The organism is Massilia alkalitolerans DSM 17462, assembly GCF_000427785.1.
Lineage (GTDB): Bacteria > Pseudomonadota > Gammaproteobacteria > Burkholderiales > Burkholderiaceae_D > Telluria > Telluria alkalitolerans.
Map to the genome: position 1 here is coordinate 1 of NZ_ATYR01000006.1, position 113,178 is coordinate 113,178.

Sequence of the window (113,178 nt, forward strand, 5' to 3'; positions counted from 1 at the left end):
TCACGACAAGTCAAAGCCTGATGACCATAGCAAGTCGGTCCCACCCCTTCCCATCCCGAACAGGACCGTGAAACGACTTTGCGCCGATGATAGTGCTGCAACCAGTGTGAAAGTAGGTTATCGTCAGGCTAGTTATAAGAAAAACCCCACCGGTGATCCGGTGGGGTTTTTTGTTTTGTGCGCTCGAAAACTGACCTGCTTATATGAAAAAAGGGTAATTTTCGCCAAGCCCGTGTTTTGCTCATCCGGGTCCCTATACTGCATTTCATGCAGACTAACCAGGACAATATGATGAGCCTCAAGCCCCCGGCCTTTTCCACGTTTTTGCTCCGTACCGCGATCTGCACCGGCCTCTTCGTGTCGCATGCAGCATGGGCGAATTCCTTGCCGGCAGGCTGCGACCTGCGTGAACAGGCCACTATCCCGCTCACCTTTACCGACGACTTGCGCCCGGTCGCCGACGCCACGATCAACGGCAGCACCGTTCCTGCCATGCTGAGCACAGGCGCCGGGGAGTCCCTGGTGTTCAACAAGAAGATCCTGGAGCGTCTCGGCATCGAGGTACGCCATACGACTAGCAAGCTGGACGCCGAAGATGCGCGCAATCCGAAGACGGTCGATCTGTACTTGGATATTTCGCATGCCAACGTCAAGGATTTCTCGATCGGACCGGTCAAAGGAAAAGGCGGCACCTACAAGGTCGAAAACTTCATGGACGACACCTACGGAGTCCGTGTCGGCGCCGGCATGCTGCTTCAGAGCGACCTCGAAATCGCCCTCGATGCCGGCTACCTGAAGTCGTTCAATCCAAATGGCTGCACCAGCGCACACCTGGCCTATTGGGATCCGCAGGCGGCGTCGGTGCTTGCCATGTGGGACCCATGGAAGCGCGACGCACGGGTCGTCTTCGTCGCAACGATTGGCGGAAAGCCCATCCACGCCTTGCTGTCCACCGCGACGCCTTATTCCTATGTGCCGAAAGCCGCCGCGGTCAGGCTCGGATTGTCGCCGGACTCGCCTGGCGCGGTACGCGAGGCGCCTCTGCCCGGACACGCCGCCGACAAGCCGGTGTGGAAAGTCCCGGTTCCCGTGATGTCGATCGGCTCGCTCGAGGTCAAGGAACTGGATCTGCGCCTGATGGAGCTGAGCCACGAAGGAGAAGCACTGGTACTGGGTGCGGACTTCCTGCATCGGCATCGCGTCTATGTCGCCATGGAGCAGAAGCGCATCTATTTTTCCCCGATTACCACGCCGCAGCCCCGAAAACGCGGTTCCGTGCAGGTGATTCCGCAACCGCTGAACTGAGCTGCATCCCGTCGGGCCGGCCCGGCCGGCTCGCCGCTTTGCGTGCCTTCGAGAAACCAGGTTAGCAAACGTAACTTCGATGTGCATCCATCCTGCCCGGACCTACACTGAACTCAGGTTCACCGTTAGGGGGCTTAGATGACTACTCGAAGCAATAGTGTGTTAAAACGATGCGCGGCCGGACTGCTGCTGGCCGCCGGACTCGGTGGCTGTGCGGTATACGGGCCGCCCTACGCCGGCTACGACCCATATTATGGCGGAGGCTACTCAAGCTACGTCGGACCGCCGGTCGAACTGAACCTGGGCCTCGGCTATTACGATGCGCCGCGCCGTGGCTACCATCGCGGTCACGGCTGGCGTGACGACCGCGGACATGACCGCGGTCGTGGTCGCGGCCACTGGCGCCGCTGATCACCTGCAAAGCCCGCCTCCTGCGTAATGCCGTTCAGTTAAGGTAGCTTCTTGACCTTTCGAACGGCATAGCGCTTCGGCGCTGCCTTGACGGCCCGGTCGCATTTGCGGCCGGGCCGTTCGTCTTTCAGGAGGCTAACCAGCCTTTCCCGAAGGTGCTTCATCGAGGCAGGCAATTTGCCGTAGGACCTGGTGACACCAGCCCAGTGTAATTCAAATTGAATCAGGTGGAATGCCCGAATGAAGCTCACTTCGGTCGGCTCGCACTTGACTGCCAGCGCGGCCTTGGCGATCTCGAGACGAATCAGGTTGTAGGCGATGAGCGTGCCCCAGATTTCCTGATATATCCCGTCAACCGTTTTCGAGCGCAGCGTGAGAGCCGTGCCGAGCATCGTCTGCTTGAGTTCCCGATAGCTCGTTTCGATTCCCCAGCGCTTGTCGTAGCAGGCGACGATGTCGGCGGGCTTGTAACGTCGGCGATCGCGCAGCGACGTCAGTAGAATGCGCTTGCGTGCCTGCGCGTCGACAACGGTAATGGCGCGTGCTTCCCAGAACTCGGGCAACTCCGAACACTTGGCCCGGGCTTGAGGCGAGACGCGCATGCGCACCAGCATGTCGTTGCTGGCGTCTTCTAGCGCTTCCCATTTGGTGTTCGACTTGGCCGGAATGATGAAGTGCCGTTCAGCACCGCCGCCTGTCAGGCCGCACAAGATCTCGGCAGACAAGAAACCTCGATCGAAGACCGTCAACGATTCATCGGGAATATCTTCGATCAGCTGCTTTGCATACAGCATTTCATTGGTCGAATACGGCCCGAACACAGCACTATGCACCAAGTGCGTTGGAAGCGATGTCAAGGTAACGCCGCGCACTTGAGGGTAGCTTGCCACCGTATCGCTGGCGTAGCTTTGGGCTCCGAAGTGCTCACGGCTTTCCACCGTATCGTGCGTGCGCAAGGTGGTACCGTCCATCGCGAACAGCTGTAGGCCCTTGAACAGATAGGCCTTCTTGTCCTGTGCAACCCAATGCCTCGCCGAGCGCTCGAACAGCCATTTCATGGGTTCTGCCCCGACGCGCTGGCGGGCTTGCGCCGCAGCGCTTTTGCTGACAAACGGGGTTTGCGAATCTGGTAGCGCCAGACCAAGATCATCGAGCACCTCGCTGATGGACTTATGCCTGTACAAGGCCAAAGCCACCATCAGCCATACCACCTGCTCGGCGGGCAAGCGTCGATGTCGGATACTCGCTGCCTCCGTACTTACAACCGCCTGCTCGACCCATTGATACGGCAGATGCTCTCCCAACCTTGCCCAGTCGGGAGCCTCGAGGTGATTCGCCAGGAAATGTAGAGTGTCGTCGAACATGGCGACGAAGGTTAACAGCGTTGCCGCGCGTTTACAACGACAAAATAAAAATGCCGTTCAGTCTTAACTGAACGGCATTACCGCCTCCTGCGGGCTTTTTGCTGTACGTAAACGTTATACTGCAGGCATCGCTTTTACGAGAATCCGTCCATGCGCCGCCTGCTCCCTGCCATCCTCGCCTGCCTGCCGCTGATTGCTTCCGCCTCGGCCGGTCCCGAGACCGTGGTCGCGGCGCTGTGGCAAGCGTCGAGTCACGCTCCGGGCGTGGCGGCGGACGCCGACCGGCTGCAGCGGCTCTTTCGCGACGATGCGATCGTCGCCGGCGGCGTCTATCGCGACGGCCAGCCACGCTTCCAGTCCGTCAAGGCTGCGGATTTCATCGCCGGCCAGCGCCAGGCCCGGCCGCACGGATTCCACGAGTGCGAAGTCGTCCGCGACGTGAAGGAATACGACCGCTTCGCCACCGTGTACAGCGTCGTCGAAACCCGGCGCGACCCCACCTCCGCCAAAGCCGATTACGTTGGCGTCAACAGCATCCAGCTCTACCGCGATGACGGCGGCTGGAAGATCGTCTCGCTGTACTACCACGTCGAGAAACCGGGTACGCCGGTGCCCTACCAGGCGCCAGCGGGCGGCGCCTGCCTCTCCTGAATCCCTAGGTCCCCTGGCCGGCCTCGACCGGCTCCGCTTCCTTGGCCTTGGCCTGGCCGCGGCTGATGCTGTCGCCGTCGTTGCGGCGCAGGCGCCAGAACACGACCGAGGACAGCAGCGTCAGGACCGCCAGCGTCGCGAATCCATGGTGCAGGGCCTGGGCCACCTGCTCCCGGTTGTCCTGCGCCACCGGCCCCAGGAACCAGGCGGTCACGATCGAACCGGCGGCCAGGCCGAAGCTCATCGACAGCTGCTGGAAGGAGCTCGACATCGTGCTCGCCATGCTGGTGTCCTGCGGCTCGATGTCGGCGTAGGCCAGCGTGTTCATGCTCGAGAACTGCAGCGAATTGAAGAAGCCCTGTGCCAGGCTGATGGCGACGATGACGTAGAAGGGCGTGCCCGGTCCGACCAGGGTGAACATCGAGATCGTCAGGCCGATGAGCACCGTGTTCACGGTCAGCACCTGGCGGTAGCCGAAGCGCGCCAGCAGCCTGGGCGCGAACATCTTCATGCCCATCGCGGCCGCTGCGGACGGCATCATCAGCAGGCCCGATTGCCAGGCCGGCAGGCCCAGCCCGAGCTGGTACAGCAGCGGCAGCAGGAAGGGCAGGGCGCCCACGCCCAGCCGGGTGAGGAAGCCGCCCGCCACCGAGATGCGGAAGGTGCGCACCTTGAACAGGGTGAGGCGCAGCAGCGGATGCTTGATGCGCAGCGCGTGCCAGGCGTAGGTGCCCAGCAGGCCGAGGGACAGGGCCAGCAGCAGGGCGGCCGTGAGTGCGTCGAGCGTGTGCTCGCCGAACACTTCCAGCAGCCAGGACAGGATCGCCGTGCCGCTGCTGAACAGGACCAGGCCGATGACGTCGAGCGGGCGTTTCTCATGGCCGCGGTAGTCGGGCATGTGTTTCCAGACCAGGTAGAGCGCCGCCAGGCCCACCGGCACGTTGATGAAGAAGATCATGCGCCATGTGGTCCAGTGCACGATCAGCCCGCCGACCGTCGGCCCCAGCAGCGGTCCGATCAGGGCCGGGATGATCACGAAGTTCATCGCCGCCAGCAGTTCGCTCTTGGGGAAGGTGCGCACGATGGCCAGGCGGCCGACCGGCATCATCATCGCGCCGCCCAGGCCCTGCAGCAGGCGGGCGCCCGTCATCATCTGCGCGTTCACGGACAGGCCGCAGAGCACCGAGGCGATGGTGAAGATCGAGATGGCGGTGAAGAACACGCGCCGGGTGCCGAAGCGGTCGGCCATCCAGCCGCTGAGCGGGATGCCGACGGCCAGGCCGAGGATGTAGCTGGTGACCACCGATTTCAGGCTCAGCGGCGTCACTTGCAGGCTGGCCGCGATGCTCGGAATGGCGGTATTGACGACGGTGGCGTCGAGATGCTCCATGAACAGGGCAGTCGCGACGAGCCACGGCAGGTAGCGCTTGATGGTGCTGGAATCAGTCAATCGGACCTCGTGATACCGGCAGGCCGGGCGGCCCGCCCTGGTCCGATTGTGTCATAAATCGCAACCGGACTCCGTCCGGCTGCCACGTTCAGAACTTGTAGGCGGCCTTGGCGATGATCCAGTTCGCGCCCCCGTTCGGGCTCTTGATGCTGGCGTTCGAGTAATGCTGGTACTTCAGGCCGAAGTCCCACTTGGCGGTGGTGTAGCCCACGCCGATGTGGTCGCCGAACTGGAAGGCGGTGGACAGTTCCTTGTCCTCGTTCTTGTACAGCGTGGAGAACAGGTTCACGCCGATGCCGACCTCGCCATACAGGCCGAGCTTGCTGTCGCTCTGGTAGCGGAATACCGGAGTGAAGCCGACCACGGCGATGTTCTTGGTCCGGCCCGGCACGTTCTGGTAGGCGCGCAGGCGCCACAGGGCCAGGTTGGTTTCCCAGTAGCCCGACAGGTGGTAGCCGTTGCGGGCGAACCAGCGCTGGTCCCAGTCGTTCTGGACGGCGACGCGCAGCATGCGCTGCTGGGGATTGGTGCCGAACTCGAGCGATGCCGAGTCGGCCCAGCCGCCGAAGGCCTGGGCGTGTGCGGCCTGGGCGCTGAACGCCAGCGCGAGGGTGGCGGCAATGCCGGCAATTTTCTTCACAGTAGGCATGTTCTTCTTTCTTGGCAACGATGAAATATTGTGCAACGCACTATTGTACTAGCGAGAACAATTCGGCGCTGTCCGCCACCTTGCGCTGTCGCGCGAGTATGATAGACCCCCCGCAGAACGCATAATCTTTTTCTACCGTCGCATGACCGAACCGACCAGCACTCCCCTGTATCCGCTTGCCGCGCCGACCCAGCAGCAGGTCACGCCCACCGTCTTGCCGCATGACCCGGTGGCGGATCACATCGCCGCCCACCTGGGCCGGATCGATACCGTCTTCCACGATACCATCGCCGACCCGGTGCAGGTCGACATCCACGTGGTGCCGGCCAACGAGCGCACTCCCTTCCTGCGCCTGGTGACGTCGGGCATGAGCAGTCGCCCGATGAGCGTGCCGGAAGGCGCGCCGCCGTTCGGCGAGCTGATGATGGCCTTGCCGGCGGACTGGAAGCTGGATCAAGCGTCGGTGCAGGACGAGCGCTGGTACTGGCCGGTGGCCCTGCTGCGCCACCTGGCGCACTATCCGCACCAGCACGCGACCTGGCTCGGCCTCGGCCACACGGTGCCGAACGGTGCACCGGCCAAGCCCTATGCCAAGGGCGTCGACTTCACCGGCGCCATCCTGCTGCCGCCGGCCTCGGCGCCGGAGGCCTTCGCCGCGCTCGAGCGCGACGGCAAGGACATCTATTTCCACTGCGTGGTGCCGCTGTACGAGGCGGAAATGGACCTGGTCAAGCGCAAGGGCTTCCCGGCGCTGCTGGACGGCTTCAACGACAAGGGCGTGACCGACCTCGTCGTCCCCGGCCGCAAGAACACCGTCAAGAAAAAATTCCTCGGACTGTTCTGATGACGACCATCGCCTTCCTCGGGATCGGCCTGATGGGAAGGCCGATGGCGGCCCGCCTGGCCCAGGCCGGCTACCCGGTGCGCGCCTGGAACCGCACCTACGCCAGGGCCGAGGCGCTGCGCGCCAGCGGGGCCGAGCCGGTCGCAGACCTGGGCGCGGCGGTGCGCGGGGCCCAGGTGGTGATCTCCATGCTCGAGGCCGGGCCGGTGGTGGGCGCCGTGCTCGACACCGCCTTGCCCGCGCTCGGGCCGGGCACGCTGTGGATCGACATGAGTTCGACCCGGCACGACGAAGCGCTCGCCTTCCAGGCGCGCCTGGTGGCGCAGGGCTGCCGCTTCATGGATGCGCCGGTGTCGGGCGGCGTCGGCGGCGCCGAAGCCGGGCTGCTTGCCATCATGGCCGGCGGCGAGGCGGCGGATTTTGACCAAGTGGTAAAAATTTTCCAGACGATGGGCAAGCCCCAGCGCGTCGGGCCGGTGGGCAGCGGCCAGGTGGCCAAGCTGTGCAACCAGCTGATCGTCGGCGCCACGCTGAACGTGGTGGCCGAGGCGCTGCTGCTGGCGCAGGCCGCAGGCGCCGATCCGGCCGCGGTGCGCGAAGCGATCCGCGGCGGATTCGCGGGCAGCCGGATCCTCGAGGTGCACGGGCAGCGCATGCTGGAACGGAATTTCGTGCCGGGCGGGCAGGTCAAGAGCCAGCTTAAGGATTTGCGGAACGTGTTGGCGGCGGCGGAAGCCGCGGGCTTGACGCTGCCGGTGACGGAACTGGTGACGCGGCAGTATGAAACGATCGAGGAAGCTTTGCCGACGGCGGATCATGCGGCAGCGCTGCTGGCGCTGGAGCAGATGAATCCGGGGCTCCGGCTAGGGAACTTGAAAGACCAGCTCCCGTAGGGTGGGCAAGTTCCTTGCCCACGCGGTCAACCAGCACTAGAACAGCCGAGCAGGCCGCATTAGCGTGATTTGAACGCGCGGACGGCGAAGCCGCCACCCTACCAAATCAAGCTTTCGGCAAGCTCATCTCCACCAATCTCACCCAATAACTCGCCCCGATCGGCAGCAAATTGTCATTGAAGTCATAACTGGTGTTATGCAGCTGGCACGGCCCCAGCCCATGCCCGCCTGCGCGGTGCGCCCCGTCGCCATTGCCGAGGAACACATAGCACCCCGGCTTTTCCTGCAGCATGAAGGCAAAGTCTTCCGCCCCCATGGTCGGCTCGACCTGCGTATCCACGCGATCCGCCCCCACCACCGCCCGCATCGCCTCGACCGCGAAGGCCGTCTGCTCCGGATGGTTGATCAGAGGTGGGTAGTTACGCTTGAAACTGAAGTCGACCGAGGCATTGAAAGCGGCGGCGACGCCGGTCGCGATCTCTTCCATGCGGCGCTGGATCAAATCCAGCACGCCGGTCGAGAAGGTGCGCACGGTACCCACCAGTTCCGCTTCGTCGGGAATCACGTTGGTGGCGCTGCCGGCATGGATCTGGGTGATCGACAGCACCGCCGATTCCAGCGGATTCTTTTCGCGCGACACGATGGTCTGCCAGGCCTGGGCGATCTGCACCGCCACCATCACCGGGTCGATGCCGCGGTGCGGCTGCGCCGCATGCGCACCCTTGCCGCGCACGATCACGCGAAATTCGTTACTGGAGGCCATCATCGGTCCTGCGACCACGCCGAAGTGCCCCTCCGGGATGCCCGGCCAGTTGTGCATGCCGTACACCGCGTCCATCGGGAACTGTTCGAACAGGCCATCAATCATCATGCGGCGCGCGCCGCCACCGCCTTCCTCGGCCGGCTGGAAGATCAGGTAGACGGTGCCGTCGAAGTTGCGGTGCTGCGCCAGGTGCTGGGCGGCGCCGAGCAGCATGGCGGTGTGGCCGTCGTGGCCGCAGGCGTGCATCTTGCCCGGATGGCGCGAGGCGTGGGCGAAGCCATTGATCTCTTGCATGGGCAGCGCATCCATGTCGGCGCGCAGGCCGATCGCACGTTCCGAGCTGCCGTTCTTCACGATGCCCACCACGCCGGTCACGCCCAGGCCGCGCACGATCGGGATGCCCCATTCGGTCAGCTTGGCCGCCACCACGTCGGCGGTGCGCTGTTCTTCGTAGCACAGCTCCGGATGCGCATGCAGGTCGCGCCGGATTTCCTGAAGTTCCGGCAGATAGGCCAGGATTGGTTCAACGAGTTTCATCTGTCCCTCCGTTTTTTGTCATGCTTGCATTGCATGCCTTGAACCATTGTAGCCTGCCTCAAACACCCAGTGAAAGAGGAGGGGACGGACCTCCCCAAGATCGTATAAAGTATTGGTTTCACGAAGTATTTTCCGCCGATCCCACCCCATGCCAGTTACACAAGTCCGCGCCGCCTGCCCCCACGATTGCCCCGATACCTGCGCCATCCTCGTCACCGTCGACAATGGCGTGGCGCTTGACGTAAAGGGCGATCCGGAGCACCCGACCACGGCGGGCGTGCTGTGCACCAAGGTGTCGCGCTACGTGGAGCGCACCTACCACCCGGACCGCGTGCTGTACCCGATGCGCCGCGTCGGCCGCAAGGGCGAAGGCAAATTCGAGCGCATCACCTGGGAAGCGGCGATCGACGAGATCGCCGAGCGCTTCAAGGAGATCGCCGCCCGCGATCCGCAAGCCATTCTCCCCTACAGCTATGCCGGCACCATGGGACTGGTGCAGGGCGATTCGATGTCTTTACGCTTCTTCAACAAGCTCGGGGCCTCGCAGCTGGACCGCACCATCTGCGCCACCGCCGGCGCCACCGGCTACAAGTACACCATCGGCGGCTCGATCGGCACCGACATCGAGCACTTCCAGGATGCCAAGCTGATCCTGATCTGGGGCGGCAACCCGATCGCGTCCAACCTGCACCTGTGGATGCGCGTCCAGGAAGCCAAGCGCCGCGGCGCCAAGCTGATCGCCATCGATCCCTACCGCTCGCTGACGGCCGAGAAGTGCCACCAGCACATTTCTCTGCTGCCAGGTACGGATGCCGCGCTGGCGCTGGGCATGATGCACGTCCTCATCACCGAAGACCTGGTCGACCACGACTACGTGGCGAAGTACACGCTGGGCTACGAAGAACTGAAACAGCGCGCGCTGGAATGGACGCCGGCGCGCACCGCCGAGACCTGCGGCATCACCGCCATTGAAGTGATCGAACTGGCACGCCTGTATGGCCAGACCGCGCGAAGCGGCGAGGGCGCGGCGATCCGCATGAACTACGGCCTGCAGCGCGTGCGCGGCGGCGGCATGGCGGTGCGCAATATCGCCTGCCTGCCGGCCCTGGTCGGGGCCTGGCGCCACCGGGCCGGTGGGGTGCAGCTGTCGACCTCGGGTTCCTTCCCGGCCAACCGCCCCTTCCTGCAGCGCCCGGACCTCTTGGGGGGCCGCATGGCGCGCACCATCAACATGACCACCATCGGCGACGACCTGCTCAAGGAGGCCTCGCCGGAATTCGGCCCGAAGATCGAGGCCGTCATCGTCTATAACGCCAACCCGCTGGCGATCGCCCCGGATTCGGCGAAAGTGCAGCAGGGCTTCGAGCGTGAAGACCTGTTCACCGTGGTGCTGGAACACTTCCAGACCGACAGTGCCGACTATGCCGACATCCTGCTGCCGGCCACCACCCAGCTCGAGCACGTCGATGCGCACCTGGCCTACGGCCACTTGTACATGATGGCGAACAACGCGGCGATTGCGCCGATCGGCGAAGCGAAGCCGAACACCGAGTTCTTCCGCCTGCTGGCCGCGCGCATGGGCTTCGACGACCCCTGCTTCCAGGAGTCCGACGACGAGCTGGCTGCCCAGGCCTTCGACAAGCGCCACGAGCGCGCGGTGCACTTCGACTGGGACTCGCTCAAGCGCAAGGGCTGGCAGAAGCTCAACATGCCCGAGGCGCCCTTCGCCGAAGGCGGCTTCCCGACCCCGTCGGGCAAGTGCGAATTCTACTCAAGCAGCATGGCGCGCGACGGGCTTGACCCGGTCCCGGCCTATATTCCGCCGTATGAATCGGCCGCTTCCAATCCGGAACTGGCCCGGAAGTACCCGCTGGCGATGATCTCGCCTCCGGCAAGGAACTTCCTCAACTCGACCTTTGTCAATGTACAGAGCCTACGCGCAACTGAGGGCGAGCCGCACCTCGACATCCACCCGAACGACGCCGCACGACGCGGCATCCTGCACGGTGACATGGCGCGTATCTTCAACGACCGCGGCTCCTTCCTTGCCCGTGCACGCGTCACCGACAAGGCACGCGAAGGACTGGTGGTGGGCTTGTCGATCTGGTGGAAGAAACTCGCCAGCGACGGCAAGAACGCCAATGAAGTCACCAGCCAGCGACTGACCGACATGGGCAGGGCGCCCACTTTCTACGACACCCTGGTGCAGGTCGAAAAGGCCGCGCCCTCAATGCGAGATGAAATCCACCACTAGATTTTCCCGGGCCTTCCGGCCATTCATGGCCGCGACCGCCGCGGCCCTGATGTTGTCAAGCTGCTCATCCCTCTCCTACTACACCCAGGCCGCACAAGGCCAGCTCGAACTGCTGACGGATTCCCGTCCGATCGATGCCTGGCTGGCCGATCCCTCCACTAACACCAAGCTGCGCCACCGCCTGGAAGCGGCACGCCAGATCCGCCGCTACGCGATCCAGGAAATGAAGCTGCCCGACAACGGCAGCTACACCAACTTCACCAACATCAAGCGTCCCTACGTGCTGTGGAACGTGGTCGCCACGCCCGAGCTGTCGCTGAAACCCATGCAGTGGTGCTTCCCGGTGGCCGGCTGCGTGAACTACCGCGGCTACTACAGCAAGCAGGAAGCCCAGGCCTATGCGAAACAGCTGCGCAGCCAGGGCCACGACGTGGAAGTGGGCGGCGTCAGTGCCTACTCGACCCTGGGCTGGTTCAGCGATCCCCTGATCTCGACCTTCATCCACTACCCGGACGCCGAGCTGGCGCGCCTGATCTTCCACGAGCTGGCGCACCAGGTGGTGTACGTACCGGGCGATTCGAAGTTCAACGAGTCCTTTGCCAGCGCGGTGGAGCAGGCCGGCGTCGAAGGCTGGCTGGAACGCTTCGGCAACGAGGCCATGGTCGAGGCCTTCGAGCGCTACACGGTGCGCAAGAAGGATTTCATGGCGCTGCTGGTGCGCTACCGCGGCGAGCTGGAGAAGACCTATGCCAGCGACATGAGCCGCGACGACAAGCGCGCCACCAAGGCGCGGCTGTTCATCGCGCTGAAGGACGACTACCAGGTGCTGAAGGCGAACTGGGGCGGCTACGCGGGCTACGACCGCTTCTTCGCCGAGCCGCTGTCGAACGCCCACCTGGCCTCGATCGCCACCTACAACGACTTCGTCCCGGCCTTCCGCGCGCTGCTGCGCAAGGAGCGCAGCTGGACCGCTTTCTACAAGTCGGTCAAGCAGCTCGCCGAGCTCGACAAGCTTGAGCGGCACCGCGTGCTGGCCAGGCTGGCGGCGCCGGCCCCGACCGCGCCGCTCGTGGTGCAGCGCACCATGGGCGAGGTCGCCAGTACGGGGAAATAAACGCATATAGAGGACCCGTTCCAATCGACTTAAAAGAACTTGCGCGCATTGGCGCTGCCCGATAGCATCACAAACAGGCGATAGCAAAGGCGCAATCCTGGACTGCGCACGCTCGGACCACCACGATAACTATTCGAGACAAAAGGGCATCCGATGGACAAAATTTGGCTGAAGTCGTACCCCCCGAACGTACCAAGCGAGATCAACCCTGACCAGTACGCGTCGCTGGTGCACATGCTGGAGGAATCCTTCAGCAAGTACGCCGACCGCAACGCCTACGTGTGCATGGACAAGTTCCTGACCTACGGCGAGCTGGATGCCTACTCGAAGAAGCTGGCGGGCTGGCTGCAGAGCCGCGGCATGGAGCGCGGCGCGCGGGTGGCGATCATGATGCCGAACGTGCTGCAGTACCCGATTGCGATCGCGGCCGTGCTGCGCGCCGGCTACACCGTGGTCAACGTCAACCCGCTGTACACGCCGCGCGAGCTCGAGCACCAGATCAAGGACTCGGGCAGCGAAGCGATCATCGTGCTCGAGAACTTCGCGAACACGGTGCAGCAGGTGATGGGCAAGACCCCGCTCAAGCACGTGGTGGTGGCGAGCATGGGCGAGATGCTGGGCGGCGCCAAGGGCATGCTGGTCAACTTCGTGGTCCGCAACGTCAAGAAGATGGTGCCGGAGTACTCGCTGCCGAACATGGTGCGCTTCAAGGAAGCCCTGTCGCAGGGCGCGAAGATGCCGTTCTCGAAGGTCGAGCTGAAGTCCTCGGACATCGCCTTCCTGCAGTACACCGGCGGCACCACCGGCGTGTCGAAAGGCGCGACGCTCACGCACCGCAACGTGATCGCCAACGTGCTGCAGACCGAAGCCTGGTCGGCGCCGGCGATGGGGCAGTCGAACGAACAGACCGTGATCGTCTGCGCGCTGCCGCTGTACCACATCTTCGCGCTGACGGCCTGCGCGATGTGGGGCATGCGCACCGGCGCGCTGAACATCCTGATCGTGAACCCGCGCGACATCCCGGGCTTCATCAAGGAGCTGGGCAAGTACAAGATCAACATGCTGCCGGCCGTGAACACGCTGTACAACGCGCTGGTGAACCACCCGGACATCGGCACCGTGGACTTCTCGGGCCTGAAGGTGTCGAACGGCGGCGGCATGGCGGTGCAGAAGGCCGTCAACGACAAGTGGAAGCAGGTCACGGGCACCGCGATCATCGAAGGCTATGGCCTGTCCGAGACCGCGCCGGTGGCCACCTGCAACCGCGCCGACGTGAAGGAATTCACCGGCACCATCGGCCTGCCGATCCCGTCCACCGACATCGCGATCCTGGACGACGAGGGCAAGCCGATGGGCATCGGCCAGATCGGCGAGATCGCGATCCGCGGCCCGCAGGTGATGGCCGGCTACTGGAACCGCCCGGACGAGACGGCCAAGGTCATGACCCCTGACGGCTTCTTCAAGTCGGGCGACGTCGGCATCATGGACGCGGATGGCTACGTGAAGATCGTCGACCGCAAGAAGGACATGATCCTGGTCTCGGGCTTCAACGTCTACCCGAACGAGCTGGAAGGCGTGATCGCCGGCCACCCGGGCGTGCTGGAATGCGCCGTGATCGGCGTGCCGGACGAGCATTCCGGCGAAGCGGTGAAGGTGTTCGTGGTGCGCAAGGACCCGAACCTGACCGCCGAGCAGCTGATGGACTACTGCAAGCAGCAGTTCACCGGCTACAAGAAACCGAAGTACATCGAGTTCCGCGACGAGCTGCCGAAGACTAACGTCGGCAAGATCCTGCGCCGCGCACTGCGGGACGAGAAGAAGCAGGCGGAAACCGCCTGACGGTAGCATGACGGCCGGCATACCATGCCGGCCCGCGGAAGCCGCCCCGAAGCTGCCATGCTCCGGGCGGCTTCGCGTTTTAATGGACATAGCATCAGATACAGAAGGTGAGGCACGGATGGACAAGTTTTGGCTCAAGTCGTACGAGGGCGGCGTACCTGCGGAGATCGATCCCACGCAGTACCGCTCCCTGACGCATCTGCTGGAGGAGGCGTTCCGCAAGTACGCCGACCGCAAGGCCTATGCGTGCATGGGCAAGACGCTCACCTTCGCCGAGCTGGACCGCCTGTCGGGCCGCATGGCGGCCTGGCTGCAGGCCAGGGGCCTGAAGCCGGGCGCACGCGTGGCCATCATGCTGCCGAACGTGCTGCAATACCCGGTGGCAATGGCCGCCGTGCTGCGTGCCGGCTACGTGATCGTCAACGTCAATCCTCTCTACACCCCGCGCGAACTGCAGCACCAGCTGAAGGATTCCGGCGCCGAGGCCATCGTGGTGCTGGAGAACTTCGCGCACACGCTGGAACAGGTGATCGGTAACACCGAGGTCAAGCACGTGGTCGTGGCCAGCATGGGCGACCTGCTGGGCGGCCTGAAGGGCACGCTGGTCAACCTGGTGGTCCGCAAGATCAAGAAGATGGTGCCGGCCTGGTCGCTGCCGGGTTCGATCGGCTTCAAGCGCATGCTGGCGGAAGCCTCGGGCGCGACCCTGCGTCCGGTCGCCATCGGCCACGACGACATCGCCTTCCTGCAGTACACCGGCGGCACCACCGGCGTCTCGAAAGGCGCGGTGCTGCTGCACAAGCACGTGATCGCCAACGTGCTGCAGAACGAAGCCTGGTTTGCGCCGACCCTGGCCAGGCTGAAGGCTGGGGAGCAGCCGCAGTTCGTGTGCGCGCTGCCGCTGTACCACATCTATGCGCTGACCGTGTGCGCCCTGCTGGGCCTGCGCGTGGGCGGCATGAACCTCCTGATCCCGAACCCGCGCGACATCCCGGGCTTCATCAAGGAACTGAGCGACTACCGCATCAACATCTTCCCGGCCGTGAACACCCTGTACAACGGCCTGGTGAACAACCCGGAATTCGCCAAGCTCGACTTCTCGGGCCTGCTGGTGTGCCCGGGCGGCGGCATGGCGGTGCAAAAGGCCGTGGCCGACAAGTGGCTGCAAATGACCGGCATCCCGATCGTGGAAGGCTACGGCCTGTCCGAGACCTCGCCGGTGGTCACCGCGAACCGCTGCGACATCACCGACTTCACCGGCACCATTGGCCTGCCTCTGCCCTCGACCGAGATCCGCATCCTCGACGAAGCCGGCAACGAAGTCCCGTTCGGCAGCGCCGGCGAGATCGCGGTGCGCGGCCCGCAGGTGATGGCCGGCTACTGGCAGCGCGACGACGAGACCGCCAAGGTCATGACCGCGGATGGCTTCTTCAAGACCGGCGACATCGGCATCATGGACGAGAAGGGCTATACCCGCATCGTCGACCGCAAGAAGGACATGATCCTGGTCTCGGGCTTCAACGTCTACCCGAACGAGATCGAAGGCGTGGTCGCGGCGATGCCGGGCGTGCTGGAAGTGGCCTGCGTGGGCGTGCCGGACAAGAACTCGGGCGAGGCCGTCAAGCTGTACATCGTGAAGAAGGATGCCGCGCTCACCAGCGAGCAGGTGATGGCCTTCTGCAAGGAGCAGTTCACGGGCTACAAGCGGCCGAAGTACGTGGAGTTCCGCGAGACGCTGCCGAAGACCAATGTGGGCAAGATCCTGCGGCGCGAGCTGCGCGACGAGAAGACCTCGGCTTAAGTTTGGCTGACATTGCTCACGCAAGATTGGGTTCCCGCCTTCGCGGGAACGACAGCGCATAGGTAAGCGGTTCAAACGAAGTTCCAGCACACCAAGCACGTCATCCCCGCGCAGGCGGGGATCCAATTTCGGGACCGCAGCCGCTACGCAGCGCGCTCTGCGCCCGCCACACCATCCGCCACTCGGAACGCAGCCAGTTCCGCCACCGCCGACTTCGCATCCTGCACGTCGTCCAGTCCCATGAAGTGCGTCACCGTCTGCTTCGGCGTGATCTCCAGCAGCATGTAGCCGCGCTTGTCGCTGCGCCCGTACAGCATGTGCGGGTTGTTCTCCATGTGCGCCAGCGTGCGCTCCTGCGAGCGCGAACTGGACGTCACCGAGGTGCCCACGAATTCCGTCGCCACCACCGCGTTCTGCTTCGACACCGGGTTCGAGAAATCCGGCCGCAGCGCGGTCGCATAGAAGGTGTGCACGTCGCCGCCCAGCACCAGCGGATTGTGCGCGCCCTGCTTGACGATCGTGTCCAGCAGGCGCCGCCGCGCCGCCGGGTAGCCGTCCCAGCCATCGGTCCAGAAGCGGCCGTCCTCCGGTTTCAAGACCGGCACGCTGCTCGACTGTGCCATCAAGGTCTGTTGCGCCAGGATGTTCCACTTGGCGCGCGAGCTCGCCAGGCCTGCGTCCAGCCAGGCTTCCTGCTCGGCGCCCAGCATCGTGCGGCGCGGATCGCGCAGGGCCTCGCAGGCGCGCGCGAACACCGCGTTCGAGCCGCCCTGGGTGGCGGACTTGGTGCAGGCCTGCGGCGAACGGTACTGGCGGTCGTCGAGCACGTGGAAGCGCGCCAGCCGGCCCCAGTCGACGCGCTGGAACAGCTCGACCTTCGCAAAACCGTCGCGCCGCACAGCAGGCAGGCGCAGCGGCATGTGTTCGTAAAAGGCCTGGTAGGCCGCCGCGCGGCGGGTGGCGAAGTCCTGGGCCAGGCGCTCGTCGCGCAGGCCGGCGTAGTCGTTGGCCACCTCGTGGTCGTCCCAGGTCACGATCCAGGGCGCCGCGGTATGCGCGGCCTGCAGGTCCGGATCACTCCGGTACTGGGCGTAGCGCTGGCGGTAGTCGGACAGCGTAAACGACTCGTCGGTGCGCACCGCACGCGTGGGATGGCGCAATTGGTAAGGGCCCCACTCGTAGATGTAGTCGCCCAGGAAGGCGACCAGGTCGGGACTGCTTGCCGCGATGTGGCGGTGCGCGGCATAGCTGCCGAACTCCCAGTGCTGGCAGGAGGCCACCGCCAGCTTGAGCTGGCCGGGCATCTCGTCCCTGCCTGGCGCCGTGCGGGTGCGGCCGACCGGGCTGACGGCGTCGCCCAGCATGAAGCGGTACCAGTACCAGCGGCCCGGCGCCAGGCCTTTCACGTCGACGTGCACGCTGTGGGCAAGCTCGGGCCCGGCGACCGCCGTGCCTTTCGCGGCGATGCTGCGGAAGGCTTCGTCGTGCGCGACTTCCCAGCGCACCGTCATGGCGACCGGCGGCGTGGATTCCGCCTTGAGCGGCTCGCTCAGGATGCGCGTCCACAGGATGACGGAATCGGGCAGCGGCGAGCCGGAGGCGACGCCCAGGCTGAACGGGTAGGGGCCTTTCGCGGACGAGGCGCAGGCGCCCAGGCTGGCCGCGGACAGCGCGGCCGAGAGCCGCGCGGCGTCGAGCAGGAACAGCCGGCGCCCGGACATCTCAGAGCCTATCCCAGCAGGTAAGAGTCGCGCTTGGCGCGCCTGGCAAGCGTGGTCTGCGTTGCTCGTCGTTGCATGGCTCGCCATGCGGCCTCCTCGCGCCTTGCCCACGCTCGCCATGCATCGCCATTCGCTTCCCCTTACCTACTGGCATAGGCTCAGTCGTGGCTGATCAGCGAATCGAGTGGCGGCAGCTGGCGCGGCTTGCGGTCCGGACCGGTGGCGACGTAGGTCAGCTGGGCCTCGGTGACTTTCACGACATCCGCCTGCAGGCGGTTGCGCTCGGCATAGACCTCGACGCACACGGTGATCGAGGTATTGCCGACCTTGACGATCTCGGCGTAGAAGGACAGCAGGTCGCCCACGAACACCGGCTGCTTGAACAGGAAGGAGTTCACGGCGATGGTGGCCACGCGTCCGTTCGCGCGGCGGGTGGCAGGCAGCGAGCCTGCGACGTCGACCTGGGCCATGATCCAGCCGCCGAACACGTCCCCGTATACGTTAGCGTCGGACGGCGCGGGCATCACGCGCAGTTCGGGCATCTTGCCTTCGGGCAGGCGGGTTCGTGGAACAGCGGCATTTTGTGGCGTGGTCATCTTGTTTTCTCGGTAAAAGCTACAATCGTCCCGAATTGAACCATAAATCCCCATACCCTGCCATGCGACGTACTCCAGCCTCATCCGTACCACTGCCGCCCGATTCCAAGGGCGTGCCGCGCAATGACTGGGCCACCCTGCGCACCCTGTTCCCGTATTTGTGGGTCTACAAATGGCGGGTGCTGGCCGCGCTCGCCGCGCTGGTGGGCGCCAAGATGGCCAACGTCGGCGTGCCGCTGGTGCTCAAGCAGCTGATCGACCAGCTCGCCATCGACCCGAAAGACCCGCACGCGCTGCTGGTGCTGCCGCTCGGCGCGCTGGTCGCCTATGGCCTGCTGCGCCTGTCCACCACGCTGTTCACCGAGCTGCGCGAGTTCCTGTTCGCACGGGTGACGCAGCGTGCGGTGCGGACCATCGCGCTGAAGGTGTTCCGCCACCTGCACGCGCTGTCGCTGCGCTTCCACCTGAACCGCCAGACCGGCGGCATGACGCGCGACATCGAACGCGGCACGCGCGGCGTCAATTCGCTGATCTCCTATTCGCTGTTCAACGTGCTGCCGACGCTGGTGGAGATCACCCTGGTGCTCGGCTACCTGGTGCTGAACTACGACATCTGGTTCACCGTCATCACCGGCGTCGCGCTGGTCAGCTACATCGCCTTCACGGTGATCGTGACCGAATGGCGCACGCACTTTCGCCGCACCATGAACGAGCTCGACTCGAAGGCCAATACCAAGGCCATCGATTCGCTGCTCAACTACGAAACGGTAAAATACTTCGGCAACGAGGAATACGAAGCGAAGCGCTACGACCAGGGCCTGCAGAGCTTCGAGAACGCCGCGGTGCGCTCGCAGACTTCGCTCTCTTTCCTGAACACGGGCCAATCCCTGATCATCGCCACCGCCGTCACGCTGATCCTGTGGCGCGCCACCGAAGGCGTGATCGCCGGGACCATGACCCTTGGCGACCTGGTGCTGGTGAACTCGTTCATGATCCAGCTGTACATCCCGCTGAACTTCCTGGGCGTGATCTACCGCGAGATCAAGCAGAGCCTGGCCGACATGGAGCGCCTGTTCTCGCTGCTCGACCAGAACCGCGAAGTGGCCGACAGTCCCGGCGCCCAGCCGCTGGTGACGCAGGGCGCGCGGGTCGAGTTCTCGCACGTCGAGTTCAGCTACGAAGCCAAGCGCCAGATCCTGTTCGACGTCGACTTCACGATTCCGGCCGGGACCACCACCGCGGTGGTGGGCCACAGCGGATCGGGCAAGTCGACCCTGTCACGCCTGCTGTTCCGTTTCTACGACGTGAATGGCGGGGCGATCCGCATCGACGGCCAGGACCTGCGCAACATCACCCAGCAATCGCTGCGCGCCGCGATCGGCATCGTGCCGCAGGATACGGTGCTGTTCAACGACAGCATCGAATACAACATCGCGTACGGCCGGCCAGGCGCCTCGCATGAGGACATCGTGGCGGCGGCGCGGGCGGCCTCGATCCACGACTTCATCGAGAGCCTGCCGGACGGCTACAAGACCACCGTCGGCGAGCGCGGCCTGAAACTGTCGGGCGGCGAGAAGCAGCGCGTGGCGATCGCGCGCACCCTGCTGAAGAACCCGGCGATCCTGATTTTCGACGAGGCGACGTCGGCGCTGGACTCGAAGTCGGAGCAGGCGATCCAGGCCCAGCTGAAAGAAATCGCGAAGGACCGCACCACCCTGGTGATTGCGCACCGGCTGTCGACCATCGCGGATGCGCAGCAGATCATCGTGCTGGACCACGGGCGCATCGTGGAGCGCGGCACCCATCAGTCCTTGCTGGCGGCGCGGGGCTTGTATGCGCAGATGTGGGAAAGGCAGCTGGCGCGGCCGGATGAGGAGCTGGCGTCGCCGCCGCTGGAAATCGCGAAGTAGTCACCCACGTTCGCTTGATTTGACACGCACCCTTGAGACCGTCATTCCCGCGTAGGCGGGAATCCAAGTTTTTGTGGTTAGTCGAGAAATTGGGTTCCCGCCTGCGCGGGAACGACGGTTTTTCGGCTAACAAAAGAACTGCATCAGTAGGTATAGAACATCCGCTGGATATCCTTGGTATTGCTGGTCCTGGTCAGCGCCAGCATCAGCAGGATGCGCGCCTTCTGCGGGCTCAGCGTATCCGCCACCACGAAGTCCAGCTGGTCGTCGTTCGCCTCGCCATTGCGCGCCACGATGCCCTGGCCCACGCGCGACGAACGTACGATCACCACACCCTTCTCACGCGCCGCGATCAGGGCCGGCTTGGTTTTCGCCGGCAGGCTGCCATTGCCCACGCCTGCGTGCACCAGGCCCTTGGCGCCGGCGGCCACCAGCGCCTTCACCGCCACGTCGCCCACGTTGGCATACGCGTAGGCCACGTCCACCTGCGGCAGGGCATCCAGTGTCGACACGTCGAACTCGGTCTCCACTGTGTGCTTGCGCGTGACTTCACGGTAGAAGAAAGGCTTGCCGCCCTGGATGTAGCCGATCATGCCCAGCTCGGCCGCACGGAAGGTGTCGGCGGTGGTGGTGTTGGCCTTGGTGACGTCGCGCGCCGCGTGGATCTGGTCGTTCATCGCCACCAGCACGCCCTTGCCCACCGCGCTTGGCGAGCCGGCCAGGTTGACCGCGTTGTACAGGTTGATCGGGCCGTCCGCCGACAGGGCGGTGGACGGGCGCATCGACCCGACCACCACCACCGGCTTTTTGCTTTTCACGACCAGGTTCAGGAAGTAGGCCGTCTCTTCCAGCGTGTCGGTGCCGTGCGTGATGACGATGCCGTCCACGTTCGGCTGCGCCAGCAGGGTGTTGACGCGCTTGGCCAGGATCAGCCAGTGCTCGTTGCCCATGTTTTCGCTGGCGATCTGGAACACCTGCTCGCCGGTGACGTTCGCCACCCTGGTGATTTCCGGGACCGCCTGGATCAGCGATTGCACGCCCACGGTGGCGGCGGTGTAGCCGACCGTCGTCGTGCTGCTGGCGCCGGTGCCGGCGATGGTGCCGCCGGTGGCGAGGATGGTCACGTTCGGCAGCTTCGAGGCTTGTGCCTGCACGGCGCCGGCAAGCATGAGCAGGAAGGCAAACAGCGCCGCACCGGCGCGCTGGGTAGGACGGAACAACATGAACTTCTCCTTTTGCTAAAAACGCTTACGGCTTCTTGTAGACCACGCCGTCTTTCATCACGAACTTGACCTGCTCGAGCACCTTCACGTCGCGCAGCGGATCGCCCTCGACCGCGATGATGTCCGCGGCAAATCCCGGTTCGACCGCACCCAGGCGATTGCCCTGGTCGAGCAGGGCGGCGGCATGCAGGGTTGCGGCACGGATGGCGTCAAGCGGCGACATGCCCGCCTCGACCATGTAGCCGAACTCCTTGGCGTTCTCGCCGTGCGGGAACACGCCGGCATCGGTGCCGAAAGCAATCTTCACGCCGGCCTTGTGGGCGCGTGCGAAGGTGGCCTGCAGCTGCGGGCCGATCGCGGCGGCCTTCGGGCGCACCAGGTCCGAATAATAACCAGCGATCTTGGCCTTGTCCGCCACGTAGCGGCCGGCCGAGATGGTCGGCACGTACCAGTGGCCGGTCTTCTTGAACAGGGCGACGGTTTCGTCGTCCATCAGGGTGCCGTGCTCGATCGAGTCGACGCCGGCGTGCAGTGCGCGCTTCATGCCCTCGGCGCCATGCGCATGGGCCGCAACGCGGAAACCATAGTCCTTGGCGGTGCTGACAATGGCTTTCAGTTCGTCCTCGGTGTACTGCGAGTTCTGGCCGTTGGCGGCCTGGCTCAGCACGCCGCCGGTGGCGGTGATCTTGATCAGGTCCGCGCCTTCCTTGTAGCGCTGGCGCACGGCCTGGCGGCCTTCTTCCGGGTTGTCGATCACGCCCTTCTCGGGGCCAGGGGCGCCGATCTTCTCGCTCAGGAAGTGGGACAGGTTGTTGGTCGGATCGGCGTGGCCGCCGGTGGTGGCGATCGACTTCCCGGCGGTGAACATGCGCGGGCCCGGGATCTCGCCGGCGGCGATGGCGCGCTTGAGCGAGACGTTCAATCCGTCGGCGGCGCCGAGGTCGCGCACCGTGGTGAAGCCCGCCATCAGGGTACGCTGGGCATACTTGACCGAACGGAAGGCCATGTCCTGCGGATCGGCGGTCAGGCGGTCGCGGTAGGCGTCGACCACCGGCGCGGTTTCGCTGGTCAGGTGCACGTGCATGTCGATCAGGCCCGGCAGGCAGGCGTGGCGCGACAGGTCCACGTTACCGGCGGCCTGGGTCATCGGGCCGACCGATTTCACGACGCCGTTCTCGACCACGATGCTGACGCGCTCGCGCCAGGTGCCGTTCTTGACGTCGAGCAGGCGGCCGCAGTCGATGGTCTGGGTGGCGGCGTGGGTACTGCCGAACGCGCCCAGCAGCAGGCCTGCCATGGTCAGTTGTTTCATGTCTCGCTCCTCATGTTGTTATAGGTAGTGATGGAAAAAAGGCCCTCCATCGCTGGAAGGCCTTCGGTACTGAAGATGATTCGTGCTGCGTTAGCGCAGCGGCGCGATCGCCGGATCCTTGTTCGGCTCGGCCAGGTCGCCTTCCCACTTCGCGACCACGGCGGTGGCGATGCCGTTGCCGATCACGTTGGTGGCCGAACGGGCCATGTCCAGGAAGTGGTCGATGCCCAGCAGGAGCAGCAGGCCGGCTTCCGGGATGTTGAACTGGGCCAGGGTGGCGGCGATGACGACCAGCGAGGCGCGCGGCACGCCGGCCATGCCCTTCGAGGTCAGCATCAGCACCAGCATCATGGTCATCTGGGTCGCCAGGTCCAGCTCGATGCCGTAGGCCTGGGCGATGAACACGGCCGCGAAGGTGCAATACATCATCGAGCCGTCGAGGTTGAACGAGTAGCCGATCGGCAGCACGAAGGCGGCCAGGCGGTTCTTGACGCCGAAGCGCTCCAGGCCTTCCAGGGTCTTCGGGAACGCCGCTTCCGACGAGGCGCAGGTGTAGGCCAGGATGGTCGGTTCCTTCAGTTCGGAAATCAGGCGCAGCACGCGGCGGCCCAGGAAGATCCCGCCGATCGCGATCAGGACCACCCACAGCAGGATGATGCCGAGGTAGAACTCGGCCATGAAGATGCCGTAGGTCGACAGCACGCCCAGGCCGCTCTTGGCGATGACGCCGGCCACCGCCGCGAACACGGCGATCGGCGCGAAGTTCATGACGTAGCCGGTGAGCTTGAGCATGATGTGGGCGATGCCGTCCACTGCGTCGATCAGCGGGGTGGCGCGGGCGCCGACGGCGGCCGCCGCGGTGCCGAAGAACACCGAGAACACCACGATCTGCAGGATCTCGTTCCTGGCCATGCCGTCGAAGATCGAGGTCGGGATCAGGTGGGTGATGAAGTCCTTCATGGTCAGGCCGGTGGTGGTGATGCCCGACGAGGCGCCCACCGGCGGCACGGCGCCCGACAGGGCCATCGCGTCACCCGGACGGAACAGGTTCACCAGGATCAGGCCCAGCGACAGCGAGATGACCGAGGCGATGAAGAACCAGCCCAGCGCCTTGACGCCGATGCGGCCCACTTCCTTGGCGTCGCCCATTTTGGCGATGCCGACCACCAGGGTCGAAAACACCAGCGGCGCGATGATCATCTTGATCAGGCGGAGGAACATGGTCGTGATCAGCGACATCGTCTCGGCGAAGCCTGCCGGGTTCTCGAAGCTGGTGTTGGCCACGTAGCCGACGACGATCCCGAGCGCGAGGCCGACCAGGATGTAGGTTGTCAGGCGGTTCTTTTTATCCATAATGCTTCCTGTCTCGTGGACCTGTGCATAACCCGCGGCAGGGGATGGCACTGTCGCAAGCCGAACTATTGGGGTTTTTTATCGTAGGGAGAACGGTGATTCGTTCTGGTAGGTAAGGCAAGTTCCGAAGTATCCTTGTCGCTAGAAATGCTGTCAAGCACGCTTACACGAGTACAACAGAACAGGCGCAGATGATCGAAATCGAGAATGTCAGCAAGTGGTACGGCAGCTTCCAGGTGCTGCGCGATTGCAGCACCCGGGTGGAGCGCGGCGACGTGGTGGTGGTGTGCGGGCCCTCCGGCTCCGGCAAATCCACCCTCATCAAGACCGTCAACGGGCTGGAACCCTTCCAGGAGGGCGTGGTGCGGGTGGATGGCATCTCGGTGGGCGATCCGACAACCAGGCTGTCCCAGCTGCGCGCCCGCATCGGCATGGTGTTCCAGAACTTCGAGCTGTTCCCGCACCTGTCGGTACGCGAAAATCTGACACTGGCCCAGGTCAAGGTGCTGGGCCGCAGCAAGGATGAAGCCCTGACGCGCGGCCTGAAGTACCTCGACCGGGTCGGCCTGCTGGCCCACAAGGACAAGTACCCGAGCCAGCTCTCGGGCGGGCAGCAGCAGCGCGTGGCGATCGCGCGCGCACTGGCGATGGACCCGGTGGCGATGCTGTTCGACGAGCCGACCTCCGCCCTCGACCCGGAGATGATCGGCGAGGTGCTCGACGTGATGGTGGGGCTGGCCCAGGAAGGCATGACCATGATGGTGGTCACCCACGAGATGGGCTTCGCGCGCAAGGTGGCGGACCGGATCGTCTTCATGGATCACGGCAGCATCGTCGAGGACAGCCCGGCCGAAGACTTCTTCGGCGCGCCGAAGTCCGAGCGAGCGCGCGAGTTTTTGGCGCGCATCGTCCACTAGAAAGAAGGCTGAGCATTGCGTTCAGCGGCAAGATCGACGTGGTCGAAGAGGCGCGGATTCCGCGCCTCTTCGGTCAGGCGCCAACGCCCCGCTCAGCGGGCCGCTTTCCGGCGCCGCAGGCCGGCCATGGCCAACACGCCGGACAACAGGATGGCGGCGCTGCCGGGTTCCGGCACTGCAGCCGGGGCGCCCGCATCGATCAGGTCGAGGCGCAGGGGCTGGCAGCCGACGCCGGACTTGCAGCCATAGGCGGCGATCTGTTGTAGGTCGTTGATGCCGCGGGCGTCGACTATCCGCCAGCCGGAAGAGGCATCGATCAACGCATTCAGGTCGGTCATGGCGCCGTTCTGGTAGAGAAAGGCGTGGGTAGCATCGTTGGCGATGCCGGCCTGGCCCACGACCTGGCCGGCGGCATTGATGCCGTGGGCGACGCTATACGTCCCGCCCAGTGTGCCGAGGTCCTGCATGGCGCCGTTCTGGTAGAGGAAGGCGTGGGAAGCCGCATTGTTGGCGGTGCCGGCATAGCCCACGACCTGGCCAGCGGCATTGATGCCGTGGGCGATGCTATACGTCCCGCCCAGTGTGCCGAGGTCCTGCATGGCGCCGTTCTGGTAGAGGAAGGCGTGGGAAGCCGCATTGTTGGCGGTGCCGGCATAGCCCACGACCTGGCCAGCGGCATTGATGCCGTGGGCGATGCTATACGTCCCGCCCAGCGTGCCGAGGTCCTGCATGGCGCCGTTCTGGTAGAGAAAGGCGTGGTTAGAATTGTTGGCGGTGCCGGCCTGGCCCACGACCTGGCCGGCGGCATTGATGCCGTAGGCGGCGCTAGACGTCCCGCCCAGTGTGCCGAGGTCCTGCATGGCGCCGTTCTGGTAGAGGAAGGCGTGGGAAGCCGCATTGTTGGCGGTGTTGGCATAGCCTACGACCTGGCCGGCGGCATTGATGCCGTTGGCGGAGCTATACGTCCCGCCCAGTGTGCCGAGGTCCTGCATGGCGCCGTTCTGGTAGAGAAAGGCGTGGTTAGCATTGTTGGCGGTGCCAGCCGGGCCCACGACCTGGCCGGCGGCATTGATGCCGAAGGCGTTGCCAGAAAATCCGCCCAGGGTGCCCAGGGCGGTGACGTTATACACAGGTGCGGCTTGCGCCATCAGCGGCAGCAGGGCGGCGACGATGACAGACTGGCGCAGGGGGGGCATCATTGTGTGCGAAAAGAGGCGGTGGATGCTCATGCGGATATCCCTGGTTTGTGATTATGGGTTATAAAGTGAATTAATCAGCAATAAACATGCCATGCAGTAAAATCAAGTGCTTGGCACTATGATTTGCAAGGACTGTAAAAAAATTCGACACCTTCATGGCGCGCTGACGCTGGCGCCGGCCCCCCTCCGGTGCAGTGGCTCCGGTAGAATGTCGGCATCCGCAATCCGAGAGCCGCCATGTCCCCGATCGATACCCCTGACACCATTACCATCACCCGCCCCGACGACTGGCACCTGCACCTGCGCGACGGCGCGGCGCTGTCCAGCGTCCTGCCGCACAGCGCGCGCCAGTTCGCGCGTGCGATCGTGATGCCGAACCTGAAGCCGCCGGTCACCACCACCGCCATGGCTGCCGCCTACCGCGAGCGCATCCTGGCCGCCCTGCCGGAAGGCATGGCGTTTGAACCGCTGATGACGCTGTACCTGACCGACAACACCGATCCGGACGAGATCCGCCGCGCCCAGGATTCCGGCTTCGTCCACGCGGTCAAGCTGTATCCGGCCGGCGCCACCACCAATTCCGACGCCGGCGTCACCGACCTGAAGAAATGCTATAAAACGCTGGAAGTGATGCAGGAAGTCGGCATGCCGCTGCTGGTGCACGGCGAAGTCACCGACAACGAGATCGACCTGTTCGACCGCGAAGCCGTGTTCATCGAGCGCGTCATGCGCCCGCTGCGCAGCGCCATGCCAGTCCTGAAGGTGGTGTTCGAGCACATCACCACCAAAGAAGCGGCCCAGTACGTGGCCGAGGCGGAAGGGCCGATCGCGGCGACCATCACCGCCCACCACCTGCTGTACAACCGTAACGAGATCTTCCGCGGCGGTATCCGCCCGCACTACTACTGCCTGCCGGTGCTCAAGCGCGAGGAACACCGCCTGGCGCTGGTCACGGCCGCCACCAGCGGCGACGAGCGCTTCTTCCTCGGCACCGACTCGGCGCCGCACGCGGTGCACACCAAGTATGCCGCCTGCGGTTGCGCCGGCTGCTACACCGCGCTGCACGCGATGGAGATGTATACCGAAGCCTTCGCCCAGGCTGGCGCACTCGACAAGCTGGAAGCCTTCGCCAGCCTGAACGGCCCGGCCTTCTACGGCCTGCCGGTCAACGAAGGGACGATCACGCTCAAGCGCGAGTCCTGGACCCTGCCGGACACCGTTCCCTTCGGCGAGCACTCGCTGGTGCCGCTCAACGCCGGCGAGACCATCTCCTGGAAGATGGTGTAAGCCTGCATGCTGTCGCAGATCGACTGGTCGCGCCCGTGGTATGACGCGGTGCGGCCGGCCTGGCTGGAAGTTGCGCGGCTGGGCCTGGACGGCGATGACTTCATCGACGCTTTCAACCGCAACGCGACGGCGCTCGGTCTGCGCAACGGGGCGGGCCTGCCGCTGCGCTTCGTGCCGCAAAGCACGCTGCCGGAGGGGACGGCCTACGAGGAATTCATCGGCGCCACCGGCCAGGTCCCGACCCGCGACAACCTGCACGACTTCTTCAACGGCCTGGTGTGGCAGACCTTCCCGCTCATCAAGCGCCAGCTCAATGCCCTGCAGGCCGCCCAGATCGCCCAGGCCGGCATCGGCAAGTCGCGCGGGCCGGCGCGCGATGCCGCCACCATTTTCGACGAGAACGCCGCGCTGCTGGTCGTGCGCGAGGGGAATGGCGGACGGGCGCTGGTGGACGAACTGCGGGCCCACGGCTGGCTCTCCGCCCTCCATGACAAGCGCGCCGACTTCGAAAGCGATGTGCGAATCTGGCTGTTTGGCCACGCGCTGATGGAAAAGCTGGTCGCGCCGCGCAAGGCGATCACCGCCCATACGCGCGTCATCTTCGCCGGCGATGATGTGCTCGCGCTGGCCCCTGGCGAGCAGCGGGCCTGGCTCGACGCCCACGTGGCGGACGAGCTGGCGCGCGCAGGCTTGACGACGGCTGGCTTCACGCCGCTGCCCGTGCTCGGCGTGCCGGACTGGTGGCCCGGGCAGGACCGCGACTTTTATCTCGATACCACGGTCTTCCGCCCAAAACGGCAGACCACCTGAAAGGAATACGATGGCAAACGCAGTACGCTGGGGCATCCTCGGCACGGGCAAGATCGCGCGCGCCTTCGCCAATGCGCTGAAGGATGTGCCGGACGCCGTGCTGGCGGCGGTCGCGTCGCGCAGCCTCGACAAGGCCCAGGCCTTCGCGCAGGAATTCGGCGCCAGCGCCGCAGCCTATGGCAGCTACCAGGAGCTGGTCGATGCCGCCGGCATCGACCTGGTCTATGTCGCCACCCCGCATCCCCAGCACGCCGACAACGCCCTGATGGCGCTGCGCGCCGGCAAGGGCGTGCTGGTCGAAAAACCGTTCACCATGAACCTGCGCGAAGCCGAGCAGGTGGTGACGCTGGCGCGCTCGCGCCGCCTGTTCCTGATGGAAGCCATGTGGACGCGCTACCTGCCGGCCTTCGACGAGGTGCGGCGCATCATCGCCTCGGGCGAGATCGGCGCCGTGCGCCAGGTGGTGGCGGACTTCGGCATCACGCCGAATGCCGGCCCCGAACATCGACTCTACAATCCGGAGCTCGGCGGCGGCGCGCTGCTCGACCTGGGCATCTATCCGCTGTCGATCGCCACCGCGCTGCTCGGCCCGGTCACCGAGATCAAGGCCCAGGCCGCGCTCGGGGAAACCGGCGTCGATGTGCAGACCGGCTTCACGCTCCGGCACGAAGGCGGCGGACTGTCGGTGTGCAGCTGTTCCTTCCAGGCGCGCACGCCCTGCGAGCTGACGGTGTCGGGTTCGCGCGGCCACGTGCGCATGAACACCATGTTCCACCGCGCGACGAGCGTCACCGTCAGCCTCGAGGACGGCAGTACCCGCACGGTGGACACGCCTTACCTCGGCAACGGCTACGTGCACGAAGTGATCGAGGCGCAGCGTTGCTTCCGGGCCGGCCTGCTGGAAAGCCCGGGCATGAAGCTGGAAGAGACGCTGGCGCTGATGGGCGTGATGGACGAGATCCGGCGCCAGGTCGGCCAGGCCTACGAGAGCGACCGCAGGAGCCTGCGGCCCGCGCATGCGGCCTGAATTGACAAGCGGGAGCGCTGCGCGAATACTGGAGCGGTATCGATGACCATTCCAGCGGAGTCCCCCATGCGTATCCTTCCATCCCTCGTCCTGGCCGCCGGCCTGTTCGCTGGTAGCGCCGCCTGGGCCGATCCGGTCCCGGCCGACAAAATGGACTATGTCGGCGACTGGCAGGGCAAGGACATGCAGCTGTCGCTGTCGAAGGAAGGCAAGGTCGAATACAAGCGCGGCAGGCCGAACGACCAGGTCAACCTCAGCATCGACCTGAAGGGCTTCAAGGGGAACAACTTCGAAGCCGGCGTCGCCTTCGTGCGCACCACGTTTGTTGTCAGCAAGCCGCCGCATCGCGAGGGCGGCAAGTGGAAGATGACGGTCGACGGCGTCGAGCTCACCAGGGCCGATTGAGATGCTGCGCGCCGTCGCGCCCATCCTGCGCATCTTCGACGAAGCCAAAGCCCGCGAATTCTACGTCGGCTTTTTGGGGTTCAAGGTCGACTGGGAGCACCGCTTCGAACCCGGACTGCCGCTCTACCTGCAGGTCTCGCGCGACGGCTGCGTGCTGCACCTGAGCGAACACCACGGCGACTGCTGCCCTGGCGCCGCGATGCGCATCGAGGTCGGCGACATCGATGCCTACCACGCGGAGCTGGCGGCCAGGCAGTATGGCTACGCCCGGCCGGACATCGCCGACACCCCCTGGGGCTCGCGCGACATGTCGGTGAAGGATCCGTTCGGGAACCGGCTGACCTTTACCAACGCGATTAGTACCTGAACTATTCTTCCAGGGACGGCTTCATGACAAACGAATCCAGGGTTGCAGTCCTCGTCGATTGCGACAATACAAATCCGGCTGCTGTCGAATATGCGTTGCTCATGGTTGCGAAATTCGGCCGCGTCGTTGTCAAGCGCGGTTACGGCAACCATGCAACGCTAGCCAACAAATGGCGGGAAACTCTGGTATCGATGGCCTTCACTCCCTGCCTGCAGTATCAGTACGCAGCTGGGAAGAACACTGCCGACATGGCGCTGGCACTTGATGCGCTGGAAATTCTCTTTGATCGTCGCGCGGACTGTTTTTTTGTCGTTACCAGTGATTCTGATTTCGTCTACCTCTGCCGCAAACTGCATGAGCGCGGTGCCACAGTCTATATCGTTGGCGAAGCAAAAACTCCTTCTGCCTTGCGTAACGCAAGCGACCAGTTCTTTGAGTGGATACCAGCACCCGCTTCGCCGGCAGTGCCAAAAACCGTTGCGCGAGAAAACCCAGTACCCCAGAGGGCCGACACGTCCAGAGCGCCGGCGCAAAAATCCCGGCCGCAGTTCGTCGTCGATGCCGTCGCCTTGTTAACAAGTGATACGCCCGAGGAGAAGGTTTCTCTCGGCACGCTGGGTTTATACCTGAGGCGTACTGACCCAGGCTTCTCGCCCAATAACTTTGGCTACACTGGTCTACTCGATATGTTGAAGACGTATGAGCTTCTCTCATTGAAAAAAGAGGAGGGCGGACACTACACCGTACGCCTGGCCAGCGAGCCCGGTCCCAGAGATCAGGCGGTCAAGCAAGGTCCGCCAGTCGTGGCGGTTTAGCGCTTACCCACGGCGGTATCGAGCCGCCGGAACAGCTCCCGATGCAGGTCGAGCGTGTATTTGTTCATGTGCCGGCGCGCATGCTCGATCTCCTTCAGCTCGCGCTGCGCCACCGCCTCATCATGATTGGCGAGCGCCCACAGCGCCAGCTCGGCCCGGGCCTCGATGCTGCCGAAGCGCTCCGCAAGCGCCGAGAACTGGGCGCCGGCCTCCATCTGCCGGCCGCTGGCGGTGTAGGCCCGGCCCAGCGCCAATCCCGTTTCTTCCGGACGAAAGCCCGGCTGCTTCGCCTGCAGCGATGCCAGGAGCCCGATCGCCGCAGCCGGCTGGCCATGCGCCGCTTTCGCACGCGCGGCGCCCAGGATCACCTCGGCGTCATGGGCAAACGGCCCCTGCAGGCAGGCGTCGAATTGCGCTACCGCTTCCGCGCTTTGTCCCGCTTCGAGCAGCGCGCTGGCCAGGCGCATCTGGTTGTGCGCGGTCGGCGTCAGGTCGAAGGCCTGCCGCGCCTCGCGCACCGCGTGGCCCGGGTCGAGCTTCTTCTGCAGCGCATGTCCGGCCACCCTGGCTTGGCGCTCGAGGCGCGAATGCGGCAGGAAGACCGCCGCGAAATAGACGAAGCTGCCGAGCAGGGGAAAGGCGAACAGGATCAGCAGCCAGTACAACTGCCGCCCGGTACGCACGGCATGGACGGCGAAGAAGATGGCGACGATCAGGTGAAGTCCGAGTCCGAGGATGGGCATGGCCGTGCGTACGTGGTGGGCAAGCCGCCACGATAGCCCGGTTCGATGGCCCGATGTCTATCGGATTGTCACGGCTTGCGCTGATTCCTAGACCTTGAGGAATTCCTCGCGCCCGCCCAGCCAGCGCGTCAGGTGGGCATCGACGACCGCCATGTATTCGGGCCGGTCGCCGTTATCCAGCAGGTACTGCGCCACGTCGCGCGCCTTTTCCACGATCCACTGGTCGGTCTCCAGGTCGGCGAAGCGCAGCATCGCCTCGCCCGACTGGCGCGCGCCCAGGAATTCGCCGGGGCCGCGGATCTCCAGGTCGCGCCGCGCGATCTCGAAGCCGTCGGTGGTCTCGCGCATCGTCATCAGGCGTTGCTTGGCCACCTGGCCCAGCGGGCTCTGGTAGAGAAGTAAACACACGCTCGCAGCGGAACCCCGACCCACGCGGCCGCGCAGCTGGTGCAGCTGCGACAGGCCGAAGCGCTCGGCGTGCTCGATCACCATCAGCGAGGCGTTCGGCACGTCGACCCCGACCTCGATCACGGTGGTCGCCACCAGCACGTGGATCTCACCCGCGATGAAGGCGTCCATGATCACCTGTTTCTCGGCCGGTTTCAGGCGACCGTGCACCAGCCCCACCTGCAAGTCGGGCAGGGCTTCGGCCAGGGTCTCGTAGGTCTCGGTGGCGGTCTGCAGCTGCAGCACCTCGGATTCCTCGATCAGCGGGCAGACCCAGTACACCTGGCGGCCTTCCTGGGCCGCGGCGTGCACGCGCTCGATCACTTCGTCGCGCCGGTTCTGGTCGATGGCGCGCGTGACGATCGGGCTGCGCCCGGGAGGCAGCTCGTCGATGACCGAGACCTCGAGGTCGGCGTAATAGGTCATGGCCAGGGTGCGCGGGATCGGCGTGGCCGACATCATGAGCTGGTGCGGGACCAGGCCGTCGCTGCCCTTGTTGCGCAGGGTGAGGCGCTGGCCGACGCCGAAGCGGTGCTGCTCGTCGACGATGACGAGGCCCAGGCGCGCGAACTGCACCGTGTCCTGGATCAGGGCGTGGGTGCCGATCACCAGCTTCGCTTCGCCGGATTCGATCAGCTCCTTGGCCGCATCCTTTTCCTTCTTCTTCAGGCTGCCGGTCAGCCAGGCCACCTTCACGCCGAGCGGCGCCATCCAGGCCGCGATCTTGCGGAAGTGCTGCTCGGCCAGGATCTCGGTGGGCGCCATCAGCGCCGCCTGGTAGCCGCTGTCGATCGCCTGGGCGGCCGCCAGCGCCGACACCACGGTCTTGCCGCTGCCGACGTCGCCCTGCAGCAGGCGCTGCATCGGGTAGCTCTCGCGCAGGTCGGCGCCGATCTCCTTTACGACGCGCTGCTGCGCGCCGGTGAGCTGGAAAGGCAGGGCGGCCAGGAAGGACTCGGACAGATCGCCGACCGCTGCTAGCTGCGGTGCGCCTTTCTCGCGCCGCGCGCGCTGGGCCCGCTTCAGGGACAGCTGCTGCGCCAGCAGCTCGTCGAACTTCATGCGGGTCCAGGCCGGATGGCTGCGCTCGGTCAGTGCGTATTCGTCCACGTCCGCCGGCGGGTAGTGCAGCAGGCGCACCGAGGGCTCGAAATCCCACAGCTGCAGGCGGGAGAGAAAGGCGTTGGGCAGGGTGTCGCGCCAGTCCACCCGTTTCATGGCGTCGTTGATCGCGCGCCGCAGCACCGTCTGCGACAGGCCTTCGCCGGCCGGGTAGACCGGCGTGAGCGAGGTAGGCAGCGGCGCGCCCTCGTTGATCACCTTGTAGGTGGGGTGGACCATCTCGGCCCCGAAGAAGCCGTGTTTCAGCTCGCCCCGGGCACGCACCCTCACGCCTTCGGACAATTGCTTGACCTGGCTGCCGTAGAAATTCATGAAGCGCAGCTGCAGTTCGCCCGTGTCGTCCGAAATCTGTACCAGCAGCTGGCGCCGCGGCTTGTAGCTGATTTCATTCCTGACCACGACCCCTTCGACCTGCCAGGTCTGCAGGCCGCGCATGCTGGCTTCACGAATGGAGACGACCTTGGTCTCGTCCTCGTAGCGCATCGGCAGGTGCAGCACCAGGTCCATGTCGGTGCGCAGCCCTAGCTTGGCGAGCTTGGATTCAACAGTTTTGGGGGCGGATGTGGTCTTTGGGGCGGGCATATTGCGGCATTCAGGCGGATGCTGGCGTAAAATAGAGGGTTCGCCGCACGCATTGCAGCCTCTATTGTAAGGCTGTCAGCATCCATTTTCCCAGAATTGACAACAATGTACTCGCTTTCCGATTTCGATTTCGACCTGCCGCCAGAGCGGATCGCGCAGCATCCGCTGCCGGACCGGAGCGCCTCGCGCCTGCTGCAGCTCGATGGCGACCAGATCACCGACCGCCATTTTGCGGACATCGTCGACCAGCTCCAGCCGGGCGACCTCCTGGTGATGAACAATACGCGCGTATTGAAGGCGCGCTTCTTCGGTGTCAAGGAAACCGGCGGCCAGGTGGAAGTGCTGGTCGAGCGGGTGCTCGACAACCGCACGGTGCTGGCGCAGGTGCGCGCATCGAAGTCGCCCAAGCCAGGCAACCGCATCCGCCTGGCCGACGCCTTCGACGTGACGGTGGGCGAGCGCGCCGGCGAGTTCTTCACCCTGCACTTCGAAGGCGACGTGTTCGAGCTGATCGAGGCCCACGGCCGCCTGCCGCTGCCGCCCTACATCGAGCACAATGCCGACGAATTCGACGAACAGCGCTACCAGACCGTGTATTCGAAGGAGCCGGGGGCGGTGGCCGCGCCGACCGCCGGACTGCACTTCGACCAGCCGCTGCTGGACCGCCTGGCCGAGAAAGGCATCAAGCTGGCGTACGTGACCCTGCACGTGGGCGCCGGCACCTTCCAGCCGGTGCGGGTCGAGGACCTGTCGGCGCACCAGATGCACTCCGAGTGGTACACGATTCCCCAAGAGACGGTGGATGCGGTGCGGGCGGCGAAAGCGCTCGGGCGCGACGTGGTGGCGGTAGGCACCACCAGTCTGCGCGCGCTGGAATCGGCGTCGCAATCGGGCGAACTGAAGGTGGGCAGCGACGACACGGCGCTGTTCATCACGCCGGGCTACACCTTCAAGACCGTGACCCGCCTGATCACCAATTTCCACCTGCCCAAGTCGACCCTGATGATGCTGGTGTCGGCCTTTGCCGGCTACCACGAGATCCGCAAGGCCTATGCCCATGCGATCGCCAACGAATACCGCTTCTTCAGCTATGGCGACGCCATGCTGCTGACGACTGCCTCACGCTAATAGATACCATGCTCGAATTTACCCTACTGAAGAAAGACACCAGCGGCCTGTCGCACGCGCGCCGCGGCCGCCTGAAGCTCAACCACGGCACCATCGAAACCCCGATCTTCATGCCGGTCGGGACCTATGGTTCGGTCAAGGCGATGGATCCGGTCGAGCTGAAGGAAGTCGGCTCGCAGATCATCCTGGGTAACACCTTCCACCTGTGGCTGCGCCCGGGCACGGCAGTGCTCGACAAGTTCGGCGGCCTGCACAAGTTCATGGGCTGGGATGGCCCGATCCTGACCGATTCGGGCGGCTTCCAGGTGTTCTCGCTGGGCGCGATGCGCAAGATCACGGAAGAGGGCGTCAAGTTCGCCTCGCCGATCGACGGCTCGCGCCAGTTCCTGTCGCCCGAAGTGTCGATGCAGATCCAGCGCTCGCTGAACTCGGACATCGTGATGCAGTTCGACGAATGCACCCCCTACGAGATCGACGGCCGCCCGGCCACCGCCGAGGAAGCGGCCAAGTCGATGCGCATGTCGCTGCGCTGGGCCCAGCGCTCGATGAACGAGTTCAAGCGCGGCGAGAATTCGAATGCGCTGTTCGGCATCGTCCAGGGCGGCATGTACGAGCACCTGCGCGACGAGTCGCTGGCGGGGCTCGAGGACATCAATTTCCCGGGCCTGGCGATCGGCGGCCTGTCGGTGGGCGAGCCGAAGGAAGACATGCAGCGCATCCTGGCCCACGTCGGCCCGCGCCTGCCGGAGAACAAGCCGCATTACCTGATGGGCGTCGGCACCCCGGAAGACCTGGTCGAGGGCGTGGCCAACGGCGTCGACATGTTCGACTGCGTGATGCCGACCCGGAATGCCCGCAACGGCTGGCTGTTCACGCGCTTCGGCGACGTCAAGATCAAGAACGCGCGCTACAAGGACGACATGGCGCCGCTGGACGAGAGCTGCGATTGCTATTGCTGCAAGAACTTCTCGCGCGCCTACCTGCACCACCTGCACCGTTCGAACGAGATCCTGGGCGCGCGCCTGAACACCATCCACAACCTGCACTTCTACCTGAAGATCATGCAGGAGATGCGCGACGCGATCGATGCGGACCGGTTCAACGAGTTCCGGATCCAGTTCCGGGCCGACCGCTCGCGCGGGGTGTAAGCGGGCGCTTACTGCTGAGTTTGCATGAACAAGGGCTCTCCTGTACGGTAGAGCCCTTTTTTATTCGGCCAGCAGGCTCTGCACTTATTTTTCCATCAACATCTTGCAATTAGGAATTGCAAGCCTACATACCCTCAGATTGTCCCGGGCCCCACCGCCGGTGCTAGAATATACCGCTTATTTTTTAATCCTCACAATCGGAGTCCTTGTGTTCATTTCCAACGCGTACGCGCAAACGACGGCTGCAGCCGATCCTGGCCTGATGGGTAGCCTGACCACTTTCCTGCCGCTGATCCTGATGTTCGTGGTCATGTATTTCCTCATGATCCGTCCGCAGCAGAAGCGCCAGCGCGAGCTGAAAGCGATGATGGACGCACTGACCAAGGGCGACGAAGTGGCGACCGCCGGCGGCATCCTGGGCCGCGTGGTCAAGGTGGCCGATACCACCGTGACCCTGGAAATCGCGACCGGTACCGAAATCGTGGTCCAGAAGAACGCAGTGGTGACGCTGCTGCCGAAAGGCACCCTGAAGGCACTGTAAGGCTAGTTAAGCACCATCAGCGGCCTTCCGGGGCCGCATCGTGCCCAACATTGAACGCTGGAACACTATGAATCGCTATCCCGTCTGGAAATATCTATTGATCGCCGTCGCGCTCCTGCTGGGTGCGCTGTACACGGCGCCGAACTACTTCGGCGAATCGCCGGCACTGCAGGTCACTACCGGTAAAACGACGGTCAATATCACCAGCGCCACCGTCGGCCTGGTCGAAGATGCACTCAAGCGCAACGGTGTTCCAGCCACAGCAATCGCCCTGGAAGGCACCGGCAACAGCACCGCGGTACGCGCGCGCTTCGCCAGCCCCGACGCCCAGTTCAAGGCCAAGCTGGCGCTCGAACGCGACCTGAATCGCGACAAGGACAATCCCGACTACATCGTCACCGTCAACCTGGCGAAGAATACCCCGGCCTGGATGGAAGCCATCGGCGCCAAGCCCATGAACCTGGGCCTGGACCTGCGCGGCGGCGTGCACTTCCTGCTGCAGATCGACAGCAAGGCCGTGCTCGACACCAAGGTGAAGGGCCTGCAGGCCAGCATCCGCAGCCAGCTGCGCGACGCCAACATCCGCCACGCCGGTATCGAGCGCGTCGGCAACACCATCGAAGTGCGCTTCCGCGAGAACGGCGTCCGCGCCGAAGCCCGCGCCGCGCTGGCCAAGCAGTCGCAGGACCTGGTCTTCGCCGATGCCGCCGACGGCACCGAGCTGAAGCTGGTCGTCAGCCTCAAGCCGGAAGCGGTGCGCCGCACCGTGGAAGACGGCGTGAAGCAGAACATCTCCACCCTGTCCAAGCGTATCAACGAACTGGGCACCACCGAGCCGCTGATCCAGCAGCAGGGCGCCGACCGCATCATCGTCCAGCTGCCGGGCGTGCAGGACGTGGCGCGCGCCAAGGACATCATCGGCCGTACCGCCACCCTGGAACTGCGCATGGTCGACTCGACCGTGACCCCGGGCACCGAGCTGACCGCCGCGATTCCGCTGAACTCGGAGCTGTTCACCGAAGGCCGTGGCGCCCCGGTCGTGGTGTCCAAGGACATCATCCTGACCGGCGACTACATCTCGAGCGCTGTCGCCAGCTTCGACCAGAACCAGCAGCCGGCCGTCTCGATCGACCTGAACGGCGACGGCGGCCGCCGCATGCGCCTGGCCACCCGTGAAAACGTCGGCAAGCGCCTGGCGGTCCTGCTCAAGGAAAAAGGCCAGTACAGCGTGCCGACCGCCCCGGTCATCAACCAGGAACTCGGTTCGACCTTCCAGATCACGGGCATCGGCAGCATCGAAGACGCCAACGAGCTGGCGCTGCTGCTGCGCTCGGGCGCGCTGTCGGCGCCGATGGAATTCATCGAGGAACGCGTGATCGGCCCGCAGCTGGGCGCCGAGAACATCGAGCGCGGCCTGCATTCGACGCTGTGGGGCTTCGTGGCGATCGCGGCCTTCATGATCATCTACTACCACCTGGTGGGAACGGTCAGCGCGATCGCGCTGGCGGCCAACGTGCTGTTGCTGCTGGCCCTGCTGTCAATGCTGCAGGTCACCCTGACCCTGCCGGGTATCGCGGCAATCGCGCTCACGCTTGGCATGGCGATCGACTCCAACGTGCTGGTCAACGAGCGCATCCGCGAGGAACTGCGTGCGGGCGCCACGCCGCAGGTGGCGATCAATGCCGGCTACAAGCACGCCTGGGACACGATTTTCGACTCCAACGTCACCGCCCTGATCGTCGGCCTGGCGCTGCTGATCTTCGGTTCCGGTCCGGTGCGCGGCTTCGCCGTGGTGCACTGCCTGGGCATCCTGACCTCGATGTTCTCGGCCGTGTTCCTGTCCCGTGGCCTGATCAACCTCTGGTATGGCCGCAAGAAGAAGCTGACCCATATCTCGATCGGCACGGTCTGGAAAGAAGGCTTTACGCCCAACAAGCAAAACGCGACTCAGGGAGCGCAGGACTAAATCATGGAATTTTTCAAGATCAAACGGGACATCCCGTTCATGCGCCACGCCGTGATCCTCAATGTGATCTCGGTGGTGACCTTCCTGGCGGCGGTGTTCTTCCTGGTGACCAAGGGCCTGCATTGGTCGGTCGAGTTCACCGGCGGCACCGTGATGGAACTGCACTATCCCCATGCGGCGGACCAGGAAAAGATCCGCACCACGCTGCGCGGCATCGGTTACGAAGCGCCTGAGGTGACCGGTTTCGGCACCGCCCAGAGCGTCCTGCTGCGCCTGCCGATCGTCGAAGGCCAGGACCAGGCCGGCACCTCGAGCCGCGTCTTCAACGCGATCTGCTCCTCGGAGCAGGGCAAGCCCACCGTCGCCCAGGTCACGACCGACAAGGGCGAGATGGTCAACCGCACCGCTTGCGTGACCGCGGACAACAAGGAACTGGTCAGCCTGCAGCGTGTCGAATTCGTCGGCCCGGCGGTCGGCGACGAGCTGGCGCAGAACGGCCTGAACGCACTGATCATGGTGGTGATCGGCGTGATCATCTACCTGTCGGTGCGCTTCGAGTGGAAGTTCGCGGTCTCGGCAATCATCGCCAACCTGCACGACGTGGTCATCATCCTGGGCTTCTTCGCCTTCTTCGAGTGGGAATTCTCGCTGACGGTGCTGGCGGCGATCCTGGCGGTGCTGGGCTATTCGGTCAACGAATCGGTCGTCATCTTCGACCGAATCCGCGAAATGTTCCGCAAGCAGCGCAAGATGAGCGTGCCGGAAGTGATCGACCACGCGATCACCAGCACCATCTCGCGTACCATCATCACCCACGGCTCGACCCAGATCATGGTGCTGTCGATGCTGCTGTTCGGCGGCCACGCGCTGCACTACTTCGCCATGGCGCTGACCATCGGCATCTGCTTCGGCATCTATTCCTCGGTGTTCGTCGCCGCGGCCCTGGCCATGTGGCTGGGCATCAAGCGCGAAGACCTGATCAAGCCGGTCAAGGAAAAGGACGAGACCGACGGCGCCGTCGTCTAAGCATCTCCAAAAGCCGACAAACATGCCGCCCCGGCCCTGCCGTGGCGGCATGTTTTACATCCAGATCAAACCAGTGTGACAATTTGGCAGTTTATGTGTGGTAACGCACAGAGCCGTAGAATGCCCATCCCTATAGTGGACCTGTCTCTTTCAGGACATCCCTAGTTTTGGACTTCACCCGCTCCCCAACCGGAGCGGGTTTTTTTTTGCTGAGGTTCTTACAAGTACCTGGCCCACAGTTCGTTGCTGAAACGGCCGGAAGGGTCGACTTTGCGTTTGATCGCGCGCAAGGCTTCGGCCTCGGGGTAGGCGCGGTCGAACTGGGCCCGGGTGGCGTGCAGCTGGTAGGGCAGGTAGTAGCGCCCGCCGAAGGCGAGCGCGGTATCGATCATCGCGCGCGTCCACGCCGCAACCCGGCGCCGGGCGGCGGCATGGGTGCGCTGCTTGTAGTACACCACGAAGGAAAACACTTCCTCCTTCGCCCAGGGCAGCAGGGAGGTGCTGTCCGCCGGCGAATGGCGCACCGACACGTTCAGGACCTGGGCATCGTGCTGACGGATGGTCGCCGCCATGGCGCGGGCATAGGCGGCGAAGTGCCGCGCTGGGATGAAATATTCCTGCAGCACGTAAGTCGACACCAGGCGCGTGCGCGGCTCCAGCTCCGCCACGTCGAGGCTGGCTTCGTGGTTGCGCCATTTGACGCTGGGGCGGGCCAGCAGCAGCGGGTGGATCAGTTTGCTGCGCAACAGGTCGCCGCGCGGCAGCTCGGTCATGGCGAACAGCACGTTCTGCTCGAGGCCGTAGGACTGGCCGCGCGGGACCAGCCTGGCCGTTTCGGTCAGGGCCTTGTTGGTCCTGCGCCAGGACACCGCGACCGGCGCGTCGAACAGCGGCGGCAGCAGGTCGGCGTTGTGGAAAACGCAGTCGCCGGCATCTGCCATGCGCTTGAACCAGGCGGGGTAGTCGTCGAGCGCCACCGACTCCACGCTGCGTGCGATGCGGGTGTTGTGCGCCAGATCAAGCTCGACCTCGGTGATGACGCCCACTGCGCCATACCCACCGGCGGCGGCGCGCAACAAGTCGGCGTTGCGGCTGCGCGTCGCTTCCACGACCGTGCCGTCGGCCAGCACCAGCTGCAGGGCGCGCACCGAATTCACCACCGGCCCGTTGCCGACGTAGCGCCCGTGGGCATTCACCGACACGGCGCCGCCCACGGTGAAATTCGAAAAGCTCTGCATCGTGTGCACGGCCAGGCCCAGCGGGTCGAGCGCATCCTGCAGGTCGCGCCAGCGCATCCCGGCCTGGACCCGGGCCACTCTCGCGCCCGCATCCAGCCGGACGAGCCGGTTCATGCCGCGCATGTCGAGGTGCAGCCCACCGGTGATGGCAACCTGGCCGCCCATGCTGTAGCGGCCGCCGCCGACCGCGATCCTGCCGGACCAGGCGCGCACCGCCTGCGCGACCTCCTCGGTCGTGCACGGCGCGGCGACACGCGCGACTTCCACCGGATACAGCCCGGTAAGGTTGGGAATGGCGATCCCTGGCGCGGCCAGGGCACGGGGAGGCGACAAGGCCAGCAGGCCGGCCCCGGCCATGGCCTGGACGAGGAAGCGGCGACGTGATGGATGCATGCGTTCGAGGAGTGAAGGGTTTGGCCGGAGTGGCAAACCCGGAGCATCCAGTAGCTTTACCTGCCCGGCAAGCCATTGCTGCGCCGGTAGCATGCCCTGATACCGCGCGTATCGTGTGGACATGCTGACAATTTGTTCACTTAAGTGAATCAGCGCACGGAGCGGATCGAAGCGCAGCCCTAAAGTGGAACCGTCTCTTTCAGGACATCCCTAGTTTTGGACTTCACCCGCTCCACGGAGCGGGTTTTTTTTTGCGGCGGCCTTGCGCGAGCGCATGCGCGACGGACTGTGTGAACCAGCGTACGGAAGCGGCCTCGTGCGCGGCTTATAGTGGAACCGTCTCTTTCAGGACATCCCTAGTTTTGGACTTTGCCCGCTCCACCGAGCGGGCATTTTTTTTACCAAGTGGTAAAAATTAGAGCAGGGCCGCGGTCAGGCTCTTCACTTCGTCGGCCGATTCGGCCAGCACCTGGGCCAGGGTGCCTTCGCCGATGGTGAAATCGATGGTGGCGGCCGAGTCGAGCGTGGTCGCGCCCGGACGCGCGTGCAACGGGGAGGGGAAGGGGGCCAGGTCCTTGGCCAGCAGCAGGGTGTCGCCCAGGGTTTCCGGCGGCAGGGCGCGCATGCCGTTCCACAGCGCCTCGATGGCGCCCATCACGGGCACCGGCACGCCGCGCTTGAGCAGCACGCCGCGTCCGATCGCCACTTCGCCGTGCTCGATCCACTCCGCGACGCTGTCGCCGGTGGAATCGTCGAGCAGGCCGGGAAATTCGCCGGCGCGCGAGAGCAAATAGAAGCCGCCCACCTCGTGCACGATACCGGCGAACAGCGCGGTTTCCGGATCGACGAAGGAGACGCGGCGCGCGATCACCTGCGCCAGCGCGGCCACGTGGGCCGAATGGATCCACAGGGCGTCGGCCTTGGCGCGCAGGCCGGGATCGACGATTTCGCCGGCCAGCTGGCGCACGATGACCGAGGCGGCCAGTGCGCCGAGGGTGCGAAAGCCCACGCGCTGCACGGCCGCGCGGACGTTGGTGACGTCATGGCCGGCGCGGTTGTAGGCCACCGAGTTGGCGATCGCCACGGTGCGCGCGGCGAGCAGGGGCTCGGCCTGCACCAGGCGCGCCGCCATGTCGGTGTGGCAATCGGGTTCGTTCAGCGCGCGCTGCAGCTTGAGCGTCGCATCGACGTTGGTGGGAAAGCTGAGTTCGCCGCGGCTGGCCTGGGCGGCAATGCTCTTGAGGGCGGAGAGTCGGTCCATCAAAAAATTATACCCCCATCGCCCCGTCCAGCTGGGAAAACTTTCCCTGTGGAATTATTCTAGTGTTTGATTTGCATCAAGGTTCACTGAAGATGGCGTCGCAGCCTTCCTTCTGTTCTTCACGGTCTTCCAGCTCATCGACCAGACCCATGTCGAGCAGTTCTTCACTCGCATTCATGAAGCTGTTGAGCTTGGTTGCGCCGATGAGGCGGTAGATCTCGCCGGCTTCGTTGCGGACGCCGATTAGCATGGCTTCCTGCTTGACTTCGTCCAGGGGAGCGACGTCCAGCAGGATGTTACCGATGATGTGCTTGTCGAAATGGGCAGGCTTCTTGCCTTCGATCAGGGATGTTTTCAAGGCAATTCCTTTGCTTGTGGTGGTTGGGGAGGAAGACTACCGGAGGCGATCTGGTCGCGCAGCTTGCGCAGAACGTTTTCCAGGGCATCGAAGTCGGCTTCGCCATAGCTCGAAAACAGCTGCTTGCCGTGTGCGATTACCTTCGGGAACACGTCGCGGAATACGCCGTCGCCGGCAGGCGTGAGGCGCACGAAGAAGGAGCGCTTGTCGTCGCTGCTGCGTTCGCGCAGCACCAGGCCTTTCTGTTCCAGCCGTTCGATCACGCCGGTGAGGGTGCCCTTGGTGATCAGGGTGCGCTCGCCGAGTTCCTTGTAGCTCATGCCGGGCGTGTTGCCCAGCGTGGCAATGATATCGAACTGCGCGTGCGTCAACCCGTGCTGGCGCACCGATTCGCCGGAAAAACGCTCGAAGCCTTGCATGCACTCGGCCAGCAGCCGGACGCTCTTTAAATATCGTTCCCCCATGGGCAGGATTATAGCTGGCCGCAGGCGTTTTTCCGGAACGGCATCGAACGGGCTGGACGATGGCGCTTGCTCGCCACTTCATTATCTCCGGTATCATTATTCCTTGATGACACCGCCCGTCCGTTCCGATGCAGCCTTCTGACCTGTCCCTCCTGGCACAGGAACGTCCGCTGCGCGTGCTGCTGGTGAACGCCGGCGAACCGGACATGCTGACTTGGTCCGGCCTGGTCCAGCCGCTGCGCCTGGCCGCCAAGCTGCTCGGCCCCGAGCTGCTGCACGTCGACGTGCGCAGTCCCGACAAGTTCAGCGACTCGCAGCGCCACTGGCACCTGGTGCTGCTGGTGGCCGACGAGGCCGAGGCCGCCCTGAAGCCGGCCAACTGCCGCGCCCTGGTCGACCGCTGCCGCGCGGCGCCGTTCTGGGGCGGGGTGGGGGCCGGCGTGCTGTGGCTGGCCGACGCCGGCGCCCTGCACGGCGTGCGCACCGCCTTGCCCTGGGCGCTGTACCCCGACACCAATGCGCTGGCCGAGCAGGCCCTGTTCACCCCCAACCTGTACGAGTTCGACCGCAACCGCCTGACTTGCTGCGGCGGCGCGGCCAGCATCGATTTCGCCCTGACCCTGGTCGAGATGCTGTTCGGCGCGGGCCTGCAGGCCCAGGTGAAGGAAATCCTGTGCGTGGACCGGGTGCGCGGCAAGGACGAGCGCCAGCGCGTGGCCCTGCAGGCGCGCTTCGGCACCTTGCAGCCGAAGCTGACCGAGGCGGTCGCCTTGATGGAAGCCAACATCGAAGAGCCCCTGTCCACCGACGATATCGCGCAGCTGTCCGGCATCTCACGGCGCCAGCTGGAACGCCTGTTCAAGCAATACCTCGGCAGCCTGCCTTCGCGCTACTACCTCGAACTGCGCCTGCAGCGGGCGCGCAAGCTGCTGCTGGAGACGAACTACTCGATCGTGCAGGTGGGGCTGATGTGCGGCTTCTCGTCCGGCTCGCATTTTTCGACGGCCTTCGGAGCCTTGTTCGGGAATACGCCGCGGGAAGAGCGGCAACGCAAGCTCGCGCAGTGAACGCGGCGGGTGATGTTGGTAATCACTTAATATTTCCCGACCAAAAACGAAAATCCCTGTCGCACTTCTGCAAGAACTTGTCAGGGTGGCTTTCTATAATGGCTTGAACCTGCGCGGCAATGGGCCCGCGTACAACGATCATCCATGAGGAAGAAGCCATGAACGCAAACCTTGACTCCGGTGTCACCACGCGGCCTGTCACCCGGCAGACCTTCGACGAAGTCCTCTGCCCGACCTATGCCCCGGCCGCCATGGTGCCGGTGCGCGCGAAGGGCCTGGACGTGTGGGACCAGGAAGGCAAGCGTTACCTGGACTTCACCTCGGGCATCGCCGTCTCGAGCCTGGGCCACTGCAACCCGGAACTGGTCGCGGCCGTGACCGAACAGATCAACACCCTCTGGCACCTGGGTAACGGCTACACCAACGAGCCGGTGCTGCGCCTGGGCCGCGCCCTGACCGAAGCCACCTTCGCCGACCGCGCCTTCTTCTGCAACTCGGGTGCCGAAGCCAACGAAGCAGCCCTGAAGCTGGCCCGCAAGTACGCGCACACCAAGTTCGGCCCGCACAAGTCGCGCATCGTCTCCTGCCTGTCGTCCTTCCACGGCCGCACCCTGTTCACCGTCTCGGTGGGCGGCCAGCCGAAGTACACCGAAGGCTTCGAGCCGCTGCCGCCGGAACTGAGCCACATCCCCTACAACGACATCGAGGCCGCGCGCGCCGCCATCACCGACGATGTCGCCGCCGTGATCGTCGAGCCGATCCAGGGCGAGGGCGGCGTGATCCCGGGCGACCACGCCTACCTCAAGGCCCTGCGCGAGCTGTGCGACCAGACCGGCGCGCTGCTGGTGTTCGACGAAGTGCAGTCGGGCGTCGGCCGCACCGGCGCCTTCTATGCCTATATGGACACCGGCGTCACCCCGGACATCCTGACCTCGGCCAAGGCCCTGGGCAACGGCTACCCGATCGGCGCCATGATCACCACCGAGGAAATCGGCATGCACCTCAACGTCGGTTCGCACGGCACCACCTACGGCGGCAACCCGCTGGCCGGCACCGTCGGCCTGAAGGTCGTCGAGACCATCAACACCCCGAGCTTCCTGGCGCGCGTGCGTGAAGCCAGCAGCAAGATCTTCGCCAACCTGGAGAAGCTCGCCGCCGAGTACCCGCAGGTGTTCGGCAAGCCGCGCGGCCTGGGCCTCCTGATCGGCCTGCCGATGGCCGCCGACTACAAGGGCCGCTCCAAGGACTACACCAAGATCTGCGAAAAAATGGGCTTGATGCTCCTGATCGCGGGCCCGGACGTGGTGCGCCTGGCGCCGGCCCTGGTGGTGTCGGACGAGCAGATCGCGGAAGCCGATCGCGTGATGCGCGAGGCGGTCGAGGCATTCATCGCAGGCTGATTCCCAGCCTGCATCCGGCCGGCCCACCGAGGTAAAGTGTTAACTTCGGATGCGGCCGGCCTCGCAGTTCAAGCTGATCGCTTTGAGTTGATCTCTACCAGGAGTTCGCATGTTTGTAGTCCGACCGGTTGAACGCGCGGATATCGGGGCCCTCGAGGCCATGGCTGGGGTCACGATCCCCGGCGTGCACACGCTGCCGCGCACGCGCGAAGCCATCGTCGCGGCGGTCGAGCGTTCCATCGCCTCGTTCGCCGCGCACGTCGACATCCCGAGCGAGGAGTCCTACCAGTTCGTGCTGGAAGACTTGCGCACGCGCGACGTGGTCGGCACCGCGTCGATCCACGCCTCGGCCGGCTCGAACGGCACCTATTTCGCGTTCCGCAACGACGTGATCCAGCAGGTCTCGCGCGACCTGAACATCAGCCACAGCGTGCATGCACTGACCCTGTGCTCGGAACTGACGGCCTACTCGCACCTCTCAGGTTTTTATATCCGCAACCGCGAGGGCGCCGGCATCGAGGCCGCGCTGCTGTCGCGCGCACGCCTGCTGTACGCCGTGCTGGCGCCGCACCGCTTCGGCGACCGCTTCTTCGTGCCGCTGGCCGGCGTCACCGACGGCGAGGGCCAGTCGCCGTTCTGGAACGCGCTGGGCCGCAAGTTCTTCAAGATGGACTTCCTCGAGGCCGAGCGCGTCATCGACGGCGCTAGAAACCGCACCCTGATCGTCGAGCTGATGCCGCACTATCCGGTCTACGTGCCGCTGCTGCCGGGCGACGCCCAGGCCGCCCTCGGCCAGATCCACCCGAGCGGCCAGCTGGCCTTCAAGCTGCTCACGCAGGAGGGCTTCGAGGCCGACGAGTACATCGACATCTTCGACGGCGGCCCGATCCTGCAGGCCCACAGGAATGCGCTGCGCTCCTTCTGCGCCTCGCAGGTGCGCCAGGTCGAGAGTGCCGGCCGCGCGGCGGGCAGCGCGAACGGTCACGACGAACTGGTGACCTACGCGGTGGCCAGCAACGAACAGAACTTCCGCGCCGTCATCACCGCCTGCCCGCCGGCCGAATCCAGCCAGGTGGTCTGCCTGTCGCGCGACGCCCAGCAGGCGCTCGGCGTGTCGCCCGGCGACAGCGTCACCTGCGTGCGCATCTGAGAGGGGAATTGATGCTCGTAATCCGTGCAGTGAAAACCGACGACCTGGACGCCCTGATCGAGATGGCGCGCCAGGCCGGCAGCGGCATGACCACGCTGAAGCCCGATCGCAAGATGCTGGGCGACCGCGTCGCGACGGCGGTGGCCTCGTTCAACGAAAGCATTCCGCCCGAAAAGCGCGACTACATGTTCGTGCTCGAGCATACCGAGGATGGCAGCATCGCCGGCGTGTGCGCAATCAAGGGCGCGGTCGGCCTCACCGAGCCTTTCTACAACTATCGCATCGGCACCCTGGTGCACTGCAGCCGCGAACTGAACGTGTTCACGCGGATGGAGACCCTGTACCTGTCGAACGACCTGACCGGCTCGTCCGAGCTGTGCTCGCTGTTCCTGCTGCCCCAGTACCGCGCCGGCTTCAACGGCAAGTGGCTGTCGAAAAGCCGCTTCCTGTTCATCGCCCAGTTCCAGCAGCTGTTCACCGAGAAGATCATCGCCGAGATGCGCGGCTACCAGGACGAGAACGGCGTCTCGCCCTTCTACGAGGGCCTGGGCCGCCACTTCTTCAAGATGGACTTCGACCACGTCGACGGGCTGACCGCGCTCGGCAAGAAGTCCTTCATCGCCGAGCTGATGCCGCGCCAGCCGCTCTACGTGGACTATCTGCCGGAGTCGGCGCGCGAGGTCATCGGCAAGGTCCATACCTCGACCCAGCCGGCGCGCAAGCTCCTGGAGAACGAGGGCATGCACTACGAAGGCTATGTCGACATCTTCGATGCCGGCCCGGTGCTGCAGGGCCGCGTGTCCGAGCTGCGCGCGGTGCGCGACAGCGTGCTGGCGGAGGCGGTCGAAGGCGTCCACGAGGAAGAGACCGAGCATCTGCTGGTGTCGAACACCAGGCTCACCGATTTCCGCATGATCCTGACCCGCGGCGTGCCGGGCGCCGCCTGCATCGCGCTGTCGGCGCAGGAGATGTCGCAGCTGCACGTGCAGGCCGGCGAAGAAGTACGCACGCTGCCCCTCAACACAAGGAAGAACGCGAATGCCTAATCTCTCGAATTACATCGGCGGCGAATGGCTCGCCGGCAGTGGCCCCGAGCTGGCGACCATCGACCCGTCGACCGGCAAGCAGACCTGGACCAGCAATGCCTCCACCGTTGAAGACGTGGCGCGCGCCGCCGCGGCCGCGCGCAATGCCTTCGAAGCCTGGGCGCTCACCCCGCTCGAAGAGCGCATCGCCGTCTGCACGCGCTTCCGCGACCTGCTCAAGGAACATAGCGAAGAATTGGCCGCGATCATCGCCGAGGAAGTGGGCAAGCCGCTGTGGGAAGCGCGCACCGAAGTCACGACCATGGCCAACAAGATCGACATCTCGGTCCAGTCCCATGGCGCGCGCACCGGCGAGACGGCTTCCAGGGTCGCCGACGGCAATGCCGTGCTGCGCCACCGCCCGCACGGCGTGTTCGCGGTCTATGGCCCGTACAACTTCCCGGGCCACCTGCCGAACGGCCACATCGTGCCGGCCCTGATCGCCGGGAACACCGTGGTGTTCAAGCCGAGCGAATACGCGCCGCGCACCGCGGTGAAGACCGTGCAGCTGTGGGAGCAGGCCGGCCTGCCGAAGGGCGTGCTCAACCTGGTCAACGGCGGCCGCGACACCGGCGTGGCGCTGGGCCAGCACGCCGACATCGACGGCATCCTGTTCACCGGCAGCAGCCAGACCGGCATCGCCCTGCACAAGCAGTTCGGCGGCAAGCCGGGCAAGATGCTGGCGCTGGAAATGGGCGGCAACAATCCGCTGGTGGTGTGGGACATTCCGGAAGATTCCAAAGCCTTGGACGCGGCCGTGCACCATACCGTGATGTCGGCCTTCATCTCGGCCGGCCAGCGCTGCACCTGCGCGCGCCGCCTGGTCATCCAGGACACGCCGCAAGCCCAGGCATTTCTTGACCGTTTGGTAAAAATTGCATCGACCCTGCAGGTGGGACCGTCCAAGGCCGACCCGCAGCCCTTCATGGGCCCGGTGGTGTCAAGCGCCGTCGCTGCCCGCCTGGTCGAGGCGCAGGCCGATATGGCCGCGAAAGGCGGCAGGGTATTGCTGCAGATGAAACAGCTCGACCCGAACGCCGGCTTCGTCACCGCCGGCATCGTCGACACCACCGACGCGCAAGGCATTCCGGACGAAGAGTGGTTCGGCCCGCTGCTGCAGGTGATCCGCGTGAAGGACTTCGACGACGCCCTGCGCGTGGCCAACGCCACCGAATACGGCCTGGCCGCGGCCCTGTTGTCGCCATCGGAAGAACTGTGGAAGCGCTTCTCGGTGCGCGCCCGTGCCGGCATCGTCAACTGGAACCGCCCGACCACCGGCGCGGCCAGCTCGGCTCCGTTCGGCGGCGTCGGCAAGTCGGGCAACCACCGCCCGAGCGCCTACTATGCCGCCGATTACTGCGCCTACCCGGTCGCCTCGATCGAGACGGCGGAACTCGAGATGCCGGCCAAGCTGTCGCCGGGACTGACTTTCTAAATTATGCGTATCGCCCGCGAATACAACTTCGACGGCCTGGTTGGGCCGTCCCACAACTACGCCGGCCTCTCCTTCGGCAACGTGGCCTCGTTCAGCAATGTGCGCAGCGCCTCGAACCCGCGCCAGGCCGCCCTGCAGGGCCTGGCCAAGATGCGCGAGCTGGCCGCGCGCGGCTTCGCCCAGGCGGTGATGCCGCCGCAGGCGCGCCCGAACTTCCGCCTGCTGCGCCGCATCGGCTTTTCCGGCACCGACGCCGACGTGCTGGCGCGCGCGTGGCGCGAAGCGCCGGTGATCCTGGCCTGCGCCTACTCGGCCGCGCCGATGTGGACCGCCAATGCCGCCACCGTCAGCCCATCAAGCGACACCGCGGACGGCCGCGTGCACTTCACCCCGGCGAACCTGAACAACAAGCTGCACCGCTCGGAAGAATACCTGCAGGCCACGCGCACCCTGCGCGCCATTTTTGGGGATTCGAGCCGCTTCGTGGTGCACGACGCACTGCCGCCGGTCCCTGCCTTCGGCGACGAAGGCGCCGCCAACCATACCCGTTTCGCTGCCGCACATGGCGCGGCCGGAGTGGAGTTCTTCGTCTACGGCCGCGCCGAATTCGACCCTGCCGCTCCGGCGCCCAAGAAATACCCGGCACGCCAGACCCTGGAAGCCTCGCAGGCGGTCGCGCGCCTGCACGGACTGGACCCGGCGCGCACCGTGTTCGCCTCGCAGAACCCGGACGTGATCGACCAGGGCGTGTTCCACAACGACGTGATCGCGGTCGGCAACGGCAACGTGCTGTTCTACCACGAGCAGGCCTTCTTCGACGAAGCCGCTACCCTGGACGCGCTGCGCGGCGCCCTGGGCAGCGTCGACACCGACCTGGTGCCGGTGCGGGTCGCGAGCAGCCAGGTGTCGGTGGCCGACGCGGTGTCCAGCTACCTGTTCAACAGCCAGCTGCTCACCAGGCAGGATGGCCGCATGGCCCTGGTCGTGCCGCACGAATGCCGCGAGAACGAAGCGGTTGCGCGTTACCTCACCGAGATGGTCGCGAGCGGCGGCCCGATCGACGAGCTGCTCGAATTCGACCTGCGCCAGAGCATGCGCAACGGCGGCGGACCGGCCTGCCTGCGCCTGCGCGTGGCGCTCACCGAGGACGAGGCACAGGCCATGCACGGCGGCGTCATCATGACCGAGACGCTGTACGGGCTCCTGACGTCCTGGGTCGAGAAGCACTACCGCGACCGGGTCGAGCCGAAGGACCTGGCCGACCCGCAGCTGGCGATCGAATGCAATACCGCGCTCGAGGAACTGGAACGCATCCTCGGCCTGCCGGGCCTGTACGACCTGTCGTAAGGCACGGCAGCCATGTTTTAATAACGGATTCGGACGGGACACCCCCGCCCATATAAAGCCAGGGTGGCGCGAAGCCACAAGCAAGAGCGCACCCGGGCACACAAACTTTGGAGAAGCAACATGAAAGACATGCCTCAAGATTTGCGCAGCCAGACGCTCAACCTGGTCAACGCGAACCAGTCCGCCGCCGGCGCCAATGCGCAGGTGGGAGCGCTCATCAGCGCCTGGCTCGGATCGCTCGACGACGAAGACCTGGCCGGCACCGCGCCCGAAAGCCTGGCCCCGGTGCTGTGGGAAGGATTCTCGCAGCTGGCCCAGCGTAGCGGCCCCGGCTGCCAGATCGCCACGATGCGCTCTTCCGACGGCCGTGGCGGCGTGGCGACTGCCCTGCTGATCCTGAACGACGACATGCCTTACCTGGTCGATTCCTTCGTCATGGCCCTGCGCAAGGAGCGCCAGACCGCCAGCGGCGTGATGAACGCCGTGCTGCCGGTGCGCCGTGACGCCAATGGCCAGGCAAGCGCCGTCGGCGAAGCCGGCGCGCCGCTGGAATCGATCGTCCTGATCCTGATGAGCGACGAGCTCGAATTCTCCGAACTGGATTCGCTGACCGCGCGCATCCGCATGGTGGCCAACGATGCCGCCACCGTGCACCGCGACGCCGTCAAGATGGCCGACCGCATGACCGCGGTGGCCGCCGCAGCCGCGCAGGCCGGCAGCGCCGAAGGCCAGGAAGTGGCCGCCTTCCTCGAGTGGGCCAAGAACGAAGGCTTCGAGCCCTTCGGCTACGCCTACTACGTGGTGAAGGAAGGCGCGCGCGAACTCGAGCGCGACATCCCGAGCCGCATCGGCGTGCTTGCCGACACCGCCCACCCGGTCTACGGCACCTGCCTGGCCAACATCCCGGGCGACTTCGAAACCCTGTCGCGCCGCGCCGACACCCTGTCGATCGTCAAGGCCGACGTCGAGGGCACCCTGCACCGCGACCAGCCGCTCGACTTCATCGGCGTGCGCAACACCGACGCCCAGGGCAAGATCCTGGGCGAGCACTGCTTCGTCGGCCTGTTCACCCGCGCCGCCACCTCGACCCCGCTGGCGCGCCTGCCGTTCGCGCGCGGCCGCGTCGCCAAGGTGCTGTCGATCGCCGGCGTGCGCCAGGAAGGCTTCCGCGCCGAGAAATTCGTCGAGATCCTCGAGTCGCTGCCGCGCACCGAAGCGCTGGAAGCCGATCCGGAATGGCTGGCCCAGGTGTGCTCCTCGGTGGTGTCGATGTACAAGCAGCCGCGCCCGAAGGTGTTCGCGCGCCGCGACGTGTATGCGCGCCACCTGAACGTGCTGGTCTACCTGCCGCGCGAGCGCTACAGCGCCGCCGTCGCCGCCAGCCTGGCCTCGGCCCTGAAGGACAGTTCGGGCGCCCGCGACGTGCGCGTCCAGACCCTGGTGGCCGACGGCCCGCTGGCGCGCGTCTACCTGATCGCGCACGCCGCCCGCTATCCGCTCGACCTCGAGACCGACATCCAGCAGCCGCTGCTGGCAGTGCTGGACGGCTGGCATGACCGCTTCGCCGCCGCCACCAACACCATCGAAGACGCCGGCGTGCGCAGCAGCCTGCGCAAACTCGGCGCCAACCTGCCGGTCTCTTTTGTCACCAACACCGCGCCGGAAACCGCCTTCCGCGACCTGCAGGCCCTGCTGAAGAACGGCCGGACCGATGGCCAGAACCAGCGCGTCGCCGTGCGCGTGGAGCCGGGCGACGCCGCCAACGGCATCGACGCCTCGATCCGCCTCTACTCGGGCGAGGTCGTGCCTTCGCTGTCGCGCATCCTGCCGGCCCTGCAGAACGCCGGCATCGCGGTCGACCGCGAGCAGACCTGGACCTTCAAGACCGCCGACGGCGCCGTGCACAACGTGACCGCCCTGGCCGTGGACGACGAGAGCGGCGCCAAGCTGGTCAAGCCGGGCATCATCCCGGTGGCCGAGGAGCTGTTCACCGCGCTGTTCAACAACGACGCCGAAGACGGCCGCATGAACGGCCTGACCATCGAAGGCGGCCTGTCGCTGCGCGAAGTGCAGCTGGTGCGCGCCTACATCAGCTACTGGCGCCAGCTGGGCTCCAAGTTCTCGGTGCGCTACATGGCCGAAACCCTGCGCACCCAGCCGGCCCTGGTGAAGGAATTCGTCACCGCCTTCCTGCTGCGCTTCGATCCGAGGCTGGACGAGGCCGAGCACGCCGCCGGCACCGCCAAGCTGGCCGCGCTGAAGGCCGGCCTGTCGACCGTGAACCACGCCGACACCGAGGAAATCATGGCGGCCCTGGTCGACCTGGCCCTGGCCACCATGCGCACCAACTACTTCCAGAACGCCGGCGAGAAGATGATCTTCAAGGTCGACACCAGCAACCTGGCGCTGGCGCCGGAACCGCGTCCGTACCGCGAGATCTACGTGTTCTCGCGCCGCTTCGAAGGCGTGCACCTGCGCGGCGGCCCGGTCGCCCGCGGCGGCCTGCGCTGGTCGGACCGCATGGAAGACTACCGTACCGAAGTGCTGGGCCTGGTGAAGGCGCAGATGGTGAAGAACGCCGTCATCGTGCCGGCCGGCTCGAAGGGCGGCTTCGTGTGCAAGCAGATGCCGCAGGGCGCACCGCGCGAAGTGGTGGCCGCCGAGGGCGAAGCCTGCTACCGCGAATTCATCTCCAGCCTGCTGGAAGTGACCGACAACCGCGTGCGCGGCGAAATCGTCCCGCCGGACAACACCGTGCGCCATGACCAGGACGACCCGTACCTGGTGGTGGCCGCCGACAAGGGCACCGCGACCTTCTCGGACATCGCCAACAGCATCGCCGTCAAGCGCGGCTTCTGGCTGGGCGACGCCTTCGCCTCGGGCGGCTCGAACGGCTACGACCACAAGAAGATGGGCATCACCGCCAAGGGCGCGTTCGAAGCGGTCAAGCGCCACTTCTTCGAACTGGGCCACGACATGAACACCACCCCGGTCACCATGGTCGGCGTGGGCGACATGTCGGGCGACGTGTTCGGCAACGGCGTACTGCTGTCGCGCCAGCTCAAGCTGGTGGCGGCCTTCGACCACCGCCACATCTTCCTGGACCCGAACCCGGATACCGAAGTCTCGTTCAAGGAACGCCAGCGCATGTTCGCGCTGCCGCGCTCCTCGTGGGAAGACTACGATAAAGGCCTGATCTCGCAGGGCGGCGGCGTGTTCCCGCGCACCGCGCGCTCGATCGAGCTGAGCCCGGAAGTGCGTGCCGTCCTCGACATCAAGGAAAGCTCGCTGTCGCCTGAAGAACTGATGCACCGCATCCTGCTGGCGCCGGTGGACCTGTTCTACAACGGCGGCATCGGCACCTACATCAAGTCCTCGAACGAGACCCATGCCCAGGTGAAGGACCGCGCCAACGACCGTATCCGCGTCAACGGCGGCGAGATGCGCTGCAAGGTGGTGGGCGAGGGCGGCAACCTGGGCGCGACCCAGGCCGGCCGTATCGAATTCGCCCTGAACGGCGGCCGCATCTTCACCGATGCGATCGACAACTCGGCGGGCGTGGACTGCTCGGACCACGAAGTGAACATCAAGATCTGGCTGGACACCGAAGTCAACGCCGGCGAGCTGCCGGAAGCCGACCGTAACCGCATCCTGAACGAGATGACCGGCGCGGTGGAAGACCTGGTCCTGCGCGACAACAAGCAGCAGACCCACCTGCTGACCCGCGAAGCGCAGGCGCAAGCCACCGCCTCCGTGGTGGACGGCTACGCGGCATTGATCACCAACCTGGAATCGGAAGGCGCCGTCAACCGCGAACTGGAACAGCTGCCGACCGACGCCGAACTGGCCCGCCGCAAGGCCATCGGCCTGGGCCTGACCACGCCGGAACTGGCGGTGGTCATCGCCAACGTGAAGAACCGCTTCAAGCGCACCCTGCTGGCGCTGCCGTTGGTCGAGGAGTCGTGGGCCGAATCGCTGCTGCGCCCATACTTCCCGGCGCAAATGGTCGCCACCCGCAACCCGCTGAACCACCCGCTGGCCAACGCCATCCTGGCGACCGTGCTGGCCAACGAAGCGGTGAACCGCTGCGGTCCGCTGATGCTGCGCGACCTGGCGGCCGAGCACCGCGTCGACGAGACCGAAGTGGTGAAGGCCTGGGCGCGCGCCTGGTCGGCGCTGCACCTGGCGCCGGTGTTCGACGCGCTCGACGCCGATGCGCTGAAGGTGCCGCGTGACGTCTCGATGGCGGTCGACATGCGCACCCGTGCGCTGATGCGCGCCGTGATCGAAGGCGTGCTCTCGCTGCCGGCCGGCGCCGACGGCATGGCCGAGCTGTCGACCCTGTTCGGCCAGGCCGACCAGCTGCGCTCGCTGACCCCGGCCCGTTCGGAAGCCGACGGCCACAGCGGCCTGCCGGCGCCGTTCACCGCGGCCTGGAAGACGGTCGAGACCATCGAGTCGCTGGCTACCTTCCTGTTCGCGGCGGTGTCGGTGCAGCGTCCGGGCGGCATGAGCCTGGCCCAGTTCCTGCAGGTCGGCATGGCGCTGCGCCAGCAGGCCGGCATCGACATGCTCGAGCGCGGCCTGAAGCTGCCGGCCCAGAGCAAGGCCCAGGAACAGCTGCGCAACTACGCGATGCAGGCCCTGCGCCGCACCCAGCAGCGCCTGCTGCTGCAGGTGATCGAGCGTGCCGGCCAGGGCGGCGATCCGCTGGCGGCCGTCAAGGAAGTCACCGAGGCGCGCGGCCTGACCGGCTTCGCACAGCCGGTCGAGCTCGAGCAGGCCATGCTGGACGTCTGGGCGCTGTCGGAAGGTTCGAGCCCGGACCGTCTGGCTGCGTAAGCGGATGAGCGCGAACCTGGGTTCCGCGCTGCCGGAAGCGGTGCGCGCACTGGCCGAGGCGGACTTCGCTTCGGTCGCGCAGCGCTTTTCGGGCGCCGGCTTCGCGGTCAGCCTGCCGGCGCCCGGCATCCTGACGGTGAAAGCGGCGACGCTTGACCCGTCACGCGCGAGCGTGCTGGTGTCGGTGGGCGTGCATGGCGACGAGACCGGGCCGCTCGAGATGGTGGCCTGGCTGATCGAAGCCCTGTCGCGCACCCCGCGCGAGCTGGCGGTGGACCTGATGCTGTGCGTCGGGAACATCGACGCCATCGCCCAGGGCAAGCGTTTCATCGACGCGGACCTGAACCGCATGTTCCGTGCGGATCGCGGGACGCTGGCCGGGACCGCGGAAGCGGCGCGGGCCGATGCGCTCATCGATGCCACCTGCGCCTTCTTCGAAGGTGCAGGACCGCAGCGCTGGCACCTCGACCTGCACACGGCGATCCGGCCGTCGCACTATCCGATGTTCGCGATCGTGCCCGAGATCATTCCTGATGCGCCGCGCAAGGCGCTCATCGACTGGCTGGGGCAGGCGGCGATCGGCGCCGTCATCATGAACCCGAAGTCGGTGGGCACCTACAGCTACTATTCAAGCGAGCACCATGGCGCTGCCGGCAGCACGGTGGAGCTGGGGCGGGTCGGGACGCTGGGGCAGAACGACCTGTCGCAGTTCGCCGATGCATCGACCGCGCTGGATCGCCTGCTGCGCGGGCAGCCCGGCCTTGCCGCCAGGGCGGCGCCGCACGTGTTCGCGACGGCGCGCCAGGTGATCAAGCTGTCGGACGCCTTTAGCATGTCGGTGGGGCGCGAGACCTGGAACTTCACGCCGATGAAGAAGGGTGACGTGATCGCGACCGATGGCGAGACCGTGTACCGCGTGGAGCATGACGAGGAGCTGGTGGTGTTTCCGAATCCGGATGTGCGGGTCGGCTTGCGCGCGGGGCTGATGGTCACGCGTATCGGCTGATCTTGCAAACTTGGATTCCCGCCTGCGCGGGAATGACGGTTTTAGAGCTAGTGGTACAAACGTTCTAAGTAATAACTTAAGCACGTCGCTCCCGCGCAGGCGGGAACAATGCCACTGGCATTGTTCCCCCTAATTTCCCCAAGCAACGCCGCAGCATTAAATTCCCCACCAAGCTAGACTGAAGCCTTTGCCCGAAGCGGAGGCCTCATGAGCAGCATGCTTTTCTCCCCAGTCAGCCTGGGTCCCCTGCAACTCCCGAACCGTATCGCGATCGCGCCGATGTGCCAGTACTCGGCAATCGACGGCCTGCCTACCGACTGGCACATGATCCATCTCGGCGGCCTGGCGCTGTCCGGGGCCGGCCTGCTCATCATTGAAGCGACGGCGGTGACGCCCGAGGGCCGCATCTCTCCGGACGACCTGGGCCTGTGGTCCGACACCCACCAGGAAGCGCTGGCGCCCGTGATCCGTGCGATGCGCCGGCACTCCCCCATCAAGATCGCCATCCAGCTGGCCCACGCCGGCCGCAAGGCCTCGACCAAGGTGCCATGGGAAGGCGGCGCCCAGATCGCCCCAGGCCAGCCGCGCGGCTGGCAGACCGTGGCGCCGTCGAGCATCGCGCACGCGGAAGGCGAGGCGCCGCCCCTAGCGCTCGATGCCGACGGCCTGGAGCGGGTCAAGGAAGCCTTCGTCGCCAGCGCCCGCCGCGCAGCTGCGCTGGGCCTGGACGGCATCGAGCTGCATGCGGCCCACGGCTACCTGATGCACCAGTTCCTGTCGCCGCTGTCGAACCTGCGCGACGACGAATACGGCGGCTCCCTGGAGAACCGCATGCGTTTCCCGCTCGAGGTTTTTGACGCCGTGCGCGCCGCGGTTCCGCGGGAGATGGCGGTGGGCGTGCGCATCTCGGCCACCGACTGGGTCGAGGGCGGCTGGGAGATCGAGCAGAGCCTGCATTTCGCCCGGGCGCTGAAAGAACGCGGCTGCGATTTCATCCACGTCTCGACCGGCGGCCTGTCGCCCTTGCAGAAGATCCCCGTGGGGCCCGGCTACCAGGTCGAGTTCGCGCAGCGCATCAAGGAGGAGACCGGCATGCCGACCATCGGCGTGGGATTGATTACGGAGGCGCAGCATGCGGAAAGCATCCTGCAGCAGGGCCAGGCTGACCTCATCGGCCTGGCGCGCGCCATGCTGTACGACCCGCGCTGGCCCTGGCATGCGGCGGCCCAGCTGGGCGAGCAGGTGTTCGCGCCGCCCCAGTACTGGCGCTCGCAGCCACGTGAATACAAGGAACTGTTCGGCAGCATGCGCATGGGGTGACGCAGCTCGGCCAGCCGCAGTTCAGCCATCGTTTCTTGCAGCCTGTCGCACGGGGCAAGCGGGCAGGCGAGGTGATTGTTAAAGTCGCACCAGTTAACAACCACAGAGGATTTCGCCATGCGTCTCATCGCCCTTGCCACCATTGCCGCCGCCGTCGCTTCCCTGAGCGGCTGCGCCATCATCGTGTCGCCGAACGACGGCGACGTTCGCATGCGCACGGTGTTCAGCGACAATGCGCTCGAGGGCGACGGCATCGCCGCGCGCGACCAGCGCCAGGTGGCGGCGCACGGCGTGCTTGACGTGAGCGGGTCGATGCTGGTCGAGGTGCAGGTGCGCCCGGGCCAGGCGCCTTCGCTGCTGGTCGAAGCCGATGGCAACCTGCTGCCCTATATCCGCACCGAAGCGCAGGGTAATACCCTGAAGATCTCGAACGAGCGCCAGCTGCGCAGCAAGACGCCGGTGCGCATCGTCTACACCACGCCACGACTGACCGAGGTGCGTGCCGGCGGTTCCGGCCAGGTCGTCGTGCGTGACCTGAACGGCGCGCCGCTGGAGGTGCGCAAGAGCGGTTCCGGGACGGTAGCCCTGTCCGGCAAGGTCGACAGCCTGCACGCGCGCGTGAGCGGCTCGGGCGTCCTCGATGCCGGCCAACTGCGCAGCGCCAGCGCCGACCTGAGCCTGGCGGGTTCGGGCCGCATGAACGTCGGCGAGATCCGCGGCGACTACGTGCGCGCCAGCGTGGCCGGTTCGGGCGTGCTGCAGGCCGGCGGCGCGGTGCGTTCGCTGAACGCCCGTGTCGCAGGCTCGGGCAGCGTGGACCTGGCCGCGCTGTCGACGCAGGACGCCGACCTGGCGGCCGATGGTTCGGGCGGGATTCGCGCCACCGTCAAGCAGTCGCTGGTGGCGCATGGCGGCGGCTCGGGCGGGATCCGGGTGTATGGGCATCCGGCACAGCGCAGCGTTACCGGCCGTAACGTGCATCTGCTGGATTGATGTTGTAGCGTGGGCGGCTTTGCCGCCCACGCGGTGATAGATGGATGATGAACCGTCGCGGTAGCGCTGGCGAACGTTGACCGCGTGGGCGGGAGACCCGCCCACCCTACGTATCACAGCAAATTATCGAGCAGGTCCGGCCCGAACACCTCGCGGTGCAGGCGGCTCGCCGGCGCGCCTGCCGCCAGCAGCGCATTCCACTGCGCCTGCATGAAGGGCAGCGGGCCGCACATGTAGACATCGGTCTCGCCGCGCGGCCACGAGGGCAGGCGCGTCAGCTCCATCTTGCCCTTCAGGGCGGCGCTTGCCTCTTCCTCTTCGTAGAACGTCACCACGTGCAGGTGCGGCATGCGCGCCTTGGCGCTGGCGATGTCCGCCTGGTGCGGGTGATGCGCCGCGTTGCGTGCGGCGTGGGCGAAGATCACGCGGCGCTCCGGGTTCACGGTCGCGATGCGGTTCAGCGCCGCGATCATCGGCGTGATGCCGACGCCGGCCGAGAGCAGCACCACGGGCTCGTTCGATTCGGTATCCGGCAGGAAGTCGCCGAAGGGGTGGATCACGTGCAACACGTCGCCCACGTTCACGTTGTCGTGCAGCCAGGTCGACACTTCACCGGCCGGATGGGCGCCGCCGTCCTCGCGCTTGACCGAGATGCGCAGGCTGTCCTTGCCGGGGGCATCCGACAGGCTGTACTGGCGCAGCTGGCGGCGGCCATCGCTGAACTCGACCGCCACGCTCAGGTACTGGCCGGCCTTGAAGGGCGGCAGGGCGCCGCCGTCCGCCGGGACGAAGCGGATGGAGACCACGTTGTCGCTCTCGCGCACCACTTCCGTCACGCGCATCGCGCGCGTCTCCCCCGGCTGCACGCCGGCTTCCTCGTACATCTTCGCTTCCGCGTCGATCAACAGGCGCGCCAGCGAGGTGTAGGCCTCTTCCCAGGCCTTGAGCAGCGGCTCGGTGGCGGCATCGCCCAGCACGGTCTTGATGGCGCCGAGCAGGTGATGGCCGACGATCGGGTAATGGTCGGCACGGATGCCCACCGCGGCGTGCTTGTGCACGATGCGGCTCACCACCGGACCGAGCGCCGCGGCGTTGCCGATGTTGGCGGCGTACGCGAACACCGCCGAGGCCAGGGATTGCTGCTGCACGCCGCTGGCCTGGTTGCCCATGTTGAACAGGTTCTTCAGTTCCGGATGCGCCTCGAACATGCTGCGATAGAAGGTGGTGGTGATGGCCAGGCCGTGTTCGCGCAGGACGGGGACGGAAGCGTCGATGTACGGACGAGAAGCGCTCGAGATCATGATGTGTTCCTTGATAGATGTATTGATTATGAATCTTTAAGGCCAAAAAATTGGCCCGGACGCGATGGGCAATCGGTGCGGACGGGAGCATTCTATCAAAAGATGCTGAGTAAATGCATCTTTGCGCAAACAATTTTATTGCGAGAACACAAAACCCATATAATCGCTGCTTTTAGATGAGCGCTTGACCGGAGCGCTGCCGAAGCTTCTTCACAAAGGACATGCCGTGAATCTGACCCTTGGCCAAAAGCTGATCCGCACCAAAACAGCCGAACGTCAGCATGACGAGGAAAGCAGCGGCGGCGGCCTCCAGCGATCGCTCGGCCTGTTCCCGCTGACCATGATCGGCGTCGGCGCCACGGTCGGCACCGGCATCTTCTTCACGATGGTCGAGGCGGTGCCGAAGGCCGGTCCGGCCGTGATCCTGTCCTTTCTGCTGGCCGCCGTCACCGCCGGCCTGACCGCCCTGTGCTACGCCGAACTGGCCGGCCGCGTGCCCGCCGCCGGTTCCTCGTATTCCTTCGCCTATGCGACCGTGGGCGAGTTCGCCGCCTTCATCGTGGCGGCCTGCCTGCTGCTCGAATACGGCCTGGCGGGAAGCGCGGTGGCGATCGGCTGGTCGGACTACCTGAACAACTTCCTGTCGAATGCCTTCGGATGGGAGATCCCGGCCCACCTGCGCTCGCCGATGTTCGTGTCGGACCACCATAACGTTCACTTCAGCCCAGGCAACTTCAACCTGCCGCCAGTGATCCTGGTGGCGATGTGCTGCATGTTGCTGATCCGCGGCACCAAGGAATCGGCGACCACCAACTCCATCATGGTGCTGATCAAGCTGGCCATCCTGATCTTCTTCGTCGTGATCGCCTTCACCGGCTTCGATTCCGCCAACTTCACGCCCTTCTTCAGCCCCGACCCCGACAGCGGCTTCGTGGGCATGGCCGGCGTGACCGCCGCCGCCGGCACCGTGTTCTTCTCTTTCATCGGCCTGGACACCATCGCCACCGCCGGCGAGGAAGTGAACAACCCGCGCCGCAACGTGCCGATCGGGATCCTGTCGGCGCTCCTGATCGTGACCGTGTTCTACCTGCTGGTGGCGGTGGCCGCGATGGGCGCCCAGCCCGCCCGCATGTTCGCAGGCCAGGAAGCCGGCCTGTCGGTGATCCTGCAGAACGTCACCGGCCAGGCCTGGCCGGCCCTGGTGCTGTCGGCCGGCGCGGTGGTGTCGGTGTTCTCGGTGACCCTGGTGACGATCTACGGCCAGACCCGCATCCTGTACGCGATCAGCCGCGACGGCCTGATCCCGAAGACCTTCCAGAAGGTGAACAAGCGCACCCTGGCCCCGACCGCCAACACCATCATCGTCTGCCTGGTGGTGGGCGCGGTGGCCGGCCTGGTCGATGCCACCTTCCTGTGGGACATGGTGAGCATGGGCACGCTGACCGCCTTCATCGTGGTGTCGATCGCCGTGCCGGTGATCCGCGCGAAGCAGGGCCCCGGCGAGCCGGGCCACTTTCGGGTGCCTTTCGGTCCCTACGCGATCCCGGGCCTGTCGGTATGCGCCTGCCTGTACATCATGAAGGACCTGTCGCCGGCCACCTTCCGCGTGTTCTTCATCTGGATGGGCGTGGCGGTGGCCACCTACTTCCTGTACAGCGTGCGCCACAGCCGCCTGAACAAGGCGCAGTAAATGGAAGTGTTCGAACGGCGGCGCGACCGCTTCGCGCTGTTCGATGCGATGGACAGCGCCGCGGTCAACATCTGCTTCCCGCTCGAGCTGCCGGATTTCCGGCCCTGGTGCCGGGAAGCGGGCCTGGCCCCTTTCCACGTGCTGCTGTGCGCGGTGCTGCGCGCAGTGCTCAAGGTGGAGAACTTCCGCTACCGCCTGCTGGACGGCGAGGTATTCCGGATCGAGCGCCTGCGGCCATCCTTCACCGTGATCAACCAGCACCAGGACCTGAATTTCGCCCTGTTCGACTGGAGCGACGACCTGCGCGAATTCGTGGCGCGCGGCATCGCGGCGCGCGAACAAGCCTCGGCGATGACGGAGCTGAACGGCGCCTACCGCAGCCTCGGCCCGCGCGAAGCAAAGGAGCAGGTCTTCATCACCTGCATTCCCTGGCTGGCCTTCACCTCCATCCAGCACCCCAGCGCCTCGCTGGCGCATCCGGACATTCCCTCGCTGGCCTGGGGCAGGTTCCGCGACGCGCCGGGCGGCCGCCTGGAGCTGCCGTTCTCGGTGCAGGCGCACCATGGTTTTGTCGACGGCTTCCACATCCACCAGCTCGCGCAGCAGATTGCCGGCGAGCTGGAGGCGATCATTTCGCCAGCGGCTTGACTACCTCGAGCAGGCTGACGAGAAGCTTGCCCGGCTCTTCCCATGGCACCATATGGGCCGAACGCTCGAACCAGACGATGCGCTTGTAGGGCGCGTCCACCGCGTCCATCCAGGCGACGGTCGGCGCGGCCGGTGTGGTGTAGTCGTGGCGGCCCAGGAACATCACGACCGGGATCGGGAAGCGCTTCAGGTTCGAGAAATCTACCTCGAGGAATTCGGGCAGCACGCGGCCCAGGGTCAGCAGGCTGCCCTTGTCGATGTCCTTCACCTGGCTCGGGGTGTATTCGGGCGAGAGCAGGGGGCCGCGGAAGAAGTAACCGGATTCGCTGCGGAAGGCGGACAGGCCGCCGTAGTGCTGCGGCCACTTGCGCGCGATGACGATGCGTTCGCGCGTGATCGGCCGGTCGCCGGGGTAGGGCGCGATCGATGACATTTCCTTGACCGCTTCGGCATTGTTCTCGCGCCTGGCGCGCTCCCAGGCGTAGTCGAAGCTGATGCGCTCGTTCTCGCGCACGTTCAGCACCTGGCCGATGCCGACATAGGCGTGAAACAGGTCGGGGCGCTTGAGGGCCGCACGCATGCCGACGATGGTGCCCCAGCTGTGCCCCATCAGGATGAGCTTGCGCTTGCCGTATTTCGCCTTCAGGTGCGCGGCCACTTCGATGGCGTCGTCGACGTAGCGCTCGATGCGGATCGTTGCGCCGACCTTGTCCGGATCGGCCTCGCCATAGCTTTTTCCCGCGCCGCGCTGGTCCCAGTTCACCACCGTGAAGTATTCCTCGACCGGGCGCTGGAACTGCCACATGGTCGGCGTGATGGGGGAGGCGGGGCCGCCGTGCACGAACAGGATCATCGGGTTGGCGCGGTCCTGGCCGCGCACGCTGAGCCATTGGTCGACGCCGCCGATGCGGACCTTGTACGATTCCTGCACGCCGGACGGGGCGCTGATGCGGTTCAGGTCCTCGATGATGGTGCGCGCTTTCGCGTAGGTGTCAGGGGTTTCCTGCGCCATCGCGCCGGAGCAAATCAGCGCAAGCAGCGCGCCGCAGAGTAGCCAGGTCTTGTTCATGCCAGTCCTTTCACTATCGATGAAAGGAGTATGCCGACGCGTCTGCATGCCTGCATCCGTTGCGCGATGAACTGCACGAGCGGTGGCATGAAACGAAAAGGCGCTGTCATCATTAACTATGGATGAGCGCGGAACTGCTGAGCTGCTCGATGGTCGAACGCCTGTCACCGCAGAAGGGAACGACCATGCGCGCACTGTATTTCAAGAAGTGGTTTGCCAAGCTCCCCGCACTGAACCTGCCCCAGCGCCTGCAAACGCTGACCGCCCTGCATCCCGCTGCCGGGCTGGACCAGGTGATCGCCCTCATCGGCCAGATCGGCGGCACGCAGCGCCGCTGCCCCGACTGCGCCTGCGAACGTTACTACCGGCATGGGCAAGCGAACGGCTTGCAGCGCTACCGCTGCCGCGCCTGCAGCCGCACCTATAACGACCTGAGCGGTACGCCGCTGGCGCGGCTGCGGCTGCGTGAAAAATGGCTCGATTACCTGGGCTCCGTGCTCGACTCGACATCGGTGCGCGCCGCCGCCAGAGACGTCGGCGTGCATCGCAACACCGCCTTCCGCTGGCGCCACCGCTTCCTGGAGCGTCCCAGGCATGCCCAGCCGACGCGCCTGTCCGGCATTGCCGAGGCTGACGAAATGTTCATGTTGGAATCGCAGAAAGGCGCACGCACGCTGGACCGACCAGCACGCCGGCGTGGCGGCCGGGCCAGCAAGCGCGGCATCTCGCGCGAGCTCGACTGCATTCTGGTAGCGCGCGACCGCAGTGGCCAGACTGTCGATGCCGTGGTCGGCCGAGGCGCCTTGACGGCGGCGCAGCTGGAGCGCCTCCTGCTGCCCCGGCTCGACCGGCAGGTGCTCTTGGTCAGCGACGCCCATGCGGCGTATCGCAGTTTCGCCCGCAAGCATGGCATCGCGCACGAAGCGGTAAACCTGCGTGCGGGCGTACGGGTACGCCGCGGCCTCACCGGTGTCATTCATGTGCAAAATGTGAACGCCTATCACCAGCGCTTCCGGCAATGGTTGAGCCGCTTCCGCGGAGTCGCTTCGCGCTACCTGCCGAACTACCTCGGCTGGCGTCGGGCGCTCGATGGCGGACGGATAACGACGGTAGAGCAATTACTACGAATCGCGATCGGGGTCATCCATATCTAACGGTGACAGCGCCTATTTTTTTTGCCTGGTGGGGCTTGCAATACTCCCGTTATACTCCATGTGGAGTGCAAGGAGAAGATAATGCACCCAACCGTACGTGTTCCAGACAGCGAAAAAGTCACCGTCAACGTCGGCCTGGTCGACCTGGCCCAGGTCGACCTCCTGGTCAACGAAGGTTTTTATTCGAACCGGACCGACTTCGTCCGTACCGCCCTGCGCAACCAGTTGCTGGCCCATGCCGACGCGCTGCGCCAGATCGTGGTGCGCAAGCGCTACGTGCTCGGGCAGCACCGCTATAGCAGCAAGGAGCTGGAGGAGGTGGTCGCCGGCGGCCAGCGCCTCGAGGTCCATGTGCTGGGACTGGCCGTGATCGAAGACGAGGTGACGCCGGAACTGGCCAGCGCCGCCATCGCCTCGGTCCAGGTCCTGGGCGCCTTCATCGCGTCGCCCGCCGTCAGGCAGGCGCTCGCCGACCGTATTCACACATAGAACAGGATTCCCATGAAACCCATCGACGAATTCGTGCGCCAGATGATGGCCTCGGCCGAGCGCGTCCGCGCCGGCGACCCCGGCGCCGCCACCGACGTGATCCAGCGCGCACTGCAGCAGGCGGGGCTGATGAGCCCCGCGCCAGGCGCCGCGCCGCCAGATGCGCCCACCGTCATCGACATCAATCCAGCGCCCGGCGCGGCGCGGGCGCGGCCCATGCCGAAGGCGCGCAGCAGCTGGAAGCGCCAGCCGCATGCCCCCGCCGACCTCGGTCCGGGCCGCTTTATCGACGGCAGCTTCGCCTGCCCGGAAGGCCGGCGCCGCTACAAGCTGTACGTGCCGGCCGGCGCCGCCGAGAGCCCGCGCCCGCTGGTGGTGATGCTGCACGGCTGTACCCAGAATGCCGGCGATTTCGCCGCGGGCACGGCAATGAACACGCTGGCCGAGGAACACGGCTGCCTGGTGCTGTATCCGGAACAGGACCGCTCCGCCAACCATAACAGCTGCTGGAACTGGTTCGAGCCGGGCCAGCAGCGGCGCGGCCGCGGCGAGCCGGCGATCCTGGCGGCCATGGCGCGCGAGATCGTCGCCGAGCATGGCGCCGATCCGCGCCGCGTGTATGCGGCGGGCCTGTCGGCCGGCGGGGCGATGGCGGCCATCCTCGGCGCCGAGTATCCGGAGCTGTTCGCGGCGATCGGCATCCATTCCGGCCTGGCTGCCGGCACCGGCAAGGACATGATCTCGGGCCTGCATGCGATGAAGCATCCGAAGGCCGCAGCGGCAGCGGGGCAAGGTGTGCCGGTCATCGTGTTCCATGGCGATGCGGACCACGTGGTCCATCCCGGGAACGGGGACGCGGTGCTGCAACAGTTCAGCGGTGCGCAGGCGGGCAGCCTGCAGCGCGAGCGCCAGGAGGGCAATGCCGGCGGGCGCCGCTTCACCCGCAGCTGCTGGCGCGATGCGCAGGGCCGGCGCCTGGCCGAGCACTGGCTGGTGCATGGGGTGGGCCACGCCTGGGTCGGCGGCAAGTCGGCCGGCTCGCACACCGACGCCAGCGGGCCGAACGCGTCAAGGGAGATGCTGGCTTTCTTCCTCGAGCACGGCCGCTAGGGCCGTTCGGCGTCAGCGCCGGATCGCGTGCAGCCACACCGCCGCGATCCGCTCCGTCTCCTCGTAGCCGGGTTCCCCCAGCTGGCCGCCGAAAATGTCCGGATCCAGCTCCTCATAGCTCCAGTGGTCGCACCGGGCTTCCAGCTCGGGCCGGATCGCTTCCAGGAATTCGTCCTGCGCGCCGGTGATCGCCACGCCCGTGTACAGCATCAGGTTACCGCCCCGGCGCAGCCGTCCCAGGCTTTCCTTGACGATGCGCACCGACAGCTCGGCGCCGCGCATGCCGCCGCCGTGGCGGTAGGGCAGTTCGCTCGGGTCGAGCACGTAAGGCGGGTTCGACACGATCAGGTCGAAGTCGCCTTCCAGGCTGTCGAACAGATTGCTGTGGCAGGCGTGCAGGTTCGGCAGTTCCGCCAGCTGCGCATTCACCACCGTCAGCGCCAGCGCGCGGGTGTTGATGTCGGCGCCGATCACCTCGGCGTGCGGGAAGTGGCGCGCGATCGCCAGCGCCCCGGCCCCACCGCCGCAGCCGATGTCGAGCGCCCGCACCGGTCCGGAACCAAGCCAGGGAAAGGCGCGTCCCATGGTGCCGACGAAGCGGTAGGTATCGGGACCGAAGAAGACGGCGTCGTCGTCGTCCGTGGGATAGGCCGAGTGGAAGACCAGCAGCTCACCGAGGCTCGAGGCGCGCAGCGTCGAGCGCAGCAGGGCGCCATCGGGCTCGACGATACCGGCCTCGCGCATCAAGTCCAGCAGTTCCGGCGCCACGTCCTCGGGGGCGAAGGGCCGGCTCCAGCCGAAGATGCCACGCAGATCCAGCGCCCGTTCGTTGCCCGGGCGGCGGTTGATGCGGCGGTGCGTGGACGGAGTCACCGTGATGAAACGGTAGTCGTGCTCGCGCAGGTAGCGGCCGAGGGCGACGAGGGCATTGGCGTGTGGACTTGTCATGCCTGCCAGCGTCGCATACCGTAGGCGGTGCTGCTGTGCGCCAGCTAACGCTGTTGGTGAGCTTGGTGAGGGGAAATTGCCGCTCATATGTGAACATGCGAACAGTCCGATACGGCAGGGGTGTCCATACTCGATCACACGGTCGACAACAGGGAGGGGAACATGGCGAACAGGGACGAGATCGAAGGGCCGCTCGGCCGCGTGGAACGTGAAGTCGCCCGCGAACGTCACGAGCGCGCCTTGCACGACGAGGCGCGCAGCGGGCTGGCGCCGCTGGAAGAGGAATTCCGCCTGAAGGATGCGCGCGAACGCGCCGACAGCAGCAACTTGAAACGGCATCCGGGGCGCTGATGGCGCCGCAATCGGCCATGAGGAGGACAGGTGATGAAATGGGAAGGTGATCGACAGAGCGACAACGTGGAGGACCGCCGCGGCGGCGGTGGCGGCGGTGGTTTCGGTTTCGGCGGCAAGACCGTCGGCATCGGCACCCTGGTCATCGCGCTGATCGGCAGCGTATTTTTCGGCATCGATCCGAGCGTGATCCTCGGCGGCGGAGGCGGTCCCGTGCAGGTGCAGCAGGCGCCCCAGGGACCCCGGGGCGCCCCGGCGAACGACCGGGAGACCCAGTTCGTCAAGACCACGCTGGCCTACACCGAAGATGCCTGGGCCCAGATCTTTGCGGAGCAGGGCGCGCAATACCGCCCGGCAAGGCTGGTGTTGTTCGAAGGCGCGACCCCGACCGCCTGCGGCACCGGGCGCAGCGCCACCGGCCCCTTTTACTGCCCGGCCGACGGCCAGGTATATATCGACCTGAGCTTCTTCCGCCTGATGCAGCAGCGCTTCAACGTGGCCGGCGAGTTCGCCCAGGCCTACGTCATCGCGCACGAAGTCGGCCACCATGTGCAGAACCTGCTGGGCCTGTCCGACAAGGTGCATAACGCCCAGCAGCGCGTTTCGGAGCGGGAAGGCAATGCCCTGTCGGTGCGCCTCGAACTGCAGGCCGACTGCTTCGCCGGTGTCTGGGCCAACCGCACCAACAAGCGCGAGCAGATCCTCGAGGCGGGCGACGTCGAGACCGCCCTGGCCGCGGCCACCGCCATCGGCGACGACGCCCTGCAGCGCCAGTCGCAGGGCACGGTGGTGCCGGATTCGTTTACCCACGGCAGCTCGGCCCAGCGGGTGCGCTGGTTCACGCGCGGCCTGGAGACCGGCAGCGTCGAGCAGTGCAATACCTTCGAGGCGCGCCAGTTGTAGGTCGATCCTGTAGGACTAGCGCCCGTCGAGCTGCGTGCAGGCTCCAAAGCCCCTCAAAACGCCCCGTTCGTTTCCGTGCGCGTATCGCAATCCTTGGTGTTTTGACATAACGTATTTGCACAAGCCCGCCGAGCCGGCGGGCGTTTTGTATCCCGTTGCGAACAACCATCGAGGAGGAGTTATGCTGGCAATGAACTACCGCGGGCCCTACCGCGTCCGCGCCGATCACAAGCCCGACCCCGTCATCGAGCACCCGGGCGACGCCATCGTGCGCGTCACCCGGTCCTGCATCTGCGGCTCGGACCTGCACCTGTACCATGGCCTGGTGCCCGATACCCGCATCGGACACACCTTCGGCCACGAGTTCATCGGCGTGGTGGAAGAGGTCGGCTCCGGTGTGCAGCACCTGAAAGTCGGCGACAAGGTGCTGGTGCCCTTCAACGTGTTCTGCGGTTCCTGCTTCTTCTGCGACCGCGAACTGTACGGCAATTGCCACAACATGAATGCGGAATCCACCGCGGTCGGTTCCATCTACGGCTACTCGCACACGGCCGGCGGCTACGACGGCGGCCAGGCCGAGCTGGTGCGCGTGCCGATGGCCGACGTCGGCCCCATGGTCATCCCGGACGACATCCATGACGACGACGCCGTGCTGCTCACCGACGCGGTGCCGACCGGCTACCAGGCGGCCGAGATGGGCGACATCCAGGAAGGCGACACGGTGGTCGTGTTCGGCGCCGGCCCGGTCGGCATCTTCGCCGCCAAGTCGGCCTGGCTGATGGGCGCCGGCCGCGTGATCGTGGTCGACCACGTCGAGTACCGGCTCGAATTCGTCAAGCGCTATGCCCAGTGCGAGGTGGTCAACTTCAAGGACGTGCGCGACATGGCCGAGCACATCAAGAAGATGACCGACTGGATGGGCGCCGACGTCTGCATCGACGCGGTCGGCTGCGAAGCCTCGGGCAATGCGATGCAGTCGCTCACCGGGCGCTACACGATGATGCAGGCCGGCTCGGCCACCGCGCTGCACTGGTGCATCAATTCGGTGCGCAAGGGCGGCAATGTGTCGATCGTCGGCGTGTATGGGCCGACCTTCAACTTCGTTCCGATCGGCAATGCTCTGAACAAGGGCCTGACCCTGCGCATGAACCAGGCCAGCGTCAAGCGCCACCTGCCGCGCCTGATCGAGCACATCCGCGCGGGGCGCCTGAATCCGAAGGAAATCATCACCCACCGCGTGCCGCTGGAAGAGGTGTCGGATGCCTATCACATCTTCTCGGGCAAGCTCGACAACTGCATCAAGACCATCCTGATCCCGCCGAACGCCAACCAGGTCAAGGCGGTCACGGCCAGCGCAATGCATTGAGGAGCGACCATGGAACCACGTAGCGATATGAAAGAACACGAGCACCACGGCCACGCACACGGCCACGACCATGAACATGGCCACTTGCAGCAGCACCCGGGCCAGGGCCACATCGCCCCGCGCCGTCCCTCGCGCCAGGAACTGCAGCACATCCAGGGCTGGGGCGCCGACCTCGACCGCAAGAACCGGCCCGGCGTGCCGATGGAACGCACCCCGCCGCGCTTCATCAACCAGCCGGAAGGCGATCCGCCGCAGCAGCAGGAGAAGGTGGAAATTCTCGTATCGAGCGAGCGTCCGGGCATCACCCAGGTGTTCGGCACGGTGCAGCCGCCCTCGGGCCTGTCGGGCATGATCCGGCGCCTGGCCTTCAAGGCCAGCGAGAACGACATTCGCCACTGGCTGCTGTTGCTGCTGGCCGACCGCGTCAACATGGTCGAAGGCATTGCCGACGACCTGGCGCACGGGAAGGTCCCGAACGTGCTGGGCGAGATGGGCATCAAGGCTGAGATGAAGCACAACCCGGCCGGGCTGGCCAAGAAGGTGGCGATCACCGCCGCCGTGGTGGGCACGGCGGTCTACCTGATGAAGCGGCGCGACCGCGACGACGATCGCCACGAGCGCAGCCGCTACGAGGGCGACCGTTACGGCGAGCGTTATTACCGCTGAGTCTTACGCGCTGCGATGAGCAGGGGCAGCAGGGCCGGGTGGGCCTGCTGCTTGCGCTCAACCGTAGCGTGGATCGTTCAGTACGGGCGACGCCTCGGTCTGCACCATCACCGGTGCGGGGCGGGGCGCTGTCACGTTGGCGGGCGCCTTGCGCTTGGCCGGCTTGCGGCGGAACTTGATCCAGACCACCAGACCGGTAATAAAGAACAGCAGGGGCGTGAGGCCCACCACGGTGATCAGGATGCGCCCGGCCAGGCCAAACGCTTCGCCTGTGTGCAGCGGGAACAGGGTGCTGACGAACCAGTCGCCGCCGCGCGCGGTGAGCGGGTCGATGGCGCGGACTACCTCGCCGCTGCCGGCATCCACGCTCACGCGGGTGGCCCCTGCACCGTGGCGCAGTTCGCCCGGCTGGCGCACCCGCACTTCATAGGGCTGCTCCGGCTTGGCCGGGATGCCGATGCGCGATACCCGGCCTTCAGGGTAGCGCGCCTGCGCCGCCGCCATCGCCGCGCCGGCGTCGATGCGCGGAACGTCCGTCAAGCTGGTATTCAGCGCCTTCTCGTTCTTGGTCAGCGGCGCGACCGCGCGGATGGCCGGCGTCACCCAGTCCGGCGCGTTGAAATACACGCCCGAGAAGGCCAGCACCAGCAGCACCGGCGCCACGTAGAAGCCGGCGGCCCGGTGCAGCTGGAAGTTGAACTTGGGCCAGTTGCTGCCGCGCCGTACCGAGATCGCATGCCAGAAGGCGGATAGCGTCATCTTCGGCCACCACACCACGATACCCGTCAGGGTCAGGAGCATCAGGGCCAGGCCCTGCACGGCAATGACGATCTTGCCCGCTTCGCCCGCCATCAGGTAGCGGTGCAGGTGGAACAGGGTCGGCATCAGGAGCGGCCGCGACAGGCCGGCTTCGCCCCAGTTGCGCTCGCCCAGGATCGCCAGGTTGCTTGGGTCGACCATGACCTGGCGCGTCACGCCCTGCGTCCAGCTGGAATCCGGCTTCTGCGGCCGGTACCAGGCGACGTACACGTCCCCATGCACTCCCGGCAGGAACAGGGTATCGGGCCGTCCATAGCCCGGCTCATCCTGCAAGCGCGCCATCACCGCCGCCACCTGGGCCGGGGCAGGGCGGGCTTCAAGGCCGGCGGTGGCGCCTGCGGGTGGGGCCACCCGCAGCAAACCGGGGTTGAGCCAGGCATCGAGTTCATGGCGCCAGCCGATGACGGTGCCGGTAAGCCCTTGCAGGACCAGGATGGTGCCGAAAATCAGGCCGGCCCAGAGGTGAACGGTGCGGATGAGCGGTTTCATGTCGCGAATGATAACCTAAATGAGAATGATTCTCGATCTTGCGTCAATACATGATAACGATTATCATTTAGGAATTCCTGCTGAGCAAGCGTATTTCGTATCCATGAACAAGAACAACTCACTTAAAACGATCCCCGCCGCCGTTGCCACCGCATGCATGTTGATGGCCCTACCCGACGCCATCGCACAAGAACAGAAGCCGCAGGAGAACAACGAGGAAAACCTCGCCTCGGTCGTGGTCACCGCCACCCGTACCGCCAAGGCCGTCGACAAGATCCCCGGCGCGGTCTCGGTGATCACCCAGCAGGAGCTGGCAACCCAGTACCTGATCGCCGACGATCCGTCGCAGGCGCTCGCGACCTATGTGCCGGGCTATGCCCCGAGCCGCCAGAAGATGACCTCCACCGGCGAATCGCTGCGCGGCCGCCAGCCCTTGATCCTGTTCGACGGCATCCCGCAATCGAACCCGCTGCGCGCCGGCATGCGCGAAGGCTATTTTGCCGACAGCGCCATCATCGAACGCATCGAAGTCATCAACGGCGCCTCGGCCATGCAGGGCATGGGCGCGACCGGCGGCATCATCAACTACATCACCAAGACCCCGCGGGTCGAGGGCACCACCTATACGGTGAACGCCCGCCTGGCCAGCCAGTTCGAATCCGACAACCTGGACTGGAAGACCGGCCTGACCGTCAGCCACAAGTCGGGCGACTTCGACATGCTGGCCTACGCCAGCGTGCAGCGCCGCGGCATGGGCTATGACGGCAGCGGCCGCCGCCTGGGCATCGACGCGGTCCAGGGCGACACCATGGATTCGCACGGCAACGACCTGTTCGTCAAAATGGGCAGGAACTTCGGCGACCAGCGCCTGCAATTGACCCTGAACCGCTTCGACCTGGCCGGCGACGGCGACTATCGCAGCGTGCCGGGCAACCTGGCGCAAGGCCTGCCGACCAGCTCGGCGCCCGGCACGCCGATCGGCATGCCGCCGCGTAACAAGGTGCGCAGCGCCAGCCTCGACTATCGCCACAACGACCTGGCCGGCGGCACCCTCAGTGTGCAGCTGTTCGGCCACGAGTTCTCGGCACTGTACGGCGCCACCAATACCTCCACCTTCCAGGACCGCGCCATCGCCCCGGTCGGCAGCCTGTGGGACCAGTCGCAGGTGGTGACCGACAAGCGCGGTTCGCGCATCACCTGGGCGCGCCCGGACCTGCTGGTTGAAGGCCTGGAACTGACGGCCGGTGTCGACTGGCTGCAGGACAATCCCCAGCAGCGCCTGGCCGGCACCGGCCGCACTTGGGTGCCTGAGCTGAAATTCCGCTCGCTGGCGCCCTTTACCCAGCTTGAATACGAGTTCGGCCCGGTGACCGTGCGCGGCGGCGTGCGCTTCGAGGACGCCAAGCTCGACGTCGACACCTACACCACGCTGGCCGCCTACGGCAGCCGCCGGGTGGAGGGCGGTTCGGCCGAGTTCTCGAAAGCGGTCAAGAACATCGGCACCGTGTGGCGCTTCGCCCCGGGCTGGTCGGCCTTCGTCGGCAGCTCGGAAGGCTTCGGCCTGCCGGACGCCGGCCTGGTGCTGCGCGGCGTGGCCGTGCCGAACCAGTCGGTCTCGAGCCTGATCAGCCTGCAGCCCATCGTCACCCGCAACAACGAGGTCGGCATCAACTGGCGCGGACCCAGGGGCCAGTTCGGCCTGTCGCGCTACGATTCGCGCTCCAAACTCGGCAGCGTGATCCGCATTACCTCGGCCGGCATCGGCCTGGTCGAGCGCGTGCCGACCACGGTCAAGGGCTGGGAAGCGAACGCCGAATGGCGCCCGAGCAAGGAGTGGAGCGTGTTCGGCACCTGGGCCACCCTTGACGGCAAGACCGCCGCCGCCCAAGGCGCGCCGATGGACCTCGACCTGGGCGCCCGTTCGCAGGGTCCGGACAAGTCGGTCCTGGGCGCCAACTGGACATTCCGCCCGCAAGCCCAGCTGCGCCTGCAGGCCACCCACCTGCGCGACCGCGACATCAACATCGGCCGCCGCGTCGGCACCAGCAACCTGGAAGAGCACTTCAAGGGCTACACCCTGGTCGATGCCGCCCTGACCTGGGACAGCGCCTACGGCCGCTTCGGCCTGAGCCTCGAGAACATGTTTGACAAGTACTACGTCGGCTACTACTCGCAGTCGGCGTCGAGCGTGGACGTGAACGCCACCTATGCCGGCCGTGGCCGCACCCTGGCCCTGAGCTGGAACCGCAGCTTCTAAGCACGCCAGGCCGCGGGCAGGCCGGCCTGCCGCCAGCCTGCCTGCATGAGCGTTGCGCTCAAGCAAATACTTTCTGCTGAGCTCGTCCAAACTGTCCGGTGGGCGGTCCATCCCAGGACCGCGTTTCCACGATGGGGACGAAATGAGAACGCACACCACCTTCCCGGCAGCGCTGCTCGGCGCCGCCCTGCTGTTCCTGGCGCCGGCGCAGTCCCTCCATGCGGCTCCGATGATGAGCCCGCCCACGACGCTGAGCGCATCCGTCAAATCCGCGCTGCTGGCCCAGCTGGCGGCGCAGCGCCAGGCCAAGGGCCTGGACGCCGACCACCATTACCGCATCACGGCCCAGCATCCGGGCGCGGGCGGCACCCAGATCGTGCGCGCGACCCACACCTGGAAGGGCCTGCGCGTGTTCGGTTCGGAATCCGTGGTGGTGCTCGACAAGTCCCTGAAGATCCTGTCCGAGTCAAGCTCCGAGCGCCGCCAGCACCTCGGCACCGGCAGCGCCAACCGGCTCGGCGCGCTCACCGCGAGCTTCAGCGTCCAGCCGCAGATCAACAGCCGTGCGGCGATCGCGGCGGCGCTGGCCTCGCTGGCGCCCGCCTTCGGCCAGAATCCGGTGACCGTGGCCAAGCCGACCGCCGAACTGCTGATCTACCCGGTAATGCGGATGCAGCGTGTGGTCGGCGCCGGCGCCAAGGAAGAAGCGGAGCTGAACGCCCTCGACGTGCAGGACGTGGTCGAGCGCTACGAGCTGGCCTACCTGGTGCGCACCCGCCTGCGCGTGGGCGACCAGCCGGTCTACCACGACAGCATCGTCAGCGCCAGGGACGGCGCCATCCTCGACCAGTGGAGCATGGTGCAGACCGTGGTCGGCGTGGGGAAGAGCCAGTACAACGGCGAGGTCCCGATCAGCACCACGCTGGCGAACGGCGTCTGCCAGATGCTCGACCCCGAGCGCGGCAAGGGCGGCACCTTCGGCGCGATGGCGATCACCAATGCCAACAACGGCAGCAGCGCCGGCAAGGTGTATACTAATGCCACCAACGTCTGGGGCGACGGCAAGCAGTTCGAGGGCGGCAGCACCACCGGGGCGAACGGCCAGACCGCGGCCGTGAACGCGCTGTGGGGCCTGATGAACACCTACGACGCCCACAAGAACGTGCTGGGCTGGCTCTCGCTCGACGGCAAGAACACCGCGACCTACATCGCCGCCCACGTCAACCGCGGCTACGACAACGCCTACTACAGCGACACCTGCAAGTGCATGTTCATCGGCGACGGCACCTACTTCACCAGCCTGGGGGCGATCGACGTGGTCGGCCACGAGATGGGACACGGCATCACCGCCTCGACCTCGGACCTGATCTACAGCGGCGAATCGGGCGGCCTGAACGAATCGAGCTCGGACATCTCGGGCGAGGTGGTGGAAGCCTATGCGCGCGCCGGCGGCAAGGGAGACAAATTCCCGGAAGAGGGCAATGACTGGCAGCTGGGCACAGAGATCAGCCGCAACGCCACGCCGCTGCGCTGGATGTACCGCCCGAGCAAGGACGGTAGCAGCCCGGACGCCTGGAGCACCTCGCTGCGCCGCCTCGACGTGCACTACAGCAGCGGGCCGAACAACCGCATGTTCTACTTCCTGTCACGCGGCTCGAAGGCCGACACTGCCGGCGACTACTACAGCAAGTACCTGGTGAAGCAGCCGAGCGCGATGACCGGCATCGGCATGGACAAGGCCTTCCGCATCTGGTTCCATGCGAATACCACCAAGTTCACGTCCTCGACCAACTACGCCGATGCGCGCGCGAAGATGATCGAGGCGGCCGAGGAGCTGTACGGCAAGGCCAGCGTCGAATCGGTAGCGGTGCAGCGCGCCTACGCCGCCATCAACGTCGGCGCGGACGTCGACGAGCCGGGCGCCGTGGCCACGCCTTACTGAGCGGCGACGGTCTGCCCGTCCGTCATCAGGGGAAAGGGATTCAGTGGCGTCCCTGTCCACCACTGCTTTTCCGGCGTCAGCTCGAACACGGCGAAGTGCAGGTGCGGCGCGTTTGGATCGGAATTGCCGGTCACGCCGACATAGCCGATCACGTCGCCGCGCTTGACGTCCATGCCTTCCTTGATGCCGTCGGCGTAGCGCTCCAGGTGCGCGTAGTAATAGGCGTACTTTTCGCTCGGGTCGAACTGGTACAGCGTGGTGCCGCCCGGCTTACTCGTGAACAGCTTGGCCACCTTGCCGTCGGCGGCGGCCAGCACCGGCGTGCCTTTCGGCGCCATGATGTCGAGCGCCTCATGGTGACGCTGGGTGCCGCGCGGCTGGTCGTAGGTGTCGCTGAGGTTGGCGAGCTTGATGCCCTGCACCGGCACCAGCAGCTTGCCATGGACGGCGGCGGCTACCGCATCGGCCGGCGACTGCGGGCCGGACGCGCCCACTGCAGGGGAGGGAGGACGCAGCGGCAGGTCGAATTCGCTCAGGTCGGCCTGGATGCTCGGCGGACCCGGCAGCTGTGGATCGATCTGTGCCGCCGGCACGCCGGCAGCCGGCGGCGCGGTGGCCACACTTGGCGCCGGCTCGTCGGGCACGGCACGCAACATCACGAACAGGCCGCCGGCGCCGACCAGCACGCCGAGCAGGAAGGTCATTAACCATCTCATGTCATCCTCCGTTGGGGGTTAATCCAATCAGCTCTCCAGCACCACCTCCAGGCCCGCGCTGACCGCGCCCGCCACTTCGGCGGCGCTCCAGTTGGTCAGGCGGATGCAGCCGTGCGACTCGGTCTTGCCGACGTGGCCGGGCACCGGCGTGCCATGGATGCCGTAGTGCTCCTTCGACAGGTCGATCCAGACCACGCCGACCGGGTTGTTCGGTCCCGGCGGCACCTTGGCCTTCTTGTCGCCCGGCTCGGCGTCCCAGAACAGCTTCGGGTTGTAATGGTAGGTCGGGTTGGCGTGCACGCCATTGATCTTCCAGGTGCCGATCGGCAGCGGATCGTTGGAACTGCCGGTCGAGACCGGGTACTGCGCAATCAGGCCACCGGCCGCGTCGAACAACTGCAGCACCTTCGGTCCTTCCTTGACCACCACTTTCGCGGCCTTCGGCAGCGGCTGCTTGCCGTGGACGTTGGGGACGACGATCTGCTCGCCGGCGCGGCCGAAGTCCTTGCCGGGGTTCAGGCGTTCCAGCATGGCCGGCTTGGCGTGGAATTTCTCGCCCAGGCCTTCGAGCACGTTGGCATAGCCCAGTTCGGGCATCTTGGCCTTTTCCATCATGTCGTTCGGCACGGGGCGGAACGGACCGGCCACGTCGGCGTCGACCAGGGTATAGGTGACCAGGTGCGGGCTGTTGTCGGCATTCAGCGCCTCCCAGGTGGCGGCATCGAGCTTGCCGGTGACCGGCAGCTTGCGCATCGCCTGGAAGGTGTTCAGGGCCTGGCGCATGTTGGAACCGTAGGCGCCGTCGATCTCGCCGGGCGACAGGTTGGCGCGGTCCAGCAGAACCTGGGCGCGCAGGTTGCGTTCGAATTCGGCCTTTTTTGCGGCGGCCGGATCCACCGGTGCGCCGGCCTGGACAGGCGCCTGTCCCTGCGGCGCCGGCGCTTGCTGCTGCTGTGCAGGCGCGGGAGCGGCGGGCGTCAGTGACGCTTGCTGTGCGTGGGCCAGGGAAAGGGTGCCCAGCAGGGCAGCCACGAGGAGGGGGAGGGCGTGCGATTTACTCATTTTGGTTTCCTGCAATGCTTGCTTTTGGAAACCTCAGGGTAGGCCTGCGGCCGTACCGGGTCTGTGCGAGAACGAACTCAAGCGGCCGGGGTCGGTTACCACCGGGCCGCGCTACAATCCCTGCATGCCAACTCACACCATCGTGCTCGAGCCCAGCGGTTTTACCTGCGAGGCGGACGAGGACACCAGCATCCTCCACGCTTTCGAAGCGGCCGGCATCGAGCTGCCCAATTCCTGCCGCAACGGCACCTGCCGCACCTGCATTTGCCGGGTGCGCAGCGGCGAGGCCGCGCATCGGATCGAGTGGCCGGGGCTTTCCTTTGACGAGAAACGCGAGGGCTACATCCTGGCCTGCGTAGCGGTGGCGCGCAGCGACCTGGTGATCGAGGCGCCGGTGGCGCGCCGCATCGTCTGGGGCGATTGAGAGCGAAAGCCTGTCAATCCGCATCACGGCTGCGGCCGGCCCAACGCCCGTTCGATCACGCCCAGCACCTGCGGCCAGGCAGGCGAATTCGCCGCCACTTCGTCGTAGTGGCTGGCGCCCGGCAGGATCACCACCTCGGCCGCATCACCCGCCTTGCGCGCCCGCGCCGCATAGTCGTGCGCCACCCGCGGCGGCGAGATCGTATCCAGTTCCCCCGTGACCAGCCAGGTACGACTGCCGTTCGGCATGAGGTCCGCCGCATTGGTATCCACGAAGACGTCCGGCCGCCCCGGACCAGGCACACCGGCCAACTCCGCGGTATCGCGCCCGCAGCTGGACTTGATCAGGGCAGCCTCACTCCGCAGGTCGGCCAGGCCGCCCAGGCTGACGACCGCCGGCACCTTCAAGGTCTGCGCACGGTGCAGCGGGCTGCCGGCCGGGATGCGTCCGCGCCCGGCCATCCACTGCACCAGCTGGCCGCCGGCCGAATGGCCGACCGCGACCAGGCGCTGCAGGTCGAGCGGATAGCGTCCCGCCTGCTTTTCCAGGGTCTCGAGGGCCGCATGCATATCCTGGTAGGTGCCGGGATAGCCGCCGCCCGCTTCGTCGCTGCGCCGGTATTCGACGTTCCAGACCGCGATCCCGCGCGCCGCCAGCGCCCCGGCCATGTTGCGCAGCTGCGTGATGCCGCCGAACTTGCTGGTCCAGCAGCCGCCGTGCACCAGGACCGCGACCGGGAAGGGGCCGCTGCCCGGCGGCAGGAACAGTTCCGCGTACTGCGAGGGCGCCTCGCCGTAGGGAATGCGGGCGCTAGGCGCGGGGCCGTCCAGGGCCAGGTAATCGGCCAGCTTCATCGGGGTGGCGGCGGATGCGCCATGGATGCCGGCTGCAAACAGGGCTGCGAACAGGACGGGGCGAAGTTTCATGGTCGGCAAGGAAATAGTCGAGTAAGCACTATAGCCGAGGAAGCCAGGCCGCGGCATTGCCTTCGGCGCCGCACGATTGAAAAACCCGGCTTCGGCATCCATGCTAGGCTGCATCCAAAGCCAACCACGTCAACAGGAGGAGTGCGATGAGCCAATCGAAATCCGGCGGAAGCCAGACCAACAAGCAGTCGGACAACATGTCCGAGGAAGACATGGCCAAGCAGCGCGCGGGCCAGAACACGCAGAAGAGCAGCCACGACCACATGTCGGACGTCAAGGCCGGCAAGGGCGAGGGTGCCGGCGGCGGAGCCAAGCAGAAGCATCAACGCTGATTGTCACCGGTGCCCGCCGCATGGCGCAGACAGCATGCGCCGTGCGGTGGCTTCATCCGCGGGCGCGCCCGCATCATCCGAGAGGCTGACCATGACCATGCTTGCTCAAGAAAACAAGCTGCACGGATCAACCCCCGTGTACGCCCACAGTACCCCGGAACCGGACGTTCCGGATCCGACGCCGGCGCCCGACCCGCGGCCACCGGTGCCGGACGATGTCCCCGACCCGGTCAATGCCCCGGTCGAGGAGCCGCGCTTCCCCGAGCCGCCGATCCGGGCCGCCTGACCCCGGCGCTCAGGCTGGCCTGGGCGTGCAGCCCTGGTCGGCCGGCTGGGCCCTTGCCGCCAGCCGGATATCGGGTCGACACCGTATTCCAGAAGATTACGCGATGAACCGTGATTGCCATCCTGGCCGTCCGTGGACCTGCCACGTCGGGACAGACGGCGCCGGACTCCCGCAAGCGGGGCTGGCGTTCGCGGGATGGTCGGGCGGGGAGGGGACGCCGGCCGCGAAGGCCGGCAGGGAACTTCAGTTGCGGGGCTTGTCCTGGCTTCCGGACGAGCCCTGTCCGGCCTGGCTGCCCGATGGCGGCAGCGGCGGAATCTGGCGGATCATTTCTTCGGTTTCCAGTTCTCCAGGGGATTTCTCACCGCTGCCGATATCGGATTCGTGCAGCACGTTGGGGCCTTTTGCCGCGGGATCGACTTGGCGGGTTGCGTTGCTCATGGTGCGCTCCAGGTGGTTGTTCGACAGGATGATCCTAACAGGGCCGAACGGTCATCGGCGCGCGGGACGCCGCACTGCAGCATTCGGTCCGGCCGCAGCGGCGTGCCGATCCATGTCATATAGCCGACATCTAGGCCTGCCTATAATGGATCCCACAACAAGCACTGCCGGATGCCGGAGGAGACCATGGGCCGTACCCTGCACAACACCATCTACCTGGGCCGCGGCCCGCTCTACTACTCGCGCCGGGCCCAGCTGGCGCTGGCGCTCGGCGTCGCGGCCAGTGCCGGCCTGGGCTGGCTGGCCTTCCGGGCGTTGCGTTGATGCTTGCCCTCGGCCGGCGCGCCGGTTACCATGGCGCGCCCTGGCCGAATAGAAAACAGCATGAAGAACGAACAACTGACGACGGACGAATACGACGCCCTGGAACTGGTACGCCGCGGCGTGAAGCGCGACACGGCGGGTGCCTGCGTGGGGCGCAATGCCAAGCGCCTGTCGGGATTGAAGATGCTCGAGTACACCCGCGACGGGCGTATCGTGCTCACGGAAAAGGGGCAGCAGGTGCTGTTCCTGCGCCGCTGCATCAAATCGCTGACTGCCCTGGCGGATGACCCGCAGGCCCCGCTCGACGGCGACGTGGTCCGCTTCCTGAGCATCAAGTCGCACATCGCCCCGCTCGAAGACGGGGGCTACGCCCTGACCGACAAGGGCCGCGAGACGCTGGACGACATCGTGCGCCAGCAACAGCAGCAGCGCCGCTAGGTTCTTAGTTAATCCGGCGGCGGTTCGGGTAGACCAGCACCCGCACGGCCACCTCGGCCGGCACGTTCATGGTCGCCAGGAACTCGGCGGCGCGCTGCAGTCCGAGCGTGGGGATCGATGCCACGGCCTGGTTGATCAGGTCGCGGGTGCGGATGTCGGTGCGCTGGCGGCGTACGCCACTGGCAGTGCCCGCTGCGGCGGCGACCGGAGTCAGCTCGCCGGTGTCATTCATCATGATGGATATCCGTTATGTCTGAGGTTGCTAAAGAGACACGGCTATTCTAAGGCTAACAATGTTGTTTAGGCTACAAATAAATAGCCTATAAGCAGCTTAGCGGATAAATGACGATGGGAAACTTGAGCCGGATCAAGCCTCGGCGATTTCCGGCGCGGTTTCAGGCGCCGGTTCGGGCTCGGTTTGGCGCGGCGGCGGCAGCGCCTTGCGCTGGACCAGCAGCTGTTCGAACTCCTCGGCCGCCAGCGGCTTGCTGAAGAAATAGCCCTGCATTTCGTCGCAGCCATGGCTGCGCAGGTAGTCGAGCTGCTCGAGCGTCTCGACGCCCTCGGCGATCACGGCCAGTTTCAGGTTATGCGCCAGCGCGATGATCGAGGTGACGATCGCGGCGTCGTTGGCGTCAACGGTGATGTCGGCAACAAAGGAACGGTCGATCTTCAGCACGTCGATCGGGAAGCGCGACAGGTAGGACAGGCTCGAATAGCCGGTGCCGAAGTCGTCGATCGACAGGTTCACGCCCAGCGACTTCATGCGGTGCAGCAGGTCCACCGCCGGCGTCACGTCGCTCATGAACAGGCTTTCGGTCAGCTCGATCTCGAGGCAGTCCGGGTCCAGCATGGTGTCCGCCAGCACCGACTCCAGGCTGGCGACCAGGTCGGCGGCGCCGAACTGGCGCGCCGACAGGTTGACCGCCACGCGCAGGCGTCCCAGTCCCGCATCCTGCCAGGCCTTGTTCTGGGCGCAGGCGGTGCGCATCACCCAGGCGCCGATCTGGACGATCAGCCCGGTCTCCTCGGCGATGCCGATGAAGCGGCCGGGCGGCACCATGCCCAGCTCCGGATGCTTCCAGCGGAGCAAGGCTTCCATGCCGACGATCTGGCCGGTCTTGAGGTCGACCTGCGGCTGGTAGTGCAGCACGAATTCGTTACGCTCGAGGGCGTTGCGCAGCGCGCTTTCGATGCGCACCCGCTCCAGCGACTCCTCGTTCATGGCCGGCGTATAGAACTGGAAGTTGTTGCGCCCCATCTTCTTGGCGCTGTACATCGCGATGTCGGCGTGTTCGATCAGGCTGTCGGCCGGCGTGCCCTCGCTCGGGTAGACCGCCACCCCGATCGAGCAGGTGACGAAGAATTCCTTGGTGCCCAGCATGACCGGCTGGGCCACCGAGTCCATCACGCGCTGCACGATCTCGGGCGAGAGCGGCTCGTCGTGGTGCTCGGACAGGATCACCACGAATTCGTCGCCCGACAGGCGCGCCACGGTGTCGGTGTCGCGCAGCGAGGCGGTCAGGCGCGCCGCCACCGTCATCAGGAGCACGTCGCCGGCCTTGTGGCCCATCGAGTCGTTGACGAACTTGAAGCGGTCGAGGTCGATCAGCATCACCCACATCGGGCGGCCGCTGCGGTTGGCATAGGCGATCGCCTGGCCGAGGCGGTCCTGCAGCAGCGAGCGGTTGGGCAGGCCGGTCAGCACGTCGTGCTGGGCCACGTGGTGCACGCGCTGTTCGGTGAGCTTGCGTTCGGTGATGTCGCTGCCGGTGCCGCGATAGCCCAGCAGCTCGCCGTGTTCGTCGAACACCGGCTGGCCGTTGACGCAGAACCAGCGGGTGTCGCCCTGCGCGTCGACCACCTTGTATTCGAGGTTGGCGAAGGGTTCGTGCGCCTTGACCTGGGCGATGTGGGCGCGCCCGGCCTCGGTCTCGAGCAGGGCGGGGGCGTGTTCCCAGCGCGTCTTGCCGAGCACCGCCTCGACGGCGACGCCGGCCTTTTCGGTGAAGCCGCCGGTGACCATGGTGAAGCGCAGGTCGCGGTCCTGTTCCCAGTACCAGTCCGAGGACATCGACACCAGCTGGCGGAAGCGCTGTTCGCTCTGCTGCAGGGCGCGCTCGGCGCGCTCGCGCGCGGCCATGTCCTCGACCAGGCGGCGGTTGGTGCGGCGCAGGTCGGCGGTGCGCTGGCGCACCAGCTGCTGGACCTTGCGCGCGCGCTGGCCCGAGGCCTGCACGAAGGCAGTGCCGAGCAGGGTCATCAGGATGCCGCCCACCAGCAGGGCGGTCGAGGCCATGTGGTCGTGGAGGAAGGGGCGCGGCGCGCTGGCCACTTCGATGCGCCAGGGCTTGCCGGCGATGCGCAGCAGCTTGCTGGCATGGCCGGGCTGGCCCGGTGCGAGGAAGCCGGCCAGCCAGCCCTGTTCGGGCTTGCTGGTGTCGCCGGTGGAAAACAGCAGGTTCGCCGGGCTGGCCCCGTCGCCGGCATAGACCGACACGAAGATCTCGCTGGAACCCTCGCGCGGGTCGAGCAGTCCGGTGGCGGCCAGCGAGGCGCGCACCAGTTCCGGGCCGCGGATGACGATCGCAGTGTCGCCGGCCAGCATGCCGTCGCGGTCGAGCACCGGCATGACCAGGCTGAAGGCCGGCTGCTTGCGCTCGTCCTGGGCCAGCTGGAACAGGTCGGTGGCGGCGGCGCGGCCCTCGCCGCGCGCGATCGCCAGCGCGCTCATCACCTGCACGTTCTCGGTGATGTTCAGGCCGAAGGCACGTTCGTTGCCGGCAATCGGTTCGATGAAATCGACGATGTGGTAACGCGCACGCGGCGGCGCCGCCACCAGGCCCTGGGCCTGCAGCTCGGTGAACACGGTGCCCGGACGGATCCTCTGCAGCTCGCGCTCCACGGCCGCGCGCTGGTCGCCCGGCACGGTACGGTGGACATTGAAGGCCTGGATGTAGCGGTGGCGCTGCAGCAGGGCAGCGGTGAAGTCGCGGAAATGCTCGCGGCTGACCGGCTCGCCGCGCGCGAACAGCTGGTTGGTCACGGTCAGCACTTCGACCGCCTGGTCGATGCCCTGGCGCACCGCGGCCACGCGCTCGTCGGCGCGCTGGGCGAAGGCGAGCGCCATGTTGTCGTACTCGAGGTGGCTCACTCCCAGGAACAGGGCGCCGGATGCGGCCAGGCCGCCCCCGAGCGTGAGGGCTGCCGCGAGCGTCAGCGACAGGGGCAGGCGAGGCGCCATGGATGTGTCCAGAAGGTCCGTGATAACGACGTGCACAAGATGCCTAAAGGCTTGCCAGTAGGCATCAATACGTGGAGTGTGTCACATCCGGGCAGTTTTCGGCAAACGAAATGTCGCAAGCGCGTGCCAGGCTATTGACCCGCGCGCTTCAACCCCGGTGCGGCCGCCATGCCAGCCAGGCAAGGACCAGGCGCGCCAGCAGGCGGTTGGCCAGTGCACTTCCAAGTCCACGATTACCCAGTGTGTCTCGCAGGAAGCGCAGGGAGCGCCCTGGCGCGGCACCGGGGAGGGAGGCGCGCTGGGCAAGCAGGATCTGGTTGTTGCCGGCGATGCCGGACAGCCAGCAGACCTGGCCATCGAAGGCCGCCTGCAGACGTTGCACTGCGGTCACATAACCGGGATCGTAGGTGAAGATATTTGCCACCAGCACGCCGCCGCGACGCAGGGCGCGCCGGCAATGCGCATAGAAACTGGCGCTGCTGAGTGCCGGCGGCAATCCGGCGGCGTCGAAGCCGTCCACCAGCAGCACGTCGACGTCGCCAGGCGCGTCGGGCTTGCCGGCGCCGGCCCGGGCCAGCCAGTCGGCCGCGTCGCAATGCAGCACGCGCAGCCGCGCATCGTCGGGCGGGACCTGGAACTGCGCGCGCAGCGCGATCACGTCTGCACGCACTTCGAGCACCGTGATGCGGGACTGGGGAAACTGGCGGCGACAGAACTTGACCAGCGAGCCGCCTCCCAGCCCCACCATGAGGATATGGCGCGGGCGCGGCGCCAGCAGGGCAAAGCACATCATCGCGCGCGCATACGGCAGCACCAGGGCGTCCGGACGAGACAGCCGCATTTCGCTCTGGATGTCGCCCGGGGTGAATTCCAGCGTGCGGCGGTCGCCCCGGGTGGTGACGATCGGCGGGGGGAGGGAGGGCGGCTGGTCGGGTGATCCGGTCATGGCGCCAGTATAGCGAGCGCTACCCCCCAAGGGACTAGCTTGTTCTGCGGCATCGCTTTCTGATAAGCTGACCACCCGAACAAAGACCGACTCCCATGTTCCTGGACCATCCCTCCATCACCGCCACCAACGCCCAGACCGAGCCCGACCGTCTCGAGCGCCTGCAGCGCGTGTACGGCTATGCGATGGCCCTGGCCGACAGCGCCGGCAACACCGGTTTCGTCGACAAGCTGACCCAGTTGCACGACCACAAGGGTACCCTGATCGTGTTCTGGCACGCGCCCCCGAACCTCGAGGAGCAGGATTATTTCAGCCGCGCCTGGGTCAGCAAGGTGGGCGACGGCACCACCCTGGTCGAACACGAGTACTGACGCTAGAACCGACACATGACGAACCTGGACGCGACCACGATGGTGTTGGTGCTGGCCCTGGGCAACCTGGCCCTGTGCGCGCTGCTGACCTTCTTTGACCACGGCCCCGTGCGCCCTGCGGCCTTGAGCGCCTGGCCCCTGTCCAAGCAGGTGCAGGCGGGCGCCTGGACCCTGCTGGCGCTGGGCGGGGCCGGCGTGGTGCCCGAAGCGCTGGCGCTGCCGGGCGGCTATGCGCTGCTGTTCGCCGGCGTCGCCATCGAGGGCGGCGCGTCCTGGCAGGCGGCCGGCCGCGACGGCTGGCGCCGTCCGATCCTGCTGGCGGGCGCTCTGGCGATCCTGGTCTTCCTGCTCTGCTACCTGGTCGACGAGCAGGGGCTGCGCAGTCTGGCCGCTTCGCTGCTGCTCGGCGCCCTCTACCTGAACTGCGCAGCGGCGCTGGCCGCCGGCTGGCGCCAGGCCAGCCTGCTGCAGCGCTTCCTGGCCCTGGTGACCGCCGTGCTGGCGCTGCTGGTGGCGGCGCGCGGCCTGTCTGTGCTGCTGCTGCCGGGCGGTTGGCGCTGGCTGTCGAGCGAACTGCTGCGCCAGTTCTCCAGCGCCGCGCTGTATCTCCTGATGCTGGCCAACGCCTTCGGCGTGCTGCTGCTGGGACGCGAACGCCTGGGGCGCGAACTGGCGCGCCTCGAGGTGGTGGACCCGCTCACCGACGTGCCGAACCGGCGCGGTTTCTTCAACGCCCTGGCGCCCTGGATGGCGCTGGCGCGCCGCCCCGGCCTGCCGACCGCGCTGGTGGTGCTCGATCTGGACGGGTTCAAGCGCGTCAACGACGGCTACGGCCACCCGGCCGGCGACGCCGTGCTGCGCCACGTGGTGGACCTGTGCAAGCGCCAGCTGCGCGATTCCGACCTGGTGGGGCGCCTGGTGGGTGTGGAGTTCGCGATCCTGCTGCCGCGCACCAACCTGGACGAGGCCCTGCTGGTGGCCGAGCGCATCCGCGCCGCGATCGCCAGTTCGCCGGTCAAGAGCGAGCGCGCGATGATCGCCATGACGGCCAGCTTCGGCGTGACCGTGATCCGCCCGGAAGACAGTACCGTGACCCTGTTCCAGCGCGCCGACGATGCTCTGCGCGCGGCCAAGGAGGCCGGGCGCAACCGGGTCAGCCAGGCAACGGCCGCGACTGTCGAGACCTAGAGCGCCGCTGCCCCGGCCGGCTGAATCGGCCGGGAGAGGACGGGCGACAACAGGAGCATGTTTCTTCTGGACATCTTTGTCGGAGCCTGACAAGATATTGAAAGTTTCAATTCCGCAAATAATGTTGACCTCGTGACCACCAACCAGCCAATGGGTGAATCCGACCTGGCGCTCGCGCGTGCGACAGGTTTTTCGGAATGTGCGATTGCGCTTCGTCGCGCACTGACCACCACACCGGTCGGCTGGCTGCTTGCCGTGTGGTTTTGCCGGGACCACGTGCCGGTGCAGTCGATCGCATCGTGGCTGGGCAGCGCCGCCGCGATATGGGCCGGCAGCCTGTGGGTCCTGCAGCGGATGATCGGCGCCGGCTCGACGCTGGCCATGCATGGCGTCCGGCTGCGCTGGATTGCCGCACTGGACGGCTTCGCATGGGGGCTGCTGACCTGGTTCCTGATCGGCTACGACCCGGCGCTCGACGCCATCCTGATGGCGCTGCTGTGCGGCGTCACCTCGATCAACGCCCAGGTGTACGGCACCTACGTGGTGGCCTATTACGGGCAAATCGGCATGCAGTGGGTGGTATCTGTGTCGGGATTGCTGTTGGCGGCCGGTACCCCGGGCGCGCTCGACTACGCTGCCGGCCTGAGCGTATTCATTGCCCTGACTGCCTACTATACGCGGGCGATCTCGCAGCGTTTGCTCGAAGGGATACGCCTGCAGCATGCCAATGCTTCGCTGGCGGCGCAATTGCGCGCGGCGCTGCAGAAAGTCGAGCTCGATGCGGCGACCGATGCGCTGACCGGGCACTGGAACCGCCGCGCGCTCGATGATGTCCTCAAGCAGCAGGTGGCGCAGTTTGCTTCCTCGGGCCGGCCCTTCTCGATCCTGATGCTCGACATCGACTTCTTCAAGAACATCAACGACGAATTCGGCCACATGGTAGGCGACGACGTCCTGCGTGCCTTCGCCCAGGCGCTGCGCGGCTTCCTGCGTTCCGCCGATTTCTGTGCCCGTTTCGGCGGCGAGGAGTTCGTCGTCGTGCTGCCGGAAACCTCGCTGGCGACCGCGATGGAGGTGGGAGAACGTATCCGTACCGGCATCGCCCAAACGCCCCTGTTGAACAAGCCGAGCGTGCAGGCCACGGTCTCCATCGGCGTGGCGACCATGACGGAAGGCCAGGGCATCAAGGATCTGTTTGCCGCGGCCGATGCGGCGGTCTACCTTGCCAAGAACGAAGGACGCAACCAGGTGCGTTCGCAGATCCTCCTGGCTGCCTGATAACCAGGGCGACGCGTGACCGGCGCTGTCGTTTTCCATGCTGACTAGTTGTTTTTACTGTTGTTTGGAAACTTCTGGTGGCATACTTCTGTTGTTCGTTCAACCATGCCTCTTGCCAGCTTTCCATGCGCCGCTACCTGCTTCCCGCCCTGGCCGTCTGTTGCCTGCTTGCGCATGCCCGGGTGCAGGCCGCGCCGGGTGAACACCTCACCCTGTGTTTCGAGCGCCAGGAAGTGCGGCCCTGGCGCACCCTCGATGGCGGCGGGCTGAACTTCGAACTGCTGGCCGAGGTCGCGAGACGTACCGGCGTCACCTTCGATTACCAGAGCATGCCCTGGAAGCGCTGCCTCGAGCAGCTCAAGGCGAACCAGGTCGGCGGCGCCTTCGCGGTCAGCTTCAACCGCGAGCGCATGGCGCTCGGCGCCTACCCGGGCGTGGCCCCCGGCGCGCCCGATCCGCGCGTCGACGCCTCCAAGCGCATGCACCTCGATACCTACATGCTGGTGCGTCCGCGCGGCAGCCGCCTCGACTGGGACGGCAAGGCCATCCGCAACCTGGACGGCCGCATCGGCTTCCAGCTCGGCTATTCGGTGGGGGACTTCCTGCGCGCCCAGGGCGTGGCGACCGACGACGGCAGCCAGCGCTCGGACGAACTGATGCAGAAACTGGTCGCCGGACGCCTGGCGGGCGCCGCGATGGGCGGCGGCGATGCCGCGCGCCTGATGCGCGGCCCGCATGGCAAGCGGCTCGAAATGCTGCCGCTGCCGCTGATGGAAAAACCTTATTTCCTGGTGCTGTCGAACGCCCTGGTCACCAGCCAGCCGCAGCTGGCCGCGCGCCTGTGGAATGCGATCGAAGAAGTGCGCAACAGTCCCGCCTACCGCAAGCGCGAACAGCAGGAGCTCGGCGGCCGCCAGCTCGGCAGCCGCGGGGGAGATCATTAACGGCCGCCGCAGCCGGGTGCGCGTGGTGCCGCGCCGCCTGGTCGAGAACTGGCGCCAGAATATCGTGTTCCGGCTCGGCGCCGGCATCGTGCTCGCGGTCGCGCTGTCGACCGGCGTGTACACCACCTATACGCTGCATACCTTGCGTCTGGATGCCGACGCGCGCCTGCAGGAACGCATGGAGCGCCAGGCGCGCGTGCTGTCGCAGGCGCTGGCGCGTCCGTTGTTCGACATCAACAGCGCCGCGGTGTCCTCGGTGGTCGACGCGCTCGGCGCGACGCCGGAAGTGCAGACCCTGCGCGTGCTGGCCCCGGACGGCAGCCTGATCGCGGCGCTCGGCAGCCACGACGACACCAGGGCCGAACTGTGGGTACGCCAGCGCATCCACTACAACGACGGCACCCGCCAGTACCCGGTGGGAGCGATCGAGCTGGCCTTCTCGCGCGAACAGATCGACGAGGACCTGCGCAAGCAGATCGTGCATACCGCCGCCGCCAATATCCTGCTCACGCTGGCCATCGTGGCCTGCGTGTTCGTGGTCGGGCGGCGCATGTCGCAGCCCTTCGCCGACATCCAGGACGCGCTCGAGAAGCTGGCGCGCGGCGAGACCGACATCCGGCTGTCCGGCATCGGCCGGCGCGACCAGGTCGGGCGCCTGTCGTCCGCGGTGCGCAGTTTCCGCGACACCCTGAACCGGCTGCGCCAGGCCGAGCAGGTCACCAACGGCCTGCTGCGCGAGAAGAGCCGCATCGAGCAGCAGCTGCGCGAACTGAACGAGGACCTGGAGCAGAAGATCGCCGCCCGCACCGAGGAACTGACCCAGTCGAACCTGCGCGCGGAAGCGGCGAACGTGGCCAAGTCCGAGTTCCTGGCCAACATGAGCCACGAGATCCGCACCCCGATGAGCGCGATCATCGGCATGGCCTACCTGGCGCTGCGCACCGACCTCAATCCCAAGCAGCAGGACTACGTCGGCAAGATCCACCGCGCTGCGCTGTCGCTGCTCGGGATCATCAACGACATCCTCGACTTTTCCAAGATCGAGGCCGGCAAGCTCGACGTCGAGCAGGTGCCGTTCTGCCTGGACGAGGTGCTCGGCAACGTGGCCAGCGTCACCAGCCAGCGCGCCGCCGACAAGCGCCTCGAATACCTGTTCCACGTGCCGCACGCGGTGCCGCGCAAGCTCGTGGGCGACCCGCTGCGCCTGGGCCAGGTCCTGATCAACCTGGTCAACAACGCGGCCAAGTTCACGCCGGCGGGAGAGATCCAGCTCTCGTGCATTCCCCTCAAGGGAGGCGAGCCGGGCAGGGTGAAGCTGCGCTTCGCCGTGCGCGACACCGGCATCGGCATCGGCGAGGAGCAGCAGGCCAAGCTGTTCCGCGCCTTCAGCCAGGCCAACGGCTCGACCACGCGCGAGTACGGCGGCACCGGCCTGGGACTGTCGATCTCGCAGCAGCTGGTGGGCCTGATGGGCGGGCGCATCGCGGTCGACAGCGCCCCTGGTGCCGGCTCGACCTTCCACTTCGACCTCGATTTCGCCCTGTCGGGCGAACCCGAGTCGACCCTGGTGGCGCCGCCGGAACTGACCGGCGCGCGCGTGCTGGTGGTCGACGACAGCGCGCTGGCGCGCGCCATCCTGCGCGAGGCCCTGGCGGCGCTGCCGCTGCGGGTCGAGTGCGCGTCGGATGCGCGCCACGCCGAAGGCGCCATCATCGCGGCCGATGCCGCCGGCATGCCTTACCGCCTGGTGCTGACCGACTGCACCATGCCGCGCATGGACGGCATCGAACTGGTGCGCCGCATCACCGCGAACAAGGACCTGCGCGCGCCCCCGCTTACCGTGCTGGTGACGGCCTTCGGACGCGAGGACGTGCAGGCCAGCGCCGAAGAGGCGGGCGTCAACGGCTTCCTGTTCAAACCCTTCGTGCAGTCGGCGCTGTCCGGCACCCTGGCCGGCCTGTTCACGGCCGCCCAGACGGGCGGAGGCGGCGCCTTCGTTGCGCGCGCCCAGGCGCATGGCGCGCGCGTGCTGGTGGTCGAGGACAACCTGGTCAACCAGCAGATCGCGCGCGAGCTGCTCGAAGCCCAGGGTGTCGACGTGGACGTGGCCTCGACCGGCCACCAGGCGCTGGAAAAGCTGTTCGACGCCGGTCCGGGCGCCTACCGCCTGGTGCTGATGGACCTCGAGATGCCGCAGCTGGACGGCCACGCCGCCACGGTCGAGCTGCGCAAGGACCCGCGCTTCGACGAGCTGCCGGTGATCGCGATGACGGCGCATGCGCTGGCCGAGATCCGCGAGCGCTGCCTGAGCGAGGGCATGCAGGATTACATCACCAAGCCGGTCGATCCGGAAAAGCTGTACGCTACCCTGGCGCGCTGGATGGGCAAGGCGCTGCCGGCGCGGTTTTCGGCTCCCGCGCTGTCGGCCCAGGACCAGGCCGCCGAGCTGGCGCCGCTCCCGGGCCTGGCCGGCATCGATGCGGGCTTCGGCCTGCGCAACGTCGGCGGCAACAGCGCCCTCTACGTCGAGCTGCTGGACCGCTTCCGCACGTCCCAGCGCGACGCCGGCTGCAGCATTCGCAGCGACTTCGACGGCGGCCGCCTGCGCGAAGTGGCCAGCCGTGCGCATTCGCTGCGCGGGGTAGCCGGCAACATCGGCGCACGCGAGCTGATGTCGCTGGCGCGCGAGATCGAAGAGCAGGCCGCCAGGCCTGCGCTGCGCGAGCCTGAGCTTGCCGCGCTCGAACGCAGCGTGACGGCGCTCGAGCGCGCCGTGGCCGACCTGATGGATTCGCTCGACTGCTACTTCGCCAACGCCCCTGAAGTGCCGGCCGCGGCGCCGCTCGGGAACGGCGAGCCGGACAGCAGCGATGCCGAGCGCGCCCGCGCGGCCGCGGCCCAGCTGGAACGCCTGCTGGCCGAGTTCTCGGGCGAAGCCACCGATTATTTCGACACCGTGCGCGCTTCCTTGGGCCGCCTGCTCGGCCCGGGCGCGCTGGCGCGCCTCGAGGCGCACCTGTCGCGTTACGAATTCGAAGAGGCGCGCCTGGTGCTGACCCAGGCCAGCGGCACTTCTTCCTCCATTGCGGAACAACTATGAATTCACTGAAGGACCGGGTGCCGCAGGACGCGCAGCATGACCGACCATACCGGCCGACGATCCTGATCGTCGACGATACGCCGGACAACATCATGCTGCTGTCGCGCCTGCTGAAGGACAAGTACCACACCAAGGTGGCCACCAACGGCAGCACCGCGCTGCAGGTCGCTTGCTCGACCCCGGACCTGGACCTGATCCTGCTCGACGTGATGATGCCGGGGATGGACGGCTACGAGACCTGCCGCCAGCTCAAGGCCAACCCGGCGACCAGCGACATCCCGGTGATCTTCCTGACCGCGAAGAACCAGATCGAGGATGAGGCGATGGGCCTGTCGGTGGGCGCGGTCGACTACCTCGGCAAGCCGATCAGTCCGCCGATCCTGTTCGCGCGCGTCTCGACCCACCTGACCCTGCGCGCGGCGCGCAAGCTGTTGCAGGAGCATAACGAGAACCTCGAACGCATGGTCCAGCAGCGCACCGCGCAACTGCTCCTGATGCAGGAAGCCCTGATCCTGGCGATGGGGGCGATGGCCGAGACCCGCGACGGCAAGCTCGATGGCCTGAGCGGCAACCACATCCGCCGCACCCAGCGCTACATGCGCGCGCTGGCGATGAAGCTGCGCAGCCACCCGCGCTTCGCCGCCAGCCTGACCGACGAGAACATCGAGCTGATGACCAAGTCGGCGCCCTTGCACGACATCGGCAAGGTCGCGATTCCCGACCGCATCCTGCAAAAGCAGGGCAAGCTCGACCCGGAGGAGTTCGAGGTGATGAAGCTGCATGCGGCCTACGGGCGAGACACCATCATGCTGGCCGAGAAGCACCTGGGCGGCAGCAACAGCTTCCTGATGTTCGCGCGCGAGATCGCCCATTCGCACCAGGAGAAATGGGACGGCAGCGGTTACCCGGAACGCCTGAGCGGCGATGCGATACCGGTCTCGGCGCGCCTGATGGCGGTGGCCGACGTCTACGATGCGCTGATCTCGCGCCGCGTGTACAAGCCGCCGTTCTCCCACGCGCAGTCGCTCGAGATCATGCGGCAGGGCCGCGGCACGCATTTCGACCCGGACGTGCTGGATGCCTTCTTTGCGCTGGAGGCGGAGTTCGCCGGCATCGCGCAGGAGTTTGCCGATGAGGATGATCGGATTTTGTAGGGTGGACGGCTTCGCCGTCCGCGCGTTCAAATCACCTTCGAGTTGATGCTCACGTTGGCACTCTAGTGGCAAATCGACTATATTGTTTAGCTTGTTGAACGATGGAGTCAGTAATGCCCAGGAAGTCCGCTGCCGTCACGGCGGCAGCCAAGGGAGCTGCGCGCGCGAAAGCCGCGCTCGCCAAAGCAGTGAAACCTGCCGCAAAGCCCGCCGCCAAGGCGCCAGCCGTGAAGGCGGCGCCGGCGAAAGCCACCAAACCCACCGTCAAGGCAGCCGCAAAGGCGGCCGCGAAGTCGCTGGCCGCCCCGGTGGCGAAACGCGCGCCGCGCAAGGCGGCGGCTCCGGCCGCGGTACGCGAGGCCGACACGGCGCGCCCGGTGCTGGTGCGCGACAGCTTCACCATGCCCGAGCAGGAATACGCCGTGCTTGCCGAGGTCAAGCAAGCCTGCCTGCGCGCCGGCATCGACGTCAAGAAGAGCGAGCTGCTGCGCATCGGTGTGGCCCTGCTGGGCCAGGTCGACATCGCGACCCTCAAGGCGGTGCTGGCGGCGCTCCCCCAGCTCAAGACGGGACGCCCGCCGGCCAGCCAGGACTGAGCGTTCTAGTGTACCGAGGCGCTGGTGAGCTCCTTGAGTTCGCGGATCGGGATGTTCGATTTCTCGTGCATGCGCAGCAGGATCGTGGCGCCGACGTTGAGCTTGCGGTGGCGGATCTTGCTGATGATCGGCGGCTGCACCTCGAGTACACGGCACAGCTCGGCATCATTCTTCAGCTGCATGCGCTCGATCAGGGTGTCGAGCAGTTTGTTGGGCACGAAGCTCGACGGCTCCAGGGCCCGGGCCCGGTGCATCGCGGCGAGCATTTCCTGTTTTTTCTGTCGTACGCTCATGGTGCTTCTCCGAATATAAAAACGATAATTCGGGACAGATCGACTTGTTCTGGAAATAGCCCCCTGTGTTTTGTCACGACTTATGTGGTGGGGTCGTTGTGATATTACTACGATTGCGCTGCACGCGATTTACGAATTGAACGTAACGGACCGCAACATCGGTCTTTCTTCGCGGAATTTACGCTAATTTCAATCCGGAACGTGTCAGGAGCAGCACCTGGTCGGCCATGGCGGCCGCGGCGTGGGAGTGGGTGACCATGATGGCGCCGGCGCCACTTAGACGGGTTTCGCGGCGCAGCAGCTCGAGGATGCCCCCGGCGGTCTCGGGGTCGAGGTTGCCGGTCGGTTCATCCGCCAGCAGCAGGGCGGGGCGGTGCACCAGCGCGCGGGCGATCGCCACGCGCTGCAGTTCGCCGCCGGACAGCTGGCGCGGGAAGTCGTTGCCGCGCCCGGCCAGGCCGACCGCGGCCAGCATCTCGTCGGCGCGCCCGTCGGGTGTGCGGTTCAGCAGCAGCGGCAGCGCCACGTTCTGGCGCAGCGTCAGGTGCGGCAGCACGTGGAAGGCCTGGAAGATGAAACCCATGCGGGTGCGGCGCAGGCGGGTCGCCGCGGCGTCGTCGAGCGCCGACATCGGCGTGCCGTCCACGATCACCTGGCCCGCGTCGGGCGCGTCCAGGCCCGCGATGATGTTCAGCAGGGTCGACTTGCCGACCCCCGATTCGCCCATGATGGCCACGAACTCGCCGGCGCGGAAGGCATGCGACAGCTGCGACAGCACCGTGCGGCCGCCATAGGACTTGTTCAGGTTGTCGAGGACGAGCATGATATTCCTGACTGTAGGTTCAGCGGGTCAGCGTACGGCGCAGCGCGAAGCTGAGGGCATCCACGCTGGCCACCAGCAGCAGCATCGCGATCACGACGGTGGCGGCGCTCTGCATCTGGAACAGCGACAGGTGGTACTTCAGCATCTGGCCCAGCCCGCCGGCGCCGACCACGCCCAGCACGGCGGCCGCGCGGATGTTGTTCTCCCAGCGGTACAGGGTATAGGACAGCATCTGCGGCAGGGCCTGCGGCAGGGTAGCGTACAGGAAGGCGCTCAGGGGCGCGGCGCCGTTGGTGCGCAGGCTCGCTTCCGGCAGCGGCTCGACGTTCTCGAGGGCGTCGGCGAACAGGCGCCCCAGCACGCCGCTGGTGTGCGCCGCCAGCGCCAGGGTGCCGGCGAAGGGGCCGAGGCCGGCCGCGACCAGCAGCAGCGCGGCCCACACCAGTTCCGGGATCGAGCGCAGGATGTTCAGCAGCGCCCGGGTCAGGCCGCGCAGCACCCGGCCGAGGCGGCCGGCCGCGGGCAGGGCCAGCAGCATGCCGCCGATCACCGCCAGCAAGGTGCCGACCAGGGACATCGCCAGGGTCTCCCACAGGGCGCCGGCGGTCTTGGCGAGGAAGGCGCGGCCGGTCTCGGGCGGCGTGAAGCCGGCCAGGAATTCCGCGCCGGACGCCAGCGCCTCGGGCGTGAAGAAGGCCGACCATTGCAGCGGCAGCGAGGCAAAGCTCGCCGCCACCAGGGCGGCCAGCGCCAGCAGCAGCACCGGGGTGCCCCAGCTGCGCGGCGGCGGTGGCGGCAGCTGCGGCGTCATCCCAGCCTCCGGCGCAGCAGCTTGGAGACCAGGTCGGCCAGCGCCACCAGCAGCACGAACATGATCAGCATGGTGGACACTTCGCCGCCCGCCATCATCTTGGTCGACTCTTCCATGCGCTGGCCCAGGCCGCCGGCGCCGACGAAGCCCATCACCGCCGAGCCGCGAATCGCGCATTCCCAGCGGTAGACGGTATAAGACACCAGTTCGGCGCTCGATTCCGGCAGGGCGCCGTACAGCAGGGCCGGGAGGCGTCCGCTGCCGTTGGCCAGCAGGATGTCGGTCGCATGGGCACTGGATGATTCCAGGATCTCGGCATAGACTTTGGCCAGCATGCCCGAATAGGTCAGGGCGATGGCCAGCACCCCGGCGGTCGGCCCGAGGCCGACGATGCGCACGAACAGCAGCGCCCACACCAGTTCGGGAACGCTGCGCAGCAGCACCAGCACCCAGCGCAGCAGCTGGCGCACCAGCGAAGCCAGCGGGTGCATGCGTCCGGTGCCGAGGCGCGAAATCGACAGGCGCTCGCTGATGAGCATGGTGGCCGGAATCGCGCCCAGCAGGGCCAGCGAGAGGCCGGCGGTGGCGATCGCCACGGTCTGCCAGGTCTCGCGCAGCACCATGGCCAGGAACTCGCCCTCGAGCGAGGGACGCAGGAAGTCGGACAGGAAGTGCCAGGCCGCCGCCAGGCTTTGCGGGTCGAACAGCAGCCAGGGCTTGAACTCGCTCGCCGCCAGCATCGGCCACAGGAGCAGCAGGCAGACGAGCGTGGCGGTGACGCGGCCGCGCCAGGCCGGGTCCGGATGGGCGGCCTTCATCAGAAGCAGGCGCCGACGGCGATCCGCTCGGGTGACTCGTGCGGAGGCTGCGGGTGCGCCTCGACCGCCTCGTTCTCGTACAGGGCGGCGATCATGGCGTCGCTCACCGTGCTGGTGGCGGCGTCGAACACGATGCGCCCGGCGCGCAGGCCGACCAGGCGCGGGAAGTGGGCGCGCGCCATCTCGACCTGGTGCAGGCTGCACACCAGGCTAGCCTTGCGCGCCGAGGCTTCCTGCTGCAGCGTGGCCAGGGTATGGCGGGCCAGGGCCGGGTCGAGCGCGGAGATCGGCTCGTCGACCAGGAAGGCTTCGGCGCTGGAGAGCAGCAGGCGCGCCAGGCCGCAGCGCTGGCGCTCGCCGCCCGACAGGCGGTCGACGCGCGCATACAGCTTGTCGCCCAGGCCGAAGCGCGCCAGGGCCGCGTGGGCGGCGTCCGGATCGCTCGGGCGCACCAGCGAGGCGAAGGCCTGCCACAGGCTCATGTGGGGCAGGCGCGCGGCCAGCACCGCGGTGACCACGCGCTGGCGCGGCGGCAGCGGCGGGGTCTGCGGCGCCAGGAACAGGCGCGCGCGCAGGCGGTGGCGTGCCGATTGCGGCAAGGCCCACGGGTCTTGTCCGAAGACGGAGAAGCCGCCCACGTCCGAGGACTGCGGGCGGTGGGCGCAGGCGAGGGTGGCGAGCAGGGTGGTCTTGCCGGCGCCGGAAGGGCCGATCAGGGCCAGCTGCTCGCCGGGCGCGACGTCCAGGTCGAGTTCATGGAGGGCGGCCGGCGCCTGCGCCGTTGCCGCCAGGTGGCGTACCGTGAGTTTCTCGAGCCGGAAAGTCATCGCGCAGCAGCCAGCTCCGGATTACTTCAGCAGGCCGGCGTTGCGCGCCGCGGCCTCGATCGCGCCGTAGTTCGCGGTCCTGGTCGGGACGAACTTGGTGGCGCGCTGCAGGTCCAGGATCTGCTTGCCTTCCGGGGTCGAGGCATCCAGCGCCAGGAAGGCGTCGGTGATCTTCTTCTGCAGGGCCGGGCTCATGTCGCTGCGCACGGTCCAGTTGTAGTCGTAGTAGCCCGGGGTGGTGTAGAACACGCGCACCACTTTGGGGTCGACCTTCCTGGTTTCCACCAGCTTGTCCCACACCGAGATGTTCAGGGCGCCGGCGTCGACCTTGCCGCCCGCGACAGCGGCCACGGTGGCGTCATGCGCGCCCGAGAAGGCGACGCGCTTGAGGTCGGTGTCCGGGTTGATCTTCGCGCCCAGCAGGAAGGAACGCGGCATCAGGTGGCCCGAGGTCGACGACTCCGAACCGAAGGACAGGGTCTTGCCTTTCAGGTCTTCCAGCTTGTTGATGTCCGGCTTGGTGGTGATGAAGACCGAGCGGAACTTCTCGTCCTCGGCGCGCTGCACCAGCGGCACGACCTGGCCCTTGCTGCGCACGTTCGCCTGCACGAAGGTGAAGCCGCCGAACCAGACCATGTCGATCTTGCGGTTGATCAGGCCTTCGACCGAGGCCGCGTAGTCGGTCACCGGAGTGAACTCGACCTTCAGGCCGGTTGCCTTGGACAGGTACTTGCCCAGCGGCTCGAACTTGCGCTGCAGCTCGGTCGGCGCTTCGTCGGGGATGGCCGAGACGCGCAGCACACCCGGCGTGTTCTGGGCATAGGCGCCGCCGGCGGCGGCAAAGCTCAAGCTCACCGTAGCGGCGGCGAACATGGTTTTCAGGACACGCGAAGACGAGAACGAAGTCATGGTTGGCATTCTTATTAAGTAATGGAAAGTGGTGAACCGGGGACGTCACGGCAGCACGGCTGCGGGAAGCGGCAAAAATCCGGAATCCGCTATTATGGCAAAAACAGCAACTGAACCCTATGCCATGGCGCATCCGGCGGTATGGCGGCACGAATGATAACGCTTATGCACATCTCCTGCACGCAAGACCGCCCGCGCGCCGCCAATGCCCATGTGGCGGACGAGCTGCACGCCGGCCTCCAGGCCCCTGGCGCCTGGATCTCGCCCAAGTTCCTGTACGACGCGCTCGGCTCGAAGCTGTTCGAGGCCATCTGCGAACTGCCCGAGTATTACCCGACCCGCACCGAGGCCGCCATTTTCGCCCGCCACGGGGCCGAGATCGCGCGCGTGGCCGGCCCTGGGGCGACGCTGGTCGACCTGGGCGCCGGCAACTGCGCCAAGGCGGCGGCGCTGTTCCCGCTCTTGAACCCCGCCCAGTACGTGGCGGTCGACATCTCGACCGGCTTCCTGTGCGAGGCCCTCGAGCGCCTGCGCCAGCGCTTCCCGCACATCGACATGGAAGCGCTGGGCATGGACTTTTCCAGCCGCTTCGAGCTGCCCGCGCAGGTACGCGCCGCGCGCCGCCTGTTCTTCTACCCCGGCTCCTCGATCGGCAACTTCACCCCGGACGAGGCCCTGGGTTTCCTGCGCCGCCTGCGCGCCCAGTGCGGCGACGATGGCGGCGTGCTGATCGGCATCGACCTGGCCAAGGACAAGGCCACCCTCGACGCCGCCTATGACGACGCCCTCGGGGTCACCGCGGCCTTCAACCTGAACGTGCTGCGCCACGTGAACCACCTGGTCGGGGCCGACTTCGACATCCGCGCCTGGCGCCACCACGGCTTCTACCAGGCCGAGCGCGGCCGCGTCGAGATGCACCTGGAGGCGGTGCGCCGCCAAGAGGTGCACTGGAACTGCGGCGGCAAGGCCTGCTCGCGCGTGTTCGAGCCGGGCGAGCGCATCCACACCGAGAACAGCTACAAGTACCAGCAGGCCGATGCGATCGCCTTGCTGGAGCGTTCCGGGTTCGAGGCCACCCGCGTGTGGACCGATCCGCAGCGCTGGTTCGCGGTGATCCACGCACAGGCGATTCACTGATGGGCATCGGGCAGCGCGAAGACCTCCTGCACGCCTTCGACCGGGTGCGCCGCCGCTCGCTCGAGATCGCCGCGCCCTTATCTAGCGAGGACTGCTGCGCACAGTCGATGCCGGACGCCAGCCCCGTCAAGTGGCACCTGGCGCATACCACCTGGTTCTTCGAGACCTTCATCCTCGAAGCGTACGAGCCCGGCTTTGCGCCTTTCCACCCGGCCTTCCGGGTGCTGTTCAACTCCTATTACAACGGCATCGGCGCCAAGCATCCGCGCCCCTGGCGCGGCCTGCTCACCCGGCCCGCGCTGGACGAGGTGCGCGCCTACCGCCAGGACGTCGACGGCCGCATCGCCAGGCTGCTGGCGGCAGGCACCGGGCCTGAGGTCGCCAGGCTGCTCGAACTCGGGCTGCAGCACGAGCAGCAGCACCAGGAACTGATGCTTACCGATCTCAAGCACCTGCTGGCCCAGAACCCGCTGTACCCGGCCTATTCGCCGCAGGAGATGGAGGCCGGCATGGCGCCGGAACCGACTGCCTGGATCGAGTACGACGGCGGCCTGGCCGAAATCGGCTACGGCGGCAGCGGCTTCTGCTTCGACAACGAGCTGCCGCGTCACCGCACCTACGTCGCACCCTTCGAGCTGGCTTCGCGCCTGGTCACCAATGGCGAGTACCTGGAGTTCATCCGGGCCGGCGGCTACCGCGATCCCTCCCTGTGGCTGGCCGAAGGCTGGGACCGGGTATGCAGCGGCGAAATCCTGCACCCTCTCTACTGGCTAGCATCCGACGACGGCGCCTGGAGCGAGTTCACCCTGCACGGGGTGCAGGCGCTCGACCCGGCGCGCCCGGTCACCCATATCTCGCTGTACGAGGCCGACGCCTATGCGCGCTGGCGCGGCGCGCGCCTGCCGACCGAGGCCGAGTGGGAATTCGCCGCGCGCCAGGCCTCGCTCGCCGGCGGCGCCCTGCATCCGGAAGCGGCGGAAGGCGACGGCCTGCTGCAGATGTTCGGGGCCTGCTGGCAGTGGACCAGCAGCAGCTACGCGCCTTACCCCGGCTATGCGCCGGCCGCCGGCGCCATCGGCGAATACAACGGCAAGTTCATGGTCAACCAGTACGTACTGCGCGGTTCCTCCTGCGCCACGCCCGGTGGCCATGCGCGCGCCAGCTACCGCAACTTCTTCCCGGCCGGGGCGCGCTGGCAGTTCACCGGGATCAGGCTGGCCCGATGACGCGGCGCAGGAGCTGGCGCGAGCGCCTGCTGGACCAGCGCGCCAATGCCTGGATCCTGGCGCACCCGCTCAACTTCAGCCTGCAGGTGATCCGGGGCTTTCGCGCCAACCAGGGCCTGCTGCTGGCCGGCGCTGTCGCCTATTATGCGCTGCTGTCGATCGTGCCCTTCCTGATGCTGGCGGTGGTGGCGCTGTCGCACTTCATCGAGCAGGCCGAGCTGCTCGAGACCCTGCAGCGCTACCTGGGCATGCTGGTGCCGGGACAGTCGCAGCCGATCGTGGACGAGGTGGCGCACTTCCTCGAAAACCGCGAGCTGATCACCTGGGTGCTGGGCGGCACCATGCTGTTCTTCAGTTCGCTCGCCTTCACGGTGCTGGAGAACGCGATGAGCGTGATCTTCATCCACCGGGTATCGGTCCGGCGCCGCCACTTCCTGGTCTCAGCCGTGCTCCCGTACTGCTACATCCTGGCACTGGGAGTCGGCGTCATGATCGTGACCCTGGTGGCCGGCGCGCTCGAAGTGCTGGGCAAGGAGAGCATCTGGCTGTTCGGCGTCCAGTGGTCGCTGGGCGGCGTCTCGGGCGCCTTGCTCTACCTGCTCGGGCTGTTCGGCGAAATCCTGGTACTGACCTCGATCTACCTGGTGATGCCGGTAGGCCGCCTGTCGCTGTGGCATGCGCTGATCGGCGGCGTCAGCGCGGCGCTGCTGTGGGAGCTCGCACGGCGTGTGCTGGTCTGGTATTTCTCGACCCTGTCGCAGGTGAACCTGGTGTACGGCTCGATGACGACGGCGATCGTGGTCATGTTCAGCCTCGAGATCGCGGCCACGCTGCTGCTGCTCGGCGCCCAGGTGATCGCTGAATACGAACGCGTCGGGCACGGACTGGTCGACCGGCCGCCGGAGCCGATGCATACCGAGCCGCCTGCCTGAGGCGCCTACGCTGCGCGGGTTGCTCTTGCGCCCGGTCAATTTCTTTATTGAAGGCAATGGCACAGTATGGGCTTGCGCGATCCGCTTGGCTTGGCTCAAGCGCGCGCAAGTTCCATTGAATCGGGAGATGCCATGAGCCAAACAGTCGCAATCGTCCTTCCGCTACCGGTCCTGCTTGCGCTGGTGGTGCTGCTGTTCGTGTTGCTGGTGCTGAGCGCAGTCGTGCTGTCGCTGAATGCTTCGGCGCCGCTCCAGTTCCCGTCGCCGCCAGGCGAGAAGAGCGGCCTCCCTGGCGTCGATGATGCCGACGGGCTCCCGGCCGCGCAGTCCTGACCCCATCCCGCGGCTGTCGGCCGCAGCCAGGCTTCGGCTACACTGCCGGGCATGGCTCACTTCTACCTTTGCTGGGAACTCGGCGGCGGCCTCGGCCACGCCGGCCGCCTCAAGTCGATCGCGCTGCCGCTGCGCGCGCGCGGCCACCGGGTCAGCTTCGTGCTGCGCGACCTGGTGCTCACGCGGCGCCTGCTGCTCGACCCCCGGCTCGACGGCATTGCGCGCCTGCAGGCGCCGGTCTGGCTGCACCGCACCGCCGGCCTGCCGCCGGAGGAAGCCAGCCTGGCCGAGATCCTGCTCGCCTGCGGCTACCTCGATGCGGACGCGCTGGCCGGCCTGTGCGAGGGCTGGCGCGGACTGTTCCGGCAAGGCAGCCCCGACCTGGTGATCGCGGATTACGCGCCCACCGCCATCCTGGCGGCGCGCAGCCTGGGCTTGCCCAGCGCGGCGCTCGGGCCGGGCTTCACGATGCCGCCCGCCGGCCAGCCCCTGCCGCCGCTGCGCAGCTGGGAACCGCCGCAGCCGGCGCGGCTGCGCGCTGGCGAGGCGCGCCTGCTGGACAGCGCCAACCGGGTGCTGGCCGCGCTCGGCGCCGCGCCGCTGGCGCGCGGCGCCGAACTGCTGCTGGGGGACCATCCGCTGCTGTGCACCTGGCCCGAACTCGACCACTTCGCGCGCGGCGGTAGCGGCCCCTGGCTGGGCCCGAACCTGCCGCAGCCGGCCGGATGCGCACCCGCATGGCCGGCCGGCGAGGGCAGGCGGGTGTTCGCCTACCTGCGCCGCGGGGTGCCAGAAACTGCCGAGGTGCTGGGGGCGTTGCTGCGGCAGGGCTGCCGGGTGCTGTGCTACATGCCCGAGCTGGCTGGCGGCGCGCCGGCGCCGCTCGCGCATCCGCATCTGGCCTGGGCGCCGGGACCGGTCTCCTTGCCGGAGGCGCTGGCCGGCTGCGAGCTGGTGGTCAGTCACGCGGGCGAAGCCTTGAGCGCGCAGGCCCTGCTGGCCGGGCGGCCGCTCCTGATGCTGCCGCATACGACGGAAGGCTTCCTGATGGCGCGCCGCGTCGCGCAGCTGGGGGCGGGGATCAATGCGATGGAGCAGGCGCGTGCGCGCGACTGGGAGGCATTGGTGGAAAGCCTCCTGGGGCGGCCGGGCTACCGCGACGCCGCCGCGGCCTTTGCGCGGCGCTACGCGGGCTTCGATCCGCAGCGCCAGGCCGAGGCGCTGGCGGACCGGTTCGAGGCGCTGGCGGCCGCCAGGGGGAGAGTTTAAGCGACGCTGACGCGTGCAGCGCCTTCGCCCATGCGGCCGATCACGGCCGCATGCTCGAAACCTTCGCGGGCGAACAGCGCCAGTACCTCGTCCACGCTGGCCGGGTCGCAGGATACCAGGAGGCCGCCCGAGGTCTGCGGGTCGGTCAGCAGCGCGCGCTGGGCCGGCGTGACGGCGGCGCCGAGGTCGACGTCCTTGCCGTAGGCATCCCAGTTGCGGCCTGAAGCGCCGGTGAAGAAACCGTCCTGGGCCAGCTGCAGCACGCCGGGCAGCAGCGGCACCTTGTCCATCTCGAGCGTGGCGGACAGCCTGGCGCCGCGCGCCAGTTCCAGCAGGTGGCCCAGCAGGCCGAAGCCGGTGACGTCGGTCAGGGCATGCACGCCCGGCATCTCGGCCAGCAGGCGGCCGGGCTTGTTCAGCTTGGTGGTATTGGCGATCATGGCTGCGTAGCCTTCTTCGCCCAGCGCATCCTTCTTCAGCGCGGCCGACAGCACGCCCACGCCGAGCGGCTTGCCGAGAACGAGCACGTCGCCGGCCCTGGCGTCGGCATTGCGCTTGATTTTGGACGGATGCACCAGGCCCATCACCACCAGGCCGTAGATCGGCTCGACCGAGTCGATGGTATGGCCGCCGGCGATCGGGATGCCCGCGTCGGCGCAGGCCGACTCTCCGCCGCGGATGATCTGGCCGATGGTCTCGAGCGGCAGCTTGTTGACCGGCATGCCGACCAGGGCCAGGGCCATGATCGGGGTGCCGCCCATCGCGTACACGTCCGAGATCGCATTGGTCGCGGCGATGCGGCCGAAGTCGAAGGGATCGTCGACGATCGGCATGAAGAAGTCGGTGGTGGCGATCAGGGCCTGCTCGTCGTTGAGCTTGTAGACGGCGGCATCGTCGGCCGTCTCGATGCCGACCATCAGCTCCTTCGGCACCGGGAAACCGGCGGATTTGCTCAGGATTTCAGACAGCACGCCGGGAGCGATCTTGCAGCCGCAGCCGCCGCCGTGCGAGAACGAAGTCAGTTTGATTGGTTGGTCAGTCGTCGTGCTCATCCTAGTCTTTCGTGTTGGTGGTCGCGCCGGGCGCGTGAAGGAGCAGATTATCCACCAAGTCGCGCACCGCCGCTTGCTCGGCGCCAGGCAGGAACAGGGCGGCGCGGGCCGCGCACTGGCGCCGCAACAGGGCGTCGAATCCGCTGTCGCCGATGATCCGGTCGACCAGCCGGGCCAGCGCGGCCGCATCGCCCGGCGCGAAATAGCCGGCATAGTCCTCGCCCAGCATGCCGCGGTTGCCGTTGATGTCGGACGCCAGCACCGGCACGCCGCTGGTCACGGCTTCGATGATCACGTTGGCGCCGCCTTCCATGCGCGAGGTAATGGCCATCGCGTGGCAGCGTTTCAGGCGCTGGCGCGCGCTCCCGTGGGGCAGGGCGCCGAGCCAGCGGTAGCGCGGGTTGGCTGCCTGCGCCTCGAGGGCGGCCTGGCCCAGCTCGGGATCGAGCGCGCCACCGATGTGCAGCAGGCGCGCGGCGGGGTGGGTCACCATGCCGGCGGCGCGGATGAAGGTCAATGGATCCTTTTCCTCGCGCAGGTGGCCGACCATGCAGATGTCGGCGAAGCGCGCCTGCCCGCGGCGCGGGTACGGGCGCAGGCTCGGCGCCGACTGGTAGATGACGCGCGCCCTGGCGCGCAGCGCCTCCGGCAGCAGGGCCAGGCCGGCCGGCTGCAGCAGGACCAGGGCGTGGGCGCGCTCGAGCGAGGCGCGGGCCGCGGCGTCCAGGGCGATGTCGCGGTACAGGTCGGTCCCTGTCAGCACCAGGATCGCCGGACGGCCGGGGTAGGAGTCGGCAAACGCGGCCAGGGAGGCGGCGGAACGGCGCGCATGCAGGGCGATCATCAGGTCGGGCGCCGGGTCGGACCCCGGCCAGGCGCCGGCGATGTCGACGCGGTGGACGGCGCGCAGGAAGCGCGCCCAACGGCTGGCGGTTTGCCAGTTGCCATTGTTCTCGCGCGCACTGGCGGGACTGACGATGAGGATGTGCTTGCGCACGGCCACTTCCTGGAGTTGGGGAGGCCGATTATACGATGCCGCCGGGACAGGCATCCGGCCGCGCGTCCGGATCTTGAACACCGAAAAAGCTGTCGTATTTGCGCATCGACAAGCCCGGCCGCGGGCCGCCTGTGGCATGATCGCCCGCTCATCGGTTTCAGTGCTACTTCATCATGCTATTTCGCCAACTCCTGCTTGCCTTCGCCGCAGCCATCGCCCTCGTTGCCTGCGGCGGCAGCGCCGAAGATCCCGTACAGTCCGCCGGCATGGCGTCCACGCGCGCCAGCCTCGTCTCGGGGCAGCATGCGTTCCCTGGCATGCGCTGGGAGTACACGGTCGTGCGCACCGCCACGGGCTGGAACGTGGTCGACCTGGTCCGCGGTGGGGCGGTCACCGCGGTTCCCGCCAATGCGCGCCTGCGCTTCGCCGACAGTTCGCTGGCGCTCGACGTAGAAGGCATCGCCGGCCAGGTCTACCGCCTCTACCAGGCAGCGTTCGCGCGCATCCCGGACCAGGCCGGTGTGGGTTTCTGGATCGACGCCCTCGAGCGCGGTAGCTCGCTCGACGCGATCGCCGAGGGCTTCGTGGCCTCCGCCGAGTACCGCGGCATCTATGGCAGCAATCCGTCCAACGCCCAGATCGTCGAGCGCTATTACCAGAACGTGCTCGGCCGTCCTGGCGAAGTGGCCGGCATCGCCTTTTGGCGCGGTGTGCTCGACCGTGGTGCGGCCACGCCGGCCTCGGTGCTGAAAGGCTTCAGCGAAAGCGCCGAGAACCAGGCGATGGTGCTGGTGGCGATCCAGAACGGCATCGCCTACCAGGAGCCAGGCATGGCCTATGTGCCGGTGGCGCGGCCCGGCGTCGACCGCAACGTCCCCCCCGGCAAGGTCGTGACCCTGGACGGCGGCGCGAGCAGCGTGGCGCCCGGTCGCAGCATCGCCTATGCATGGACCCTGCTGTCGAAGCCGGCCGGCAGCGCCGCCGTGCTGGCCATGTCCACCACCGCCACCCCGGCCTTCCTGGCCGACGTCGAGGGCAGCTATGAACTCGGCCTGACAGTCAGCGACGGCAGTGCAGCCAGTGCAATGGCGCGGGTGACCGTAAATGCCGCCTTGTGGCGCCCGGCCGAGGGACGGATGCCGGCCGGCGGCAATGCCGTGTACCTGGAAAGCGAGGCGGGCGACTACATCGGCGCCGGCAAGGCCTACCTGTACACCGGCGCCGACACGCTGTTCTCGGTCACCCCGATCGGCGCCGGCCTGCGCATCAACCTTACCGGCGACGAGAACTGGTCCGGCGAATTCGTGCCGCCCAACAGCCTGACCCGGCTCCAGCCGGGCTACCACGGCAACCTGACCCGCTACCCCTTCCACAATCCGGTCCATGGCGGCCTGGCGTGGACCGGCGAAGGGCGCGGCTGCAATACCCTGGCCGGCTGGTTCATCGTCGACAGCGTCACCTATGAAGGCAGCGTACTGAGCGCGATCGACCTGCGCTTCGAGCAGCGCTGCGAGGGCGGACAGACCGCCCTGCATGGCCGCGTTCGCTGGAGCGCGAACGGCAGCACGGCCGCTCCCAAGCCGGCGCCCGTGCCGGCCGGCCTGTGGACCCCGAGCGCATCGGCGCTGCCGGCCAGCGGCAACTACGTCTACCTGCAGAGCACCCAGGGCGACTACATCGGCGGCGGACGCACCTACACCTACACCGGCAGCAATGCCATGCTGAACATCGGCAGCAACAGTGCCCATCTGAAGGTAGGGGTGACCGGTGACGAGCAATGGAGCGGCGACTTCGCCGGCATGACCGGCATGACCCAGCTAGAGCCGGGCTACTACGGCGACCTGCAGCGCTACCCCTTCCACAACCCGGTGCGCGGCGGCCTGTCCTGGAGCGGCGAGGGCCGCGGCTGCAACCGGCTGCTGGGCTGGTTCGTGGTCGACAGCGTGAGCTACGTCGGCGGCAGCATGACGGCGCTGGAGATGCGCTTCGAGCAGCGCTGCGAGGGCGGCAGCAGCGCCTTGCGCGGCAAGATCAAGTGGCGCGCGGACGACAACACGGCGCCGCCGGGCCCGCTCAATCCGCCGCCGACCGGGCTGTGGACGCCCGCGGCGGGCGCGACGCCGGCGAGCGGCAACTTCGTTTACCTGAGCAGCATGCCGGGCGACTACATCGGCGGCGGCCTGACCCGCAGCTTTACCGATGCGAACGCGGTGCTGAAGGTGACGGCGACCGGCGCGCGCCTGCAGGTCAGCGTGAACGGCGACAGCTGGTGGTCGGGCGACTTCGCGGGCATGAACACCCTGAGCCAGCTGCAGCCTGGCTATTACGGCAACCTGCAGCGCTACCCCTTCCACAACCCGATCCGTGGGGGGCTGTCCTGGAGCGGCGACGGCCGCGGCTGCAATACCCTGAGCGGCTGGTTCGTGGTGGACAAGGTGAGCTACGTGCAGGACCAGCTGTCCGAGATCGACCTGCGCTTCCAGCAGAACTGCGAAGGCGGCAGCGCCGCGCTGCGCGGCAGGATCCGCTGGAGCGCGGCGGCGCGCTGACAAGAGAAGCGGCGCCGGATGGCGCCGGGACGAAAAAAATGGCTGCCCGAGGGCAGCCATTCTTCATGGGGCATTCAGCGATCAGTAGTCGCCGAAAGTGCGGCGGGTGCCGTCAGCCGAACGCGGGTGCGCCGGCTTGTTGTAGCCACCTTCGCGGCGAGCGCCTTCCGGGCGGGTGCCACGGTAGCCGCCTTCGCGCGGTGCGCCGGCTGGCGCGCCTTCGCGCGGGGCCGCGTCACGGCGGTAGCCGCCTTCACGCTGCGGACGGTCGCCGTAGTCGCCGGTGCGCGGTGCGCCGTAGCCTTCACGCGGACCGCGATCGGCAAAACGGCTCTCGGCAGGGCGGCTGTCCGCCGGACGGGCGTAGCCGCCTTCACGCGGGGCACGGTCACCGAAGCCGCCTTCGCGCGGCGCGCCATAGCCCGGCTTGGAGAAGCTGCGCTGGCCCGGCTTGTGGGCATTGCGGCCGTCGCCCGGCTTCCAGCCCGGACGGCTGGCCGAACGGGTCGGCGCCGAACGCTTCGGCTCGAAGCCTTCCACCACGTCGACCGGGATGGTCTGCTTGGTGAAACGCTCGATGCGGCGCACGTTCATGTTCTCGGCGTGGTTCACCAGCGAGATCGCGAGACCATTGCGGCCGGCACGGCCGGTACGGCCGATACGGTGCACGTAGTCCTCAGGGAACTTCGGCAGGTCGTAGTTCACCACGTGGGTGATGGTGGGCACGTCGATGCCGCGGGCGGCAACGTCGGTCGCCACCAGCACGCGCACCTGGCCGCGGCGCATGCTGTCCAGGGTGCGGTTGCGCGCGCCCTGGTGCATGTCGCCGTGCAGGGCGGCGGCTGCGAAGCCGGCGATGTTCAGGCGGTCGGCGATCATGTCGGCGTCGCGCTTGGTCGCGGTGAACACCACGGCCTGGTCCATCGACTCGTCACGCAGCAGGTGGTCGAGCAGGCGGTTCTTGTGCGACAGGTCGTCGACAAAGTGCACCTTCTGCACGATGTTCTCGTGGCGGTTGGCCGCGCTCATGATCTGGATCGTCTGCGGATCCTTGGTGATGCGGCGCGCCATATTGCCCACTACGCCGTCCAGCGTAGCCGAGAACAGCATGGTCTGGCGGGTAGCCGGGGTCGCAGCGACGATCTTCTCGATGTCCTCGATGAAGCCCATGTCGAGCATGCGGTCGGCTTCGTCCAGCACCAGGATCTCGAGCTGGGAGAAGTCGATCTTGCCCGATTCCATGTGGTCGATCAGGCGGCCCGGGGTTGCCACCAGGATTTCCGGATTCTTCGACAGCAGTTGCATCTGCTTCGGATACGGCATGCCGCCCAGGATCGACACGGCGCGGATGCGGCGCATGTCGCTAGTATATTGTTCGGTCGCGGTGGTCACCTGCAGTGCCAGTTCGCGGGTCGGGGTCAGGACCAGCATCTTCGGTTGGGCCGGAGTAAAGCGGACGCGTTCGCCACGGGCGCGCGCCGACTGCGCGCTCTGCGCCGGGGTGCGGACCGGAGCCGACGGCTCCATGTTGGCCAGCTTGTGCAGGGCCGGCAGCATGAATGCCGCGGTCTTGCCCGAGCCGGTCTGCGAGGAGACCAGCAGGTCGCGGCCGGCGATGCCGGCAGGGATGGCCTGTTCCTGGACCGGGGTCGGCTTGGTGTAGCCGGCGGCAGCAACTGCCTTGACGAGCGACGCGTGTAAACCTAGTGCTTCAAAACTCATGTGTACTTTTACTTTCGGAATTCAATCATGATCGCGCGTGTCGTGTCGAAACGACGAGCGCAGAATAGCAACGCGAACCAACACTACGAAATGACTCAGAAATGAAAGAAATTTCGGCACAAAAGCTTTGCGCCGGGACGGTGTCTGGATGCTGACACGCAGGGCGGGAGGGCTTTTAAGAAGGGCGATCGTTTGTCGCCAAGGCTTGCGATGCTGCTTGTTGTACTGCTGTGGTGAACTGCTGGATCCTGTCTGTTCGGACCTGCTATTGCAGCGCACAAACGACATCATACATCAGATTAAAAAAGTCTGCACGCGGCCGTCCACTTGGACGGCCGTTGCTGGGAGGGGCTTAAGGCCGGTCTAAGCGCCGGCCTTGATGTGGATCAGCGCTGCTTGCGCTTGGACGAGGTGTTGCGTGCGATGCGCTTGCCGGACGAGGCAGTCGCCTTGACTTTGTAACGCGAGGTCTTGGCCTTCACGCGCGGGCTGCGCTCGGCTTCGAAGGCCACCACCGCGTTCTCGATGATGTTCTCGGCGATGTCGCCGGCCTGCGAGGCCGAGGCCTTCGGCACCAGGATGGTCGAGCCGGCCTTGATGGTCGACTTGGCCGGGATGTTGTTGGCTTGGCGGATGACTTCCGGGGTGGTGCCGAACTTCGATGCCAGCGCGCTGATGCTGGTGCGGGCGTTGGTGATCTTGTGGGTGGTCCAGGTCGACAGCTCGCGGCCCCAACCGGCCAGGTTCAGGTGGAACTTCTCGGCGTTTTCTTTCGGTAACAGGATCTTGGTTTTTTCGCCGCCGGTGATGACCGGTTTCTTGAACTGCGGATTCAGCGCGCGGAACTCGTCGAGCGACATCTCGGCCAGCTGGGCCGCGACGGCGACGTCGATGTCGCTGGTCTTGTCGATCGCGGTGAAGTAGGGCTGGTTGTCGATGACCGGCAGCGCCACGTTGTATTGCGACGGGTTGGCGACGATGTTCTTGACCGCCTGCAGCTTGGGCACGTAATTACGGGTTTCCGCCGGCATCAGCTCGGCCAGGCTCTCGAAGTCGGTGCCCTTGCCGAGCGCCTGGTTCTTCTTGATGACGCGCTGGATATTGCCTTCGCCCCAGTTGTAGGCCGCCAGGGCCAGCTGCCAGTCGCCGAACATGGTGTACAGGCGCTGCAGGTAGCTCAGGGCCGCATCGGTCGAGGCCAGCACGCCGCGGCGCTCGTCCTTGAACATGTTCTGCTTCAGGTTGAAGTCCTTGCCGGTACCCGGCACGAACTGCCACAGGCCGGCCGCGTCGGCGGTGGACAGGGCTTGCGGGTTGAAGGCGGATTCGATCACCGGCAGCAGGGCCAGTTCGGTCGGCATGCCGCGCTTTTCCAGTTCCTGGACGATGTGGTAGAGGTAGGGCGAGGCGCGGCCGGAGATGCGCTTGAGGCTGTCGGGACGGGCGCTGTAGGCCTGGGTGTGGCGCGCCACCAGGCTGTTGTCGACGTCGGGGATGGCATAGCCGCTGCGGATGCGGCCCCAGACGTCGGTTTCCTTGTAGTCGTCGACCTTCAGCAGGCCGGGCGCCAGGGGCGCGGCAGGGCGGGCGTTCAGCGCGTTCGCAGCCGAATTCGATACGGCGGCCACGGGGGCGTTGTCCATCGCGTAAGTCAGCGGGGAAGTGGCCAGCAGTGCCAGCGCGGCAGTCGCTACGGTCTTGCGGATCATGTCGTGCATCGCTTTCCAATGTTGCGTCCGAGAACGGACGTACTGGTCAAGGGGGCAGTGTACGTAGTCATGCTCGCGTCAGTCAAGGCATGCGGGCTCATCGTTACAAATTAATTTCCGGAGTTCATTTATGTAAATTGACATCATGAAAACGGAAATTGCAGTGAGATGCACGCCAGATCGCGGCAGGAAGTTGCCGATCCTGGCCGGTCGGAGGGGCCGGGCTTTCCTCATCTGTTCTGCCTCTAGCCTAGCCGCCGGAAGGTGTCAATCTATGAGGGGACGCAAAGAGTGCGTACAATCCGGCTTCTGCTACCGCCTTATAATTTGTCATCCATGCGTACCGCAAACCCGAATGCCGACGACGACGCGATCGTCGCCGCTACCCGCCGCTGGCTGGAACGGGCCGTCATCGGCCTGAATCTCTGCCCATTCGCCAAGTCCGTCTATACGAAGGAGCAGGTGCGCTACGTCGTGTCCAGCGCGACCACGCCGGAAGCCTTGCTCGAGCAGCTCATGGACGAGCTGCAGCACCTGTCCGACACCCCGGCCGAGGAGGTCGACACGACCCTCCTGATCCATCCCTTCGTGCTGACCGACTTCGAAGACTACAACGAATTCCTGGACGTGGCCGATGCCGCGGTCGAGGACATGCAGCTCGACGGTGAATTGCAGGTGGCAAGCTTCCACCCGGACTACCAGTTCGCGGACACCGACCCGAACGACATCGCGAACTACACCAACCGGGCGCCGTACCCGATCCTGCACCTGCTGCGCGAGGACAGCATCGACCGCGCGGTCGAGGCCTTCCCGGAAGCTTCCGAGATCTTCGAGAAGAATATCGATACCATGGAAAAGCTCGGCCACGAAGGCTGGGACAAGCTCGATGTCGGACCAGCACGCTGATCCGACGGGCGCGCCCCAGCGCCCCGACACCCCATGCGTGGCCGTGTGTTCGACCACTTTCGACGAAGTCTGCCGCGGCTGCGGCCGCACCTATGTCGAGGTGGCGCAGTGGGTGGCGATGAGCGCCGAGGAGAAGGAGCGGGTGTGGGTGCGCATCCTGGCGCAGGGCTACCCGCGCCGGAATACCTGAACACCCCTCTCTATATTAGAGACCCAGGAAGTCGCGCTTCCCGATCGGCACCCCGTTGTGGCGCAGGATCGCGTAGGCGGTCGTCACGTGGAAGAAGAAATTCGGCAGCACGAAGCCGGTGAGGTAGTCGTCGCCGCGCTCGAAATGGCGCGCGCGCTCGCCTGCGCCGTGGGTGACGGCGCGTTCGCCGGCCGCGTCAAACGCTGCGCGCGGCAGCGACTCGATGTAGCCCAGGGTCTTGGTGATGCGCTGCTGCAGTTCGGCGAAACTCTGTTCCGTGTCGTCATAGCGCGGCACGTCCACGCCTGCCAGGCGGGCACTCGCGCCCTTGGCGAAATCGGTCGCGATCAGGACCTGGCCCACCAGCGGGAACATGTCCGGGAACAGGCGCGCCTGCAGCAGGGCGGCCGGCTCGATCTTGTGCTGCTGGGCGTGGGCTTCGGCTTTTTCCAGCACGCCGGCCAAGGCGCGCAGCATCTTCTGGAATACGGGGACCGAAGCGGAATACATGGACAGGCTCATAATTTCTCCTCCGAAAGATTCAATCATAACAAGTCTTGTCGCGTCCTGCCGACAGCCGGACACGCGTGCCTATCTGTAAATAAGCAATTTGATGACGCTTCGGCATCCGGCATGCATAATCGAACAATTCCATTGCCTTAAGTAAATTCCTGCCGGATGGCCGGAGCAGGCCGACACCGATGTTCCAGCTACGTTCTTCATTCCGCGACCTGCCCTCCAGGCTCCGCAAGCTGTATGGCCGTTCGATCCACGGCGCGCTGCTGCTGGTGGCCTTCGGCGGCCTTGCCGTGCCCGCCATGGTC

General features: G+C 66.4%; 102 protein-coding genes and 1 rRNA gene (1 of these 103 only partly in view). 65 read left to right on the forward strand and 38 right to left on the reverse strand.

Annotation, left to right across the window (positions count from 1 at the left end):
• Positions 1-16: 16 nt before the first annotated feature.
• From rrf to YWC_RS32735, 3 genes are all read left to right on the forward strand, one after another.
• A 5S ribosomal RNA gene (gene rrf, locus YWC_RS0108060) occupies positions 17-129 on the forward strand.
• 162 nt (positions 130-291) lie between these two features.
• Positions 292-1,305: an aspartyl protease family protein gene (locus YWC_RS0108065; protein ID WP_027864907.1), complete on the forward strand. Its 1,014-nt coding sequence runs from the start codon at positions 292-294 to the stop codon at positions 1,303-1,305.
• Between the two features lie 159 nt (positions 1,306-1,464).
• Positions 1,465-1,716 carry a hypothetical protein gene (locus YWC_RS32735; protein ID WP_169728097.1) on the forward strand — a complete coding sequence of 84 codons (252 nt, stop codon included), beginning with the start codon at positions 1,465-1,467 and terminating at the stop codon, positions 1,714-1,716.
• Positions 1,717-1,754: 38 nt separating this feature from the next.
• Here the strand turns inward: YWC_RS32735 and YWC_RS0108075 are convergent, their stop codons facing one another.
• Positions 1,755-3,080, reverse strand: a complete 1,326-nt coding sequence (locus tag YWC_RS0108075) for an IS4 family transposase (protein WP_027864908.1) — start codon at positions 3,078-3,080, stop codon at positions 1,755-1,757.
• Positions 3,081-3,230: 150 nt separating this feature from the next.
• Here YWC_RS0108075 and YWC_RS0108080 point away from each other — a divergent pair, with 150 nt between their 5' ends.
• Complete coding sequence (locus YWC_RS0108080) at positions 3,231-3,731, forward strand: nuclear transport factor 2 family protein (protein ID WP_027864909.1); 501 nt, start codon at positions 3,231-3,233, stop codon at positions 3,729-3,731.
• Between the two features lie 4 nt (positions 3,732-3,735).
• On the opposite strand, the gene YWC_RS0108085 is transcribed toward YWC_RS0108080, so the two are convergent.
• Both YWC_RS0108085 and YWC_RS0108090 read right to left on the reverse strand, forming a co-directional pair.
• A complete protein-coding gene (locus YWC_RS0108085) occupies positions 3,736-5,181 on the reverse strand; it encodes a DHA2 family efflux MFS transporter permease subunit (RefSeq protein ID WP_036213712.1) in 1,446 nt (481 codons plus the stop codon).
• An 88-nt stretch (positions 5,182-5,269) separates the two neighbouring features.
• Complete coding sequence (locus YWC_RS0108090) at positions 5,270-5,830, reverse strand: acyloxyacyl hydrolase (protein WP_027864911.1); 561 nt, start codon at positions 5,828-5,830, stop codon at positions 5,270-5,272.
• Between the two features lie 142 nt (positions 5,831-5,972).
• Between YWC_RS0108090 and YWC_RS0108095 the strand changes: the two genes are divergently transcribed.
• Positions 5,973-6,674, forward strand: coding sequence for a suppressor of fused domain protein (locus tag YWC_RS0108095; protein WP_027864912.1), 702 nt, complete (start codon positions 5,973-5,975; stop codon positions 6,672-6,674).
• Positions 6,674-7,567 carry an NAD(P)-dependent oxidoreductase gene (locus YWC_RS0108100; RefSeq protein ID WP_084416354.1) on the forward strand — a complete coding sequence of 298 codons (894 nt, stop codon included), beginning with the start codon at positions 6,674-6,676 and terminating at the stop codon, positions 7,565-7,567. Before YWC_RS0108095 ends, YWC_RS0108100 begins: the two co-directional genes overlap by 1 nt.
• A 106-nt stretch (positions 7,568-7,673) precedes the next feature.
• Here the strand turns inward: YWC_RS0108100 and YWC_RS0108105 are convergent, their stop codons facing one another.
• Positions 7,674-8,867 (reverse strand): M20 aminoacylase family protein, encoded by a 1,194-nt coding sequence (locus YWC_RS0108105; RefSeq protein WP_027864914.1) that lies wholly within the window; start codon positions 8,865-8,867, stop codon positions 7,674-7,676.
• A gap of 148 nt (positions 8,868-9,015) precedes the next feature.
• Here YWC_RS0108105 and YWC_RS0108110 point away from each other — a divergent pair, with 148 nt between their 5' ends.
• The 4 genes from YWC_RS0108110 to YWC_RS0108125 all read left to right on the forward strand — a co-directional run bounded on the left by YWC_RS0108110 (position 9,016) and on the right by YWC_RS0108125 (position 15,875).
• Entirely contained in the window at positions 9,016-11,121 is a 2,106-nt protein-coding gene (locus tag YWC_RS0108110) for a molybdopterin-containing oxidoreductase family protein (protein WP_027864915.1), read from the forward strand.
• A gap of 25 nt (positions 11,122-11,146) precedes the next feature.
• Positions 11,147-12,235: an aminopeptidase gene (locus YWC_RS28755; protein ID WP_036213714.1), complete on the forward strand. Its 1,089-nt coding sequence runs from the start codon at positions 11,147-11,149 to the stop codon at positions 12,233-12,235.
• Between the two features lie 153 nt (positions 12,236-12,388).
• Positions 12,389-14,074: a long-chain-fatty-acid--CoA ligase gene (locus YWC_RS0108120; protein WP_027864916.1), complete on the forward strand. Its 1,686-nt coding sequence runs from the start codon at positions 12,389-12,391 to the stop codon at positions 14,072-14,074.
• 118 nt (positions 14,075-14,192) lie between these two features.
• A complete protein-coding gene (locus YWC_RS0108125) occupies positions 14,193-15,875 on the forward strand; it encodes a long-chain-fatty-acid--CoA ligase (protein WP_027864917.1) in 1,683 nt (560 codons plus the stop codon).
• 143 nt (positions 15,876-16,018) lie between these two features.
• Here YWC_RS0108125 and YWC_RS0108130 read toward each other — a convergent pair whose 3' ends face one another.
• Together YWC_RS0108130 and YWC_RS0108135 are read right to left on the reverse strand one after the other, a co-directional pair.
• Positions 16,019-17,596: an alkaline phosphatase D family protein gene (locus YWC_RS0108130; protein ID WP_036213718.1), complete on the reverse strand. Its 1,578-nt coding sequence runs from the start codon at positions 17,594-17,596 to the stop codon at positions 16,019-16,021.
• 158 nt (positions 17,597-17,754) lie between these two features.
• Positions 17,755-18,192 carry an acyl-CoA thioesterase gene (locus YWC_RS0108135; protein ID WP_027864919.1) on the reverse strand — a complete coding sequence of 146 codons (438 nt, stop codon included), beginning with the start codon at positions 18,190-18,192 and terminating at the stop codon, positions 17,755-17,757.
• Positions 18,193-18,254: 62 nt separating this feature from the next.
• On the opposite strand from YWC_RS0108135, the gene YWC_RS0108140 reads away from it, so the two are divergent.
• Entirely contained in the window at positions 18,255-20,102 is a 1,848-nt protein-coding gene (locus YWC_RS0108140) for an ABCB family ABC transporter ATP-binding protein/permease (protein ID WP_036213721.1), read from the forward strand.
• A gap of 143 nt (positions 20,103-20,245) precedes the next feature.
• On the opposite strand, the gene YWC_RS0108145 is transcribed toward YWC_RS0108140, so the two are convergent.
• The 3 genes from YWC_RS0108145 to YWC_RS0108155 all read right to left on the reverse strand — a co-directional run bounded on the left by YWC_RS0108145 (position 20,246) and on the right by YWC_RS0108155 (position 23,990).
• A complete protein-coding gene (locus YWC_RS0108145; protein ID WP_027864921.1) occupies positions 20,246-21,325 on the reverse strand; it encodes a type II asparaginase in 1,080 nt (359 codons plus the stop codon).
• 25 nt (positions 21,326-21,350) lie between these two features.
• Positions 21,351-22,637, reverse strand: coding sequence for a metal-dependent hydrolase family protein (locus YWC_RS0108150; RefSeq protein WP_027864922.1), 1,287 nt, complete (start codon positions 22,635-22,637; stop codon positions 21,351-21,353).
• Positions 22,638-22,727: 90 nt separating this feature from the next.
• Positions 22,728-23,990 carry a dicarboxylate/amino acid:cation symporter gene (locus tag YWC_RS0108155; RefSeq protein WP_027864923.1) on the reverse strand — a complete coding sequence of 421 codons (1,263 nt, stop codon included), beginning with the start codon at positions 23,988-23,990 and terminating at the stop codon, positions 22,728-22,730.
• Positions 23,991-24,181: 191 nt separating this feature from the next.
• On the opposite strand from YWC_RS0108155, the gene YWC_RS0108160 reads away from it, so the two are divergent.
• Positions 24,182-24,907 (forward strand): amino acid ABC transporter ATP-binding protein, encoded by a 726-nt coding sequence (locus YWC_RS0108160; protein ID WP_027864924.1) that lies wholly within the window; start codon positions 24,182-24,184, stop codon positions 24,905-24,907.
• 92 nt (positions 24,908-24,999) lie between these two features.
• On the opposite strand, the gene YWC_RS28760 is transcribed toward YWC_RS0108160, so the two are convergent.
• Positions 25,000-26,136, reverse strand: a complete 1,137-nt coding sequence (locus YWC_RS28760; RefSeq protein ID WP_051306326.1) for a PEP-CTERM sorting domain-containing protein — start codon at positions 26,134-26,136, stop codon at positions 25,000-25,002.
• Between the two features lie 207 nt (positions 26,137-26,343).
• Here YWC_RS28760 and pyrC point away from each other — a divergent pair, with 207 nt between their 5' ends.
• The 6 genes from pyrC to YWC_RS28765 all read left to right on the forward strand — a co-directional run bounded on the left by pyrC (position 26,344) and on the right by YWC_RS28765 (position 30,817).
• Positions 26,344-27,393 carry a dihydroorotase gene (gene pyrC / locus YWC_RS0108170; protein ID WP_027864925.1) on the forward strand — a complete coding sequence of 350 codons (1,050 nt, stop codon included), beginning with the start codon at positions 26,344-26,346 and terminating at the stop codon, positions 27,391-27,393.
• 6 nt (positions 27,394-27,399) lie between these two features.
• Positions 27,400-28,203, forward strand: a complete 804-nt coding sequence (locus YWC_RS0108175; RefSeq protein ID WP_027864926.1) for a DUF3025 domain-containing protein — start codon at positions 27,400-27,402, stop codon at positions 28,201-28,203.
• 10 nt (positions 28,204-28,213) lie between these two features.
• Positions 28,214-29,230, forward strand: coding sequence for a Gfo/Idh/MocA family protein (locus YWC_RS0108180; protein WP_027864927.1), 1,017 nt, complete (start codon positions 28,214-28,216; stop codon positions 29,228-29,230).
• 66 nt (positions 29,231-29,296) lie between these two features.
• A complete protein-coding gene (locus YWC_RS0108185; protein ID WP_036213726.1) occupies positions 29,297-29,635 on the forward strand; it encodes a hypothetical protein in 339 nt (112 codons plus the stop codon).
• A 1-nt stretch (position 29,636) separates the two neighbouring features.
• Positions 29,637-30,002 (forward strand): glyoxalase superfamily protein, encoded by a 366-nt coding sequence (locus YWC_RS0108190; RefSeq protein ID WP_027864929.1) that lies wholly within the window; start codon positions 29,637-29,639, stop codon positions 30,000-30,002.
• Positions 30,003-30,025: 23 nt separating this feature from the next.
• Positions 30,026-30,817, forward strand: coding sequence for an NYN domain-containing protein (locus tag YWC_RS28765; RefSeq protein WP_036213729.1), 792 nt, complete (start codon positions 30,026-30,028; stop codon positions 30,815-30,817).
• Here YWC_RS28765 and YWC_RS0108200 read toward each other — a convergent pair.
• Complete coding sequence (locus YWC_RS0108200; protein WP_027864930.1) at positions 30,814-31,560, reverse strand: tetratricopeptide repeat protein; 747 nt, start codon at positions 31,558-31,560, stop codon at positions 30,814-30,816. The genes YWC_RS28765 and YWC_RS0108200 overlap by 4 nt on opposite strands.
• An 87-nt stretch (positions 31,561-31,647) precedes the next feature.
• The gene (gene recG, locus YWC_RS0108205) at positions 31,648-33,711 is read right to left on the reverse strand and encodes an ATP-dependent DNA helicase RecG (protein ID WP_027864931.1); all 2,064 of its coding nucleotides are present in this window, start codon (positions 33,709-33,711) and stop codon (positions 31,648-31,650) included.
• A 105-nt stretch (positions 33,712-33,816) separates the two neighbouring features.
• Here recG and queA point away from each other — a divergent pair, with 105 nt between their 5' ends.
• From queA to secF, 5 genes are all read left to right on the forward strand, one after another.
• Positions 33,817-34,839 (forward strand): tRNA preQ1(34) S-adenosylmethionine ribosyltransferase-isomerase QueA, encoded by a 1,023-nt coding sequence (gene queA, locus YWC_RS0108210; RefSeq protein ID WP_027864932.1) that lies wholly within the window; start codon positions 33,817-33,819, stop codon positions 34,837-34,839.
• Between the two features lie 8 nt (positions 34,840-34,847).
• Complete coding sequence (tgt, locus tag YWC_RS0108215) at positions 34,848-35,987, forward strand: tRNA guanosine(34) transglycosylase Tgt (RefSeq protein WP_027864933.1); 1,140 nt, start codon at positions 34,848-34,850, stop codon at positions 35,985-35,987.
• A 208-nt stretch (positions 35,988-36,195) separates the two neighbouring features.
• A complete protein-coding gene (gene yajC / locus YWC_RS0108220) occupies positions 36,196-36,528 on the forward strand; it encodes a preprotein translocase subunit YajC (protein WP_036213732.1) in 333 nt (110 codons plus the stop codon).
• A 67-nt stretch (positions 36,529-36,595) separates the two neighbouring features.
• Positions 36,596-38,494: a protein translocase subunit SecD gene (gene secD, locus YWC_RS0108225; protein ID WP_027864935.1), complete on the forward strand. Its 1,899-nt coding sequence runs from the start codon at positions 36,596-36,598 to the stop codon at positions 38,492-38,494.
• Between the two features lie 3 nt (positions 38,495-38,497).
• Complete coding sequence (secF, locus tag YWC_RS0108230) at positions 38,498-39,520, forward strand: protein translocase subunit SecF (RefSeq protein WP_027864936.1); 1,023 nt, start codon at positions 38,498-38,500, stop codon at positions 39,518-39,520.
• 218 nt (positions 39,521-39,738) lie between these two features.
• Here secF and YWC_RS0108235 read toward each other — a convergent pair whose 3' ends face one another.
• The 4 genes from YWC_RS0108235 to YWC_RS0108250 form a co-directional block, all read right to left on the reverse strand.
• A complete protein-coding gene (locus YWC_RS0108235; RefSeq protein WP_211238957.1) occupies positions 39,739-41,151 on the reverse strand; it encodes an FAD-binding oxidoreductase in 1,413 nt (470 codons plus the stop codon).
• A 415-nt stretch (positions 41,152-41,566) separates the two neighbouring features.
• Positions 41,567-42,412 (reverse strand): HDOD domain-containing protein, encoded by an 846-nt coding sequence (locus YWC_RS0108240; RefSeq protein ID WP_027864938.1) that lies wholly within the window; start codon positions 42,410-42,412, stop codon positions 41,567-41,569.
• Positions 42,413-42,488: 76 nt separating this feature from the next.
• Positions 42,489-42,770, reverse strand: a complete 282-nt coding sequence (locus YWC_RS0108245; RefSeq protein WP_027864939.1) for a hypothetical protein — start codon at positions 42,768-42,770, stop codon at positions 42,489-42,491.
• A complete protein-coding gene (locus tag YWC_RS0108250) occupies positions 42,767-43,189 on the reverse strand; it encodes a MarR family winged helix-turn-helix transcriptional regulator (RefSeq protein WP_229413047.1) in 423 nt (140 codons plus the stop codon). The genes YWC_RS0108245 and YWC_RS0108250 overlap by 4 nt, the downstream gene beginning before the upstream one ends.
• Before the next feature lie 173 nt (positions 43,190-43,362).
• Between YWC_RS0108250 and YWC_RS0108255 the strand changes: the two genes are divergently transcribed.
• The 10 genes from YWC_RS0108255 to YWC_RS0108300 all read left to right on the forward strand — a co-directional run bounded on the left by YWC_RS0108255 (position 43,363) and on the right by YWC_RS0108300 (position 58,879).
• Positions 43,363-44,301 (forward strand): GlxA family transcriptional regulator, encoded by a 939-nt coding sequence (locus YWC_RS0108255; RefSeq protein WP_027864941.1) that lies wholly within the window; start codon positions 43,363-43,365, stop codon positions 44,299-44,301.
• 158 nt (positions 44,302-44,459) lie between these two features.
• Positions 44,460-45,701, forward strand: coding sequence for an acetylornithine/succinyldiaminopimelate transaminase (locus YWC_RS0108260; RefSeq protein WP_027864942.1), 1,242 nt, complete (start codon positions 44,460-44,462; stop codon positions 45,699-45,701).
• A gap of 109 nt (positions 45,702-45,810) precedes the next feature.
• Positions 45,811-46,851: an arginine N-succinyltransferase gene (locus YWC_RS0108265; RefSeq protein WP_027864943.1), complete on the forward strand. Its 1,041-nt coding sequence runs from the start codon at positions 45,811-45,813 to the stop codon at positions 46,849-46,851.
• An 11-nt stretch (positions 46,852-46,862) separates the two neighbouring features.
• The gene (gene astA / locus YWC_RS0108270; RefSeq protein ID WP_027864944.1) at positions 46,863-47,897 is read left to right on the forward strand and encodes an arginine N-succinyltransferase; all 1,035 of its coding nucleotides are present in this window, start codon (positions 46,863-46,865) and stop codon (positions 47,895-47,897) included.
• Positions 47,890-49,371, forward strand: coding sequence for a succinylglutamate-semialdehyde dehydrogenase (gene astD / locus YWC_RS0108275; RefSeq protein WP_027864945.1), 1,482 nt, complete (start codon positions 47,890-47,892; stop codon positions 49,369-49,371). Before astA ends, astD begins: the two co-directional genes overlap by 8 nt.
• Positions 49,372-49,374: 3 nt before the next feature.
• Positions 49,375-50,718 (forward strand): N-succinylarginine dihydrolase, encoded by a 1,344-nt coding sequence (gene astB, locus YWC_RS0108280; protein ID WP_027864946.1) that lies wholly within the window; start codon positions 49,375-49,377, stop codon positions 50,716-50,718.
• A gap of 120 nt (positions 50,719-50,838) precedes the next feature.
• Positions 50,839-55,560 (forward strand): NAD-glutamate dehydrogenase domain-containing protein, encoded by a 4,722-nt coding sequence (locus tag YWC_RS0108285; protein WP_027864947.1) that lies wholly within the window; start codon positions 50,839-50,841, stop codon positions 55,558-55,560.
• 4 nt (positions 55,561-55,564) lie between these two features.
• Complete coding sequence (locus YWC_RS0108290; protein WP_027864948.1) at positions 55,565-56,566, forward strand: succinylglutamate desuccinylase; 1,002 nt, start codon at positions 55,565-55,567, stop codon at positions 56,564-56,566.
• A gap of 207 nt (positions 56,567-56,773) precedes the next feature.
• Complete coding sequence (locus YWC_RS0108295; RefSeq protein ID WP_027864949.1) at positions 56,774-57,886, forward strand: NADH:flavin oxidoreductase/NADH oxidase; 1,113 nt, start codon at positions 56,774-56,776, stop codon at positions 57,884-57,886.
• Between the two features lie 117 nt (positions 57,887-58,003).
• The gene (locus tag YWC_RS0108300) at positions 58,004-58,879 is read left to right on the forward strand and encodes a head GIN domain-containing protein (protein WP_027864950.1); all 876 of its coding nucleotides are present in this window, start codon (positions 58,004-58,006) and stop codon (positions 58,877-58,879) included.
• A 113-nt stretch (positions 58,880-58,992) separates the two neighbouring features.
• Here the strand turns inward: YWC_RS0108300 and hmpA are convergent, their stop codons facing one another.
• Positions 58,993-60,180 carry an NO-inducible flavohemoprotein gene (gene hmpA, locus YWC_RS0108305; RefSeq protein ID WP_027864951.1) on the reverse strand — a complete coding sequence of 396 codons (1,188 nt, stop codon included), beginning with the start codon at positions 60,178-60,180 and terminating at the stop codon, positions 58,993-58,995.
• Positions 60,181-60,406: 226 nt separating this feature from the next.
• Here hmpA and YWC_RS0108310 point away from each other — a divergent pair, with 226 nt between their 5' ends.
• Together YWC_RS0108310 and YWC_RS0108315 are read left to right on the forward strand one after the other, a co-directional pair.
• A complete protein-coding gene (locus YWC_RS0108310; protein WP_027864952.1) occupies positions 60,407-61,870 on the forward strand; it encodes an APC family permease in 1,464 nt (487 codons plus the stop codon).
• Complete coding sequence (locus YWC_RS0108315) at positions 61,871-62,518, forward strand: CatA-like O-acetyltransferase (protein WP_027864953.1); 648 nt, start codon at positions 61,871-61,873, stop codon at positions 62,516-62,518.
• Here YWC_RS0108315 and YWC_RS0108320 read toward each other — a convergent pair.
• On the reverse strand, positions 62,499-63,587 hold the full coding sequence (locus tag YWC_RS0108320; protein ID WP_027864954.1) for an alpha/beta fold hydrolase: 1,089 nt from the start codon (positions 63,585-63,587) through the stop codon (positions 62,499-62,501). The genes YWC_RS0108315 and YWC_RS0108320 overlap by 20 nt on opposite strands.
• A 185-nt stretch (positions 63,588-63,772) precedes the next feature.
• Between YWC_RS0108320 and YWC_RS0108325 the strand changes: the two genes are divergently transcribed.
• From YWC_RS0108325 to YWC_RS0108335, 3 genes are all read left to right on the forward strand, one after another.
• The gene (locus YWC_RS0108325) at positions 63,773-64,741 is read left to right on the forward strand and encodes an IS1595 family transposase (protein WP_027864955.1); all 969 of its coding nucleotides are present in this window, start codon (positions 63,773-63,775) and stop codon (positions 64,739-64,741) included.
• Between the two features lie 81 nt (positions 64,742-64,822).
• Entirely contained in the window at positions 64,823-65,230 is a 408-nt protein-coding gene (locus YWC_RS0108330) for a ribbon-helix-helix domain-containing protein (RefSeq protein ID WP_036213736.1), read from the forward strand.
• A 12-nt stretch (positions 65,231-65,242) separates the two neighbouring features.
• Entirely contained in the window at positions 65,243-66,340 is a 1,098-nt protein-coding gene (locus YWC_RS0108335) for an extracellular catalytic domain type 1 short-chain-length polyhydroxyalkanoate depolymerase (protein ID WP_027864957.1), read from the forward strand.
• A 12-nt stretch (positions 66,341-66,352) separates the two neighbouring features.
• Here the strand turns inward: YWC_RS0108335 and YWC_RS0108340 are convergent, their stop codons facing one another.
• Complete coding sequence (locus YWC_RS0108340; RefSeq protein WP_027864958.1) at positions 66,353-67,288, reverse strand: N5-glutamine methyltransferase family protein; 936 nt, start codon at positions 67,286-67,288, stop codon at positions 66,353-66,355.
• Positions 67,289-67,450: 162 nt separating this feature from the next.
• Here YWC_RS0108340 and YWC_RS0108345 point away from each other — a divergent pair, with 162 nt between their 5' ends.
• The 4 genes from YWC_RS0108345 to YWC_RS28770 all read left to right on the forward strand — a co-directional run bounded on the left by YWC_RS0108345 (position 67,451) and on the right by YWC_RS28770 (position 70,574).
• Positions 67,451-67,639 (forward strand): hypothetical protein, encoded by a 189-nt coding sequence (locus tag YWC_RS0108345; protein WP_027864959.1) that lies wholly within the window; start codon positions 67,451-67,453, stop codon positions 67,637-67,639.
• A 33-nt stretch (positions 67,640-67,672) separates the two neighbouring features.
• Positions 67,673-68,542, forward strand: coding sequence for a KPN_02809 family neutral zinc metallopeptidase (gene ypfJ, locus YWC_RS0108350; RefSeq protein WP_027864960.1), 870 nt, complete (start codon positions 67,673-67,675; stop codon positions 68,540-68,542).
• Between the two features lie 181 nt (positions 68,543-68,723).
• Entirely contained in the window at positions 68,724-69,908 is a 1,185-nt protein-coding gene (locus YWC_RS0108355) for a zinc-dependent alcohol dehydrogenase (RefSeq protein ID WP_027864961.1), read from the forward strand.
• A 9-nt stretch (positions 69,909-69,917) separates the two neighbouring features.
• Positions 69,918-70,574, forward strand: coding sequence for a hypothetical protein (locus YWC_RS28770; RefSeq protein ID WP_229413048.1), 657 nt, complete (start codon positions 69,918-69,920; stop codon positions 70,572-70,574).
• Between the two features lie 57 nt (positions 70,575-70,631).
• Here YWC_RS28770 and YWC_RS28775 read toward each other — a convergent pair whose 3' ends face one another.
• On the reverse strand, positions 70,632-71,882 hold the full coding sequence (locus tag YWC_RS28775) for a PepSY-associated TM helix domain-containing protein (RefSeq protein ID WP_084416355.1): 1,251 nt from the start codon (positions 71,880-71,882) through the stop codon (positions 70,632-70,634).
• Positions 71,883-72,045: 163 nt separating this feature from the next.
• Between YWC_RS28775 and YWC_RS0108370 the strand changes: the two genes are divergently transcribed.
• Together YWC_RS0108370 and YWC_RS28780 are read left to right on the forward strand one after the other, a co-directional pair.
• Complete coding sequence (locus YWC_RS0108370; RefSeq protein WP_229413049.1) at positions 72,046-74,139, forward strand: TonB-dependent receptor; 2,094 nt, start codon at positions 72,046-72,048, stop codon at positions 74,137-74,139.
• Between the two features lie 142 nt (positions 74,140-74,281).
• Positions 74,282-76,081, forward strand: coding sequence for a M4 family metallopeptidase (locus YWC_RS28780; protein ID WP_036213740.1), 1,800 nt, complete (start codon positions 74,282-74,284; stop codon positions 76,079-76,081).
• On the opposite strand, the gene YWC_RS0108380 is transcribed toward YWC_RS28780, so the two are convergent.
• A complete protein-coding gene (locus YWC_RS0108380) occupies positions 76,075-76,797 on the reverse strand; it encodes a M23 family metallopeptidase (RefSeq protein ID WP_027864963.1) in 723 nt (240 codons plus the stop codon). The genes YWC_RS28780 and YWC_RS0108380 overlap by 7 nt on opposite strands.
• 27 nt (positions 76,798-76,824) lie before the next feature.
• Positions 76,825-77,859, reverse strand: a complete 1,035-nt coding sequence (locus tag YWC_RS0108385; RefSeq protein ID WP_027864964.1) for a L,D-transpeptidase family protein — start codon at positions 77,857-77,859, stop codon at positions 76,825-76,827.
• A gap of 124 nt (positions 77,860-77,983) precedes the next feature.
• Here YWC_RS0108385 and YWC_RS0108390 point away from each other — a divergent pair, with 124 nt between their 5' ends.
• Positions 77,984-78,283, forward strand: a complete 300-nt coding sequence (locus YWC_RS0108390) for a 2Fe-2S iron-sulfur cluster-binding protein (RefSeq protein WP_027864965.1) — start codon at positions 77,984-77,986, stop codon at positions 78,281-78,283.
• A 23-nt stretch (positions 78,284-78,306) separates the two neighbouring features.
• Here the strand turns inward: YWC_RS0108390 and YWC_RS0108395 are convergent, their stop codons facing one another.
• Positions 78,307-79,209 carry an alpha/beta hydrolase gene (locus YWC_RS0108395; protein ID WP_036213742.1) on the reverse strand — a complete coding sequence of 301 codons (903 nt, stop codon included), beginning with the start codon at positions 79,207-79,209 and terminating at the stop codon, positions 78,307-78,309.
• Between the two features lie 146 nt (positions 79,210-79,355).
• Here YWC_RS0108395 and YWC_RS0108400 point away from each other — a divergent pair, with 146 nt between their 5' ends.
• Together YWC_RS0108400 and YWC_RS31990 are read left to right on the forward strand one after the other, a co-directional pair.
• Positions 79,356-79,541: a hypothetical protein gene (locus YWC_RS0108400; RefSeq protein WP_027864967.1), complete on the forward strand. Its 186-nt coding sequence runs from the start codon at positions 79,356-79,358 to the stop codon at positions 79,539-79,541.
• Positions 79,542-79,632: 91 nt separating this feature from the next.
• Complete coding sequence (locus YWC_RS31990; RefSeq protein ID WP_229413050.1) at positions 79,633-79,827, forward strand: hypothetical protein; 195 nt, start codon at positions 79,633-79,635, stop codon at positions 79,825-79,827.
• A 243-nt stretch (positions 79,828-80,070) separates the two neighbouring features.
• Here the strand turns inward: YWC_RS31990 and YWC_RS28785 are convergent, their stop codons facing one another.
• Positions 80,071-80,268 carry a hypothetical protein gene (locus tag YWC_RS28785; protein WP_036213744.1) on the reverse strand — a complete coding sequence of 66 codons (198 nt, stop codon included), beginning with the start codon at positions 80,266-80,268 and terminating at the stop codon, positions 80,071-80,073.
• Between the two features lie 186 nt (positions 80,269-80,454).
• On the opposite strand from YWC_RS28785, the gene YWC_RS33310 reads away from it, so the two are divergent.
• Positions 80,455-80,592, forward strand: coding sequence for a hypothetical protein (locus YWC_RS33310; protein WP_169728098.1), 138 nt, complete (start codon positions 80,455-80,457; stop codon positions 80,590-80,592).
• A gap of 60 nt (positions 80,593-80,652) precedes the next feature.
• Positions 80,653-81,030 carry a hypothetical protein gene (locus YWC_RS0108415; RefSeq protein WP_027864968.1) on the forward strand — a complete coding sequence of 126 codons (378 nt, stop codon included), beginning with the start codon at positions 80,653-80,655 and terminating at the stop codon, positions 81,028-81,030.
• 4 nt (positions 81,031-81,034) lie between these two features.
• Here YWC_RS0108415 and YWC_RS0108420 read toward each other — a convergent pair whose 3' ends face one another.
• The 3 genes from YWC_RS0108420 to YWC_RS0108430 all read right to left on the reverse strand — a co-directional run bounded on the left by YWC_RS0108420 (position 81,035) and on the right by YWC_RS0108430 (position 85,220).
• Entirely contained in the window at positions 81,035-81,265 is a 231-nt protein-coding gene (locus YWC_RS0108420) for a hypothetical protein (protein WP_229413051.1), read from the reverse strand.
• Positions 81,266-81,397: 132 nt separating this feature from the next.
• The gene (locus YWC_RS0108425; protein ID WP_027864970.1) at positions 81,398-84,274 is read right to left on the reverse strand and encodes a bifunctional diguanylate cyclase/phosphodiesterase; all 2,877 of its coding nucleotides are present in this window, start codon (positions 84,272-84,274) and stop codon (positions 81,398-81,400) included.
• A gap of 148 nt (positions 84,275-84,422) precedes the next feature.
• On the reverse strand, positions 84,423-85,220 hold the full coding sequence (locus tag YWC_RS0108430; protein ID WP_027864971.1) for a spermine/spermidine synthase domain-containing protein: 798 nt from the start codon (positions 85,218-85,220) through the stop codon (positions 84,423-84,425).
• 95 nt (positions 85,221-85,315) lie between these two features.
• On the opposite strand from YWC_RS0108430, the gene YWC_RS0108435 reads away from it, so the two are divergent.
• The 7 genes from YWC_RS0108435 (at position 85,316) to YWC_RS32740 (ending at position 93,851) form a co-directional block, all read left to right on the forward strand.
• A complete protein-coding gene (locus tag YWC_RS0108435) occupies positions 85,316-85,591 on the forward strand; it encodes a hypothetical protein (protein ID WP_027864972.1) in 276 nt (91 codons plus the stop codon).
• Positions 85,592-85,606: 15 nt separating this feature from the next.
• Positions 85,607-86,779 carry a GGDEF domain-containing protein gene (locus tag YWC_RS0108440; protein WP_027864973.1) on the forward strand — a complete coding sequence of 391 codons (1,173 nt, stop codon included), beginning with the start codon at positions 85,607-85,609 and terminating at the stop codon, positions 86,777-86,779.
• Positions 86,780-86,929: 150 nt separating this feature from the next.
• A complete protein-coding gene (locus YWC_RS31520; protein ID WP_156923569.1) occupies positions 86,930-88,057 on the forward strand; it encodes a GGDEF domain-containing protein in 1,128 nt (375 codons plus the stop codon).
• Positions 88,058-88,182: 125 nt separating this feature from the next.
• Entirely contained in the window at positions 88,183-89,001 is an 819-nt protein-coding gene (locus YWC_RS0108450) for a substrate-binding periplasmic protein (protein ID WP_036213748.1), read from the forward strand.
• Positions 88,904-92,101 (forward strand): response regulator, encoded by a 3,198-nt coding sequence (locus tag YWC_RS28795; protein WP_084416358.1) that lies wholly within the window; start codon positions 88,904-88,906, stop codon positions 92,099-92,101. Before YWC_RS0108450 ends, YWC_RS28795 begins: the two co-directional genes overlap by 98 nt.
• Entirely contained in the window at positions 92,098-93,255 is a 1,158-nt protein-coding gene (locus YWC_RS0108460; protein ID WP_051306329.1) for a response regulator, read from the forward strand. Before YWC_RS28795 ends, YWC_RS0108460 begins: the two co-directional genes overlap by 4 nt.
• Positions 93,256-93,368: 113 nt before the next feature.
• Positions 93,369-93,851, forward strand: a complete 483-nt coding sequence (locus YWC_RS32740) for a hypothetical protein (protein WP_051306330.1) — start codon at positions 93,369-93,371, stop codon at positions 93,849-93,851.
• A gap of 5 nt (positions 93,852-93,856) precedes the next feature.
• Here YWC_RS32740 and YWC_RS0108470 read toward each other — a convergent pair whose 3' ends face one another.
• The 6 genes from YWC_RS0108470 to YWC_RS0108495 all read right to left on the reverse strand — a co-directional run bounded on the left by YWC_RS0108470 (position 93,857) and on the right by YWC_RS0108495 (position 98,332).
• Positions 93,857-94,144, reverse strand: a complete 288-nt coding sequence (locus YWC_RS0108470) for a hypothetical protein (RefSeq protein WP_027864977.1) — start codon at positions 94,142-94,144, stop codon at positions 93,857-93,859.
• Positions 94,145-94,322: 178 nt separating this feature from the next.
• Positions 94,323-94,967, reverse strand: coding sequence for an ABC transporter ATP-binding protein (locus tag YWC_RS0108475; protein ID WP_027864978.1), 645 nt, complete (start codon positions 94,965-94,967; stop codon positions 94,323-94,325).
• A 19-nt stretch (positions 94,968-94,986) separates the two neighbouring features.
• On the reverse strand, positions 94,987-95,778 hold the full coding sequence (gene phnE, locus YWC_RS0108480; protein ID WP_027864979.1) for a phosphonate ABC transporter, permease protein PhnE: 792 nt from the start codon (positions 95,776-95,778) through the stop codon (positions 94,987-94,989).
• Positions 95,775-96,596: a PhnE/PtxC family ABC transporter permease gene (locus YWC_RS0108485; protein ID WP_027864980.1), complete on the reverse strand. Its 822-nt coding sequence runs from the start codon at positions 96,594-96,596 to the stop codon at positions 95,775-95,777. Before YWC_RS0108485 ends, phnE begins: the two co-directional genes overlap by 4 nt.
• A complete protein-coding gene (locus tag YWC_RS0108490) occupies positions 96,596-97,423 on the reverse strand; it encodes a phosphonate ABC transporter ATP-binding protein (protein ID WP_027864981.1) in 828 nt (275 codons plus the stop codon). The genes YWC_RS0108485 and YWC_RS0108490 overlap by 1 nt, the downstream gene beginning before the upstream one ends.
• A 21-nt stretch (positions 97,424-97,444) precedes the next feature.
• Positions 97,445-98,332, reverse strand: a complete 888-nt coding sequence (locus YWC_RS0108495) for a putative selenate ABC transporter substrate-binding protein (RefSeq protein ID WP_027864982.1) — start codon at positions 98,330-98,332, stop codon at positions 97,445-97,447.
• 165 nt (positions 98,333-98,497) lie between these two features.
• Between YWC_RS0108495 and egtD the strand changes: the two genes are divergently transcribed.
• From egtD to YWC_RS0108520, 5 genes are all read left to right on the forward strand, one after another.
• Positions 98,498-99,469 (forward strand): L-histidine N(alpha)-methyltransferase, encoded by a 972-nt coding sequence (gene egtD / locus YWC_RS0108500; protein ID WP_051306331.1) that lies wholly within the window; start codon positions 98,498-98,500, stop codon positions 99,467-99,469.
• Entirely contained in the window at positions 99,469-100,695 is a 1,227-nt protein-coding gene (gene egtB / locus YWC_RS0108505; protein ID WP_027864984.1) for an ergothioneine biosynthesis protein EgtB, read from the forward strand. Before egtD ends, egtB begins: the two co-directional genes overlap by 1 nt.
• Positions 100,692-101,627, forward strand: a complete 936-nt coding sequence (locus YWC_RS28800) for a YihY/virulence factor BrkB family protein (protein WP_051306332.1) — start codon at positions 100,692-100,694, stop codon at positions 101,625-101,627. The genes egtB and YWC_RS28800 overlap by 4 nt, the downstream gene beginning before the upstream one ends.
• A gap of 132 nt (positions 101,628-101,759) precedes the next feature.
• On the forward strand, positions 101,760-101,960 hold the full coding sequence (locus YWC_RS0108515; RefSeq protein ID WP_027864985.1) for a hypothetical protein: 201 nt from the start codon (positions 101,760-101,762) through the stop codon (positions 101,958-101,960).
• Positions 101,961-102,011: 51 nt separating this feature from the next.
• Positions 102,012-103,229 carry a glycosyltransferase gene (locus YWC_RS0108520; RefSeq protein WP_027864986.1) on the forward strand — a complete coding sequence of 406 codons (1,218 nt, stop codon included), beginning with the start codon at positions 102,012-102,014 and terminating at the stop codon, positions 103,227-103,229.
• Here YWC_RS0108520 and selD read toward each other — a convergent pair.
• Together selD and senB are read right to left on the reverse strand one after the other, a co-directional pair.
• Positions 103,226-104,281, reverse strand: a complete 1,056-nt coding sequence (gene selD, locus YWC_RS0108525) for a selenide, water dikinase SelD (RefSeq protein ID WP_027864987.1) — start codon at positions 104,279-104,281, stop codon at positions 103,226-103,228. The genes YWC_RS0108520 and selD overlap by 4 nt on opposite strands.
• A gap of 1 nt (position 104,282) precedes the next feature.
• A complete protein-coding gene (gene senB / locus YWC_RS0108530) occupies positions 104,283-105,278 on the reverse strand; it encodes a selenoneine biosynthesis selenosugar synthase SenB (RefSeq protein ID WP_027864988.1) in 996 nt (331 codons plus the stop codon).
• Positions 105,279-105,451: 173 nt separating this feature from the next.
• Here senB and YWC_RS0108535 point away from each other — a divergent pair, with 173 nt between their 5' ends.
• The gene (locus YWC_RS0108535) at positions 105,452-107,827 is read left to right on the forward strand and encodes a DUF4214 domain-containing protein (protein ID WP_027864989.1); all 2,376 of its coding nucleotides are present in this window, start codon (positions 105,452-105,454) and stop codon (positions 107,825-107,827) included.
• Positions 107,828-107,908: 81 nt separating this feature from the next.
• On the opposite strand, the gene YWC_RS0108540 is transcribed toward YWC_RS0108535, so the two are convergent.
• A complete protein-coding gene (locus tag YWC_RS0108540; RefSeq protein WP_027864990.1) occupies positions 107,909-109,549 on the reverse strand; it encodes a DEAD/DEAH box helicase in 1,641 nt (546 codons plus the stop codon).
• Positions 109,550-109,935: 386 nt separating this feature from the next.
• A complete protein-coding gene (locus tag YWC_RS0108545) occupies positions 109,936-111,267 on the reverse strand; it encodes a transglycosylase SLT domain-containing protein (protein ID WP_084416360.1) in 1,332 nt (443 codons plus the stop codon).
• 327 nt (positions 111,268-111,594) lie between these two features.
• Here YWC_RS0108545 and YWC_RS0108550 point away from each other — a divergent pair, with 327 nt between their 5' ends.
• Positions 111,595-112,164, forward strand: coding sequence for a DUF1415 domain-containing protein (locus YWC_RS0108550; protein WP_036213753.1), 570 nt, complete (start codon positions 111,595-111,597; stop codon positions 112,162-112,164).
• Entirely contained in the window at positions 112,145-112,354 is a 210-nt protein-coding gene (locus tag YWC_RS0108555; protein WP_027864993.1) for a DUF1289 domain-containing protein, read from the forward strand. The genes YWC_RS0108550 and YWC_RS0108555 overlap by 20 nt, the downstream gene beginning before the upstream one ends.
• A gap of 15 nt (positions 112,355-112,369) precedes the next feature.
• Here YWC_RS0108555 and YWC_RS0108560 read toward each other — a convergent pair whose 3' ends face one another.
• Positions 112,370-112,876 (reverse strand): DUF1993 domain-containing protein, encoded by a 507-nt coding sequence (locus tag YWC_RS0108560; RefSeq protein ID WP_027864994.1) that lies wholly within the window; start codon positions 112,874-112,876, stop codon positions 112,370-112,372.
• A gap of 179 nt (positions 112,877-113,055) precedes the next feature.
• Here YWC_RS0108560 and YWC_RS0108565 point away from each other — a divergent pair, with 179 nt between their 5' ends.
• Positions 113,056-113,178 carry the 5' end (the start) of a bifunctional diguanylate cyclase/phosphodiesterase gene (locus YWC_RS0108565; protein WP_027864995.1) on the forward strand. It continues 3,060 nt past the right edge of the window, so 123 of the gene's 3,183 nt are visible here — the first part of the coding sequence; the start codon lies at positions 113,056-113,058; the stop codon falls past the right edge of the window.

Coding starts and splice junctions, on each gene's coding strand:
- YWC_RS0108340 (WP_027864958.1), bottom strand. CDS start 67,288: ATGACAAGTCCACACGCCAATGCCCTCGTCGCCCTCGGCCGCTACCTG.
- YWC_RS0108065 (WP_027864907.1), top strand. CDS start 292: ATGAGCCTCAAGCCCCCGGCCTTTTCCACGTTTTTGCTCCGTACCGCG.
- YWC_RS0108555 (WP_027864993.1), top strand. CDS start 112,145: ATGTCGGACCAGCACGCTGATCCGACGGGCGCGCCCCAGCGCCCCGAC.
- YWC_RS0108495 (WP_027864982.1), bottom strand. CDS start 98,332: ATGACTTCGTTCTCGTCTTCGCGTGTCCTGAAAACCATGTTCGCCGCC.
- astA (WP_027864944.1), top strand. CDS start 46,863: ATGCTCGTAATCCGTGCAGTGAAAACCGACGACCTGGACGCCCTGATC.
- YWC_RS0108315 (WP_027864953.1), top strand. CDS start 61,871: ATGGAAGTGTTCGAACGGCGGCGCGACCGCTTCGCGCTGTTCGATGCG.
- YWC_RS0108155 (WP_027864923.1), bottom strand. CDS start 23,990: ATGGATAAAAAGAACCGCCTGACAACCTACATCCTGGTCGGCCTCGCG.
- YWC_RS0108440 (WP_027864973.1), top strand. CDS start 85,607: ATGACGAACCTGGACGCGACCACGATGGTGTTGGTGCTGGCCCTGGGC.
- astD (WP_027864945.1), top strand. CDS start 47,890: ATGCCTAATCTCTCGAATTACATCGGCGGCGAATGGCTCGCCGGCAGT.
- YWC_RS28765 (WP_036213729.1), top strand. CDS start 30,026: ATGACAAACGAATCCAGGGTTGCAGTCCTCGTCGATTGCGACAATACA.
- YWC_RS28770 (WP_229413048.1), top strand. CDS start 69,918: ATGGAACCACGTAGCGATATGAAAGAACACGAGCACCACGGCCACGCA.
- YWC_RS0108320 (WP_027864954.1), bottom strand. CDS start 63,587: ATGAACAAGACCTGGCTACTCTGCGGCGCGCTGCTTGCGCTGATTTGC.
- egtD (WP_051306331.1), top strand. CDS start 98,498: ATGCACATCTCCTGCACGCAAGACCGCCCGCGCGCCGCCAATGCCCAT.
- YWC_RS0108515 (WP_027864985.1), top strand. CDS start 101,760: ATGAGCCAAACAGTCGCAATCGTCCTTCCGCTACCGGTCCTGCTTGCG.
- YWC_RS0108325 (WP_027864955.1), top strand. CDS start 63,773: ATGCGCGCACTGTATTTCAAGAAGTGGTTTGCCAAGCTCCCCGCACTG.
- YWC_RS0108150 (WP_027864922.1), bottom strand. CDS start 22,637: ATGAAACAACTGACCATGGCAGGCCTGCTGCTGGGCGCGTTCGGCAGT.
- YWC_RS0108395 (WP_036213742.1), bottom strand. CDS start 79,209: ATGAAACTTCGCCCCGTCCTGTTCGCAGCCCTGTTTGCAGCCGGCATC.
- YWC_RS33310 (WP_169728098.1), top strand. CDS start 80,455: ATGGGCCGTACCCTGCACAACACCATCTACCTGGGCCGCGGCCCGCTC.
- YWC_RS0108250 (WP_229413047.1), bottom strand. CDS start 43,189: ATGCAAGGCTTCGAGCGTTTTTCCGGCGAATCGGTGCGCCAGCACGGG.
- recG (WP_027864931.1), bottom strand. CDS start 33,711: ATGCCCGCCCCAAAGACCACATCCGCCCCCAAAACTGTTGAATCCAAG.
- YWC_RS0108075 (WP_027864908.1), bottom strand. CDS start 3,080: ATGTTCGACGACACTCTACATTTCCTGGCGAATCACCTCGAGGCTCCC.
- secD (WP_027864935.1), top strand. CDS start 36,596: ATGAATCGCTATCCCGTCTGGAAATATCTATTGATCGCCGTCGCGCTC.
- YWC_RS0108485 (WP_027864980.1), bottom strand. CDS start 96,596: ATGAAGGCCGCCCATCCGGACCCGGCCTGGCGCGGCCGCGTCACCGCC.
- YWC_RS0108160 (WP_027864924.1), top strand. CDS start 24,182: ATGATCGAAATCGAGAATGTCAGCAAGTGGTACGGCAGCTTCCAGGTG.
- YWC_RS0108110 (WP_027864915.1), top strand. CDS start 9,016: ATGCCAGTTACACAAGTCCGCGCCGCCTGCCCCCACGATTGCCCCGAT.
- YWC_RS0108470 (WP_027864977.1), bottom strand. CDS start 94,144: ATGAGCGTACGACAGAAAAAACAGGAAATGCTCGCCGCGATGCACCGG.
- YWC_RS0108135 (WP_027864919.1), bottom strand. CDS start 18,192: ATGACCACGCCACAAAATGCCGCTGTTCCACGAACCCGCCTGCCCGAA.
- YWC_RS0108095 (WP_027864912.1), top strand. CDS start 5,973: ATGACCGAACCGACCAGCACTCCCCTGTATCCGCTTGCCGCGCCGACC.
- YWC_RS0108145 (WP_027864921.1), bottom strand. CDS start 21,325: ATGTTGTTCCGTCCTACCCAGCGCGCCGGTGCGGCGCTGTTTGCCTTC.
- YWC_RS31990 (WP_229413050.1), top strand. CDS start 79,633: ATGACCATGCTTGCTCAAGAAAACAAGCTGCACGGATCAACCCCCGTG.
- YWC_RS0108290 (WP_027864948.1), top strand. CDS start 55,565: ATGAGCGCGAACCTGGGTTCCGCGCTGCCGGAAGCGGTGCGCGCACTG.
- YWC_RS28800 (WP_051306332.1), top strand. CDS start 100,692: ATGACGCGGCGCAGGAGCTGGCGCGAGCGCCTGCTGGACCAGCGCGCC.
- pyrC (WP_027864925.1), top strand. CDS start 26,344: ATGTCCCCGATCGATACCCCTGACACCATTACCATCACCCGCCCCGAC.
- YWC_RS0108460 (WP_051306329.1), top strand. CDS start 92,098: ATGAATTCACTGAAGGACCGGGTGCCGCAGGACGCGCAGCATGACCGA.
- YWC_RS28780 (WP_036213740.1), top strand. CDS start 74,282: ATGAGAACGCACACCACCTTCCCGGCAGCGCTGCTCGGCGCCGCCCTG.
- egtB (WP_027864984.1), top strand. CDS start 99,469: ATGGGCATCGGGCAGCGCGAAGACCTCCTGCACGCCTTCGACCGGGTG.
- ypfJ (WP_027864960.1), top strand. CDS start 67,673: ATGAAATGGGAAGGTGATCGACAGAGCGACAACGTGGAGGACCGCCGC.
- YWC_RS0108105 (WP_027864914.1), bottom strand. CDS start 8,867: ATGAAACTCGTTGAACCAATCCTGGCCTATCTGCCGGAACTTCAGGAA.
- YWC_RS0108540 (WP_027864990.1), bottom strand. CDS start 109,549: ATGAGTTTTGAAGCACTAGGTTTACACGCGTCGCTCGTCAAGGCAGTT.
- YWC_RS0108235 (WP_211238957.1), bottom strand. CDS start 41,151: ATGCATCCATCACGTCGCCGCTTCCTCGTCCAGGCCATGGCCGGGGCC.
- YWC_RS0108330 (WP_036213736.1), top strand. CDS start 64,823: ATGCACCCAACCGTACGTGTTCCAGACAGCGAAAAAGTCACCGTCAAC.
- YWC_RS0108545 (WP_084416360.1), bottom strand. CDS start 111,267: ATGCACGACATGATCCGCAAGACCGTAGCGACTGCCGCGCTGGCACTG.
- selD (WP_027864987.1), bottom strand. CDS start 104,281: ATGAGCACGACGACTGACCAACCAATCAAACTGACTTCGTTCTCGCAC.
- YWC_RS0108335 (WP_027864957.1), top strand. CDS start 65,243: ATGAAACCCATCGACGAATTCGTGCGCCAGATGATGGCCTCGGCCGAG.
- YWC_RS0108380 (WP_027864963.1), bottom strand. CDS start 76,797: ATGAGATGGTTAATGACCTTCCTGCTCGGCGTGCTGGTCGGCGCCGGC.
- YWC_RS0108100 (WP_084416354.1), top strand. CDS start 6,674: ATGACGACCATCGCCTTCCTCGGGATCGGCCTGATGGGAAGGCCGATG.
- YWC_RS0108385 (WP_027864964.1), bottom strand. CDS start 77,859: ATGAGTAAATCGCACGCCCTCCCCCTCCTCGTGGCTGCCCTGCTGGGC.
- YWC_RS0108520 (WP_027864986.1), top strand. CDS start 102,012: ATGGCTCACTTCTACCTTTGCTGGGAACTCGGCGGCGGCCTCGGCCAC.
- tgt (WP_027864933.1), top strand. CDS start 34,848: ATGCTCGAATTTACCCTACTGAAGAAAGACACCAGCGGCCTGTCGCAC.
- YWC_RS31520 (WP_156923569.1), top strand. CDS start 86,930: ATGGGTGAATCCGACCTGGCGCTCGCGCGTGCGACAGGTTTTTCGGAA.
- YWC_RS0108200 (WP_027864930.1), bottom strand. CDS start 31,560: ATGCCCATCCTCGGACTCGGACTTCACCTGATCGTCGCCATCTTCTTC.
- YWC_RS0108415 (WP_027864968.1), top strand. CDS start 80,653: ATGAAGAACGAACAACTGACGACGGACGAATACGACGCCCTGGAACTG.
- YWC_RS28775 (WP_084416355.1), bottom strand. CDS start 71,882: ATGAAACCGCTCATCCGCACCGTTCACCTCTGGGCCGGCCTGATTTTC.
- YWC_RS28785 (WP_036213744.1), bottom strand. CDS start 80,268: ATGAGCAACGCAACCCGCCAAGTCGATCCCGCGGCAAAAGGCCCCAAC.
- YWC_RS0108140 (WP_036213721.1), top strand. CDS start 18,255: ATGCGACGTACTCCAGCCTCATCCGTACCACTGCCGCCCGATTCCAAG.
- YWC_RS0108535 (WP_027864989.1), top strand. CDS start 105,452: ATGCTATTTCGCCAACTCCTGCTTGCCTTCGCCGCAGCCATCGCCCTC.
- YWC_RS0108260 (WP_027864942.1), top strand. CDS start 44,460: ATGAACGCAAACCTTGACTCCGGTGTCACCACGCGGCCTGTCACCCGG.
- YWC_RS0108180 (WP_027864927.1), top strand. CDS start 28,214: ATGGCAAACGCAGTACGCTGGGGCATCCTCGGCACGGGCAAGATCGCG.
- YWC_RS0108390 (WP_027864965.1), top strand. CDS start 77,984: ATGCCAACTCACACCATCGTGCTCGAGCCCAGCGGTTTTACCTGCGAG.
- YWC_RS0108550 (WP_036213753.1), top strand. CDS start 111,595: ATGCGTACCGCAAACCCGAATGCCGACGACGACGCGATCGTCGCCGCT.
- YWC_RS0108190 (WP_027864929.1), top strand. CDS start 29,637: ATGCTGCGCGCCGTCGCGCCCATCCTGCGCATCTTCGACGAAGCCAAA.
- YWC_RS0108285 (WP_027864947.1), top strand. CDS start 50,839: ATGAAAGACATGCCTCAAGATTTGCGCAGCCAGACGCTCAACCTGGTC.
- YWC_RS0108125 (WP_027864917.1), top strand. CDS start 14,193: ATGGACAAGTTTTGGCTCAAGTCGTACGAGGGCGGCGTACCTGCGGAG.
- YWC_RS0108265 (WP_027864943.1), top strand. CDS start 45,811: ATGTTTGTAGTCCGACCGGTTGAACGCGCGGATATCGGGGCCCTCGAG.
- YWC_RS0108475 (WP_027864978.1), bottom strand. CDS start 94,967: ATGCTCGTCCTCGACAACCTGAACAAGTCCTATGGCGGCCGCACGGTG.
- YWC_RS0108490 (WP_027864981.1), bottom strand. CDS start 97,423: ATGACTTTCCGGCTCGAGAAACTCACGGTACGCCACCTGGCGGCAACG.
- YWC_RS0108120 (WP_027864916.1), top strand. CDS start 12,389: ATGGACAAAATTTGGCTGAAGTCGTACCCCCCGAACGTACCAAGCGAG.
- YWC_RS0108090 (WP_027864911.1), bottom strand. CDS start 5,830: ATGCCTACTGTGAAGAAAATTGCCGGCATTGCCGCCACCCTCGCGCTG.
- queA (WP_027864932.1), top strand. CDS start 33,817: ATGTACTCGCTTTCCGATTTCGATTTCGACCTGCCGCCAGAGCGGATC.
- YWC_RS28755 (WP_036213714.1), top strand. CDS start 11,147: ATGGCCGCGACCGCCGCGGCCCTGATGTTGTCAAGCTGCTCATCCCTC.
- YWC_RS0108345 (WP_027864959.1), top strand. CDS start 67,451: ATGGCGAACAGGGACGAGATCGAAGGGCCGCTCGGCCGCGTGGAACGT.
- phnE (WP_027864979.1), bottom strand. CDS start 95,778: ATGACGCCGCAGCTGCCGCCACCGCCGCCGCGCAGCTGGGGCACCCCG.
- YWC_RS0108450 (WP_036213748.1), top strand. CDS start 88,183: ATGCGCCGCTACCTGCTTCCCGCCCTGGCCGTCTGTTGCCTGCTTGCG.
- YWC_RS0108255 (WP_027864941.1), top strand. CDS start 43,363: ATGCAGCCTTCTGACCTGTCCCTCCTGGCACAGGAACGTCCGCTGCGC.
- YWC_RS0108175 (WP_027864926.1), top strand. CDS start 27,400: ATGCTGTCGCAGATCGACTGGTCGCGCCCGTGGTATGACGCGGTGCGG.
- YWC_RS0108080 (WP_027864909.1), top strand. CDS start 3,231: ATGCGCCGCCTGCTCCCTGCCATCCTCGCCTGCCTGCCGCTGATTGCT.
- YWC_RS0108370 (WP_229413049.1), top strand. CDS start 72,046: ATGGCCCTACCCGACGCCATCGCACAAGAACAGAAGCCGCAGGAGAAC.
- YWC_RS0108300 (WP_027864950.1), top strand. CDS start 58,004: ATGCGTCTCATCGCCCTTGCCACCATTGCCGCCGCCGTCGCTTCCCTG.
- YWC_RS0108295 (WP_027864949.1), top strand. CDS start 56,774: ATGAGCAGCATGCTTTTCTCCCCAGTCAGCCTGGGTCCCCTGCAACTC.
- YWC_RS0108425 (WP_027864970.1), bottom strand. CDS start 84,274: ATGGCGCCTCGCCTGCCCCTGTCGCTGACGCTCGCGGCAGCCCTCACG.
- hmpA (WP_027864951.1), bottom strand. CDS start 60,180: ATGATCTCGAGCGCTTCTCGTCCGTACATCGACGCTTCCGTCCCCGTC.
- YWC_RS28795 (WP_084416358.1), top strand. CDS start 88,904: ATGCGATCGAAGAAGTGCGCAACAGTCCCGCCTACCGCAAGCGCGAAC.
- YWC_RS0108130 (WP_036213718.1), bottom strand. CDS start 17,596: ATGTCCGGGCGCCGGCTGTTCCTGCTCGACGCCGCGCGGCTCTCGGCC.
- YWC_RS0108240 (WP_027864938.1), bottom strand. CDS start 42,412: ATGGACCGACTCTCCGCCCTCAAGAGCATTGCCGCCCAGGCCAGCCGC.
- YWC_RS0108420 (WP_229413051.1), bottom strand. CDS start 81,265: ATGATGAATGACACCGGCGAGCTGACTCCGGTCGCCGCCGCAGCGGGC.
- YWC_RS0108560 (WP_027864994.1), bottom strand. CDS start 112,876: ATGAGCCTGTCCATGTATTCCGCTTCGGTCCCCGTATTCCAGAAGATG.
- astB (WP_027864946.1), top strand. CDS start 49,375: ATGCGTATCGCCCGCGAATACAACTTCGACGGCCTGGTTGGGCCGTCC.
- YWC_RS0108430 (WP_027864971.1), bottom strand. CDS start 85,220: ATGACCGGATCACCCGACCAGCCGCCCTCCCTCCCCCCGCCGATCGTC.
- YWC_RS0108355 (WP_027864961.1), top strand. CDS start 68,724: ATGCTGGCAATGAACTACCGCGGGCCCTACCGCGTCCGCGCCGATCAC.
- YWC_RS28760 (WP_051306326.1), bottom strand. CDS start 26,136: ATGAGCATCCACCGCCTCTTTTCGCACACAATGATGCCCCCCCTGCGC.
- YWC_RS0108400 (WP_027864967.1), top strand. CDS start 79,356: ATGAGCCAATCGAAATCCGGCGGAAGCCAGACCAACAAGCAGTCGGAC.
- YWC_RS0108185 (WP_036213726.1), top strand. CDS start 29,297: ATGCGTATCCTTCCATCCCTCGTCCTGGCCGCCGGCCTGTTCGCTGGT.
- secF (WP_027864936.1), top strand. CDS start 38,498: ATGGAATTTTTCAAGATCAAACGGGACATCCCGTTCATGCGCCACGCC.
- YWC_RS32740 (WP_051306330.1), top strand. CDS start 93,369: ATGCCCAGGAAGTCCGCTGCCGTCACGGCGGCAGCCAAGGGAGCTGCG.
- YWC_RS0108435 (WP_027864972.1), top strand. CDS start 85,316: ATGTTCCTGGACCATCCCTCCATCACCGCCACCAACGCCCAGACCGAG.